Raw genomic sequence first — 111,956 nt, forward strand, 5'->3', positions numbered from 1 at the left:
TGAAAGCCGCAGTGCTCGAACTGCCGGATATGCGAGCCACCGGAATCGCGATCAGTCACGACATGCTCGAGTCGGCCAACCGCGCCGCGGAAGCTCTCGGCCGGTCCCGCCCTTTCGAGATCACCGCATTGCGCCCTGGCGATCAATTGCCCGGCGCGCTCGATCTGCTCGCTATTCCAGGAATGGGGTGCGTATCGGTGAGCGAACTGGACGCCGTTCTGGCGCGAGCGAGCGATCCGTGGTCGATGCGAATTCTGTCCGAGGCCGTGAACTCGCAGGCTCGGGTGGCCGCCTCTTGTTCGAGCGTGTTCCTGCTCGCGCGAACCGGAGCGCTCGACGGTGGCCGCGCGACGACATCCTGGTTCCTCGCAGCCGAACTCCAGGCACGGCACCCCGCGATCACCGTCGAACCCGACAAGATCTTGGTCCGGCACGGCCGCACGGTCACCGGCGGAGCATCACTCGCCCATGTCGATGTCATGCTCGCGGCGATCGAGATGCTCACCGGCTCGGACGTGGCCGATCTGTGCGCCCGCTATCAGCTCATCGACCGCCGGACCTCGCAGCGTCCCTACATGATGCTCACCGTGCTGATCGCCGACGACCCCGATCTGGTGCACGCCCACGACTGGATCGTCAGCAATCTCCGCCGATCCTTCACGACCGCCGATCTCGCCGACGCGGTGGGACTTCATACCCGCACACTCGCACGACGCCTACAGCGCGCTACCGGCCTCAGCCCGCAAGCCTTCGTCCAGTACATCCGCACGGACACCGCGTTGACGCTGATCCGATCGGGAACCACTGCGGAGGCTGCCGCCCATCGAGTCGGCTACGCCGATGCCTCTTCCCTGCGCCGAGCCATTCGCCGCCGAGAAACCGGTCGCACCAGCTGGTCGACTGCCGGGCACAGGCCGGACAGCGGGCAGGGCACGGTGTCACCCCGGGAATAGCGGCTCCAGAGGACCGAACACGTGTTTTCGCACTGACCAATGGCGCCCTCCCGGTCACGGCTGTTGCCACTTCGGGGAGGGTTCGCGACGGTGCCCGGCGCCATACGTCCGCTACTTCACGGTGATCGTGAGCGTCCGCGTCTGCGTCTTGGCGGGCAGCTTGGTGGTGTCGACCATCAGCACCTCACCCGTGTCCTGGGCGCCGTTGGCGAGGAGCTTGGCTTTCAGTCCGAACGGCGGCTGGTCGCCGGTGGCGGCCTCGATGCCGAAGTCGCTGTCGTCGGCGATGTAGAGGGTCTTGCCGCCGTCGCGGGTGGCGACGCCCTCGATCTTGTCGTGGCCGAAGAACTTGCCGTCGGCGTTCAGGCCGTCCAGCAGACCGCCGAGGTCCAGGGCAGACTTCTTGGCGACGGGGGTGACACCCGCCTTCCGCAGCGTGGCGACACCTTCGGCAGTGGGCACGGCACCGACGAGGAGTTCCAGCGGCTTGCCGTCGACCAGCAGGCCGAGTTGTGGATCATAGTGCGCGTTCTGGATTTTCGCCTGCGGGCCGACGTCGGTGGCGCCGGTGATGTCGATGGTCCACAGCTTCTTGTCGGCCTTGGGCGATTTGCCGCCGTCGCGTTCGTCGACCAGGAAGGTGGTCTCGCTCAGCGCCGTGATCTCAGAGACCGCGAGCTTCTGCTTCGGATTCTCCAGCGGATATACGAATTCCTTGACGTCCCGGGTCTTCAGATCCACGGTGACGATCCGGGTCATCGGCACCTCACGCGCCGACGCGACACCTGGCTCGTTCAGTGCACTCTGCACGATGCCGACCAATGTTCTGCCGTCCGGCGTGATGGTGAGCCCCTCCATACCCTGGTTCGGGGTGCGCAGCGAAAGCTCTTTGGGCAGACCGCGTCCCGGTGCGAGCCGCTCCAGCTCGGTGCCGTTGGCGTCGAAGTGCACGACGAACGGCCCGTACTCGTCGGACACCCAGAAGCTGCCGTCGGGCATCGCGACCAAGCCTTCGCTGTCGATGCCGTGATCGGTCGGCGGCAGGACGGTGCCGTTGAGGTCGCGGATGGTCTCGCCGGTGCCTGCGGAGGCGTCGACCAGGCCGTTGAACGGCTGGCCCGCTGAATTCTTCAGGGGAATGGTGCTTTCCAGCACCGCCTTGGTGCCGACCAACTTGAATTTCGCGATGGTGGGCGTGAAAGTCGGTATCGGCGTGAGCTTCTCGTTCTTGCCCTTGCCGTCCACGTTCGGACCGCGGTCGGTGAGACCGTAGAACTCGTCGGTCGATCCGGGCACCGGCGTGAACGCCGACCCGTATCCGCTGCCCTGCAGACTCACGCCACCGAAGTCACCGAGCGGCGGGATATCGGTGGTGAACAGCTTCACGGCGTCGGTGGTGGTCACGGTGATGCTGTCGGAACCGGTGTATCCAGCCGCAGGCGTGTACACCACCGCACCGTCGGTGCGACGGGTGATCGTGCCGTGCTGCGGATCGGCGATCCCCACCGCGGCGCTGCCGCCGGTCGCCGCCAGCAGATCATCCAGCGAGATCACCAAGGGCTGGTCCTTGGCGGCGGTGAAGCCCGCCTCCGAGTTCGACGACGAGCAAGCGGACAGAACGGCGGTCGCGCACACGGCGACCATGACGAGCGCGCTTCGGGTACTGCGGTGCATTCTCACCAGCGATGCGTACCGTCCGAGCCCGACCGCCAGTTGGCATCGAGCTGAACATGAGCCGTCGATCCCCACAATCATCCGATCAGTTTGCAGTGTTGCCAATCCTGACGAACGTGAGCACTGCGGTATCCGAGCGTCGGGCCGCGTCGCTACCGCGCTCTCGACGCTACCGACTTCGATGCCGAACAAGCCTTAGCGCTCGGTGAACGGGCACCTGCGTCCGATCGGGCGCCTGCGGCGAGGAAGATGCCGAGCAGGCCATCCGCATCGAGGTCGCCACAGCCGGGACGCGGCCCCGCCACCACCACCGCCCAGCGGGGGACCCAGCCGTGCGAGCTGTTCGGAGATCATCCCGGAAGTGTCGTGTCGTTCCCCGTATAGCTCTACGGTGGAGATATGACCGCCTTGGAGTATCAGCATGTGCTGGTCGCGCGGGACGGCGACACAGTGCGCATCACGATGAACCGGCCGGAGCGACGCAATACCCTGTCCGGCGAACATCTGGCCGAGTTGCTCGCCTCCTTCCGCGCTGCGGGCGAGACGGACGCCACCGGGATAGTGCTCGGGGCAGCCGGTCCGGTGTTCTCCGCGGGACATGATTTCGCCGATGTCGCCGCACGCGACCTGCTCGGCGTGCGGGAACTGCTCACACTGTGCACCGAGCTCATGTCGACCATCGAGTCGGTACCGCAGGTGGTGATCGCCCGCGTGCAAGGTCTGGCCACGGCTGCCGGCTGCCAACTGGTGGCCTCGTGCGATCTGGCCATCGCCGCCGAATCGGCCGGTTTCGCGCTCCCCGGTGGCAAGGGCGGCTGGTTCTGCCACACCCCCGCGGTGCCGGTAGCCCGCGCCGTCGGCCGCAAACGACTGATGGAACTCGCCCTCACCGGCGACCCGATCGATGCCCGCACCGCCGAACAGTGGGGCCTGATCAACCGAGCGGTGCCGGACGCCGAGCTCGACACCGCCGTCGACGAGTTGCTCGCCCGAGCTACCCGCGGCAGCCGCGCCAGCAAAGCACTGGGCAAACGCACCCTCTACCGCCAGCTCGACCGCCCCGAGGCAGACGCCTACGCCCTCGCCCTGGAAGTCATGGCCGCAGCCGCCCAACTTCCCGGCGCCCGCGAAGGAATGGCGGCCTTCCTGGCGAAGCGCCCACCTGTCTGGCGCGATTAGCGGCGCCGGCGTCTGCCCCTGCCCGCCGGAGACGGCTCGAATCGGCAAGAGACGCTGGATGTGACGCGTATTCGCTGCTGCCGTCAGCTTTTCATCGGATCGTGCCCCCAGTTCATCAGCGAGTATCGCCATTTGGTGTTCTCGATTTCGCCGGAGGGTCGCTGCTCGAGATGGCGGTGCGCATAGCCGATGACTTTGCGCATGTGCGCGTAATCATCGTCGGTCGGTTTCTTCTTCTCGAGGATGTCCGCGATGCGCCGCCCGCTCGCGTGCCCGGTCGACTCGCCGCCGTCTTTCGGTTTCTGCCCCACCGACTTCGACTCGTCGGTGTCGAGCCACCGGCGCAGTTCTTTCGCCGTCATGTTGACGATGTTGTCGAATTCCGTACGCGTGTCTTTGTCTTCCGTCGTCATGGCGCGGCTCCGATTTTCGATGTCAATCGTCGTGCGGACGTAGCGCGCCGGGCTTGTGCACCGCGTCACGGCCGCTCTTCGCACTGCGCACCCGATACTGCGGATCTTGTTCGGAGGCCCGTACCGTTCGGCCCGCCGCTTCGGTGTCGGACGTGATCACGTCTTCCACCTCGCCCTCGGCGGTACTGCCGTGGCTGTTCCATTCGACTTCGTCGCCTTTGCTGAACGATTGCTTTCCCATAGTCGATTCCTTCCCCATTCCCGCATCCAACGAGGTCGTGTTACCCGCAGTCCGCTCTCGAAAACTGATAGCTGAACCGGTCCTCCTGATCGCCACCCACTCTTTCTGCGGCCAGAACCTCGTGCAGGGTCGCGATGGTGCCGGTTTCGACCCGACGATCCCGTTGTCAGCATCGGCCGCGCGGTTGCGCTAGGAGGTAGTGGTCCGGCGCCAACAGCCTGAGGCGGCGGATTCCGCGACATAGTTCTCGAATGTCCGGGCCGGACGGTGAAGAGCTCGGTGCACGTCATCGGTGGGGGTCGTGCCCGGGCCGCCGTGGGGAAGCCGGGTGAGAATGTCGGTGAGTAGCCGCGCAGCCTCGGGCGAGACACCGAAGCCGATTTGCTGTTCGACGAAAGTCACGGGGTCGATGTCGACGTGGCGGATCGTGCGGCCGATGGTCGCTCCGATCATGTCCACGGCTTCGCCGAAGCTGATCGCCCTCGGGCCGGTCAGCTCGTAGGTGTTACCGCTGTGCCGGTCATCGATCAGTGCTTGCGCCGCTACTTCGGCGATGTCGTCGGCGTCGACGAACGGGGTACGACCGTCGCCGGTGGGGATATGGAGCGCGCCATTGAGAATGCCGGACAGCCAGAAACTTTCACTGAAATTCTGGGCGAACCAGTTGGGTCGCAGAATGGTCCATTCCAGCCCGCTGTCCCGGGTCGCGCGCTCGGCGGCGTGCAGGGGATGATCGGCCTGGTCGGCGGCCGGTGCGGACAGTAGTACGAGTCGCCGGACACCGGCCCCGACCGCCGCCTCGATGAATTTCGGGATACGCGCTCGACCCTCATCGGTGAATTGCAGGGCCGGTTCCACGAGATAGGCGGAGGTGGCGCCGTCGAGTACGGCCGACCAAGTCGTCGGGTCGCCCAGGTCGAACGGCATATCGCCCCCGGTGCGGGCGACCGCCCGTACCGGATGGCCCGCGGCTCGGAGGTGGCGTGCGATCCGTCGGCCGGTCTTACCGGTGCCGCCGAGAATCAGGATGTTGGTCATGGCAATCATCCAATCGAGCAGCAGCCAGACGATCCATGGGAGAAGATCCGGGATTTCTTTGTGATCGTCTAACGTGGGTCGCTGTGGACGTGCTGAGTGATCTGTTGCATCGAGCGCGAGTGGGCAATACCGAGGTGCGCCAGCTCATCCAGCGGCCGCCGTGGTCGCTGACCTTCGCCGCATCCGGACATCCAGCGCTCGCTGTCGTCGCGGTGCTCGGCGGTCCGGCGCACTTGCGGCTCGACGATGCCCACACGACAAAGGTGCCGGTGCCCGAGGGCGGTATCGCCGTGGTGAAAACGACCGGCGGATATACGGTTGCCGATAGTCCGACCACCCCGCCGCAGATTTTGATCGAGGAGGGGCGCAAAGTCGTCCTCGACCACAGCCGGGAATCGGGCGCGCTCCGGAATATGGGCCCACGCACCTACGGTGACGGTCTGCCAGGAGCCACGACAGTGCTGCGTGGCTCCTTCGTACTTCATGGCGACGTGGGCGAGCGAGTACTCGATCTGCTGCCACCCGTGGCGGTCGTACCTGCCGGATCACGGACCAGCGCCGCGTTGCATCTGCTCACCACCGAAGCCGCCCGGGACGAGCCGGGACAAGACGCCGTCCTGCATCGGTTACTCGATCTGGTGCTCGTGCTGGCGCTGCGCGCCTGGTGGGCCGCGCCCGGCGCGACGCCACCCGGCTGGTATCACGCGATGATCGACCCGCGGATCGGCCGTGCTCTCCACGCGCTCCACAACGATCCGGCCCACCGCTGGACCGTTGCCGCGTTGGCCGAGGAGGCCAACATGTCCAGAGCCTCCTTCGCCGCGCGCTTCACCGCCCTGCTCGGACGCCCGCCGCTGACCTATCTCACCGATTGGCGAATGACTCTGGCCGCGGACGCCCTGCGCGATACCGACGCCACCATCGCGACCATCGCTCATCATGTCGGATACCACGACGCCTTCGCTTTCAGCGTCGCGTTCAAACGCGCCCGCGGGGCCGGGCCCTCGGCCTGGCGGCGCCGGCAGACCATGCGTCCACCGCCAGACCGAGACAACCATTGACCGCCTTCCCCCGCTGTCCCCGGTGCACTCGCGGGGTCCGGCGGCCAGTCGGGCGAATCAGCCCGCTGCGGCGCCGAACCACCGGGGCAGGTGCTCGAGCAGATCCTGCTGGTCTGCACCGACCCAGGCCACGTGGCCGTCCGGCCGCAGCAGCACGGCGGGCACCTCCAGTTCCTCGCTGACATCGACGACGTGGTCCACCCGATCCGCCCACCCCGTTACCGAAAGCCGGCCGGTCTGGTCGAGCAGCAACCCACGCCCGCCGTGCATCAGTTCGTAGAGACGACCCCGCTTCAGCCCGACGTCCCGCATCCGCCGGCCGAGCAGGTCGTGCCCCTCGCCGAAGTCGTAGCGGACCCCGACCGCGGTGATGATCTCGGTGATATACCGGTTGACCTCCTCGAAGTCCATCAACTTCGAGAACAGCTCGCGCAGCGCGGTCGCGCCCGGATCGGTTCCCATCAGCGTAATCTGCGCGCGGGTGTTCTCCAGCACACGCGCGCCCACCGGGTGTCGTTCGGCGTGATAGGTGTCGAGCAGTCCCTCCGGCGCCCAGCCGTTCACCTCGGCGGCCAGTTTCCAGCCGAGGTTGAACGCGTCCTGGATGCCGAGGTTCATCCCTTGCCCGCCGGTCGGCGGATGGATGTGCGCAGCGTCGCCGGCCAGCAGCACCCGGTCGACCCGGTAACGCTCGGCCTGCCGCGTAGCGTCGCCGAAGCGGGACAGCGAGCGCGGGGAGTGCACCCCGAAGTCGGTGCCCGAGAACGCCTGCAGTTGCCGCTTGAACTCCTCCAGGGTCGGGGCCGCACGATCGTCCGACACGCCCTCGGCAGGCACGACGATACGGAACAGCCTTCCGTCGTCACCGGAGCGGGCGGCGCCGAACCGCTTCTGCGTTTTGTGGACTTCCTCGACGATCGCGGCCACCTTCGCCGGGTCCTCGGTCACCTCCATTTCACCGAGCAACGTCTCGACTTTGGTGGGTTCGCCGGGGAAGCCGACGCCGAGCAGTTTGCGCACCGTACTGCGGCCGCCGTCGCAGCCGACGAGGTAGCGCGAGCGTAGTTGCGTGCCGTCGGCCAACGCGACGGTCACCCCGTGCTCGTCCTGACTCAGCCCCACCACTTCGCAGCCGCGCCGGATCTCGGCGCCGACCTCGAGGGCGTGCTCGTTGAGCAGCCGTTCGGTGACGGGCTGTGGAGTGGCGAGGCCGTACGGGTGCGCCGTGTCCAACCGTTCCGGCCACGGCTTGACGATGCCGCCGAAAAGACCGCCGACTTGGAACTTTTTACTGACCGCGAGGAACCGGTCCAGCAGGCCGCGCTGGTCCATCATCTCGACACTGCGCGCGTGTAGGCCCTGCCCCCGGGACAGCGTGGACGGTTCCGTCTCCTTCTCCAGTACCAGCGTGTGCACGCCGTGCAGCCGCAACTCGCTGACCAGCATCAAGCCGGTCGGTCCGCCGCCGACAATGATCACGTCAAACATGAACCGCCCATCCGTTGGTGTCGCATCTCGGCCAGCTGGTCCGGCGGAAATCTGCGAGCGCACGTGCCTCGAGAATCGCCGATTTCCGCAGGTTCTGGCTTCGGCCGAAGATTTTGCAGCACGACCCGGGCCTTGCCGCAAGTCCCCCAGTGCGATATATGTTAAAAGGGAAGAGCAATTGGTTCTTCCCCGTCCGCGCCCGGTATGGACATCGTGGCAGCACCCATCCCCCATTCGGCCAGTGCGTTCGCTTCGGTGTGGCAGGAAGCATCAACCCACGCGTCGGGTGGCCGGTCCACGCTTCTCGACCTCAGCATGCCTCGCAGGGTCGGCGCGTCCGCCGTGTAGATGAGCCGAAGCGGAATCTGCCGACAATATTCGGTCCGCAGCTGATGTGACCCACGAATACAGGGTCGTCCCAGAGGAATTGGCGACGGTGGCGCCCGGCTATTCGACGCCGAGCGCCACCTCGGTCGACTTGATGAGGACTTTGACGCGTGTGCCTTCGGTGAGGCGCAGGTCTTCGACTGCGTCGCGGGTGATCGAGGAGGTGATCTCGTCACCCCCGGTGAGCCGGACCCGGACCACGGCCATGGCTTCGCCGCGGGTGATCGAGACGACGGCGCCGTCAAGTTGATTGCGGGTAGATAGCTGCATGCCGGTGATGGTACGCACGCCCGGCCCGGGTGGCGGGGATTGCCGACGGGGGTGTCAGTAGGCGTCGCGGACGTGACAACCGGCTACCTCACCTCTGCCCGAAACCGGGCTTGCTCGACACGACGGTGGATATGCCGTCCGCGTGCTCGAAATGTGCAGCGGGCTGCTGTCCGTGCGGCTGCCGGAAGCGGTGAGTTCCGATCAGTATCGGTCGACGGCGGGCGGCGTCAACGTCGAATCACGCAGCGGCCCGATCGTTTCCTCGAACGCCTTCTGCCACGAACCGTCGGCCACCATTTGCTCGAGCGCGTCGTTGATCTTGTTCCGGGTTTCCTGGTCGCCCTTCTTCAGGCCGATACCGTACTTCTCGGTGGTGAACGTGTTGCCGACCAGCTTCAGTTCCCCTGACGCCTGCCCCGCGAAACCGGCGAGGATGATGTCGTCGGTGGTCACCACATCGACCGAACCGCGGCGCAGAGCTTCGATGCACTGCGAGTAGGTGTCGAGCTCCACCAGCTGAACATCTTTGGCGTAGTGATCCTTGACGTATTGCGCCGGGGTGGAGCCTTTGACCGAGCAAAGTTTCTTGTTGCCGTTCAGCGACTCGACACCGGTGATATCGGTGGTCTCCTTCTTCACCAGCAGCGCCTGCCCGGCCACGAAATACGGTCCGGCGAAGTCGACTTTCTCCTTGCGCGCGTCGGTTATCGAATAAGTGGCGACGATGAAGTCCACCTCGCCGTTCATGATCATCGTCTCCCGCCGGGCCGACGGCGTCTCTTTGAAGGTGATGCCGTCGGGCCGCACACCGAGCTTGCTCGCTACGTACTTGGCGATCTCGACGTCATACCCTTGGTAGGAGCCGTCCGCTTCACGGAATCCGAGTCCTGGCTGGTCGAACTTGATGCCGATGGTCAGCTTGCCGTCCCGCACGTGATCGGCGGTGGTCGCGGGGTCGCTGCCGCCACCGCAGGCGGCGGCGACGAGGGCGACGGCGATCGCCCCGATACCGAGGCGAAGTGTTCGGGTGATCCTCATCGAATTCGGCTCCTTCTCACGGTGAGCTGCCGGTCCGGGGGCCGACGACACGTCATCTTTCCCGGAACATCGATCGCCCGGCTCGACTGTCCCTCCCGCCAGTGGAAAGTTCGGGGATGTGGCCGCACGCGCCGGAAGTGCACGGCGTCGTTCAGGCAGACGACGCGGCCCCGACGACCGTTATCGGCACTTCCGGGCTTTCACGAGACGGTTGGAAGTTGTCGCGCCACAGACGTACAAGCGACCACGCGGTTGCCCAGAGCAGCAGGCCGTTGCGCACTGCCAGGACCACTACTCCCGGTCCGCTTCCGGTGGCGACCCGGTCGTAGAGGAACGGGAACTCCACCTGACTCGCCAGTGCCGTCGCGAGTACCAGCACCAGCACAGGCCGCTGCGTGGTGCGCGGGTCGAGCGCGCAGACCGCGGCGACCCCGACCGCCCACACCAAGTACTGCGGGCTGAGCACCCGACTGGCCGCCAAGGCGAGCAGCACCGCCGCCAATGCCAGATCCGTCGCCGGAGGACGCACGCGCCACCAGGTGATCAGCAACACCGCGCCGCCGATGATCATGACGGCCACGCATCCCCTGGCCACGGCGGACACCGCAGGGCCGGACAGCTCCTCCGCCCCATAACGATGCACGATGGTCCAGCCGCCGTTCATCAGCCGAGCAACCAACAACGGTGTGGCAGCGACGGATTCGATCTGCAATCCCCGCTTCGACTGAAACTCCAGAAACGACCACGCGCCCGGACCCAACGCGGTCAATCCCGCCATCGCAACCAGACCGGCGCAGGCCGCCGCCGCGCTCATGCGCCACAGCGTCCGTCGGCGCAGCCCGAGCACGACCACCACCGGCCACAGTTTCAGCAACACACCCGCGGCGGCGGCCACGCCTGCCGCCGCCGGTCGGCGCGCTGACCACAACAGTGCCGCGATCGCGGTCGCGGCTACGATCAAATCGAATCGGCCGTAACAGACCCGGCCAAGCAAGGCCACTCCGAGCGTCCAAATCCACGGCCCGGCCTGCGCTGTCCGCAGCCCGTCAGCCCGCGCCGCCCTGATCAACAAGCTGAGCACACCGGCGTCCGCTGCCGCGACCAGCGCGAAGAACAACCAGTTGTAGCCCAACCCACCGCCGATCAGCCAGGGCACCACCAGCAACGCACCCGCCCCGGGCGGGTACTGCCAGCGTTCGTCGTCCAACGGGAAAGCGTTCTCGTGCACGATATGTTCGGCCCACGCGCCGTACAGGGTCAAGTCCGCCGCCGAGGCATCCCAGACGCTGTGCGGCAACGCCGTCACACCGGTGAACACCACCATCAGTAATCGAGTAACCACCCAAACGACCCACAACCTCGACACCGACGACAGCTCGCGCACAAGGTCGCAGCCTAACCGTCCTGCGCAATGAGCAAGGCGCCCACGGGTATTCGCAGACGACGATGGTCTTACATTCCGGTTCGTGCGGTGATGCGGCCTTCCTGGATCGCGCGCTCGAGTTCGGCATGGTCGCGCGCGTTCTGGTCGGCGTAGGTCTCGGCGTATTCCGCCATGGCATGGTCGAACTCGTCTGTCGTGCCGAGGTACGAAGCGATCGCTATCCGGTCGCCCGCGCGGGCGTGTGCGTAAGCCAGCACCCGCCCGCACAGTCGGCCGTAGAGTCGCAGTCCCTTGGGACCCATGGTCTCGATCACCGCCGAGCCCTTGCCGTCGCGTAGCTGCCGGAAGTAGAAGTCTCGCTGCTCGCCGTCGATGTCGGGACCGTGTTGCCAGCCCAGCAGGATGTCGCTCGCCGCCTGCATCAGCCGCTGCCCACGCACTACCCGCTCCCCCTGGTTCGGATACGACGGGCCCGCCAGATACCGTGCCAATACCGACGGTTGGGCCTCTTTCGCCTGCAGAAACAACGGATCCCCGTCGACTCCCAGCATCAGGACGATCCAAGCGCGGGTGCCCACGCTCCCCACGCCGACCACCTTGCGCGCGGCTTGCGCGAACTCGAATTGGTCCAGCAGCGCGCGGCGATTGTCCTGCAGAGTCGCACGGTAATCGCTGAGACGTTGGCGTAGTTCGCGATACAGCTGCTCGGCGTCGACATCGGCGAAGAGTTCCTCGAGCGGGACGAGTAGGGGCGGATCGCTGATGATCCGCGGCCTGCCGTCGACACGGGTGGTCAGCTTCGCCAGGGCGTGGTGGCTGTCGTGCGTCCGCGACTTCGCGAGCGCCTTGCGCACCCGCTCCTGGGTCGAGGTGTCCAGCTCGTCGCGCAATTCGGGCAATTCGGCCGTGGGATCGATGCGCGAGTACCACACGGCTGTGGTGCTCCGCTCGGCTTGGTCCCGCATCGTGGTCCGGTATTCCGCCGCACACGCTAGCGTGACTTTCAGCCGCTGTTTGGCGGAGAAGCCGTTCTCTCCGGCGGCGACCGCCAGGCTGGTGACGAGCCGTTTGACATCCCATTCGAACGGACCGGGGTATGTCTCGTCGAAATCGTTGATGTCGAAGGCCAGGCGGCGTTCGGGTGTCGCGAAGATTCCGAAATTGCTCAGGTGGGCATCACCGCACAGTTGAGTGTGCAGCCCCGTCGTGGGCGCTCGGGACAGATCGTCCGCCATGACCAGGGCCGCGCCGCGATAAAAGGCGAACGGTGAGTTCGCCATGCGGCCGTACCGCACTGGAACCAGTTCCGGAATCCTGGATCGAGCCTGCCGATCGAGCAGGTCGACCGGGTCCCTGCCGGTGGCGTCGTGTTCGGCGAGAGCGGCGAAAGGGGTAGTCCGCCGAGCGGATTCACCCTGCTCGGCACGTTCGGCGCGGGTGGCGATCCGATCGTTCACCGCGGCCGTCCGGTGGGTCACGGTGCGACCGGCTCGAACGGGCGCGTTTCATCGTGACCGAGGCGGACGACGCCTGCCGACGATTCCTGGACTTCGTTCCACGCTCCCGGCAGGTCACGCAGCGGCTCGGAGACCACGAACCGGGCCTCCTCCCCCAGCGCGCGGAGAGCTTTCACCTCCGGATGCAGGGCGCGCACTTTCGCGACATCGTTGGAATAGAACAGCGATCGCGTCTGCCGCTCGGTGGAATACCGGAAGAACCACATGGATTCGCCGTCGGTGGTCGCGACGGTCATCTGTACCGGAGCCTCGACCTCGTGCGCCCGGCCGACGTCTTCTACGAGGCCGACCGCGCGGGCGACCGCCTCGAACGGGTCGTGGACGAGCCCGAAGGTCAGGGCAAGGAAGAAGAGCAACTCGGAATCGGTAGATCCCTCGATGTCGGCGAACAGGAGCGGATCGACCGCCGTCATCAGATCACGCTTGCACTGGCGGAACCCGCGCAGCGCTCCGTTGTGCATCCACAACCAGTGCCCGTGCCGGAACGGGTGACAGTTGCTGCGCTGCACCGAGGTCCCGGTCGACGCGCGCACGTGCGCGAAGAACAGCGACGTGCGCACCGCGCCCGCGATCTCCCGCAAGTTGCGGTCGTTCCATGCCGGTTCGGTGTTCTTGAACACCGAAGGTCGCGGGCCATCGCCGTACCAGCCGATCCCGAAGCCGTCACCGTTCGTGGTCGTCGCACCCAGTTGGGAGTGCAAGCTCTGGTCGATCAACGAATGCGTCGGCCGGAACAAAAGGTCCTCGGCCCGGATCGGCTCCCCTGAATAAGCCATCCACCTGCACATATATCGATTGAAGCAGAGCAGGCGTGGTTCGGCCACAGCATCCGCGCGATCAGTGGGTCATGATCACCTTGACCACCACGACGGTGGTGGCCGCAACCGCCAGCAGCAGGGCCTCGAGCAAGGTCGAACGCCGGGGACGCGCACCGTTGAGCCGCTCGATGACGAACACGATTCCGCCGATCCGGATCAGCATGACCACCTCCGCGAGCAGCTGCGCAGTGCGCGGTTCGAGCCATCCGAGACCGGCGATGCCGAGGATCACGCAAGGTAGCACCGCCGAGCTGAGGATCGGCACGGAGTCCCGCATGTCCATCCAGCGCTCCCGAGCGGAGATCGGACGGTTCTGCTGGACGCTCTGGCCGACCCCTTCGGCGAAAGAGTGTGCGATGAACGTCGAGAAAGCCGTCCCCAGGACGATCAAGATGCCGACGTGTTCGGCGGAGGTCGTCACCGGTATCAGCGCCGCGAGTATCAGCACGTTCCCGTAGACGTAGGCGCTGATCCGGCTGGCCGCATTGCGGCGGTCCAGTGGAGCGCTCCGGGAGAACAGCGGTCCGTGTAGGAGTGCATGTCTGCTGGCTTCCATCGACCTCTCACCGAGTTCGTCGCCGGGCCATCCGTCTTTCCGAGTCGTGCCGAGCCCGCGGCAAGGCCTACTAAATAGTAGCCAGAAGATCGCTGGGGATTATGCTGAACACCGGCGCGCGGCGACGTATGCGGGCTCTGTTGTTCCAGGTTTTCGGTATGTCCCATTCGGATCGGGCAAGACGCCCCGTCAGATCGATGCATAGCTCCATGCATCGCCGATGAGAGAGGTGACCGGCAAATGTCAGCAACCAATGAGCATTCCGCCAAGCAGGCGGTCGCGGCCACGACTTCGATCGGCGCCGCGGTCCTGCTGTTGGCCGCTGGGCTCCTGTCTATCTTCCAAGGCATCTCCGCGATCGCCAAGGACGATCTTCTGGTCTCCGGTACGAATTACACCTATCAGTTCAGTACCACCACGTGGGGCTGGATCCATCTCGTTCTCGGCATCTTGGTGGTGATCGCGGCGGTCGGGCTGATCGCCGGCGCTATGTGGGCGAGGGTCACAGCGGTGTTCCTCGCCGCGCTGTCGATCCTGGCCAACTTCCTGTGGCTGCCGTACTACCCGTGGTGGTCGACCATCGTCATCGCCTTGGACGTCGTCGTGATCTGGGCGGTCACGACCTGGGAGCCGAGCCGCATGTGACCGGCAGCGGCCGCGGTGCCGGTCCGGGTCAGGTGTCGCGCGACGCCACGGGCGGCGCCGACACCGTGCGGCGGGGCAACAGCGCCGCGGCGAGCAGTCCGCCGAGGCCGATCGCGGCGAGAACGCTCATCGCGGCGGCGTAGGCATGCCCGCCCGGATTGGCGACCAGGATGGTCCCGGCTACCGCGGTACCGAGCGAGGAGCCGAGGTTGGACACGCTGCGCGACAACCCCGAGATCTCGCCTTGCAGTTCCTCACCGAAGCTGGATTGCACCACGTTGACCGACGGGGTGAGCATCACGCCGAGGCCGAGCCCGATCAACAACAGTCCGGGGGCGAACGCCCACGGGTTCAGCGCGCTGCCCGCCAATGCCAGCAGCACCACCACGCCGATGATGGTCACCAGGAAACCACCCATGATGAGGGTGCGCGCGGCGCGGCGCCGCGCCAGTCGTCCGGCCGACAGTGACGAGACCAGCAGGCCGATGGTGGCGGCGGTGAAGATGACGCCGGTCTCAATGGCGTTGTATCCGCGCACAACCTGCAGGTACGCCGAGACGACGAACGAGGTGCCCATCAACAGCAACCACTGGACGTTCTGGGTGACCAGGCCGAGGTTGGACGTGCGGTTGCGGAACAAGCCGGTCGACAGCAGCGGCTCATGCCCGGCGCGCTCCTTGTTGCGGCAAGAGACGAAGAACCAGGCGAGGAACATCGCACCGAGTGCCAGCAGCGCCAGCATCAACCAGAGATTGTCGTCGGCGGCCAGAATGCCCATGACGAACAGGATCAGGCCGACCGCCGACAGAATCGCGCCCCCGAGATCGAAAGGCCGCGTGGGGTCCGCGGGCAGCGGGTCGGTAATGCGGCGGCTGAGCAGGATGATCGCCACGATGACGAGAGCCTGGAAGCCGAAGGCGGCGCGCCAGCTCAGCCCGGAGGTGATGAGTCCGCCGATCAACGGTCCGGCCGCGGCGCCGATGCCGCCCATGGCCATGATGGCGCCGAAGGCCCGTGCGCGAGACGTCGTCTCGGTGAACAGCAGGGTGCTGAGGATATAGACCGGTGGGATCAGCAGCGCGGTGCCGACACCTTCGAGGATCGAATTGCCCAGGATCAGCACACCGAGCGCCGGTGCGAGAGCGCTGAGCACGGCACCGACGCCGTAGACGGCCAAGCCGACGACGAAACATCGCTTGCGACCGTATCGGTCGGTGAGCTTTCCGCCGGGGATCATCAGCGCGGCCATCACCAGCAGGAAGATCGTGATCGTCACCTGCACCCCGTGCACGGTGGTGTTCAGGTCGGCGCTGATGTCGGTGATCATCACGTTCATGTTCGAACCGGCGAAGCTACAGATGAACTGCGCCAGCGCGAGGGGAAGCAGCACCCCACGCGGTCTGGACCCGGTCGTCTCCGCCATCCGCGCGCCCCGGGTCAGGAACCGTCCGGCCGAGCTTCGGCTCGGTCGAGCTGTTCATCCAGCGCCATCGCCGCGGCGACCAAGGCCAGGTGCGTGAACGCCTGTGGGAAGTTGCCCAATTGCTCGCCGGACGGGCCGATCTCCTCGGCGAAGAGACCGACGTGATTGGCGTAGGTGAGCATCTTGTCGAACGCGTAGCGGGCTTGGGTCAATCGCCCAGCACGGGCCAGCGCCTCCACATATAGGAAACTGCACAGATTGAACGTGCCCTCGACGCCGCGTAAGCCGTCCGGGGAGGCTTCGGGGTCGTAACGGTAGACCAGGCTGTCGCTGACCAATTCCTCGTCCATCGCGTCGAGCGTGCTCAGCCACGCCGGATCCTGCGAGGACAGGAAGCCCATCCGCGGCATGAGCAGCAGCGACGCATCCAGCACCTCGGTGGCGTAGTGCTGCACGAACGCCTGCCGCTTCGAGCTCCAGCCGCGCTCGATGATCTGGTTGAACACGGCGTCCCGTTCCCGTGTCCAGCGCGCGACGTCCGCGGGCCGAGAGTGTTCGATCGCCAGCCGTACACCGCGATCGAACGCGACCCAGGTCATGAGACGGCTGTAGGTGAATTCCTGTTGACCACCACGAGTTTCCCAAATCCCCTCGTCGCGCCGGTCCCAGTTCTCGGTGAGCCAGTCGATCAGGTTCGCGATCGCCCGCCAGCCCGAGATTCCGCCGATATCGGACATCTGCGCCAGCGCGTCGGCCGCCTCACCGTAGATGTCGAGCTGGATCTGATCGGCCGCCGCGTTACCGACTCGCACCGGCGCCGATCCGCGGTAACCCTCCAGATGAGAGAGAATCTCCTCTTCCAGTCGAGGATCGCCATCGATGCGATACATGATCTGCAACGGCTCACCAGAAGTGGTGTCACCGGCTTCCAGCCGCTCGCGCAACCAGCGCCGGAAGGCATACGCCTCTTCGGCGAAACCCAAATCGTTCAGCGCCCGCACCGACAGGGACGCATCCCGGATCCAGGTATAGCGGTAATCCCAGTTGCGTTCGCCGCCCACCTGCTCGGGCAGCCCCATGGTTGCCGCGGCGATCGGCGCCCCGGTGGGCGCATACGTCAGCAGCTTCAGCGTGATCGCCGAACGATTGACCATGTCCCGCCAGCGACCCCGATACGTGGACGATCGTAACCACGTCTGCCAGAACGCGCGGCACGCGTCCAACTCCGCGAGCACAGCCTGCCGCTCCGGGGGCGCCGGTGCGGCGCCCCCGCTGTCCGTGCTCGTCAACACGAGCACCGCCGTCTCCCCTGCCGAAAGGGTGAAGCGCGCGGACACATCATCCCCTTCGGCGCGCAACGCCACCGGGTCGGTTGCCTGCAGGCGCAGATCGGTGCCCGGCCCGCGAAAGGTCACCGACCGGTGATCGTGCACTGTGAGGGTGTGGGCGGCGCGCGCATAGTCGAACCGTGGTCGGCAGCTGAGCGCGAACGGCAGAGTGCCCCGCACCACCCGCGCAATCCGCACCAGCCGATGCCGGTCGATCGGGGCGCGATCGCGGATCGGCTCCATGAAATCGATGACTTCGCCGACCCCGCTCTCGGCCATGAACCGGGTGACCAGCACGGCCGTGTCCGACAGGTACAGCTGACGAATCGTCACCTCCGCCTCGGCCAGATCGGCGGACAACTGACAGCTACCACCACGCTCGCTGTCGAGCAGTGCGGCGAAGACGCTCGGCGAGTCGAATCGCGGAGTACACCACCAGTTGATGGTGCCCACCGAGGACACCAACGCCACGGTCTGTAGATCACCGACAATGCCGTGCTCCGCGATCGGTGGATACGCGTTCATGGCAATCCTCCAGTGGCATCGACCGAACGGACAACTCAGCCCAGCGCAACCGATCGCCGCATCCCTCATTCGAGAGATGCGACCCTCACAGTGTGCTCCATGCCGACCGAAAAAGTGAACAGCTTATACATAGCAAATCTGAAACAGGCGACTACGACGTATCGCCCCGACCTACCCGCGCCTGTCGCTCAGCTCGCTTCCGACTGGACAGCCGCAGCGGAGACCATCGGCTTGCAATTGGCCGCAGCGCATCTCGGCGGCTCGACCGACGACACGGCGGCTGGACGCGGCCACTGGATCATGCCGGGTAGGAACGAGTTTCGGTGGCCTTCACCGCAGCCCACAGCCGCTGGCCCGGACGCAGTCGCAGCTCGGCGACGGTGGCCGGTGTGATGTCGGCGAGCACGGGCGGCGCGCCGTCGAGACGAATCCGGGTGATGTGCGCGTGTTGCTCGATGCCGGTGATCGTGACCGGCCAGCTGTTGCGGGGGCTGCCGACGGGTTGTTCCGGATGCAGGCCGACCGCGTTCGGGCCGAAGGCCACATGGACTCGCCCCTCCGCGGGTTCGGCGATGGTGAGGCTGCCGCCACCGTCCAGGTCGACAGTCGTGCCGCGAGCCGTGCCGCGGTAGAGGTTGAGGCCCATCAAAGTCGCCACGTAGTCCGAGCGTGGTCTCGCCGCGACCTGCGCGGGCGGTCCTTGCTGGACGATCTTGCCGTCTTCGAGGATGATCAGCCGGTCGGCGAGGACCATGGCGTCGAGGGGGTCGTGGGTGACCAGAACGGTGTGGCCGGGGTAGTCGCGCAGATGGTGGGCGAGGTCCGAGCGCACTTGGACCCTGGTGCCGGCGTCGAGTGCCGCGAGTGGCTCGTCGAGCAGCAACAGCTGCGGTTCGGTGGCCAGCGCGCGGGCCAAGGCGACCCGTTGCGCCTGTCCTCCGGACAGTGCCCGGGGTTTGCGAAGTGCGTAATCGGCCAGTCCGACCCGCGCGAGCCATTCGGTGGCCCGCTCCCGCGCGACGGCACGCCGACATCCGCGGGCGCGCAGCCCGAATGCGACGTTCTCCAGTGCCGACAAATGCCCGAACAACAGGTAGTCCTGGAACACGACGCCTACCTGTCGGCGTTCGGCGGGCACGAACGCCGACGGTGGCGCGTCCCAGGTGGTTCCGTCCAGCCGGATGTGCCCGCCGGTTAGCGCGATCAGCCCCGACAGGGCTCGCAGGGCAGTGGTCTTGCCCGCCCCGTTCGGTCCCAGCAGAGCGGTCACCTCGCCCGGTGCGGCGGCGAGAGGCAGTTCGAGCGCGAAATGCCCTCGGTCGATCCGCAGGTCGGCCTCCAAGCTCATATCGCTCCCCGGATCCACCGTTCGCGCAACGCGACCAACACGGTGACCGAGACGGCCAGCAGAACGAGGCTGAGCACGATCGCGGCGTCCGGATCGGTCTCCAGCGCGAGATAGACCGCCAGCGGCATAGTGGTGGTGCGGCCAGGGAAGTTACCGGCGAAGGTGATGGTGGCGCCGAACTCACCGAGCGCACGGGCCCAGCACAGCACCGCGCCCGCGACCACTCCGGGCAACACCGACGGCAGGGTCACCCGGCGGAAGGTGTACCAGCGGGTGGCGCCGAGCGTGGCGGCCGCCTCCTCGAAGCGAGGATCGGCCGCCCGCAGCGCTCCTTCGACGGAGATCACCAGGAAAGGCATGGCCACGAATGCCTCGGCCACGATCACCCCGGCGGTGGTGAACGGCAGTGCGACACCGAACCATTCGTAGAGATACCGCCCGATCAGCCCGCGCCGTCCCAGCACCAGCAGCAGTGCGACACCGCCGACCACCGGCGGCAGCACGAGCGGCACGGTGACCAAGGCCCGGATCAGCCCGCGCCCCGGCAGTTCGGCGCGCGCCAGCACCCAGGCCAGCGGGATGCCGAGGACCAAGCAGATCGCCGTGGCCGCGGTCGCGCACACCAGCGAAAGCCGCAGTGCCTGGCCGACTTCGACGCTGAACAGCCGATCCGGCATGGTCGCCCACGGCGCTCGCGCCAGCAACCCGATGAGCGGTAGGACGAGGAACGCCAGCCCGCAGCCTGCGGGCAGCATCAGCGCGACCGGTCGCCGCCCGAGCACCGCCCGCCGCCGCGAGGGCGCGATCACGGCGTGTCGAATCCCGCCGCGGCGAAGACCGTCTCGGCCTTGTCCGAGGTCACGAAGTCGACGAACGCCGCCGCGGCGGCCGCGTTCGGCGCGTGCGCCAGCGGCGCTACCGGGTAGTCGTTGATCGCCTTGCCGGACTCCGGGAAATCGATGCCCTCGACCTTGTCGCCCGCCGCCTTCACGTCGGTGCGGTATACCAGCGCCGCGTCGACCTCGCCGAGCGTCACCTTGGTCAGCACCGCCTTCACGTCCTGCTCGCGGGTATCGGGTTGCGGGATGATGTTCGCCGTCTCGAACACCGTCTTGGCCGCCGCGCCGCAAGGCACCTGCTCCGCGCACAGCGCGAGCTTGGGCGCGGTCCTGCCGAAATCGGCCAACCCGGTGACGTGTCCCGGGTTGCCCTTGGGCACCGCGATCTCGAGCCTGTTGCGCACGAAGGTGACCGGCGCGGCGGTGACTTCGCCCTTGTCGCGGAGCTGCTGCATGTTCTTCGGCGCCGCCGAGGCGAACACGTCGGCCGGTGCGCCTTGATCGATCTGTTCGGCGAGCGCCGAACTCGCGCCGAAGCTGTAGATCACCTTCACGCCCGGGTGCGCGGCCTCGAACTGTTTGCCGAGTTCGGTGAACGTCTCGGTCAGCGAGGCGGCGGCGAACACGGTCACCGTGCCCGAGACATGCTCGGCGCCGGTGTGTTCGGTCATATCGTCCGAACCACAGCCGGCCGCGGTCACCACAGCCAGCACCGTCGCGGTGGCGACACCCCACTTGCGAATCAACTTCATCCTCGTCAACTCTCCGGTATCTCCACGACGACGTGCGTGGACTTCACCGATGCGACAGCGACGCTGCCGACTTCCAGACCGAGCTCGTCCACCGATTCCCGGCTCAGCAACGACACCAGCCGGAACGGTCCGGCCTGCATCTCCACCTGCGCCATCACCGTGTCCTTGACCACCCGGGTCACGATCCCGCGCATCCGGTTGCGGGCCGACGCCGCGACCGTCGCACCGGGTGCGGGCGCCTCGGCAGTGGCGCGCAGGAACTCGGCGAGCTCGCGGCCGCTGACACCCTTGCGGCCGTTGTCCAGCTGAATCGCGGTCAGACGGCCCTGATCGATCCATCGACGCACCGTGTCGTCGCTGACACCCAGCAACGCGGCGGCCTCACTGATCCGTAGATTCGACACAAGCGACAGTTTATTGCCGCATTCACGGTAAAGATAGTCGGTCAGATCCGCTACTTCGAGTACTCTCGTTCGCCCGCGCCCGGCGGCTTCTCGTGACGGCAGGGCGTTGTCGATGTCTTCACAAGCCGGACTGCGCCGCGGTGCGGCGATGTCACCTACCCGTCGGTGTGGAGCGTTCCTGTCGATGCGGCAATCCGACGGCTATACGGTCGTGGTAGGCCACCGCTCGCGCAGTCGTGGCGCATGGCAGACGACAAGGAACCCGAGCGACATGTCGATATCGAAGAAGGCGCATCCGGACGCGTGCACGCAGGAATTGGTGGCCGCCTGCCGTGCTGAGATCCCCGCGCTGACCGATCGGCTGATCTCGGAGATCTTCACCGAAAACCCCGAATGGACCGATTATTCGCGGGTACCCCGCGCGGATCTGGTCGACGGCTGCCGCCGGTACGTAACCCGCATCCTCGACCGGTTGGGCGCTCCGACGACCGCGTTCGACGACGATGTCGCCGCGTCCATCGGCCGCCGCCGTGCCGAGCAGGGCGTGCCGCTGGAAGCCATGTTGCGCACGTTCCGGCTCGGCGGCCGGATCGTCTGGGAGGTCCTGCTCGACCGAGCGGACGATCTCGCTCCCGGCGAGATCCGCGCGGCGGGCACCGCGTTGTGGGCCGTGATCGACGGGCTGTCCACGTCGCTGGTCACGTCCTACCGGAATACCGAATTGGAGCAGTTGCGCAGCGACGAACGCCGTCGGCACGCCCTGATCGAGGACCTGCTCGCCGGCCGGGGCAACGACACCACCTTCGCCGCGCGCGCCGCGCGTGAGTTGAACCTTCCGGCCGGTAGCGACTATCTCGTCGTCGTCGCCTGCGATGCGGGCGAGGCGATGCACACCGGCACCGAGGCGGCCTTGGCCGCGGTCGGCATTCGTTCGGTGTGGCACGATCGCGTCGACTCGACGGTCGGGCTGATAGCGGTCGAGCGCCACGACGTCGCCTCGGTGTTGCGACGGATCGAACCGCACGTTCGCGGACGAGCAGGCGCCTCGCCGACCGTCGGCGGCCTGGCGCAGGTCGGCACCGCACACGGCTGGGCACTGCTCACCCTGCAAACCTTGCCCGAGGACGCGACGGGACTCGTGCCGCTGCACCAACGCTTCCAACATGCGCTGTTGCTGCGCTCGACCGACGTGACCGACATGCTGGTCGCCCACACCCTCGGTCCGGTACTCGCGCTGCCCGCCGCCGAGCGCACGACCTTGCTCGACACGCTCGCGGCATGGTTGGCGCACGACTGCTCGGCGGCCCATGCGGCGATACGGCTGCACTGCCACCGCAATACCGTGATCAACCGCCTCCATCGCGTCTCGACCTTGCTCGGCCGCCCGCTCGAAGGCCAGCGCAGCTATGTGGAACTGTCGCTGGCCCTGGCCGCCCTCGACCTCGACCGGACGGCGGAGAGAGCCTGATCCGACCTCATCGGATTGGGCGCTGCGCCCAATCCGACGATTGCACTACTGGGCTTCGTGGCAATTGTCTGTGCAGTTCGCTACGGCAACACTCGATAGCGATGATTCGCCCCACAACCGGAGGCGGATCGGATCATCGAGGACGAGGAGCACCACGAGTGCCGGATTTCGATCTACTGGTGGTCGGCGGCGGCCCGGGCGGGTACGTCGCCGCCATCCGCGCGGCCCAGCGCGGCCTGCGGGTCGGCTTGGTGGAGAAGGAGCGCCCGGGCGGCGTCTGCCTCAATTGGGGCTGCATTCCGACCAAGGCGATGCTGCGGTCCGCCGAGATCTTCCAAACCGTCACCGCCGCAGCTGATTTCGGCGTATACGCCGACAACGTGCGCTATGACTTCGCCGCGGTGCGGCAGCGCAAGGACGGCATCGTCAAGCAACTCACCGACGGTGTGGCGAGCCTGCTCGCCGCGAACGGCGTGACGGTGATCGAGGGACACGCCCGCTTCACCGGTCCGACCAGCGTCGAGGTATTCGAGGCGGGACAATCGCCGATCTTCCCCGGCGGCCCCCGCTACGCCGCCGCTCCGACAGCCACCGCCACCCGGACGATCAGCGCGAGCGACGTGATCATCGCGACCGGATCGGTGCCCGCTCGGCTGCCGATTCCGGGCGCGGATCTGCCGGGCGTCATCACCTCCGACGGCGCGTTCGGGCTGACCGAGGTGCCCGAACGCCTCGTCGTCATCGGCGGCAGCGCGGTCGGCGCGGAATGGGCCAGCCTGTTCGCGAGTTTCGGCAGCCGGGTCACCGTCGTCGAGCTACAGGACACCCTGGTGCCGCTGGAGGACGCCGACGTCGGCGCCGCCCTGGGACGGTCGTTCACCAAGCGCGGCATCACCGTGCTCACCGGCTCGACCGTCGAAGCCATCGCGCGAACCGATGCCCTGCGCGTCACCGTCGCGGGCGAGCACGCCGGTGAACTCGACGCGGACGTGGTACTTGTCGGCGTCGGACGCCGTCCCAACACCGCCGACCTCGGCCTGGACCGCGCGGGAATCGACACCGACCCGCGGGGATTCATCCCCGTCGACGAACGGCTGAGCACCGGCGTCGAACACGTCTACGCCATCGGTGACGTCACCGGGCGTGCCCTGCTCGCACACGTCGCCTCGCATCAGGGCATCACCGCCGCGGACGTGATCGCCGGCCATCCGGCGCACATCGACTACACCGCGATCCCGGCCGCCACCTTCACCCACCCGGAGATCGCGAGCGTCGGGCTCACCGAGGCGAAGGCCCGCGCCGCCGGGCACGAGGTCGTCACCGCCCGATTTCCCTTCGCGGCACTCGGCCGGGCGAAGACCTTCGGCGAAACCGAGGGCTTCGTCAAAATCGTTGCCGGACAGCGTCATCGAGAAGTGCTCGGGGTGCACATCATCGGCCCGTCGGCCAGCGACCTGATCACCGAAGGCGCCTTGGCCATTGCGCTGGAGGCGACCCTCGACGAACTCGCCGACACCATCCACGCCCACCCCACTCTCGGCGAGATCGGCATGGAGGCGGCCATGGCCGGACTCGGACTGCCCGTGCACATCCCGCCCCGGAAGCGTTGAGGAGCCTGCCGTGACCACCAGCACCGCATCCCGCAAACCGAGTCGCAAGACGGCTCGGTCGACGGCCGCACACACCTCCGCGTCGGTCGCCGAGGAGCGCAAGAGCGACGCCGCCGAACCCGCACGGACGCAGGACGACTCCGTTCCGGCCGACGCGCGCATCGCCGCGGAGGATCCCGACAGCCTGCGCGGCCTGTACCGCGACATGCTGTTCGTGCGCCGGTTCGAGGAGCGCACCGCCCAAAGCTATCAGCAGGCGAAGATCGGCGGCTACTGCCATCTCAACCTGGGCGAGGAAGCCACCGTGATCGGTCTCGGCGCGGCCATGCACCCGACCGACTATTTGTTCACCAACTACCGCGAGCACGGATACGCGCTGGCCAAAGGCATCGAGCCCGGCCGCGTCATGGCGGAACTGTACGGCCGCTCCACCGGCACCTCCAAGGGCTGGGGCGGTTCCATGCACATGTACGACACCGCGACTCGCATGCTGGGCGGTTACGCCATCGTCGGCGGCCAGGTTCCGCTGGCCGTCGGCGCGGCGCTGGCCATCGACTACCGCGGCGAGGACGACGTGGTGGTGTGCCAGATGGGTGAGGGCACGACGAACATCGGTGCGTTCCACGAGTCGCTCAACATCGCGGCCCTGTGGAACCTGCCGGTGGTGTTCCTGGTGATCAACAACCAGACCGGCATGGGCACCACGGTCGAGCGCTCCTCCGCCGAGCCGGATCTGTGGAAGCGCGCCGCCGCCTACCGCATGCGCGGGGAGCGTGTCGACGGCACCGATGTGCTCGCCGTCCGCGATGTGGCCGGTGAGTTGATCGAAACCGCTCGGCGCGAGAAGAAACCCGCGCTGCTCGAGGCGGTCAGTCACCGCCTCAAAGGCCACTCCGTGGTCGACCCGGCGAAATACCGTACCGAAGAGGCGGTCTCGATCGCCCGCGGCAACGATCCCATCGTGCGCTGGCGCGACGCGCTGCTCGCCGCCGGTGTGCTGGACGATCGGTCCGTGGCCGCGCTCGAAGCGGAGGTGACGGCCGCGGTCGCCGCGGCGGTCGAATTCGCCGACACAAGCCCCCATCCGGAGCCGTCGAGCCTGTTCGACTACAACTACGCGACGCCCGTGGCGGGCGATTCGCGTCGCCTGCCCGCCGATCCGCTCTTCACCCATTAAGGACATCACCGTGGCTGTCATGACCTATCGTGAAGCGCTGCGCGAGACCCTCCGCGAGGAGATGCGGCGCGACGACGATGTCTTCCTCATCGGGGAGGAGATCGGCATCTTCGAAGGCTCCTACAAGATCACCGCGGGACTGCTGGCCGAATTCGGTGAGAGGCGGGTGCGCGACACTCCCATCGCCGAGGAGGGTTTCGTCGGCGCCGCCATCGGCGCCGCCATGCTCGGACTGCGCCCGGTCGTCGAGATCATGACGATCAATTTCTCACTGCTGGCGCTGGATCAGATCGTCAACCACGCCGCGAAGATCTACGGCATGTTCGGCGGCCAGACCAGCGTGCCCATGGTCATCCGCACCCCGGGCGGCGGCGGGCAGCAACTGGGCGCGACGCATTCGCAGAACGTGGAGTTGTACTACGCCTTCGTGCCGGGCTTGAAGGTGGTCGCGCCGAGCACTCCGGCCGACGCGCGTGCGCTGCTGAAAGCCGCCATCGAAGACGACGATCCAGTGTTGTTCCTGGAGAACCTGTCGCTGTACAACACCAAAGGCGAAGTGCCGGAAGATCTTCCGAGTGTCCAGATCGGCAAGGCCGCGGTCACGAGAACCGGCTCCGACATCACGCTGATCGGGTACTCGCGAATGGCGACGATCTGCTCCGAGGTCGCCGAACGACTCGCCGCCGACGGTTTCTCGGCAGAGGTCATCGACCTGCGCAGCCTTCGTCCGCTGGACCGCGCCACCCTGATCGAGTCCGTCCGTAAGACCGGCTGCGCCGTCATCGGCGAAGACGACTGGCTCACCTACGGCATCGGCGCAGAGGTCGCGGCCTCCATCTCCGACGGCGCCTTCGACTACCTCGACGCCCCGGTTCGCCGGGTGGCCATGGCCGAGGTGCCGCTGCCCTATGCCAAGCCGCTCGAACGACTCGCCCTGCCGTCGGCCGATTCGCTGCACACCGCCGCAGTGGAAACCCTTGCGGCAGTGGGCAAGCGACGCTGAAAGACCAGAGGACATTCATGCCCGAAATCACCATGCCCCGCCTCTCCGACACCATGGAGGAAGGCGTCGTCGTCTCCTGGCTCAAGCAGGTGGGCGATCCGGTCGAACAAGGCGAAATCCTCGCCGAGATCGAAACCGACAAAGCTCTCATGGAGCTCGAGGCGTACGACAGCGGCGTGCTCGAGCAAATCCTCGCCGGTGAGGGCGCGCGGGTGCCGATCGGAACACCCATCGGCGTCATCGGCGACGGCAGCGGAACTACCGCGAGCGGCCCGAACGGGGGTACGCCCGCCCCCGCCGAGGAGCAAGCTCCTGCCGGACACGGTGCGGAGCCGGACACTCGCCCGGTTCCGGCTGTCACGGTGACCGAACCCACCGTCGAATCCCGCGCAACGGTGCAGCGAAAGAGGACGTCGCCGCTGGCGCGCAAGATCGCCGACGAACTCGGCGTCGACATCACCACCGTCGTCGGCACCGGCCCCGGTGGGCGCATCATCCGGCAGGATGTCGAATCCGCCCATCGTGCAGCCGAACTCGATCCGCCGCGGAAGGTCGTCCTCGCTCCCCCGAGCGAGGTTTCCGCTCCGGCCGCAGGCGACTACGAGGAAATTCCGCTGACCACCATCCAGCGTGTCTCGGCCACGCGGCTCACCGAGAGCAAACAACAAGCTCCGCACATCTATCTGACCAACGCGGTCGATGTGACCGACCTCTTCGACTTCCGCGCACAGGTCAACGCCACGCTGGCGCAGACAGGTGTGAAGGTCAGCGTCAACGATCTGCTGCTCAAGGCCGTCGCCGTGACGCTGCGGAAAAACCCCTCGGTCAATGTCTCCTTCGCGGGCGACAAATTGTTGCGGCACCGTGGCATCAACCTCGGTATGGCGGTAGCGACGCCCGCGGGCCTTCTCGTTCCTGTGCTGCGCGACGCCGATCGCAAGAGCGTGTCCGAGATAGCCGCCGAGAGTAGGGACAAAGCCGAACGCGCCCGCGAACGCAAGCTGCGCACCGACGAGATGAGCGGCGGCACTTTCACCATCTCCAACCTCGGTATGTTCGGCATCGAGCACTTCACCGCCGTCATCAACCCACCGGAGGCCGCCATCCTGGCCGTCGGCGCGGCCACGGACGAACTGCGTCTGGACGACGGTGAAGTGGTGACCCGCAAGATTCTGCGGGTCACCATGTCCGCCGACCACCGCGCCATCGACGGAGCCGTGGCCGCACAGTTCCTGCAACAACTGAAGGACCTGCTGGAACATCCACTCCGCATCGTGACCTGACGCTTCGGCGCTCAGCCCACCGCCTTCCGCACCAGTTCGCCGATCCTCGCCTCCTCGGCGGCGGACACCTTCGTCAGCGCGAAGTACGTCGGCCACATAGCGCCGTCGTCGAGGGTGGCGATATCGCTGAAACCGAGAGTCGCGTAGCGCGATTTGAATTTTTCCGCGCTCTGGAAGAAGCACACGACCTTGCCGTCCTTGGCGTAGGCGGGCATGCCGTACCACAGTTTCGGCGACAGATCCGGAGCGCTGGCTCGGACGACGGCGTGCACCCGCTCGGCCATGACGCGATCGGATTCGGCCATTCCGGCGATCTTATCGAGCACGTCCTTCTCTCCGTCCGCCTTCGTCGCGCGCGAGCCGCGGCGCGCGGCCGTCTTCAACTCTTGGGCGTGCTCCTTCATCGCGGCGCGTTCCTCGTCGGTGAATCCCACCGCGGTCTTGGTCTTGGCGTTGGTGCGGGTGGCGGACTTCTGCGCGGTCATGAGTGTGTCTCCTTCGTCTCGGACAGGGGTGATTTCGATGGTGGTTCGGGCGCTCATCGGTCCTGGATCAGCCCGAGGACGTGGCCGTCGACGTCGGTGACGGTGGCCACCAGGCGGCCGCCGCCGACATCGTGGGCGGACTCCGCCACAGTGGCGCCCGCGGCGGTCACTTCCGCCAGCTTCGCCTCGATGTCCGGCACGTGCCAGTAGGCCACCGGTGCGGTCATTCCCTGCGGACCGCCATTCGGCACCAGCCCGATGTGCTGGCCCTCGGCCTCGAAGCCGACGTAGTAAGGCGAGTCGGTCTGCGGCGGCGTGCCGAGCAAAGCGGTGAACAGCGCCTTGGCTGCCGCCAGGTCGGACACGGGATGCAGCACGGTCTTGATTCCCTGGGTGGGAGAGCTGGTCATGATCACTCCTGAACTCGTCGGTCACTTTGTCCCGGTGTGCCGTTCTGTCGGGCGAACCGGGCGTGCTCACAGCATCTCTCCCGGCGAGTCCGACCCACATCCGTGGCGACCACGGAACCGTCCACTGATCGGGCCACCGATCGACTACGGCAGCAACCCGCAACCGGGGAACAGACCGAGAAGTATGAGGGCGAAGGGATACGGCAGAATCGGTGCCATGGTGGCGACGGTGGAGATCTCGGCTCGGGAAGCCGAGGTACTGGCGCTGGTGGGGGAACATCTCAGTAACGCCGAGATCGGGGCGAAGCTGTTCATCTCCGTGCGCACCGTGGAAAGCCACGTCTCCTCACTCCTGCGCAAGCTGGAGGTGCCCGATCGGCGGGCACTGGCCCAGCGCGCGTCCGCTTCGGTACGCGACGACCGGCCGCACCCGGCGCCGGTCCTACCGAGGCCGCTGACTTCCTTCATCGGCCGCGGCCGGGAGCGCGCGGAACTGACCGCGATGATCGGCGAATACCGGCAGGTGACCGCGGTCGGTCCCGGCGGAGTGGGCAAGACCCGGCTTGCGCTGGCCGTCGCGGCGGAGATGGCCGCTGCGTACACCGACGGGGTGTGGTTCGTCGACCTGGTGCCGGTCACCAGCGCGGACACCGGCGTGATCGCCGGTACGGTCGCCCTCGCGCTCGGCCTCGGCGAGCAGCCCGGCCGTGGCATGGACGAGTCTGTGCTCACCGCGCTGGCCGACCGGCACGCCTTACTGGTGCTGGACAACTGCGAGCATGTGCGCGACGGGGTGGCGCCGTTCATCGAACGACTGCTCGCGACATGTCCGCGATTGACGGTGCTGGCGACCAGCCGGGCCCGGCTGATGGTGCCGTTCGAGCGGGTGTACACGGTCGCGCCGATGTCCTTGGCCGGCGATGGCGACTCGGATGCGGTCCGGCTGTTCATGGACCGCGCGGCGGCCGGCGGCTGGCCGCCGAATCACGCCCTTCGCGACCAGGTCGCCGCCTTCTGCGAGCGACTCGATGGTGTGGCGCTGGCGATCGAGTTGGCTGCCGCACGCTGGACGACGCTCGGGCTGGATGGTCTCGAAGCCGGACTGTCGGACCAGCTCAGGATGCTCGCCGGGGGACCGCGCGCCGAGGACCGGCACCGGTCGGTGCGGGCAGCGCTGGACTGGAGCCACGCCTTGCTGGAGCCGGACGATCGAGTGCTCCTGCGCCGGGTGTCGGTCTTCATGGGTGCGTTCACCGTCGAGGCGGCGGCGCAGGTAGCGGCGTCCGAGAAAGCCGTTGTCGCAGACGGATTGGCCCGACTCGCCGAGCAGAGCCTGCTCGCGGTGACGGCATACCCGAGTGGGACCGGATACCGGGCGCTGGAAACCATCCGCCAGTACGGGACGGAGCAGCTCACGCAGGCCGGTGAACTGGCAGGCACCCGTGCGGGGCACCTCCGCTGGTGCCTGGCCGAGGCCGCCGAGCTGACGGTGGTGAAAGCGGACTGGCGGGCACGATTCGACGCGGTGGCCGACGACTTCCGCGCCGCGATGGCGTGGGCGAACGATCAGCCGGAGTACCGCGCGGATGCCTTCCGGTTCGCCCAGCATCTGGCGCGACTGTGCTTCACCCGAAATCTGATCGGTGAGTCCCAGATGCGCTACGAGCAGGCGGCCGCGCTCGCCGACGACCCGTCCGCCGCCGCCTCGATGCAGCGCCATGCCGCTGCCGCGGCCGGATGTCAGATGCGGGGCGACGATATGCACCGCCTGCACCGCGCGGCCGCGGAGGCGGCCCTCAGGTCCGGCGACTCCGCCGGCGCCGCCCGCGACCTGGCGACCGCCGCTACCAACGGCTACCGGTTCGCGAGTAAGTTCGTCCGGCCCCTGGCACCAGAGGAAGCCATCGCGCTCATCACCGAGGCGCGGCAGCTCGCCGGTGTCGACCCGGCCGCCCAGGCCGCCGTGGCGCTGGCCGAAGCCGGACGAGCGCTCACCGATGTCCTCACCGGCCTGCACTCATCCGACCTTGTGTCCGAGACCGTCGCGCGCGCCGAACGTGCCGTCGAACTCGCCAGGCAGACGGCTGATCCGCTCGCGGAGTCCGCTGCGCTCGACACACTCGCCGGGGCGCACAGCATGGCCGGTGACACCTTCGCCGCAGCGGCCGTTGCGCGTAGCCGAATGGTGTTGTTGAACTCCGCTCCGCATACCCCGGCCGGTACCCATGAGCTGATCGACGCGCTCGGCGAGGCCGCCGAGGCCGAACTCGGCGCGGGTGATCTGCTGGGCGCCCGCCGGTGGGCCCAGCAGCTCGCGGATCATCCGCTGCTCGCCGAGGTCGGACATCGCGCGACGAGCTGGCTGCTGGTGACCGACGCGTTGGCGGGCAATGTCGAGGAGGTACGCACCAACAGCGTCCGATTCCTCGAGTCGTGGCATCGGGTCGGCAACCCCGTCAAGTCGGTCCTCGGTCCGGCGGTAGCCGGCGTGGCGATGATCCACGACCTACGCGGCGACCATGACGCTCGGGCCGAATGGGACGCCGTCGTAGCCCGACTCGGCACGCCACCAGCGCATATCCACGGCTATGGCGCGGTCTTCGACGCACTCGCCATGCTCCACCGCGGGCAGGTCAGCGCGGCGCTGGAACGGATGGCAGCCGATCCCGGCGAGGTATGGAGATGGGTCACCTGGATCTGGCTGCACTGGTATGTGGCGCTGCGGGCTGAAGCCGCCGTGCTCGCCAAGGCCCCCGATGCCGCCGATCGCCTCGCCGAGGCCAGGACCATCGTCGCCGGAAACCCCATCGCCGGTGCCATCGTCGAGCGCGCCGCGGCATTGCACGCCGGTGACCGGCAGCGGCTGCTCGCCACGGCGGCCGCGTTCGACGCCGCCGGTTGCCGTTACCAGTCGGCGCGCACCGCGGTGCTCGCCGGTGGCGAGCACGCCGCACGCGGCGCGGCCGCGTTCGCCGAACTCGGCCTCGCCCCGATGGCGCCTATCACTTTGTGAACCGCCGTCTGCGCTCGGCTCGCGCTTACTTCCCGCGTCCCGACCAACGACGGAACAATCGCCGGACGCGCTCGCTGAGACTCGGCGCGGGTTGCGGCTGCGCACGAGCGGTTTCGACGTCCGCCGCGGCCGACGCCGCCTGGGCCAATCGCGCGTGCAGTTGTTCGCGCACTTGGTCCGGGGTGTAGGCACGGCGGCGGCGCTCGGCGCGCACCACCACGACACCGGTGGCAACCACACCGGCCACACCCGCCAATCCCACTGCCTTCCACCACCTCATACCGCATAGGCTACGACCATGACGGGGACGGGCATCGATCTCGACCGAGCGGTCGAGGTCACCAGGACGGGTGACATCTGGCTTTTCCGTGGCCATTCCACAGCCGACCGGGTGATTCGCATGACGACGAACAGTCCGGTGAACCATGTCGGGATGTCCGTCGTGATCGACGACCTGCCCGCGCTGATCTGGCACGCGGAGCTCGGACGATCACTGACCGACATGTGGTCGGGGACCGCGCACCGTGGCGCCCAGTTGCACAATCTGCGCGATGCCGTTCTGGTCTGGGCACACCGCTACGGTCAGCAGGCATGGTTGCGCCAGTTGAACCCTCCCGCCACCCGCGCCATGGAGGACGGCGCGCTGCGCGCCATCGCCCGGCTCGACGGCACTCCGTTCCCCTCCACCGCGGGCTTGGCGGGGCGCTGGCTCCGCGGTCGTGCGCGTCTGCCCCGCAGGAAGACGAGCGGATCGACCGCCCGCGAGCTGGAGAACGCGTACTGTGCCGAAATCGTCGCTGCCACATACCAAGCGATGGGGCTGCTGCCCGAGCGCCGCAGCCCCGACTGGTACGACCCGGGCCGATTCTGGAGCGGAGACCGACTGCAACTGTCCGGCGACTACGCATTGAGCGGCGAAATAGCCGTACGGACACCGGCTCGCACGGATTCCTGACGCGAACACGAGAGAGGGACCCGGCGGTCCCGAAGTAAAAATCACCTCGATTTTCACAATATGGAGCGGATAAGAACATCCGTACCGTGGGGCCATATGGTCCCATCATCCTATCTGTGCAGGGCGCATTACTTACCGGCGCATATTCGAGTTGTCGCATGACCACCTACCGGCAGGACGGATCGTCGGTCGAACTTCCCTCACTTCGGCCATTGTTGTTCACCGTTTACGTACCCGCGGCGGCGTACGGGATCGGCATGGGAGCCGCGGCGCCCGTCATGGCACTCACGGCGCTCGACCTGGGCGCGTCGGCCGCCGTCGCTGGTCTGACCGTCGCCCTGGTCGGCCTCGGGCAGATACTCGGTGACATTCCCGCGGGCCAGGTCGTCGCCCGGCTCGGTGAGCGGATCTCCATCATCGCCGCGAGTACGGCGGGTTCGATCGGCGTGCTGTTGTGCTTGTTCGCACCGGCGGTGCCGATTCTGGGTGCAGGGCTGATAATCGTCGGACTGTCCAATGCGGTCTGGGGATTGGCTCGAATGAGCTATCTGTCGGAAGTGGTGCCGTTCGAACGCCGAGCGCGGGCGATGTCGTTATTCGGCGGAGCCATGCGACTGGGATTCTTCGCCGGACCGTTTCTCGGCGCGGCCGCTATCACCGGCCTCGGCACGCGCGGCGGATTCGTCGTCCAGTTGATCGCCATCGCGATCGCCGGATGGCTGATGGCCCGGCTGCCGGACCCGCAGACCTCGGCCGCCGGAGCGATACCGAAACCGCCGCTGTCCCTGGTCGAGATCACGCGAGCACATCGCGCACTGTTACTGACGCTGGGCGCCGGGTCGTTGTTGATGGGTGCGGCGCGTTCGTCACGGGAAGCCGTACTGCCGCTCTGGGCCGATCATCTCGGCGTCGACGCTGCTACCGCGAGCCTGATTTTCGGCATCGGGGCGGGCCTCGATGTACTGTGCGCCTATCCCGCAGGCCATTTGATGGACCGGTACGGCAGAAGATTCATCGCCGTGCCGTCGTTGGTTATCCTGGCCGTCGCGTATTTGTCGGTGCCGCTGACCGATTCGGCGCTCACACTCGGCATCGCTGCGATCGTCATGGGAATCGGCAACGGCATCGGCAACGGTGTCATCATGACCATCGGCGCCGATATCGCGCCCGCCGCAAGCCGTGCCGAGTTCCTCGCCGCGTGGCGGCTCACCCACGACGGCGGTTTCTTCGTGGGCCCGTTGGTGATCAGCGGATTGGCGGCGATCGGTCCGCTGGCCGTGGCGGTCCTCGCCATCGGAGGCGTGTCGGCCCTCGGCGCCGGGGTGATGGCGCGATACATTCCGGTGTACATCCCTTGGCCCAAACCGAGCTATCGCGCAGTTCAGCCGTAGTTACCGTTCTCGGCCGACCGAATGAGGAAGACGGATCGGGCTCGCGCGCAACGACACCCGATCCGTCGCATGCATTTACTTCGGAGCCTGCGAGTTGTACTTGTTGGTGTAGAACTTCGACGGCTCGAACGAACCGGTGATGGCGCCGGTATCCCGCAACCAATCCTCCCAGCGCACGAAGTCGGCATCGACGATCACGCCGTTGACGGCAGGCACTCCGACCGAAAGCCAGTACTTCACCGACGAGGCGTCCTCCCCCGAACGCTTTCGCTTCTCGATGATTTCGGTGAACTTCGCGACCACCTGGTCACGAGGAGTCGTCTTCAGCCATTCGATCGCCTTGGCGACCCCGTCGACGAATGCCCGGACACTGTCGGGGTTCTTGGCGATGAAGTCGTTGCGGAACACGTACTGGCCGCCGTTGAAGGGGCCGAACTCCTCGTAGTCGGTGAAGACCGGACGAAGGCCGCCATTGGCGATGGCGCGCTGCTGGAATTGTCCGCTCAGCGCGGCCACGTCGACCTGGCCGCGCCGCACGGCGTCCTCGGTATTCGGCGGGGGCAGCACTACCAGCTGAACCGATTTGATCTGCTGCTCGTTGAAACCGGCCTTCTTCAGCGCCGTGTGGATGTCCGCCTCGGACTGACCACCCAGGGTGTTCACCCCGATCTTCTTGTCCAGCAAATCTTTCGGAGTTCTGATCGGACTGTTCTCGGGAACATAGAATCCGGTGAACGTCTTCTCATCGGATCCGTAGTAGTTCACCACCGCCGTGATCGGCGCACCACCCTGCGCCAGTTTCGCGACCGCGCCGCCGAACGCGCCGCCGAAATCGACCTGACCGGTCGCCGCCGATTGGATGTCCTGCGGACCGCTGATGGTATTGCCCTGCCATTCGAGCTTCACTTTGCCGTCGAAGAAGCCCAGATCCTCCGCGAGTTCGGGAATGACAACTTGCGAGGCCCAGCCTTGATACCGCAGGACCGGCACACCGCCGGAGGTGCGGACCTCCCCGCCACCGCATGCGGTCGAAAGCAGTGCCAGAGTTGTGGCGACTACCGCGCCTATCAGAAACTTGCTGCGCGTTATCACGCTCATACTCTCCCTCGATACATCCGCCGACGCGCCATCGCGTCGCAGTGCAGCGATCGTTGAGCATGCGCTATTTCGTGTCCAGGGTTGTCTTCGGTGCGATTCGAAAACGACACGCACTCGCGGCAGGCACATCGTCGTGCCCGCCGCGGTGCGACGCCCCGCGATCAGGCGCTGCGCGTACCTTCCAGCGGCCGTGTGGCGGTCGACTTCTCGGTCCGCCTGAAGGTCAGCACCCCGTCTTCGAGCGCGCCCTTGCGCAGCAGCCTGCGATCGCGGAAGTAGTTGTTGATCACCTGCCACGGGCCATTGGTGCCCTGCCGCGGCATCACCGCGTCGCCGCGCTGGATGTAGCCGGAGGTCAGTGCCCCGCCCATCACCGAGTCGGCGCCTCGGTCGCGCTCGGTGGCGACGGCCTCGACCCGGGTGAAACCGTTCTTCCTCATGTGGTTGAGCACCCGGCAGAAGTACTCGGCCGCCAGGTCCGCTTTCAACGTCCAGGACGCGTTGGTGTAGCCGAGCACCATCATCGCGTTCGGCACGCTGTCGAGCATGGCCCCCTTGTAGACCACCCGGTCCCGGGTCACCACCGGCTCGCCGTCGATCTCCAGGGTCATGCCGCCCAGCATCTGCACGCTCAGGCCGGTGGCGCTGATGACCAGATCGGCGGGCAGTTCCTCGCCGGAGGCCAAGCGGATGCCGGTCTCGGTGAAGGTCTCGATGCGGTCGGTGACGATGGAGGCCTTGCCGCTGCGCAACACCTTGAACAGGTCACCGTTGGGAACCACGCACAGCCGCTGGTCCCACGGGTTGTAGTTCGGCGTGAAATGGCGCATGTCGATGCCGGGGCCGACCTGCATGCGCACGGCGGCCAGCAGGAGCTTCTTCGCCGCCTCCGGGTTGGTGCGGGAGAGTTGGAAGCTCGCGCGCTGCAAGGCGATATTGCGGGCCCGGCCGATCCGGTAGGCCAGCTTCTCCGGCACCTTGGCGGCTTTCATCCCCACCGCGACCGGGTCGTCGGCGGGCAGCGCGGTGATGTACGTCGGCGAGCGTTGCAGCATGGTGACGTGCGCCGCCGCGTCGCTCATGGCCGGGATCAGAGTGATCGCGGTGGCGCCGGAGCCGATCACCACCACTCTCTTGCCTGCGTAGTCGAGGTCTTCCGGCCAGTGCTGGGGATGCACGATGCGCCCACCGAAGTTCTCCTCACCGGGGAACTGCGGACGGTAGCCGTTGTCGTAGTCGTAGTAGCCGGTGCAGCCGACCAGGAAGTCGCTGGTGTGGATCTCGGTCTCGCCGGTCTGCTCGTCGAGCGCCTCGACCGTCCAGGTGGCCGTCTCGCTCGACCAGCGGGCCGTGGTGACCTTGCGGCCGAACCGGATGTGCTCGGTGACGCCGTACTCGGCCGCCGTCTCCTCGATGTAGTGGCGGATGTGCGGGCCGTCTGCGAGGACCTTGGTGCCGTTCCACGGGCGGAAGCCGTAGCCGAAGGTGTACATGTCGGAATCGGAGCGGATGCCGGGGTAACGGAACAGATCCCAGGTGCCGCCGATGGCGGTCCTGCGTTCCAGGATCGCGTAACTGCGTCCCGTCTGCTCTTTGGTGAGATGGCAGGCCATGCCGATTCCGGACAGCCCAGCGCCGATGATCAATACGTCGACATGCCGCGTCATTGAGGTACTCGTTTCGTCCGGTCCGCCTCGCACACCTGAGGGTGCGTGCTGAGGCCAGATTACGTGTTATTCGTGGTTACGTCTAGTCACGAATAGTGACACGTACCGAGACCGGAATAAAAACCGGCCTGGTTTCAAATCGTGACCTGAGCCGGCGGAGCGCCCAGCATGGATCACTGCGGCGCGCCCACAAGGCGCACCGCCCGATCTGTCCCACCCGACGTGCCGCGGGGTCGTTGTGACCGCGACACCGGTTCGGGTCGCTTCGCGTGCGCGCTGGTCACCGCGGTGGCTCGGCCGCGGTCTCCGGAAGGGAGTTGGCTCAGCATGAGTCTGTCGTTCCACTGGTTCCTCCCCACTTACGGCGATTCCCGCGGACTGGTCGCGGGCGGGCACGGCACCTTCATGTCCGGTGACCGCCCGGCCAGCCTGCGGTATCTGAACCAGATCGGCGCCGCCGCCGAGGACAACGGGTTCGAGGCCGTGCTCACCCCCACCGGCGCGTGGTGCGAGGACGCCTGGCTGACCACCGCGATGATGGTGGAGACCACCGAGACGCTGAAGTTCCTGGTGGCATTCCGCCCCGGCCTGGTCAGCCCGACGCTCGCGGCACAGATGGCGGCCACCTTCCAGCGGCATTCCGGGGGCAGGCTGCTGCTCAACGTGGTGACCGGTGGCGAGCCGCACGAGCAGCAGGCCTACGGCGACTTCCTGGACAAGTCCCAGCGCTACGCACGCACCGGCGAATTCCTGCATGTGGTGCGAGAACTGTGGACCTCCACCGAGCCGGTGACGTTCGAAGGCGAACACATCCGAGTCGAGCAGGCACTGCTGAGCAATCGACCGGACCCGGTGCCGCCGGTGTTCTTCGGCGGTTCCTCCGAACCCGCGGGCCCGATCGCGGCCCGCTATAGCGACACCTACCTGACCTGGGGCGAGCCGCTGCTCGCGGTGAGCAGGAAGCTGGAATGGATCCGCCGTCTGGCGGTGGACCACGGACGCGTCCTCGACTACGGCCTGCGCATCCACGTGATCAGCCGTGACACCTCCGAGCAGGCCTGGGCCGAGGCCGACCGGCTGCTGGCCGGCATCGACCCCGCCGACATCGAGCGGGTGCAGGCGAACCTGGCGCGCAGTGAATCCGAAGGCCAGCGGCGCATGCTGGACCTGCACGGCGGCAGCACCGAACGGCTGGAGATCGCGCCCAATCTCTGGGCGGGCGTCGGCCTGGTCCGCGGCGGCGCGGGCACCGCACTGGTCGGCTCGCATGCCGAAGTCGCCGAACGGCTGGCCGAATACGCGCGCCTGGGCATCACCCACTTCATCCTCTCCGGCTATCCGCACTTGGAAGAGGCGTACTGGTTCGGCGAAGGCGTGCTGCCGATCCTGGAGCGCAAAGGCCTGTGGCGGCATCCCAACCGCACCGAGCACATCGCCGCCGCCACGCCCTTCGCGACGTCATCCGGCAGCTGAGCGCAACACCCCAGTTATTCCCACGCGCTGCTACGCGGCGAGAATGGTCTATCTGTCCGGCACACCGGCCGCGACCGACGGACCGTTCCTGAGGGAGTCATGACCACCGCATCAGCCCGGCGATGGCGCCGCCGCCTGCCCGACACCGCGACCGAAGCGGGCGCGCCCACGCTGGCGCGCAGGCTCGGTCGGCTCGATCTCACCGCCATGGGCGTCGGCACCATCGTCGGCGCGGGGATCTTCGTCATCACCGGCGTGGCGGCAGCGGAGAAGGCCGGGCCCGCCATCATGCTGTCGTTCGCCTTGGCCGGAACGGTGTGCGTGCTGGTGGCGCTGTGCTACAGCGAACTCGCGGCGATGGTGCCGGTCTCCGGCAGCGCCTACACCTATACCTACGCGACCCTCGGCGAAGCACCGGCGTTCCTGGTCGGCTGGAACCTGCTGCTGGAGTTCGTCATCGCGGGCGCCGCGGTGGCGATCGGCTGGTCCGCGACCACGGTGTCCGCGCTCGATTCACTGTTCGGCATCACCGTCCCGCACGCACTCGTCGCGGGGCCAGGAGAAGGCGGCGTGGTGAACCTGCCCGCCGTACTGATCGTCGCCGCCGTCGTCGCGGTGCTGGTGGGTGAGGTGACGTTCACCGCCCGCATCACCAAGGCGCTGGTCCTGGTGACCATCGGTGTGCTGGTGCTGGTGATCGCCGTCGGCACCCCGCACGTGAGCGTGGACAACTGGACCCCGTTCGCGCCGTTCGGGCTCGGTGGGATCATCGGCGGCGCCGCGATCGCGTTCTTCGCCTTCCTCGGTTTCGACGTGGTCGCCGCGTCGGCGGAGGAGGCGCGCAACCCTCGGCGCGACGTACCCTTCGCCATCATCGGCACGGTGCTCATCGCCACCGTGCTCTACGCGCTGGTCAGCGCCGTGCTCACCGGCATGGTGCCGTTCGTGACGCTGAACAACAGCGCACCGATCGCCGCCGCGTTCGGCGCGGTGCGCATCGGCTGGATCGGCGACGTCATCGTGATCGCCTCGATCATCGCGCTCACCAAGGGTTTGCTGCTGATCGTGTACGCGCAGGTGCGGTTGATGTTCGCGATGTGCCGCGACCGGCTGCTGCCCTACTCCCTCGCGGCCACCGGCAAACGTGCCACTCCGGTGCGGCTGACGTTGCTGCTGGGAGCGCTCGGCGCGGTCATCGCGGGACTGCTGCCGATCGACATCGTGGTGGAACTGGTGAACATCGGCGCGCTGTCGGCGTTCGCGGTGGTGTGCGTGGGCGTGCTGGTGCTGCGCCGGGTGGAGCCCGAGCGCGAACGCCCGTTCCGCACCCCACTGGTGCCCGTGGTTCCGGTGCTCGCGCTGATCGGGTGCCTGCTGCTTGCGACCACGCTGGATGCGCTGACCTGGGTGCGGTTCGGCGTGTGGGTGCTGGTCGGCATCGCGGTCTACCTCGGATACGGACGCAAGCGCTCCACCCTCGCCGAACCGCGGCTGGACGCCGCCCCGCCGACGGGATCCTGACTCGGCGATACACCTGACGCCGATTTGCACTCGCTGCCGAAACATTCTGCGGCACAATCTTTTATCCGGCATCGAGTGCATCGGCGGTTCCACGTGGATCACGACGGGCACCGCCACCAGGCGACACGCTCCGGGCGATCCCACCACTCGCGCGGCCGAGTTGTGAATCACAACATCCGGACCGGCACGCCGCGGCATGGGCGATTAGGGTCGGTCAGATGACCTGGACCGTGGGCTTCGACCTCGACATGACGCTGATCGACTCGCGGCCGGGCGTCGCGCGGGCCATCGACCTGCTCGGCATCGAATTCGATCTGCCGCTGAACGGGACGACCTTCGCCGATCGGCTCGGCCCGCCGCTGGCCACCTTGCTCGTCGAAGCGGGCGCACCCGAGGATCTCGTTCCGGCCCTGGTGACCCGCTACCGCGCGCTCTATCCGACGATCGTGTCGAGCATTCCCCCCATGCCCGGCGCGCAAGCCGCGCTGGCGGCCGTCGAGGCACGTGACGGACGAGTGGTCGTCGTCACCGGCAAGCACGCCCCGCTCGCGCAGCTGCACCTCGCCGAACTCGGTTGGCGCGTCGATCATCTCGCGGGCGACCTCTGGTCGGCAGGCAAGGCGGCGACGCTGCGCGAACAGGGTGCGAATCTGTTCGTCGGCGACCACGTCGGCGACATGAACGGCGCGCGCGCCGCGGACGTCTTCGCGGTCGGCGTCAGCACCGGGCCGTGCTCGGCCGACGAACTGCGCGCGGCGGGCGCGGACGTGGTGCTTGCCGACCTCACCGAGTTCCCCGCCTGGCTCGCGACGGAATTCGGAGCGGTCACCGCTTAACCCACCTCCGATCACGGCTCCTCCCCTTCGGGGCCGCTCGCCCGGTCACCACGGCCATGTGCGACGGGCCGATAGCGGCACGACGCATTCGCGGGTCAAACGACGGCCGACCCAGTCTTCCGCGAACGCTCCACGCCGAAAACTTGCGGTGCAAGTTTTTTCTTCGCTAGCCTACCGCGCATGAACCTCGAACTGTCCGGCGAGCAGACGGCGGCGCGACAGCTGGCGGCCGATTTCGTCGACCGGGAGATCGCGCCGCACGCCACCCGGTGGGATCGCGACGAACAGGTGGACCGGTCGATCGTCGCCCGGCTCGGCGAACTGGGCTTCCTCGGGCTCACCATCCCCGAGCAGTACGGCGGCAGCGCGGGCGACCACCTCACGTACTGCCTGGTCCTGGAGGAATTAGGGCGCGGCGACTCCTCCGTGCGCGGCATCGTCTCGGTGTCGCTCGGCTTGGTCGCCAAGTCGATTCACCACTTCGGCACCGAGGAACAGAAGCAGGCTTGGCTCACGCGGCTGGTCGCAGGCGAGGCGCTCGGCTGTTTCGCGCTCACCGAGCCAGGTACCGGATCCGACGCCGCCCAGTTGCGCACCCGCGCGGTGCGCGACGGCTCGGACTGGGTGCTGTCGGGCACGAAGATGTTCATCACCAACGGCACGTGGGCCGATGTGGCGCTGGTGTTCGCGCGTACCGGCGGCGAAGGGCATCGGGGCATCAGCGCGTTCCTGGTCCCGACCGAATCTCCCGGCTTCACCGCGCGGGAGATCCACGGCAAGCTCGGGCTGCGCGGACAGGCCACCGCCGAACTCGTGCTCGACGGGGTGCGCGTCCCCGACAGCGCCCGCCTGCACGCCGAGGGCAAAGGCTTCACCGTGGCGATGGCGGCGCTGGCCAAGGGCCGCATGTCGGTCGCGGCCGGTTGCGTCGGGCTGGCGCAGGCGTGCTTGGACGCCGCCGTCGGCTACGCCACCCAGCGGGAACAGTTCGGCAAGCCGATCGCGGCCCACCAGCTGGTGCAGGAGCTGCTCGCCGACATCGCGCTGGACGTCGACGCGGCGCGGCTGCTGGTGTGGCGGGTCGCCGATCTCGTCGACCGCGGCGAGGAATTCGCCCTGGCGTCCTCCAAGGCGAAGCTGTTCGCTTCCGAGGCCGCGGTCCGTGCGGCCGATCGCGCGGTGCAGGTGTTCGGCGGCTACGGGTACATCGACGAGTTCCCCGTCGGCAAGTATCTGCGCGACGCCAAGGTGATGACCCTCTACGAGGGCACGAGCCAGATCCAGAAACTGCTCATCGGCCGCGCACTGACCGGCGTCGCCGCGTTCTGACAGGAGTACATCCGATGCACCGCTTCACCGACCGGGTCGCCGTTGTCACCGGCGCGGCTCAGGGCATCGGCGCGGCCACCGCGCTGCGCCTCGCCGCCGAGGGCGCCGCCGTGGCCGTACTCGACCGCGAAGAGCCCGGCGAGACCGCCGCGCGGATCACCGCGGCGGGCGGCGTGGCGCGCGGTTACGTCTGCGACGTCACCGACCGCGCGTCGGTGCAGAACGTATTCGACCGTGTCGCAACCGATCTGGGCAGTCCGCAGATCTTGGTGAACAACGCGGGGATCACGCGCGACGACCTGTTCTTCCGCCTGACCGAGGAAGACTGGAACGCGGTGCTCGCGGTCAATCTGACCGGCGCCTACCACTGTGCGCAGATAGCGCAGACGTTCATGGTGGCCCAGCGATACGGCCGGATCGTGTCGCTGTCGAGCCGGTCGGCGCTCGGCAATCGCGGCCAGGCCAACTACGCCGCCGCCAAGGCAGGCATCCAGGGACTGACCGCGACGCTCGCTCTCGAACTCGGGCCCTACAACATCACGGTGAACGCGGTGGCGCCCGGCTATATCGCCACCGCCATGACCGCCGCCACCGCGAACCGGGTCGGTGTGACGGCCGAAGACCATCAGAAAGCCGCCGCGGACCGTACGCCGCTGGGCAGGGTGGGACAGCCCGACGAAGTCGCGGCGGTCATCGCGTTCCTCGCCAGCGACGAGGCGAGCTACGTCAGCGGCCAGACGCTGTATGTCAACGGAGGCGCCCGCTGACCTGCTCGAGCCCTGACCGAGGCACCCTTCGGCCCGCACCTTCTGGACTTCGCGTCGATAGCCCGTCCCATCGTCGGCTCACCAACGGACCGGCCCGGTGCGGTCGAAGAAACCGCCGGTGGGTCCGTCCGGCGGGAGCGGCGCCAGCTGCACGAATTACCGGGACGCCCTGTGCAACGGGGCTGAATTGTTTTCTCCGCCGAGGCCATCCATCGTGCCGCATCGTGTGCGGAACCAGACGCGCTCGGCGATGTCAGCTATCCAGCTTCGTCAACGGAGGTCGTCAACGGTGTTCGCCCTGCCCGATTTGCTTCATCAACGCGTCCATATCGGCCTGGTCCCAGACTTCGGCGAACTTGCCGTCTTCGAGGCGATAAAGAGTGAGCTCGGAAATAGTCACCCGACGACCGGTTGCCTCAATTCCACGGAAAGCCCCCCTGTGGGTGCCGGTTACAGTGAAGTGCAACGCTATATAGTCGCCGTCTACAAGGAGGTTCCGCATATCCCAATGCCAGTCGGGAAATGCGGCGAAGAGATGTGAGAATTGCGTCGTAACGGCGACTGGATCCATAGGGACGTCATTGACCTTGATGGTTGGTGTATAAAATGTCGCCATTCCGTCAAAATCGTGCTCATTACAGCGCTCGAGATAAGACAGGTACCGGGATCGGTGTTCGTCGCGCTTTGTAAGCATGCATTCTCACCGCCTCATGTGGTCGACTCACGTACCTTCGCAAACATATTAGTACTTCAGCAGCTAGTTCCTGGACGGTGCCCGATGCGACTTTGCCGCGTGCCTGACCGCCGCGTTGATCTTCGTGCACGAGCACCAGGCGCGGCATTATGCCGACGCCACTACCGTTGACCTCGGCGACACCAGCGGCTGCGCGCGCCTGCCGTGTGAACGTCTCTACCTTGGACCATGAGATGAGAGACTGATGTGCGGATTGCGAAACGCATGACCTTCAACGGAATCCGATGGTGACCGCGCTGCTCGGCGATTTCTCCGTGTGGCCGCCCACCCAGCGCAATATCATCTGGCAGCGTTTCCTCGGCACCGAATCCGGACGGGTGATGATGACACCCGCCGAGACCGACAATGCCGCGGCGTTCTCGGTCGCCAACCCGCGCAGCGCCCGCGTGCGCTACCCCGACGATCCCGGCCTCCTACGCCTGGTCTCCGAACTGCGCTCCCGCAGTTCATGATTCGAGCAACTGTGGAACGCGCGGCGGTCGGGGCAGTGGCGCAGCGCGACCAAGACGATCGATCACCCGGACCTGGGCTCGTTGCGGCTGGACTGCGACACCCTGCTCGTGCCGGACACCGACCAAGCCGTCGTCGTCTATTCGGCGGCGCCCGGCAGCCGGGAAGCGTCGGCCCTGGAGTTGCTCCGGGTGACCGGTGCCCAGCGGTTCACGGTGACGGAGCCCAACGGCTAGCCACCGCCTTACGATGACAGCGTGCGCGACGATCCCTACTGGAATCACAACACCCGCTACCACTCCTGGCTGTTGAAGCAGGTGCCACTCTCCGCGCGCACCGCCCTCGACATCGGCTGCGGGGACGGGCTGCTGGCGGGCAAACTGGCCGGACGCGGGCTGGCGGTCACCGGGATCGACGTCGACTCGGACATCATCGCCGCAGCCCCCGCCACGACGGGCGTGTCGCTCGAACAGGCCGACTTCCTCGACTACGCGGGCTCTTTCGATGTCGTCACCACCGTGGCCACGCTGCATCATGTTTCGCTGCGGGCGGGGCTCACGGCACTGCGCGACCTGGTCGCGCCCGGCGGCGTGCTCGCCGTGGTCGGGTTGTGGAAGATGACGCCGCGCACGGACTTCCACTACTTCCCGCTGGTGCCGCTCACCCGGGCGATGGACCTCGCGCACCGCGTCTCCTGGCCGAGTGCGCGAACGCGCGACCCCGTGGACGGATACGCCGAGATCCGCTCCGCCGCAGCGGAACTCCTGCCCGGAGCGCGCATGCGGCGGCGGCTCATGTGGCGCTACACACTGCTGTGGCACAAACCCGCGTGATCGTCCATCGCGAGGACGCACCCGGCTAGAGTCGTGGGCATGCCGCCGCTTCGGGAGCACAGACCGCGAAAGGCCATCCGCACGCTGCCCGACCACGCCGTGCCGACGCCGCCGCTACTACCCGGCGAGGAGGTGGACGTACGGCACGCAGGCGCGGCGTGACCACCCGCGCACTCGGCGGAGTCGTCTTCGACGCCGCCGCCGTCGTCGCGTTCGCCAACCGCGCCAGCTACGCCCAAGCGGTCGTCTGGGCGACGGTCGACGCGGGAAACACCATCGTCGTTCCGAGCACCGTTCTCGCGGCGGCGCGCACGCACATTCCGGCCGATCGGCTCGACCTCCTGGCCGTGCTGGTCGGCCTGCCGCACACCGTCGTCCCGTCGTTCGACCGCACCGTGAGCCCGCCGCTCACACCACTCGGCGGCGCGGCCCCCGCCGACGCCCTCGTCGCCGCGGGCCATGTCACCCGCGAGGCGGTCGCCCGCACTTGGCCCTGCCTGACCAGCCGCCCGAGACGGCTCAGGCAGATCGATCCGCGCGTCATCATCGATCCGCTGCCGTGACTCGCGTCCGGCGGATCAGCGCAGCAACGCGATGACCGGGGCGAACTTCTCCATGCTGTCCTCGAGGACGGTGATGTAGGTGATGCCGTAGCGATCGCGCCGATCGCGCAGGCGGTCGGCCATCTCCTCGGGAGTGCCCATGAGCAGGATCGGATGTTCCTCCGGGGAGTCGGCGACGTCGGGCGGCAGCGCCGGACCGAAGACCTCCAGCACGCTCGCGCGCTCCTCGGGCGGCACCACCCGCTGCACGAGGATGTTGAACTCGACCTTGTCCAGCCGCGGACCGAGCAGATCCCGCACATAGGCGACGCGCTCCTCGATCTCGTCGAGCCCGGCCATCTGCAGTGGCCCGCCATTGCGCGCGGCCGCCGCGCCCGTGAAGGCGATGATGTCGGCGTGCCGCGCGGCGACGGCGAGCAAGCGATCACCCCATCCGCCGATGAGCACGGGCGGTCCCGACGGCTGTGCGGGTTGCGGCTGATACTCCGGATCGGCGAACAGGCCGCGCAATGTGACCACCGTCTGTTCCAGGTGCTCGACGCGCTTGCTCCCGCTTTCGAAGGGGATGCCCGCTGCCTCGAATTCCGCCTGCACGTAGCCAGCGCCGAGCCCGAGTTCGACCCGCCCGTCGGTGAACTGGTCGGCACCGGCCACGTCGCGGGCCAGCAGGACGGGGTTGTAGAACGCGGTGTTGAGCACGAAGGTGTTCAACCGCACCCGCTCGGTCGCCTCGGCGGCCAGGATCATCGCGGGGAACGGCGCGGGCAGGCCGAGATGGTCGGCGACACCCACCACGTCGAAGCCGAGTTCCTCTGCTCGACGGCACTTTTCGATCCAATTCGACCTGGACTCGGGGACCACCATGTTGACACCGAACCGGAAGGGGCGCTGCGCAGTCACGTGTCCTGTCTAGCGAACCGGGCCGGACCGCCGTACTTCGGGGCCGATTCAGCACTGGGCGAGCGCACCCGCGGCCACCACGATGCCGAGCAGCGCGACGACAGCGGCGACCACCGGTACCGGCCTGCGCAGCGCCCGACGGACCGGGCCGGGAGCGCTGCGCGCCGCGGTGTTCGCGCGCGGGGATCGACGGGCGAACCAGCGCCGCGTCATGGCGACCGTGGTGATGATCAACGTCGCGATCAGCATGCCCGCCCCCCTCAGACGCGTACGGCGCGCGGCGCGACCGCCCGGGAGGTGGACTTGCCTCGCGGTGGTTCGACGATCCCGTGCTGCAGCAAGCTTTCGGCGGTGTCCAGCACGGTTTCCCGGACCGGGCGCATGGTCCAGCCGAGTTCGCGCCGGGCTTTCTCGGCGCTGAGCGACTCGGTGCGCCCCAGGGCCGGCAGGGTCAGCCGGACGCCTTTGTCGAAGATCGCTACGCCGCGCACCAGCCAATTCGGCAACTGTCTGGTCGGCACCCGGAATCCGCGCGGCCCGAATTCCTCGGTGAGGATGCGCGCCATTTCCCCCATCCACAGGTGCTCGCCCGCGCAGATATAGCGGTTGCCTGCGGCTTCTGGCGTTTCCAGCGCGAGCCGATGCGCCACGGCGAGATCGCGCACGTCGACCGGCGCCCAGCCGACGCGGGGCGTGCCGGGCACGTCCCCGGCGAGCAGTCTCCGTATGGGCTCGTGCGAGGTGCTCGTCGTGGTGGACAGCACCGGCCCCAGCACCATTCCTGGGTTGACGACGACCAGTTCGAATCGCTCGCCCGCCGGAAGCCGTGCGACGAAATCCCAGGCCGCCCGCTCGGCCAGCGTCTTGCTCTTCTGATAGGCCGGGCTGCGCTCGACCACCGTCCAGTCGGCCTCGGTGCGCAGAACGTCCTCGGTGTGCCCGGCGACGATCGCCGCGATCGAGGAGGTGAGCACCACCCGGCGAACGGTGCCCGCGGCGGCGCAGGCGCGCAGCACGCGCAGCGTTCCTTCGACCGCCGTGTCGATGAGTTCTCGCTCGTCGTCGGGCGGGGTGGTGGGGAACGGGGAGGCGACGTGCAGCACCGCGGCGCTACCCGCGACGGCGGCTGCCCAGCCGTCGTCGCCGTTCAGGTCGGCTTGCGCGAACTCCAGTTCGCCCCCGGTTCGCCGGGCCAGCTCGACCAGGTGTGCCCGTTTGCCGGTGTCGGCGAGGTCGCGAACCGTCGCGCGCACGGCGTAGCCATGCTCCAGCAATTCGGCGATGACGTGACCGGCGACGAAACCCGTTGCGCCGGTGACCGATACCCGTGTGCTCATTTCTTCATCCGTCTCGTGAAGTGGCTGCGCCGCACTCATCTGAGCGCCGCTCAGATAATCTAAGCACCGCATAGTTAGGTTGTCCAGGACACGTCGCATACGCTCGGACGGTGACGCGGACCAGTTACCACCACGGCGCCCTGCGCGACGCGCTGCTGGCCGCCTGCCTGCGTTTGATCGAAACCGAAGGGCTCGCCGCGGTCAGCCTGCGCCGGGTGGCTCGCGAGGCAGGCGTGAGCACCGCGGCGCCGTACCACCACTTCCCCGACCGAGCCGCGCTGCTGGCAACACTGTCCACCCAGGGTTTCCAGATGCTCGGAGCGCAACTGGCGGCCGCCCGCGCCGAGGCGGAAACGCCCATGGCCGCCCTGACCGCGCTGGCGAACACCTACGTGCGGTTCTCCCGCGAGCAACCGGCCTACTTCCGCCTGATGTTCCGGCCCGAACTCTCCCAGCCCGACAAGCATCCCGACACCATGGCAGCCGGCGACGCGGCTTTCGGAGTGCTGGCCGACGCGATCACGGAGTGCGTTCGCGCGGGCGCGCTGCCCGCCGACAAAGCCGACACACTGGCCGTCATGTTCTGGGGACTCGGCCACGGCCTGGCCTCGCTGTGGCTGGACGGACAGTTGGAGAAGCGCGCGGGACAGTTCGGGACCACCGGCTCGGCGTTGGTGGACGACGTGATGCGGACCTTCGCGACATTGATCGAACCCGGCGCGCCGCCGCTGCCCTAGAGTGAACGCCAGACGTTTGCTCCTCCGATGCTCCCCACACCGATCCGAGAGGACGACACGGATGACCGCGCAGCTGGATCCGACGGTGCAGGAGTTCGTCGACGCGCTCAACGCCAATGATCAAGACCGGTTCTACGCGGTGCTCACCGACGACGCCACCATGTCCGACGACGGTGTGGAGCGCAACCTCGCCCAGTGGACCGAAGCGGAGATCTTCGACAGCAATGCCCGCATGCAAGTCGAGTCGGTCGGCGACGACGGCACCGAACTGGTCGCCGACTACACCAATACACGCTGGGGCTCGATGCGAACCACCTGGCGATTCGTCCTGCGCGAAGGCAAGGTGAGCCGTTTCGAGACCGGGCAGGCGTGAATGCCCTTGCCAGCCTGCCGTCCGCGTTGACATCCTGACCTTCGTGTTCGTCGCGCCGCGTTACGGTACGGGTTCCCTGGCCGACCTGTTCCCCTCCGTCCTCGCCGGTCTCGGCGTGCCCGGCGAGGCGGACCGCCTCGGGCTGGAGCTCGACGCCGACCAGGTCTGCGTCCTGCTGGTGGACGGGCTCGGCTACCACGATCTGGTCGCGAATCCCGCTGCGGCGCCCTTCCTGTCCGGTCTCGCGCCGACCTCGCTCACGGCCGGTTTCCCGACGACGACGGCCACCAGCCTGGCCTCGCTCGGGGTGGGTGTTCCTCCCGGCGAGCACGGCATCGTCGGCTATCTGTTCCACGTCCCCGGCTACGACTCGCTGTTCACTCCGCTGTCCTGGCGGCTGCACGGCGTACCGAAGTCCGATCTGCGGAAGGAACTCGCTCCGACGGAGTTCCAGCCGCGCACAACGGTTTTCCAGCGCGCCGCCGCCGACGGCATCGCCGTCGCACAGGTGTCGCCGCGCGATCAGGCGGGATCGGGACTGACCGAGGCGGTTCTGCGCGGCTGCGAGTTCCGTCCCCAGCTGTCGTTCGGCGATCTCGTCGCCAATGTGAGCGAGGCGCTGCGCGCCGGTCCACGCTCCCTGGTCTACACCTACCACGGCGATCTCGACCTCACCGGACACGTGCGCGGACCCGCCTCGCGATCTTGGGAGTTGGAACTCGCCCATGCCGACCGGCTCGCCGCCGCGCTCGCCGAGGAGTTGCCCGCCGGAGCGGCGCTGCTGGTGACCGCCGATCACGGCATGGTGCTGCTGGACGACCGTATCGATTTCGACACCACTCCCGTGTTGCAAGAGGGTGTCCGGGCACTCGGCGGTGAAGCCCGCGCCCGGCACGTCTACACCGAGCCGGGCGCCGAACCCGATGTCGCGGCAGCCTGGCAGGCTACTCTCGGCGCGGACTTCGAGGTGCTCGGCAAAGCGGAAGCCGTGAGCCGAGGCTGGTTCGGGCCCACCGTGGACCCCGCGATCGCCCAGCGCATCGGCGATCTGGTCGTGGTCGCCCGCGGGCGGCGCGGCGTCATCCGGACCGGCGCGGAACCGCTGCAGTCCCGGCTGGTCGGTCACCACGGTTCGCTCACCCCCGCGGAGATCGACGTCCCGCTGTGCGTCTTTCGCGCCTAGCCCCTGTCGTGGTGAACATACGCCCGGGAGCGCTCTAGTCTGGAGTCCGATCGCGGCGGGCAGCGCCGCCGAACCTCAGGAGGAGTCCCATGAACGCCACGCTGTCACGGACCGGCCGAACCGGCCTCGGGATCGCGATGGTCGCCATGGCGCTCGCGGGCTGCACCGACATCGAACGCGCGCTCAACCGCGGCGGCGACACCCCGTGCAGCGAGTACATCAAGCAGGACCAGGACACCAAGCGCACGACGATCACCAAGTTCGTCAAGCAACAGAGCAAGGACGACCGCGAGCCGGCGGGGACCGTGGTGGACGCGACGATGGTCTCGGTCGACTTGCTGTGCGGCGCACAGGCCAATGCCGACACCCCGATCAAGAACGCCGACGTCGCAGGCATTTTCATCCGGAAATGACCGCTCAGCGCGGCGGATGGGCGGCAAGCCAGTCCGCCGCGCGCTTACGCGAGGCCCGGGCCAGCCAGGCGTCCTGGATGACCTCGGTGAGCTCCCGACGGCTCAGTTCGCCGAGTTCGGCCGCGCGCACCAGGACCGACGGATGTCCGTCGAAATGCGGCGTGGTGAAGAACGGCGAGTCCGGGTCCTGGACCAGCGCCTGTTTGTCCGACTCCGACGGCACCCAGATCACGATCACATCGGCATAGCGCTCGCCGGTCGCCGGGTCGACCGCGTCCGGACGCGGATTGCGGAAGAACACGAACGATTTGCCCCCGACCTGGTAGATCGGGTTGCCGCGTGGTCCGTCGACGCGCGTCACGTGGGGCATGCCCGAGGCCACTGCGTGCACGTCGGCGAGCCGTGCACGTGGAGTACCGGTCGCCATGCCAGCAGCTTATGGCGTGACCGGCCGGTAGGGCTCGAACAGTTCGCCACCGTCACCGGCGTCCGCCAGAATGAGAGTGCGATTACGAGCTCACACGACGATGGGTCTTCCACGTGGCGCGGTTCCGCACCCTCACGCAACAGCGGGTCGAACTGGAAAGAGAATGGGAGCGTTGGGCGACGGCTCCGCGGGCGACACCGGAGCCACGGAACACCGTCCTGCGCAACGAAGTAGCGCAATCCTGGCGGCGGTCGTTGCACACCGTCGATCCGGGCACCACCGGCGCGCCGGGAGTCGACGACATCGGCGACCGCTGGGCCGCTTCCCCGTTGCGCGATCCGGTGACGGCGCTCGCAGGTGAACTGCGCGCCGTCACCGAGGACTCCGGTTATCTGGCCGTGGTCACCGACAGCGCGGGCACCGTCCTGTGGTCCTGCGGTGACCGCACCCTGCGCAGGCAGGCCGAGCAGGTCAATCTCGCACCCGGCGGCTGCTGGGACGAAAGCCATATGGGCACCAACGGCCTCGCCCTCGCGCTGCACACCGATCGCCCTGCCTCCGTGTTCTCCGCCGAGCACCTGGTCGCCGCCCTGCACGGCTGGGTCTGCTATTCCGCACCGATCCACGGCCCCGACGGCAGGCAGGTGGGCGCGCTGGATCTGTCCAGTACCTGGGACCGTTCCCATCCCGCGGTGCGGACCTCGGTGCGCGCGCTGGTGACGGCGGTGGAGACGATGTTGCGCACGGCCGCGCCCGTGCCCGAGCCGGGAATCCGGCTGGAATGCCTCGGCGCCGCGCGACTGGTGCGCGACGGCGTGCCGCTGCCCCTGCCGCCTCGGCAATTGGAGATCCTCGCGCTGCTGGCGCTCCAGCCGGACGGCTTCTCCCCGGAGCAATTGCACGCCGCCCTCTACGGCGACCGCGCGGTTTCCATCAGCACGCTGAAAGCCGACGTCTCGCACCTGCGCCGCGCGATCGGCGGCGAGATCAGCAATCGCCGTTATGCCCTCACCGGTCCGGTGTCCTGCGACGCCGTCGACCTGCTCGCCGCCGTCACCGCGGGCGACACCACCTCGGCGGTCTGGCTGTACCGGGGGCCGCTGCTGCCCGGATCGGAAGCGCCCGCCGTGCTGCAGTGGCGTGATCATCTCGACGTGGGTGTGCGCACCGCCGTGCTCGCCGGGGACCGCGCCGAGCACGCGGTGGCGTTCGGCGAACGCGTGCCCCGTGACATCGCGGTTCACGAGCACGCGCTGCGGTTGCTGCCGCCCGATGACGTGCGCCGCGCCCTGGTCGCGGCTCGGCTGCATACCGCGTTGCGCGACTGAGATTTTCCCACCAACCTCGCACCAACCTCGGCGGACCATAGTGGGTCGGTCCGAGATATCTGCGAGGAATCATGAGCTACACCAGACCGGGGGCCGGACTCCGGCATCGCCGACTACCCGATGCCCGGCTCCGTCGCCCACGCGGTACGGCGGCGCACCGAACGCATCCGGTGGACATCACCGACCGCGCCAGGGCCGTGCTGCGCCACGTGATCGACCAGCACGGGGCCGTGCTGCTGCACCAATCCGACCGACACCACGACAGCGGCTCGCCGCGCTGCCTGCCCATCCGGGAGTCCCGGATCGGCGGTGAGGACGTTCTGCTGGGCAGCCTTCCCTGGCACACCGAATTGTGGATCAGCGGGGAGCAATACGAGCACTTGAAGCATGCACACCTCACCGTGGACGTGGCCGACGAGCCCGGCGGCGGCCCCTCGGACGCACTCGAGGACATGCGTTTCGTCATCAGATCACGGCTGCTCACCGACGAAGAAGCAGCGGCGCTGGCGGCGGGCGGGCCGCCGCGCACCGGAGCCGACCGGTTGGCGTGACCCCTGCACGACCGAACCGGCGGGTCGTCCGTCCGGGTGGGCACGACCACCCGGACGGACGTCGTGTCTCAGCGCCCGGGCAGGAAACGCAGACTCCGGGCCACCGTCATCAGGAACGGCTGCCACTTGCCCTTGGGGAACAGTTTCGGCGCGTCGAGGTTCATGAAACGGGTGACCACGATCGACTGCGGCTCGGTGAATTTGAGCAGGCCGTCCGGCCCGTGGCGGCGCCCCACACCGGAGATACCCATACCGCCCATCGGCGCCCCGGTGGTGCCCCATGCCGGCGCGTAGCCCTCGTCCACACAGACCGTGCCCGCGTGCAGCCGCGCCGCGATCCGCTCGCCTTCGGACTTGCTTCCCGCCCACACCGAGGCGTTGAGACCGTAGGCGGTGTCATTGGCCAGGCGCACGGCCTCCTCGACATCGTCGACCGGATAGATCGACACCAGCGGTCCGAAGGTTTCGTCGCGGCCGCATTCCATCTCGTCGGTCACTTCGGCGAGGACGGTCGGCTCGAAGAACAGCGGACCCAGATCCGGGCGGGCTTTTCCGCCGGTGAGGACCTTCGCTCCGTTGGAGGTGGCGTCCGCGACGTGCTTGGACACCGTCTCCAGTTGCGCTTCGGAGATGAGGCTGCCGATGTCGGTCGAATAATCGTAGGCGGCACCGAGTCTGGCCGCGTTCGTGGCGGCGACGAATTTTTCGGTGAACGCCGCGGCGACCTGCCGCTCGACATAGAGCCGCTCGATCGAGATGCACAACTGCCCGGCGTTGGAGAAGCAGGCGCGCACGGCCGCCCGCGCGGCCTTGTCCAGGTCGGCGCCAGCGGCCACGATCATCGGATTCTTCCCGCCGAGTTCGGCGGAGAAGCCGATCAGCCTGCGGCCGCACTGTTCGGCCAGGGTGCGGCCGGTCGCCGACGACCCGGTGAACATCAGGTAGTCGCAGGCCTCGACGATCGCGGTGCCGACAACGCCGCCCGGCCCGGGGACGACCGCGAGCAGCTCCCGGGGCAGACCGGCCCGGTAGAGCAATTCCGCACCGGCCAGCGTGGAGAACGGAGTCTGGCTGTCGGGTTTGACCACCACGGCGTTACCCGCGATGAGCGCCGGTATGGAATCGCCGATCGACAGCAGCAGCGGGTAGTTCCACGGAGCGATGACGCCGACCACGCCTTTGGGCTGGTACCGCACGGAGGCGCGGTTGAGCACCGGAAAGGCGCCCGGTACTCGGTGGCCGCCCAGCAGGCTCGGTGCGATCCTGGCGAAATAGCGGGCCGCGAACATCAGGCCCATGATCTCTTCCTGGGCCGCCCAGCGCGCTTTGCCGGTCTCGGCCTGCACGACGTCCATCAGGAATTCACGGTGCTCCACCACCAGCGCGCGGTAACGATCCAGCACGGCGGCGCGTTCGGCCACCGGCTTGGCCGCCCAGCTCCGCTGCGCGGCCCTGGCCTTCTCGAAGGCGGCGGCGACATCAGCTGCCGTGCCGACCGGCACGCTGCCGAGCGGCTTTCCGGTGAAGGTCTCGGCGATCGTCCTGCGCTGACGATCTGCGGGCGCCTCGATCGCGGCCAGCGCGCTGAGGCGGTCGAATACATCGGCTTCCGGCGCGGGCATCGTTGCCTCCTACTTGTAAGTAACCGAGGGATACGGACAATCTACGCCGCGTTCGAGGCGCCCTGAACCGGCCACGGGAGGATTTCGGGGCGTATCGGGCCACGGCCGACCGCTCAGGTGAGCCGCGCCGGACGCCATCACCTCCCAGTTATGTGCTCCGGCAATAATTTTCGGTAGAGCGCCGCCGAATCATGAGGACGTGTGTCACGTCAACTCCAGTCCCGCTCACCGGGACAGGACGCCCGGATCGCCGGGTTCGTGGATTACGTTGTGCCGATGTTCAGAGCGAGGCTCGGGGTCCGCACCCGGATTCTGGCGATCGCGCTCATTCCGAGCCTGACTCTGCTTGTCGTCGGCGTGGGCGCTGCGAGCTATCTGGTCGCGGAAGGAACCAAAGCCAAGGACTGGGCCGCTGAGAATCAGAAAGCCATTCCCTCGACCAGGGAATTGATGGAGGCGGTCCAGCAGGAACGCTACTTGACGCTCGCACAGCTGAGCGGCGACCCCACGGCGGCGGTACCACTCGGCGCCGCGCGGATGCGACTGGACGGTGCGCTGCGCGGCTTGGTCCAGGCCTCCGAGGGCCTCCGCGACATCGACGACTCCAAGCTCGGCGACAACGTCGCCAACTTCACCACCCTCACGCAGAACATGACCGCCGTGCGTTCCGGCGTCGACGCCGCAGCGCTGCCGCCCTCGGACGCGTACATGTTCTTCAACCGCCTGCTCGACGTGATCTCCGTCGGCACCAAAGTCGCCGAGCAGACCGCCCCGTACACCGAAATCGGCGTGCGGATCGCCACCGGCATGCGCCTGTTCAACGCTACCGAGGCGATGGCGCGCAGCAACGCGCTCGGCGGCCTGTACGTCGACGGCGCCACCGCGCCACCGGCCATTCCCGCCGAGGAGTACGTCCGTCAGGTCGGCTTCTACCACACCGAGATCGCCGCGCTCAGCGCCGAACTGCAGGGCGCCGAACAGCACCAACTGCAGACGCTGACCGCGAGCCCGGCCTGGCAGCAGCTCTCCGCGATGGAGAACGCCATCGCCCAGCGCGCCGTGACTCCTGCCGCGCCGACCGGCTCGAGCACATCCGGCAGCGGTACGCGTTCATCGAGTCCGCCGCCGTTGCCACTGAACACGCAGGAATGGCGCAGCGCCGCCGCCGAGGTCAACCGCGGCCTGATGGATGCCTGGACCGGGCACAACCGGGCATCGCAGAAACTCGCGGAGGACAAGGCGGCCGCGGCGGCGGCCAGATCCGCGTTCGCGGGCGGCGGCGTGCTGGTGGTCAGCGTGCTGGCGTTTCTCATCGCCGTGGTGATCGCCAATCGGGTCATCCGCCGGTTGAAGCGGCTGCGCGGTCAAACGCTGGCCCTGGCCGATGAGCGGCTGCCGGAGATGATGCGCAGGCTGCGCGACGGAGAGACCGTCGATCCCGCGGTCGAATCCCCGAATCTGGACTACGGCAGCGACGAGATCGGCCAGGTGGCCAAGGCTTTCCAGCACGCGCATTCCGCGGCCGTCTCCGCGGCGGTCGCCGAATCTCGTACCAGGGAGGGCGTCAAAGCGGTGTTCCTGAACATCGCGCACCGCAGCCAGATCGTCGTGCACCGGCAACTGGAGATCCTCGACGAAGCCGAGCAGCGGCAGGAGGACCCGATCCTGCTCGACACCTTGTTCCGCCTCGATCATCTCGCGACCAGGGAGCGGCGCAACGCCGAGAACCTCACCATCCTCGGCGGCGGCAAGCCGGGCAGGCAGTGGCGCAACCCCGTGCCGCTGGTCGACTTGGTGCGCAGCGCCGTCGGTGAGACCCTCGACTACGCGCGGGTCCGGGTGGCGCGGCTGCCCGAGGTCCGCGTGCTCGGTACGGTGGTCGCCGACCTCATTCACCTGCTCGCGGAGCTGGTGGACAACGCGACCTCCTTCTCCCCGCCGCAGTCGCGGGTCGAGGTGACCGGCAACGTGGTCGGCAAGGGCGTAGTGGTCGAGATCGGCGATCAGGGCATGGGCATGTCCGAAGCCGAACTGACCAAGATGAACGAGATGCTGCGCAACCCGCCGGATTTCGGCGTGGCGGCGCTGTCGGCGGACTCCCGGCTCGGGCTGTTCGTGGTCGCGCAGCTGGCTACGCGCCACGGCATCGCGGTGCGGCTGTCGGACTCCGACTACGGCGGTATCAAGGCCATCGTGCTCATTCCGACCGCGCTGATCGCGACGGATTCCGTCGCACCGCAGACACCGGCGGAACTCACCGATCCCGGCAGCCGACGCAAACTCGTCGCCGGTGCCGCGGTCGCGGCGGATACCGGGACGTTCGCGCAGTCGGCATCGCCGGTGGCGACCCTTTCCGCCGAACCGGCCGCACCCCCGCGCTACGGACCGCGCCCGTATACCGAGGCGCCGACGCAAGCGGGTCCGGACGGCCGTCCGGCGTTGCCCCGCCGGAGCCGCCAGACCAACCTCGCACCGCAATTGGCGCAGCCGGTCCAGGAGCAGGCCGCACCCGCACAGCCGCCCCGCTCCGCCGAGCAAGCCCGCGATCTGATGTCCGCCATCGAGAACGGGACCAGGCAGGGCCGTCGCGCTGCCATTTCCGACGAACAGGAAGGCTAGGTGTGTCCGCTTCTCCCGCAGGTGATCTCAATTGGCTGCTCGACGATCTCGTCGACCGGCTGGCCGGCGTCCGCCACGCGGTGGTGCTGTCCACCGACGGGCTGCTGCTGGGCCGCTCCAGCGGAATGAACCGCGAGGACGCCGAACACTTCGGCGCGATGTCCTCGGCGCTCTACGGGCTGGCGCGCAGCGCGGGCAACCGATTCGACGGCGGCGGGGTCCGCCAGGCGGTCATCGAACTGGACCGCGCGGTGCTGTTCGTGACCTCCGCGGGCGACAACGCCTGCCTGGCACTGCAGGCCGCCGAATCGGCCAATCTCGGCATGGTGGCCTACGAGATGAACCTCACCGTCCAGCGCGTAGGCAACTACCTGTCCACAACTCCGCGCCAAGACCTCGTCGGACATGTCGAATAGCGACCGCCATGACCAATCCGCGTGAGCCCTGGTTCGACGAGGCGGCCGGTCCGCTGGTGCGTCCCTACGCGCTCACGCGCGGGCGCACCAGCGGCGCCGGACCCGAACTGGATATGCTCACCACCGTGGTCGCGGACACCTCCGCGTCCGCACTGCGACGCAGTGAACCCGAGTACGCCGAAATCCTTCGCCTGTCCCGGGTCTCGCAGACCGTCGCCGAACTCTCCGCACAGTTGCGTTTGCCGCTGGCGGTGACGAAGATCCTCGTCGGTGACCTGATCGGCGACGGGCAACTGATCTTCCGCGCTCCCGTTCCGACGGAGGCCGGACCCGATGACCTCAACATATTGCGAGCGGTACTGGATGGAATCCGAAAACTTTGACCCGAGCGGCACACCGCAACTGGCCGCCTCGGTCAAGATCCTCGTCGCCGGCGGGTTCGGCGTCGGCAAGACCACGATGGTCTCCGCGATCAGCGAAGTCGCGCCACTGCGCACCGAAGAACTGATCACCGAGGTGAGCACCGGCATCGACGATCTGTCGGGCGTCGAGCAGAAGTCCACGACCACGGTCGCCTTGGACTTCGGCAGGCTCACCATCGACCGTGAGCTGGTGCTCTACCTGTTCGGCACGCCCGGCCAGGATCGGTTCTGGTTCCTGTGGGACGAACTCGCGCGCGGCGCGCTCGGCGCGGTCGTGCTGGCCGACACCCGCAGACTGGGCAACTCCTTCGCCGCCGTGGACTTCTTCGAGCGGCGTGGTCTGCCGTTCATGGTGGGCGTCAACTGCTTCGACGGCGCACCGCGATACACCATCGACGAAGTGCGTGACGCCCTCGACCTCGACACGGTGACCCCCGTCATGCTCTGCGACGCCCGCGACCGCAGCTCTTGCAAAGACGTCCTGCTCACCCTCGTCGAGCATCTGATCCAGCGGGCACAGCGCGCACACGCCACCACCTGATCGCGCCGCGTGTTCACACGCGGTGCACTCCCTCGGCGACTGAAAACCCCGAGAGTTCCGGGCTCACACCTGCCGCAGCCAGGCGACGAACAGCAGCGCGCCACCGGCGACGAGCACGACCGCCGCCGGAGCGGGCCACCGCGGCCCGTTTCGGCCGAGCAAACCGCGGGTCAGCCGCAATTGGAACGCGCCGAGCCCGGCCAGGGCCAGCAACCACACCGGCAGCAACCCGACACCGAGCGCCGCGTGCACCGCCCACGCCCCCGCCAATGTCGGGCCACCCCAAGAATCTTCGAGATCATCACTCGCGACGAGCGGATAGCAGACTCCGCGGAACGCGCCCAGGGCCGCGAGGAACGCCAGGAACCACGTCACCAGGCCCACCCCACCACTGAGCACCGAGTGCGACACCGACCGGAAAGCCGAGAATTTATGCGGCAGAACGGATTCGCCGAGCATTCGCCGCGGCACGCGCAATCGGGTGGGAATTCGCCGCGCCGCCAGGGGCAGCGCCCGGAGTGCGTAGGCTGCGTAGCGCAGAAGCGGCCGAAACCAGGACATATCGCCGACGGTAGCGCTGTTCGGCCCGCGATTCACCGCAGCAGACCCGCGTGCACCAGATCGTCGAACAGCAGCTGATCAACGGGGGGTACGAGGGCGCGATCGGCATAGGAGAACCACGCGACCTCTTCGATCTCACTGCTGGCGGCCAGCGTTCCACGATAATCCGCGGTGTAGCAACTCATCCGCACCAGCGCGCCGTCCGTCGGGCCGTGCACCGCCTCGTAGGTGCCGACATGCGCTGCGGTCTCCGGCAGCAGGGCGACGGTGAGTTCCTCCTCGATCTCGCGCAGCAGTGTCTGCAGGTCGGTTTCAGCGCCCTCGCGCTTGCCGCCCGGGATGTAGAAGACGCCTTTGCCGCGCGGTCTGGCGCAGAGAATGCGTCCCTCCTCGATGCGCACCCACGCCACCGTGTCGATCAGTTGCCGCACTCGCCCGTCCGCCACCGCCGCAGCCTATCGCCGCGCGGCGGTGAACGCGGAACCGGCCGCACCCGCCTCAGCGCGATGGCAGGAGGGAAGGATCCTTGGCGCCGGGGCCGAGAACGGGGCGCAGGTCGCGTGGGGCGATGTGCTCACCACACTCGGAGCACACCGGTTCGACGGTCGCGAGGTTCCCGCACGTGGTGTGTACGGTCTGCACCGGCGGGCCGTCCGGGGCGGCCCATTCGTCGCCCCACTGACGCATCGCGGTGACGACAAGCCACAGCGAACGGCCTTTCGGGGTGAGCCGGTAGTCGTAGCGAACCGGATTGTCCTGGTAGGGCTCTCTGGTCAGTACCCCATGCTCGATCAGATGCTCGAGACGCTGGGTGAGCACGTTGCGGGCGATGCCGAGACGGGTGTGGAAGTCGTCGAAGCGCGTCACGCCGAACAGAGCGTCGCGCACGATCAGCAGCGTCCACCACTCTCCGACCACCTCGAGGCACTGGGCCAGCGAGCAGTTCATGTCCTCGAAGCTCGTCCTGCGCATATCCGTCAGCATAGTCGGTTGCTTCATAGAACTCACTCGCTTATGGTGCGTTGCATGAAACAACTCACTAAGCGGACGCTCGCCGAGGAGTTCGCGCTCACCGAGACCGGCACCGCTGGGTGGCAGGCGCGCGTCGACCGGTCCTGGCGCGGCTGGACCGGCCCGCACGGCGGCGTGATCGCGGCACTGCTCATCGAGGTGGCTCGCGCGGCCGCCGCGGAACCGCTGCCGGTGCGGGCCGTGGACCTCCGGTTCCTGGGCCGCCCCACCACAGACGAAGTGCTCACCTTCCACGCGACCGCACGCGCCGTCGGCCGCAGCACCGTCGTGGTGGAGGTGGGCGCCGAACAGGACGGCAGCCCGGTCGCCGGGGCGTCCGTCACGCTCGGTCGCGCCATGGCGTCGGGCGTCGCGGATTACGCAGGCGCGCCCGCGCCACGAGTGCCCGATCCCGATTCCTGTGCGCACTTCGCCCTCCCGCCCGAAATCGTTCCGGTGGGCGTGCATTTCGACATCCGTCCGGCAGCCGGGCCGCTGCCGCTGACCGGTGCGGACGAACCGATGATGTGCGCGTGGATCGAACTCGTCCCCGAGTTGCCCACCGATGCCGCGGCCCTCGCGATCCTCGCCGATGCCCTGCCGCCCGCCGTCTTTCCCACACTGCGCGCGCCCGTCGCGATTCCCACCGTGGCGTTGTCGATGCACCTGCACGACGCGCCGACCGAGGGCTCGCCGGTGCTGGTGCGCACGGTGAACGCCTCGACCGGCGGCGGCTGGTCGGTGGACGACACCTCGATCTGGGATCGAAGCGGCCTGCTGCTCGCCTCGGCCCGCCAGACCCGCCGCGTGCTCGGCTGAACGGAGACGATCGTGCATTCTTCATCCACGCCGCCCAACCGGGCCACCGACTACCGGGTCGTGCTCGCCGTCGTCTCCCTCGGCGTCCTGCTGTCGAGCCTGGACCTGTTCATCGTCAACGTCGCCCTGCCGGACATGGCCGCCGACCTCGGCGGAGCGCAGATCTCGGGACTGTCCTGGGTACTCAACGCCTACGCGATCGTGTTCGCCGCGCTGCTGGTCCCGGCGGGACGACTGGGCGACCGTCGCAGCATCCGGACCACGTTCCTGCTCGGGCTGGTGGTCTTCGTCGTCGGATCGGCACTGTGCGCCACCGCCTGGGACGTCGGGTCGCTGGTGCTGTTCCGCGTGCTCCAGGCCGTCGGCGGCGCGCTGCTGACGCCCGCCTCGCTCGGCTTGGTGCTCGCGGCCAGCCCCCCATCGCGCCGCGCCGCCGCCGTGCGGCTGTGGGTCGCCTTCGGCGGGCTCGGCGCGGCGCTCGGCCCGGTCCTCGGCGGCCTTCTCGTCGAATTCGGCTGGCGCTGGGTATTTCTGGTGAATGTGCCGATCGGTCTGGCCGCCGTGGTGGTCGGACTGCGGACGCTGCCCGATCCCGAGGGCGACGGCGGGCGGCTGCCCGACCTGCTTGGTGCGGCGTTGCTGGTCGGGGCCATCGCGAGCCTGGTGCTCGGCCTCGTCAAGGGCGAGGGCTGGGGCTGGTCGTCGGCGCGGGTGCTGGTCGCGTTCGCGCTGGCGGCGATCCTGACGGTGGCGTTCGTCGTCTCCTCGGCCCGGCACCACAGCCCGGTGGTGGATCCGGCGCTGCTGCGCGCGCCCAACTTCGCCTGGATGACCGGCAACGCGGTGTTGTTCAACGTGGCCTTCGGCGCGATGCTGCTGTCGGTGGTGCTGTGGGCGCAGAACGTCTGGGATTGGTCGGCGTTGCGCACCGGACTGGCCATCGCGCCGGGCCCGCTGATGGTGCCGGTGGTCGCCGCCCTGGCGGGACGGCTGATCGGCCGGATCGGGGCCGGGCCGGTCATCGCCGCGGGCGGGATCGTGTTCGGCGCGGGCATGCTGTGGTGGGCGCGGGCGATCACCCTGACGCCCGACTATGTCGGTGGCCTGCTCGGCGGCATGGTGGTCAGCGGCATCGGCGTCGGGCTCACCCTGCCGACCGCCTTCGCCGCGGGCACCGGCGGACTGCCGCCGCAGCGGTTCGCCACCGGATCGGCGGTGCTGAGCATGGCGCGCCAGCTCGGTCTCGCCGTCGGCGTCGCGGGCCTGGTCGCAGTGCTCGGCTCACCTACAAGCCCGGAGGCGACACTCGACGCGTTCCGGCGCGGGTGGTACGCGACGGCCGTGGTCGCGGTCCTCGCGGGCTTGGTCGGCGCGACCGCGCGTATTACGAAACCCACTGTCGCACAACCAGAATCGGCTATCGAGTCGGCCGACGCCTGATCCGGGTCCAAGCCCATGGCCCGTGCGTGACACTCCGCTCGACAGCGCCGATTCGACAGCGCGCGTCGCGCCGCCAAGGGCTCGGCGATCCGCGGCCGCACTTTCCGGATCCATCGCGGCGCTGTCCGTGGTGGCTGTCATCGGCCGATTCGTCGGCCGCACACTCAGTCGATCCCTGGTCGACGTCCGAACGGCACCGGACGCCGACCAGGGTCCCACGCGACGGGCGGTTCAGCGGCTGGGCGCTGAAATCGCCGGACCACGAGCGGCGGGATCGGCACCAGTAGCCCATTTCGGTCGGCACAGCATGGCAACGCTAAGCGACTCGCACCGTGAGGCTCTCGCGCCCGGCCGCCAGCGCCACGTGGGCGACGGCCGCTTCCAGGCCCCGCGCAGGCAGCGGCGCACCGTCGAACATGGTGATCTCGACGGCGTCCTCGGCGAGCTCCCAGACACCCGCGATGCGCCCACCCACCACGACGATCGGTGAGATCCAGCCCGCGGTGCGGCTCACCTTCGCACGGTGGGCGGCAGGCAGCAGCACGGTGTCACCGGTGCCCGGTCCCAGCACGTATTGGTCGAAGGCGCCGAGCAGGTGCACCGTCGCACTCGGCGCGGCGGCGGCCAGTGCGTCGACCTGGTCGGCCGGCAGGAAGGCGCGGCGGCCCTCCACGTCGATTTCGGTGATCAGGTCGCCCAACTCGGCGAACCAGCGGCGCACCGTGGTCTTGCGCAGGCTGTTGCGGCTGAGCCAGGCATCGAAGGTCTCCGGCGTCGCCGGGCCGTAGGCGCCGAGATAGCAGAGGATCGCCACCCGCGCCGCGGCGTCGAGATCGGGCAGGCCGTGCCAGTCGCGCACCAGGTGCGCGGGACTGGTGAACGTCACTTTGGTGCCTCGTGCCGGGCCGTGACACAGCACGCCCTGCCAGGCCAGCGGTTTGAGCAGCGCACCCCAACCGGATCGCAGTTCCTCCCCCAGCCGATGGAATTCCGGTGCGGACACCAGGGCTTCGACCAACTCCTCCCGGGTGAGCACCGCGGCGTCGAGTACCTGCGCGACCGCCTCGGTCAGTGCCGCCACCTCCGTGGGCGAAGCGCCGAAGTTCTTCTGCCACGAGGGTTTCTCCCAGGTGCGCGCGGAACCGATGAGCGCGAGAACGGCGGCGGCCTGTTCCGAAGGCAGCGCGTGCAGCGTGCCGCGCATCGCCCAGGTCTTCATCAGCGCGCCCTCGTCGAGCGCGCGCACCAGCGCGCCGGATTCGGGCTTCGTGCTGCGCAGTGCGACCGCCAGTTCGGCCGCCGAGGTGACCTGAGCCTGGACACCGCACAGACGCCCGGCCACCGCTACCGCACCTTCGTCGGTCCGGGACAAGACATAGTGCCGGTCCAGCCGCCAGGCGAAAACCTGATCCCAGGTGGCCCGCATTCGCGCTCCTTCTCCTGCTCAGTTCAGCATCGTGCCCGCGCAGGCGACCAGCGCGGCGGCCAGCGCCGACCCGGCGACCGTCATCGCGATCACGCCGAGCAAAGCGGTGCGGGTGGTGGCGCGCCGAATCGCGCCGACCGGGTCGGCCAGCCGTTCGGCGCGGGCCAGTACCGCCGTGCCCGCCGCGGCCAGCGCACCCGGCGGCGCGGGCTCGACGATGCCGACGATCGCCAGCAGCCCGCCCAACAGCGGCAGCGAACCGTGCTCGTCGGCGGCCTTGTCGTCGGCGCACATCTCCAGCAGGCGGGCGATCTCGGCCGCACCACCGGTGAACAACCGCAGGCCGGGCAGTGTGGTGGCCACCCCGCGCAGCACCGCGGTCAACGCCGCGTGCCTGCCGGACAGGTGCGCGCGTTCGTGCGCGAGTACCGCGGCGAGTTGATCCTCGTCCAGCGCCGCCAGCGCGGCGGTGGTGACCACGATGGTGTCGGGTCGTCCCGGCACGCAATACACCTGCCGCTCCGGTGAGTCGAGCACGACCGCCCCGATTCCCGGCACCGGCCTGCCGACCAGACGGACCGCCCGCGCGTGGACGCTGGTGCGCCTGCGCATGTCCAGCACGACTCCCACGGCGCGCGCCACCAGCGCGACGGTTCCGGTGGACACCAGTGCCGCCACCGCGAACGTGGCCGCACGGCCGGCCGCGGCGCCGTGCGCATCCACCGGAGCCCACAGGAACGAGGCGCACGCGTGCAACGCGTCCTTCGGATGTCCCCAGTAGGTGGCGAACTCGACGGTCAGCACCGCCGCCGCGACCCCCCATGCGCTCAGCGCACCGATGATCGCGACAACCCAGGCGATCACACCCAGCCGCGGCGCGATCCCGCGATGGGTCAGTCTGCGCAGCACGGGCGGACCGAAGGCCGCCACGACGCCGCCGTACAACGTCAGAGCCAGGGCCAGGCTCACGGCACTTCTGGTGACTTACGCGCCGCGAGTCTGCGTAGCGCGGCACGCAGCCCCGCCGACTCCTCGGCGCTGATCCGATCGACGAAATGGCTGAGCACCAGATCCGAGCGTCCGCCGGAACCCAGCGCCTCCAGCATGAGCCGGGCGCTGTGTTCTTCCCTGGTGAGCGTCGGCCAATATCGATAGGCCTTGCCCGCGCGTTCGCGCGCCAGCCACCCCTTGCGATGCAGGTTGTCCATGGTCGACATCACCGTCGTATACGCGATGTCGCGCTGAGCCGACAGTTCGTCGAAGATCTCACGCACCGTTGTGTCCTCTGCGTCCTGATCCCAGATGCGGTCCATGATCACCGCCTCCAGATCCCCGAATCCACGCACCGTACCGACTCCCTCATCCGAGCTGTGCCCCGTCGTGGGAACAGGTTACCGGTTTGGGTGGGTTACTACGGAGGCAACCAGTAGATCCGTCCGCTCCGACCGCACCCTGTCGGGGCCATATGCGAACATATGTTCGTGTCCGACGCGCCCGTCTCCCGATCCGGCAGGCCCCGGATTCTCGCGCGGCCGGAGGCATCGATCCTGCACGCCGACCTCGACTCCTTCTATGCCTCGGTCGAGCAGCGGGACGACCCGTGGCTGCGCGGCAAACCGGTGATCGTCGGCGGCGGCGTCGTCCTGGCTGCCAGCTACGAAGCGAAGGCGTTCGGAGTGCGCACCCCGATGAACGGCGGACAGGCGCGCCGGTTGTGCCCGCACGCGATCGTGGTGCCGCCGCGCATGTCCGCCTACGCCGAGGCGAGCAGAGCCGTCTTCGAGATCTTCCTCGACACCACACCCGTGGTCGAGGGCGTCTCGATCGACGAGGCCTTTCTCGACGTCGGCGGACTGCGCCGGATCGCGGGCGAGCCCGTCGCCATCGCGACGCGGCTGCGTGCGGAAGTCCGCGACCGGGTCGGCCTGCCCATCTCGGTGGGCATCGCTCGCACCAAGTTCCTCGCCAAGGTGGCCAGCGCCGTCGCCAAACCCGACGGATTACGGCTGGTGCCGCCGGACGGCGAACTGGACTTCCTGCATCCGCTGCCGGTCGAAAGGCTCTGGGGTGTAGGCGATGTCACCGCGCGCACGTTGCACGAGCACGGCATCACGCGGGTGGGCCAACTGGCCGAACTCGGCGAGCGCCCGCTGCGGGCGATCCTCGGTCCCGCCGCGGCACGCCACCTCTACGCCTTGTCCTGGGCGCGTGACCCGCGCCGGGTCGAGACCGGCCGGCGGCGGCGCTCGATCGGCGCCCAGCGTGCCCTCGGCCGCAAGCACCGGCCGCCGGACGAGATCGAGGCCTATCTGCACGGGCTCACCGATCGGCTCGGCCGTCGCCTACGCGCCGCCGACCGGGTGTGCCGAACCGTGGTGCTACGCCTGCGTTTCGACGATTTCACCCGGGCCACCCGCTCGCATACTCTCGCCGGGGCCACCGACCACACCGAGACGATCCTGAGCGCGGCCCGCACGCTGCTCGCCGGGGCGATGCCGCTCATCCAGGAACGCGGCCTCACCCTGATCGGTCTCGCGCTGACCAACCTCGACGACGCCGACTCCGTCCAGCTCGCCCTGCCCTTCGAAGCCCGTGCCACCAACAGCCTCGACGCCACCCTCGACGACTTGCGCAAGCGCTTCGGCTCCGCCGCCGTCACCCGCGCCGCCCTCCTCAACCGCGGCGAGGGCCTCTCGGTTCCTCTTCTCCCCGACTAGCCGCGCCTCAGTACGAGCGTTTCGGCCGCTTGTCCATCAACCGCAGGATCAGCGGCGTGAAGATCAGCTGCATGGCCAGCTCCATCTTCCCGCCGGGCACCACGATGCAATTCGTCCGCGACATGAACGAGTCGTGCAGCATCGACAGCAGATAGGGGAAGTCGATCACCTTCGGGTCCGCGAACCGGATCACCACGAAACTCTCGTCCGCCGTCGGAATGGTGCGCGCGATGAACGGATTGGACGTGTCCACGGTCGGCACCCGCTGGAAGTTGACGTAGGTGCGGGAGAACTGCGGGCAGATGTAGGTGACGTAGTCCGGCATCCGCCGCAGGATCGTATCGATCACGGCCTCGCTGGAGTACCCGCGCTCGGTCTTGTCCCGGATCACCTTCTGAATCCACTCCAGATTGATGATCGGCACGACGCCGACCAGCAGATCGGTGTATCGCGCCACATCCACGGTGGAGGTGACCGCCGCGCCGTGCAGGCCCTCGTAGAACAGCAGGTCGCTGCCCGGCGTCAGCTCCTCCCACGGCGTGAAGGTGCCCGGCGGCTGGCCGTAGGGCTTCGCCTCGGCCTCGTCGTGCAGGTACCGGCGCACCGTTCCGACCCCGGTCTCGCCGTAGTCGCGAAACAGCGTCTCCAGTTCCTTCAGCAGGTTGGCCTCCTCCCCGAAATGCGAGAACCGCAGATTGCGGCTCTGCTCCGCCTCGGCCATGGCCAGTTTCATCTCGTTGCGGTCGTAACGGTGGAACGCGTCGCCCTCGACGATGGCCGCGTTGATCTCTTCGCGGCGGAAGATCTCCTGGAAGGTCCGCGTCACGCTGGAGGTCCCCGCCCCGGAGGACCCGGTGATGGCGACGACCGGGTGCTTGACCGACATGGTTCTCCTCTTCAGCGCTGGGCCGGACGAAACAGCGACCGCCTGCCGAACAGCGAGCTGTCGAAGCTGGGGCCCTCGTCCGGTTCGCGGTGATACCGCTCGATGCGCTCGACTTCGTTGCGGGAGCCGAAGATCAGCGGCACCCGCTGATGGACGTCGCCGGGCGTCACTTCCAGCACTCGCTCGCTGCCGGTGGTCGCGGAGCCCCCGGCCTGTTCGACGATGAACGCGATCGGATTGGCGCCGTAGAGCAATGCCACCCTTCCCGGACGCGTGGGCGGGCGGGTGTCGCGGGGGTACAGGTACACCCCGCCTCGGGTCAGGATGTGAAAGGTGTCGGCGACCAGCGAGGCCACCCAGCGCATATTGAAATCCCGCTCGCGGGGGCCGTCGACGCCGTCGAGGCACTCGTGCACGTAACGGCGCACCGGTCGTTCCCAGAACCGCTCATTCGCCGCGTTGATCGCGAATCCAGAGGTGTCCTCGGGGATGCGCATCCGCGGGTGGGTCAGCACGAACGCGCCGATCTCCCGGTCCAAGGTGAACCCGTCGACCCCGCTGCCGGTCGTCAGCACCAGCATGGTCGCGGGCCCGTACAGGGTGAACCCCGCGCACACCTGCTCGACGCCGGGCTGCAGGAAGTCGGCCGCCGCAGGGCCCGGGCCCTGCGCGGGCGCGCGCAAGACGCTGAAGATGGTGCCCACTGGCAGATTTACGTCGATGTTCGACGAACCGTCCAGCGGATCGAAGGCCAGCAGGTACTTCCCGCGCCGATGGGTGGCGGGCACCGGATGGATCTCGCTGATCTGTTCGGACAGCAACGCCGAAAGGTGCCCGGTCCATTGAGTTTCGGCGACGATGATGTCGTTGGTGATCGCGTCCAGTTTGCGATGCACCGTCGGCGGCAGATTGTCCGGCTCGGACGCACCGATCGAGCCGACGATCGCGCCCCTGGTGACCTGATTGGCGACGATCTTCGTCGCGGTCGCGATCACGTTCACCAGGGCGGAGAACTCACCGGACGATCCGGGATGCCGATGCTCCTGTTCGATGGTGAAGCGGGTGAGGGTCTTCAGTCCTTCTGGCATAACGCCTCGATCTCGTCACCGGGGTCACACGGTCGGCTCGCCGGCGGGCTCGGGGTCGGTGAACACGCTGCTGCCGTAGACATCCCGGTCGGTCAGCGTGATCAAATCGGTCTTGGTCAGCGGTCTGCGCAGTTCCACGAGACGCTTGGCCTGCCGCAACCGGCAACGGTCGAGCGCGTTGCGGACGCTGCGCGCGTTGGAGAAGCGCGGGCGGGCCATCCGGTGTTCCAGGTACTCCCCGAAAGCGGTCCGCGCCGCGTCGTCGAAGTGGAAGTTCTCCGCCGCCACCATGAGCTCGGCGATTCCCAGCAGCTCCGCGTGCGTGTAGTCGGCGAACTCCAGGTGATGGGCCACCCGTGAGGACAGGCCCGGATTGGCGGAGAAGAAGCGGTCCATCCGGTCGGGGTAGCCCGCGAAGATCACCACCAGGCTGGCGCGTTCGTTCTCCATCTCCTGCAACAGGATCTCGATCACCTCCTGCCCGTAGTCGCGTTCGTTCTCCGGCCGGAACAGGTAGTAGGCCTCGTCGATGAACAGCACCCCGCCCGCCGCCTTGGCCAGCGCCTCTTTGGTTTTCGGTGCGGTGTGCCCGATGAACTGACCCACGAGATCGTCGCGGGTGACCGTGTGCACTTTCGGTTTGCGGATGTAGCCCAGGGCGTGCAGCATCTGCGCCATCCGCAATGCCACCGTGGTCTTGCCCGTGCCGGGACCGCCGGTGAAGCTCATGTGCATGGTCGGCCGCGAGGAGGTCAGTCCGAAACGTTGCCGGGCACGGTCGATCAACAGCAGCGCCGCGATCTCGCGGACCCGCCGCTTCACCGGAGCCAGCCCGATCAACTCCGCGTCCAGCCTGCGCAACGTTTCCTCGACGTCGTGACCCGCGATGTCGCTCGACAAGTCCAGCACCGCGTCCTCGGCCAGGATTTCCGGCTCTTCCGGATCGGGCGACGCCGTCCGTACCGCGCCGGGGACATCAGCCCCCGGCCGGTGCAGACGGAATCCGGAGCCGTTGCGCTCAGCCGCCATACCGCTCTCCCGGCCGGACGGTCGTGGCATACGAATGCAGGCCGTATGTCTGCATCCGGTCGGGACCCTCGGTGCGGGTGAGCACGAAACCCGGCTCGTCGGGCGGTCGTTGCACCAGGAAACTCAGCGCCGTCGTCTGCCTGGTGTAGCGGGCGTCGTAGGCGAGCACCCGCACGTAGTGCCGGGGGAAAGTCGCCCGGCACGCGTTGATCTCGGCCAGCACACCGTCGGGCTCGTCCAAGTCGAACAGCGGCAGCCCCCACATCTCCCAATAGGCATTACGCGGGTGCGGATCGTCGGTGTACTCGATGGACACCGGCCAGCTGTTGAGCAATGCGTAGCGCACTTGGGCGGCGATCTGCTCGTCGGTCAGCGGCGGCAGGTAGCAGAATGTTCCGTGCCTCAGATACATCGGCTCGTCCTTCCTGGATGGTCAGCGGCTGGCCGTCGGCACGGCGTCCGGCGCGTCGGTGGAGGTGTAGTCGAAGGTGACATCGCCCCAGGTGGCAAGCGCGACATCGAGCGGACGGCAGATCTCGGCCGCCTTCCTGAGCACATCGGGGCCTTCCTTCAACAGGTCGCGGCCTTCGTTGCGGGCCTGCACGACCGCCTCCAGCGCGACCCGGTTCGCCTCCGCGCCCGCGGCGATGCCGAGCGGATGCCCGATCGTGCCGCCGCCGAACTGCAGCACCACGTCGTCACCGAACAGGTCGAGCAACTGATGCATCTGCCCGGCATGGATGCCGCCGGAAGCCACCGGCATCACACCGGGCAGGCTCGCCCAGTACTGGTCGAAGAAGATCCCGTTGGCCGGCTCGGTCCGGATGTGGTTCTCCCGCAACGTGTCGTAGAACCCCTTGGTCGTCGCCGGGTCGCCCTCCAGTTTCCCGACCACGGTGCCCGCGTGCAGATGGTCGACGCCGATCAGCCTGCACCACTTGGCCAGCACCCGGAAGCTGACGCCGTGCGTCTTCTGCCGCGTGTAGGTGGAATGCCCCGCGCGATGCAGATGCAGCAGCACCCCGTTGCGGCGCGCCCAATGCGACATCGACTGCATCGCGGTGAAGCCGACGGTGAGGTCCATCATGATGACGACGCTGCCGAGTTCCTTGGCGAACTCCGCGCGCTCGTACATCTGCTCCATCGACGCCGCGGTCACATTCAGGTAATGGCCTTTGATTTCGCCGGTCTCCGCCATCGCACGGTTGACGCCCTCCATCGCGAACAGGTACCGGTCGCGCCAGCGCATGAACGGCTGCGAGTTGATGTTCTCGTCGTCCTTGGTGAAATCCAGGCCGCCTTTGCATGCCTCGTAGATGACGCGTCCATAATTGCGGGCGGATAGCCCGAGTTTCGGTTTCACCGTCGCGCCGAGCAGAGGCCTGCCGTATTTGTTGAGATATTCGCGTTCCATCACCGTGCCGTGCGGCGGCCCTTGGAACGTCTTGACGTACGCCACCGGAATGCGCATGTCCTCCAGCCGCAGCGCCAGCAGCGGCTTGAACCCGAACACGTTGCCGATGATCGAGGAGGTCAGGTTGGTGATCGATCCCTCCTCGAACAAGTCGAGATCGTAAGCGATATAGGCGAAGTACTCCCCCGGCCGCCCCGGGACCTCGTCGATGCGGTAACACTTCGCCTGGTAGCGCGAGTGGGCGGTGAGCCGGTCGGTCCACACCACCGTCCAGGTCGCCGTGGAGGATTCACCCGCCACCGCGGCCGCCGCCTCGATCGGATCGACACCGCGCTGCGGAGTCACCCGGAACACGGCGAGCACGTCGGTATCCGACGGCTGGTAGTCGGGCGCGTAATACCCCATCGACGCATAGGATTGGACACCCGGATCCCAGCGGTCGCGTTCGGTTTCTTCGGCCATCGTTCCTCCTGCTGTGCCACTGCGGGACACCCGCACCCGGGCGAACGGGCGTGCCTTGGGATTTCCAGGATGACGGGCCGGATACCGACAAACAATTTGATTGTTTCTCGCGACACTCAACATATTCGTTGAGTTTGTTACCGTTCTCGGGTGGGTATGGTGAGCGCGGCTCGGATGGAAACCTTCCTGGCCGTCGCCCGCCACGGCAGCATCCGCCGCGCCGCGGCGCAGTTGCACATCACCGAGGCCGCCGTCTCCGCGGCCGTCGCGCACATCGAGAAACTGCTGGGGGCAAAGCTCATCGCGAAGTCCGGGCGCGGCATCGCGCTCACGGAGGCCGGGCGCGTCTACGCCGAGTACTGCCGCGGCATCCTCGGGTTGATGAAGGAGGCGCAGGCGGCCGTGCGCCGCGCCGAGACCGGGCGGCTGCGGATCGGCGTGGTCGCCACCGCGGGCGAGTACGTCCTGCTGCGGCCGCTCGCCTCGTTCCGCCGCCGGTTCCCCGACATCGAACTGAGCCTGTCGGTGCATCCGCGCGACGCGCTGTTCCTCGAATTGCAGCACCATGAAACGGATCTCGTCATCGCAGGCCGCCCGCCACGCGACACCGGGCTGGTGGTGCGCGCCCGGCGGCCCAGCCGTCTGGTCGTGGTCGGCCTACCGGAACTCGACCCGCTGCACACCACCTGGCTGCTGCGCGGGCGCGGCTCCGGCACCCGCGAGGCCACCCTCGCCTTACTCGACCAACTCCGGATCGAACCGCCCGTGCTCACTCTCGGCTCCCACGGCGCCGTCCTCGCCGCCGCGCGAGAAGGACTCGGCGTGACGTTGATCCACAGCGACGCCATCTCCCAGGACCTGGAGAACGGCGCGCTGCGCGTGCTCCCGGTCGAGGGCACCCCGCTGGATCGTCCCTGGCATGCCATCACCACCCGCACACCGACGCCGACCACCCGCCTGTTCCTCGCCCATCTGCTCGACCCCGCGGAGGTCGGTTCCGACGCCTTCCACCCGCATTGAGGCCCGCGACCTGCGCGAACCGGCACCACAGCCGCCACGGAAACCGACTGGACGAATATGACAGACTGACTCGCATGACCCGAGGGGATGTTCCGTCCAACGTCTCGGACACCGCGCGCTGGGTCGCGGCCTACCGGGCACGCGAGACGATCCGCCCGGACGCGCTGTTCCGCGATCCGCTCGCCGACCGGCTGGCCGGCGAACGCGGCCACGCCATCGCCGACAACGCGCCTACGGTGATGCGCGACGGGTGGCCGATCGTCACGCGGACCAAACTGATCGATGACCTCATAGCCACCGCGATCGGCGAGGGCTGCGACCGCGTCCTCAACCTCGCCGCCGGTCTGGACGCTCGCCCCTACCGGCTCGATCTGCCCGACGAGTTGCTCTGGATCGAGGCGGACCTCCCCGAGATCGTCGCCGAGAAGGACAGCGCCCTCGCCGGCGAGACGCCGCACTGCGTGCTCATCCGCCGCGCGGTCGATCTCGCCGACCCGGACGCGCGGATGAAGTTCCTCGACGAGGCGCTCGGCGCGATCGGCCCGAGCGCCACCGGCGCGTCCAAGGCCCTGGTGCTCACCGAGGGGCTGCTGATGTACCTCGACCCGCCGACGGTCACCGATCTCGCGACCGCACTGGCCCGCCCCGAGATCGCCTGGTGGCTGCTTGACCTGAGTCTGGGCATGCGCAAGATGCGCTCCGGCGACACCTTCGCCAACGCGCCGATGCAGTTCGAACCCGCCAACGGCGTCCGCTTCTTCGAAGACCTCGGCTGGCAGCCGATCGAACTGGAAAGCCTGCTGCTGCACGCCCGCAAGTTCCACCGCGCACCTTGGTACCTACGTCCCTTCACCTATCTCCCCCAGCCCGACCCCCGCAAACCCATGCGCACCCCCTGGTCGGGCATCATCCGTTTCCGCCACACCTGAGCGACGCCACCCGCGGCTACAGCTGGCCGTGCTGGGAGTCGAAGGTGAGCACGCGGCCGCCCAGTTGGATCTGGGCTCCGGGTGCGAGGGCGATCGGCTGGCCGGGGACCGCTCGGACCCAGTCCTGGCGTCCGGGATGACGGATGTGGGTGCCGTTGGTGGAACCGCCGTCCACGACCGTGACATCCCAGTCGACGAGGCGGATCTCCGCATGCGCCCGCGACATTCCGCCCGAGCTGTCCTCCAGCCGCACCGGGCGCGCACCACGCGCGACCGCGTCCGAATGCTCCGGTTCGCGGCCGAGAACGCAGTCGCTGTCCAGGACGAACGACGTGCCGTCGTCCAGTAGCAACACACCGAGCGGTGGGCGCACCCCTTCGCTGAGCACGCAGGTGAGCTGATCCATCCGGATCCCGCAGACCGCGCAGAACGACACCCGAGGATCGTTGTGATGATGCCGGGCGCATTGGAAACCCGGCACGATCACGCGATGTCCCAGTGCGTTCGAGCCGGTCGACCCGAGCGCGTCGGCGACGACGCCGGTCGAGGGAACCATCGTCTCGGCGAGATTCGCGTCGTTGGCGATCGCGTGATCCCGATCGGTGCGGTGCGCGGGCCGCGCCGGGCTCTGGTCCGGCGCCGGTGGTACGGGCTGCGCCGCCGAAGGCGTCACGCCGTCGGGTGGCGTGGCCCGCCGCGCCGGCGCTTGGAGATCGACTTCCGTCGCGGCATCGCCGGACTCCTCGCCCTTCCGCAGGCTCGGCGCCCGCCGTGGTTGCGCTTCGGACGCCTCGGAACCAGCCTGCCCGCCCGGCCGGTGTGGTTGCGGCATCGCTTGCGGTCCGGCGGTGCGAATCGGCTGCGGCATCTGATCCGGCATCGGCGGCCGATCCTCGACGCGATGCGGTTCGGCCGCCGGTCGTGGCGCGACGTGCGGCGGCTCCGGCCGGGGCTCGACGGGAGATGGCGGCGCGGATCCGGCGTGCGGTCGCCGCGCGGACTCGGCGTCACCGTGGCCGTCCGGCACATCACCGATCGCGCCCGACCACAGCACCGCGCCGGACCCTGGCGCGGCGCCCGCATCCAGCGACAGAATCCCCCGCCCCGGTAGCGATTCCGCGGTCCAGCCCGCCTCGTCCACGAACAACCCGGCGCCGCTGCCGGGTGCGGGCGTCACCATGCGGTCGACGGTGAATCCGGCGTCCCGGCCGCGCAGCACCTCCGTGTGGCCCGGACCGGCGAGCACCGCGGTGACCCCACCGTGCAGGAACACCGCGAGACCTTGGTCCACCGGCGTGATCACCCCGAATTCGACTTCGTCCTCCTCGCCGTTGGACAGGCCCATCAGCCAGGTCGTGGCCAGTCGCGCCACCGCGCGCCCGCTGCGGCGCCGGTCGCGCGCGACGGCTTCGCGCACGATGTCCAGCAGCGCCGTCATCGTGCGGGCAGCGACCGTGTCCGCCGTGAGGAGCCCGTCGCCCCGGTGCGCGACGACCACGACTGCGCCATTCGCGCTCGCCACCAGGTGGGCGCCGGGCAACACCTCGATCTGCGCGCTCACAGGAACCGGCCGCCTTGGAAGCGCCACCGATGGAAGACCACCCGCATCGGCCCGTTCACGATGAGCCAGAAGGCGATCCATGTGACGACGAACTGGATGAGGAAGGCAGCGAGCGGCGGACGCAGATGCTCGGGCAGCACCACCGTGGTGTAGCGCACGAGCACCCAGATCAGCGCTCCCTCGTTGAGGATGGTGATCAGACCGAACAAGGTCGGCCAGTCCTTCTCCCAGCGGAACTGTTGGAGCAGGTGGTAGAGCAGTTCCCAGAGCACACCGACCAGAACGGTCGCCAGCAGCACCGACAACGTCACCCGGTACGCCTGACCGATGCTCGAGGACCCGGTCGGCAGGAACGGGGTGATGAGCAGCGCGACGACGAAGCCGATCACGCTCAGCGCGAGCAGACGGGTCTGGATTCGCCCGTTCAAGGTAGGAAGCATCGCTCAGATCTTCTCGTTCGTAACCCACAGCCACCATTGCCGCGTCGAGCGCAGCGGCCCCATCCTGCGGCAGAACCCGACCGCGGCCAGGTCGTCGACGATCTCCTGCGCGGCGATCTGCAAGCCGAGGAAGGTGTCCACCCCGGCGAACGGCCCGCCGAGCGTCGCGCTGCCGGAGGCGTATATCCGTCCTGTGCCGCTGCGGGTGCCGATCAGCTCGAAAGTCGTGTCCACGTCCAGCCGACCGAGCGGATTACGGCCCGCGCCGGTGTGGTCGAGCAGGTCTGCCAACAGCCGGTGCTCCCGGACGTCGGCTTCCAACCCCGTGCAGTCGATGATGTAGTCGACGGTCGTGTCGAACGGTTGCGTCGGCGGCGGAAAAGGCAAGGGCGCGCTGGAATCCGGAAGAATCGTGGCGACCACGCCTTGCCGTCCAGCGGCAGGACGCGGAGCGCGCATCGTGCCGGCCATCACCTGGTACCACCCCTCCCGGCGGCCACGGCGCAACTGTTCCTGCCAGTTGTCGCGGATGGGGGTGTTGGTGCCGGAGATCTCCTTGTACGCGCGCGCCCGTTCCTCGCCTTGCAGTCGTCGCACCTTCTGCTTGAGCTGACCGCCCCACACCGACTTCGGATAGTTGAAACCCTGGTAGGCCCATCCGTCGCCGCCCTTGCGCCTGCTGAAGATGTTCTTGCCGTGCGAGCCTGCGATATACGTGCGGAACAGGTGCAGGATACGGGTGTCGAGCCGGTATTTGTCCCGGTCGTCGATGAGCCGTTGCAGGACGCGGCTGGCCACGATCCCGCTGCCACGGATCAGCACCGTCCCGGGCCGCCGCTGGAGCGCCTGGTAGACGTGCTCATGCGGCTCGTAGGCATTGACCACACGGGTCGGATCACGATGGGTCTCGCGATACTCCTGCAGATCCGGCAGCAGCTTCAACCCCGGATAGCCCACGGCGACATGGACGTATGTGCTGCGGAAAGCGACCCGCTTGGTCGGCGTCGAACCCGCGGGCGGGGTGAGGATGGTGAAGTATCCGCCGCCGTTACGCTTGCGGACCATGCGCACGTGCCCGCGGTGCAACGAGCGGGCATAGCCGATGCGGTGGAATTCCCGCTCCATGGAGGCGAACGCCTGGCCCGCACGCGGGGTGTAGTAGTTGGCGAAGATCGGCTCGACGAAGACGTTCCACAGCGGCTTGATCGACTTGTCCGCGATCGCCTCCCGCACCGCGTAGGACGGAAAGCCCCAGATGTTGTCCGGCGTGGAGGCCGAGTCGCTGCGCAGGCGTTCGCCACGGGGGATCTGCGACACCCTGGTGAGGTACTCGTAGGAGGTCCACGGGTGCTCCTGCGGACCGAGCACCGCCATCGCTTCGGCGGGCACGCCGAAGATCCGGAGCGTGTCGTAGGTGACGAACGATCCGATCCCGCTGCCGATGGTCACGAACGGTACGTCGAACACCGGAATCCCGGCGCTGCCGAGCATTTCATCGGTCCATACGTCGGTGTCGACGAGGGCCTGCGTGATATCTCCCCGCATTGGCCGGACTTTACCGGCAGATCCTTATCAACTGCTTGCCATCGGCTTTCGCCGGACGACCGCACTGGTGACGCGCCGCGCACGACGCGTGTGAACCATCTGCGCCGAACCTGCCACGCGGTATGCCCTCGCGGACGTACCATGCCGTTCGTGGCCGATTCCACTCGTTCCACCCCACTGCGGGTCCTCGTGTACAGCAACGACGCCGACACCAGGCGCCAGGTGATCCAGGCCTTGGGCAAGCGTCCGAGCGCAGAGCTACCGGAGTTCGAGTACCTGGAGGTCGCCACCGCTCCCGTGGTGATCGCGCAGCTGGACGCCGGTGGCATCGACTTGGCCGTGCTCGACGGCGAGGCCGCCCCCGTCGGCGGGCTCGGCATCGCGAAGCAGTTGAAGGACGAAGTCGATCCGTGCCCGCCGCTGCTGGTGCTCACCGGCAGGGCCGACGACGCATGGCTTGCCAGCTGGTCGCGCGCGGAGGCAGCGGTGGCGCATCCCATCGATCCGCTCCGGCTCACCGAGGCCGTCGTGGCTCTGCTGCGCAGCCGCTCCGCGGCCTGAACCCCCCAGCGATTCATAGCGATCATGAATTAATTCACCCGGGCGGGCCGCCGCGCCCGGACCGCCGGTAAGCGGCCCTTGACCGCGCCGCCCCTCGGCGCCGTTGTTCGCCGCGCAGTTTGTCGCCTTTTCCGACTGCGAACCCGCTCGGGACCACATTTGACGTCGCCGTATCCGACACCCCGACGTTTCCAACTGACCGTTCACCCAACGGTGCGGAACCCTCGCGCGGATTACCACCGTTTCGGTCATAAATGCTTGTACTGAATTCGATCAAAAGCCGTCGCCAAACGCGGTGCAGGCCGCCGGTTCAGTTGTAGGCTGTGCCCTACCTCACACGGAGATGGGTCCGGTAATGACCGTCCCCGGGTGGAGCCGAGGGGCGAGTCTGGCCGAGGCGGACAACGACGTCAGCCCGCCTCGGACGCTGTTGTCAGCTGCCGCTCGCAAGGAGGGGAAGTGCAGTCGTGAACATCGAGGTGCCGACACTCGTACTCGGCGCGATCGCGGCGGCGTTCGCGCTGTTCTCCATCGTCCTGTCCGCCCTGGTCGGCCCGAAACGACGAAACCGGGCAAAGCTGGAACCCTACGAATGCGGTATCGAACCCACGCCGCATGCCGTGGCGGGCGGACCGGGAAACGTTACCGGGCAACGCTTTCCGGTTAAGTACTACCTCACCGCCATGTTGTTCATCATCTTCGACATCGAGATCGTGTTCCTCTACCCGTGGGCAGTCCACTTCGATGCGCTCGGTCTCTTCGGTCTGGCCGCGATGGCGTTGTTCATCGTCAACGTCTCGGTGGCCTACGCCTACGAATGGCGACGGGGTGGGCTCAGCTGGGACTGACCACCGCGCAGCCGAATTCGTAGCCGACGAGTGGAAGCGAGTCAGTAGAACATGGGTCTCGAGGAAAAACTGCCCAGCGGCTTCCTGCTGAGCACCGTCGAGGATTTCGCCGGATACCTGCGCAAGGGCTCCCTGTGGCCGGCCACCTTCGGGCTCGCCTGCTGCGCCATCGAGATGATGGCCACCGGCGGGGGCCGTTTCGACATCGCCCGCTTCGGCATGGAGGCCTTCCGCGCCTCGCCGCGGCAGGCCGATCTGATGATCGTCGCGGGCCGGGTGAGTCAGAAGATGGCTCCGGTGCTGCGCCAGGTCTACGACCAGATGACCGAACCCAAATGGGTGCTGGCGATGGGCGTCTGCGCCTCCTCCGGCGGGATGTTCAACAACTACGCCATCGTGCAGGGCGTCGATCACGTGGTGCCGGTGGACATCTACCTGCCCGGCTGCCCGCCCCGGCCGGAGATGCTGCTGAACGCGATCCTGGCATTGCACGCCAAGATTCAACAGATGCCGCTCGGCGTCAACCGCGAGGAAGCCATTCGCGCCGCCGAACAGGCCGCGCTCGCCTCGACGCCGACAATCCGGATGGAGGGTCTGCTGCGATGACCTTCGACACCCCCGACGACACCGAAACACCGCCCGCGCACGACGCGATCGATGCCGCCGCCACCGCGGGCCCCGAAGGCACACTGCCCGAGGAGGATTCCAGGCCGGCGGAGGCCGACGTGATCGGCGTGCGCCGCGGCATGTTCGGCGTCACCGGCACCGGCGACACTTCCGGCTACGGCCGCCTGGTCCGCCCCGTCACCCTGCCCGGCGGCACGCCCGCCCCCTACGGCGGGTACTTCGACGAGTTGGTCGCCGCGCTCCACGCCGCGCTCGCCGCCACCGGCGCCCGCTCCGACGCCGCGCTCGAGAAGGTGATCGTCTTCCGTGGCGAACTCACGCTGCACGTGCGCCGGGAACATCTGCCCACGGTGGCCCGCGCGTTGCGCGACGATCCCGCACTGCGATTCGAGCTCTGCCTCGGCGTCGACGGCGTGCACTACCCGGAGGACTCCGGCCGTGAACTGCACGCCGTCTACCACCTCATGTCGATCACGCACAACCGCCGTCTACGGGTGGAGGTCTCCGCACCGGACGCGGACCCGCACATCCCCTCGCTCTACGAGGTGTATCCGACCACCGACTGGCATGAGCGCGAGACCTACGACTTCTTCGGCATCCGGTTCGACGGGCACCCCTCGCTGACCCGGATCACCATGCCGGACGACTGGCGCGGTCACCCCCAGCGCAAGGACTACCCGCTCGGCGGGATCCCGGTCGAATACAAGGGCGCGCGCATCCCGCCGCCCGACGAGCGGAGGGCATACAGCTGATGAGCGACACCGACACCGAACCCGAGGTCACCGCGCCCGAGCCCGCCACGGTCACCGTCGGAGGCCAGGACTGGGACCAGGTGGCCGAGACGTTGTCCGGCGCGGGCGAAGAACGCATCGTCGTCAACATGGGTCCGCAGCATCCGTCCACCCATGGTGTGCTGCGCCTGATCCTCGAGATCGAAGGCGAGACGGTCACCGAGGCCCGCTGCGGAATCGGCTACCTGCACACCGGGATCGAGAAGAATCTCGAATTCCGCAACTGGACCCAGGGCGTCACGTTCGTCACCCGGATGGACTACCTGTCGCCGTTCTTCAACGAGACGGCGTACTGCCTTGGCGTGGAGAAACTGCTCGACATCACCGAGCAGATCCCCGAGCGCGCCACGATCGTCCGTGTGCTGCTGATGGAACTCAACCGCATCTCCTCGCACCTGGTCGCCCTGGCCACCGGCGGCATGGAGCTCGGGGCGTTGACGCCGATGCTGTTCGGCTTCCGCGAACGCGAGCTGATCCTCGACGTGTTCGAGACGATCACCGGCCTGCGGATGAATCACGCGTTCATCCGCCCCGGCGGCCTGGCTCAGGATCTCCCCGACAACGGCGTCACCAAGGTGCGCGAACTGCTCGCGCTGCTGCCCGAACGGCTGCGCGATATGGAGCGCCTGCTCACCGCCAACCCGATCTGGAAGGCCCGCACCCAGAACATCGGCTATCTCGACCTGCAGGGCTGCATGGCCCTCGGCATCACCGGCCCGGTGCTGCGCGCCACCGGCCTGCCGCACGACCTGCGCAAAGCCCAGCCTTACTGCGGCTACGAGAATTACGAATTCGACGTCCCCATCACCACCGGATGCGACTGCTACGGCCGCTACGTCATCCGGGTGGAAGAGATGAAGGAATCGCTCAAGATCGTCGAGCAGTGCCTGGACCGGTTGCGGCCCGGCCCGGTCATGATCGACGACAAGAAGATCGCCTGGCCCGCCGACCTGCAACTCGGCGCCGACGGACTCGGCAACTCTCCCGAGCACATCGGCAAGATCATGGGCAGGTCCATGGAGGGCCTGATCCACCATTTCAAGCTGGTCACCGAAGGCATCCGCGTTCCGGCCGGCCAGGTGTACGCGGCCGTCGAGTCACCGCGCGGCGAGCTGGGCGTGCACATGGTCAGCGACGGCGGCACCCGGCCCTACCGCGTGCACTATCGCGACCCCTCGTTCACCAATCTGCAAGCGGTCGCGGCGATGTGCGAGGGCGGCATGGTCGCCGACGTCATCGCCTCGGTCGCCAGCATCGACCCCGTCATGGGCGGAGTGGACCGATGAACCCGGCAACAGACGGCGATACCCCGAACGGCGGCTACGGGACCGGTGGCACGCGGGTCCTGCTGAAGCTCAGCGCCCGGCCCGAGCCGTACCAGCCCTTCGTGCGCGAACGGCTCGAAACCGACGCCAAGGAGATCATCGCGCGCTATCCGCATCCGCGCTCGGCGCTACTGCCCCTGCTGCACCTGGTGCAGTCCGAGGAGGGTTGCGTCACCGGCACCGGAATCGAGTTCTGCGCCGAGCAATTGGGCTTGACCGGCGCCGAAGTCACCGCGGTCGCCACCTTCTACTCGATGTTCCGGCGCACACCGACCGGCGACTACCACGTCGGCGTCTGCACCAATACGCTCTGCGCGGTCATGGGCGGCGACGCCATCCTCGCCGCACTCGAGCGCCACCTCGGCATCGGGCACGGCGAGACCACCGCGGACGGATCGATCACGCTGGAGCACGTCGAGTGCAACGCGGCCTGCGACTTCGCGCCGGTCGTCATGGTCAACTGGGAGTTCTTCGACAACCAGACCCCCGAGTCCGCGCGGGCGCTGGTGGACGCGCTGCGAGCCGGACAGCAGGTCACCCCGACCAGGGGCGCGCCGCTGTGCACGTTCAAGCAGACCGCCCGCATCCTCGCCGGTTTCCCCGACGAGCGCCCCGGTGTGCTCGACGGCGCGGCCGGTGACGCGACACTCGCCGGCCTGCGGGTGGCCCGCGAACAGGGCATGCGCGCCCCCGCGCCGGAAGAGGACACGGAGGGCAGGCGATGACGCTCACCCCGGTGCTGAGCACCTACTGGGACGATCCGCAGTCCTGGACGATGGACACCTACCTGCGCCACGACGGCTACCAGGCGCTGCGCACCGCCCTGCGGACGGACCCGGATCAGATCATCCAGACCGTCAAGGACGCGGGCCTGCGCGGGCGCGGCGGCGCGGGCTTCCCCACCGGCATGAAATGGAGTTTCATCCCGCAGGGGCCGGGTCCCGACGGCGTCACCAAACCGCACTACTTGGTGGTGAACGCCGACGAATCGGAACCAGGCACCTGCAAAGACATTCCGCTCATGCTGGCCGCCCCGCACGCGCTGATCGAAGGCGTCGTCATCGCCGCCTACGCCATCCGCGCGGCGCACGCGTTCATCTACGTGCGCGGCGAGGTGGTTCCAGTGCTGCGGCGGCTACAGGCCGCGGTGGCCCAGGCCTACCAGGCGGGCTTCCTCGGTCATGACATCCTCGGCTCCGGCTACGACCTCGAGCTGATCGTGCACGCGGGCGCGGGCGCCTACATCTGCGGTGAGGAGACCGCACTGCTGGACTCGCTGGAAGGGCGCCGCGGCCAGCCTCGGCTGCGCCCGCCGTTCCCCGCCGTCGCGGGTCTGTACGCCTGCCCGACCGTGGTGAACAACGTCGAGTCCATCGCCAGCGTGCCGCCCATCATCCGCAACGGCATCGCGTGGTTCCGCTCCATGGGCAGCGAGCGCTCGCCCGGCTTCACGCTCTATTCGCTGTCGGGTCACGTCACCCGGCCCGGGCAGTACGAGGCCCCGCTGGGCGTGACGCTGCGCGAACTACTCGGCTACGCCGGTGGCGTTCGCGCCGGGCATCGGGTGAAGTTCTGGACTCCGGGCGGCTCGTCCACGCCGCTGTTCACCGAGGAACACCTCGACGTGCCGCTCGACTACGAAGGCGTCGCGGGTGCGGGATCCATGCTCGGCACCAAAGCCTTGCAGATCTTCGACGACACCACCTGCGTGGTGCGCGCCGTGCTGCGCTGGACGGAGTTCTACGCCCACGAGTCCTGCGGCAAGTGCACCCCATGCCGGGAGGGCACCTACTGGCTGGTGCAGCTGCTGCACCGTATCGAGGCGGGCACCGGCGTCGCATCCGACCTGGACAAGCTGCTCGACATCAGCGACACCATCAACGGCAAGTCGTTCTGCGCCCTCGGCGACGGCGCGGCCAGCCCGATCATCTCCTCGCTGAAGTACTTCCGCGAGGAGTACGTCGAACACCTGCGGCTGGGCCGCTGCCCGTTCGACCCGGCGCGCAGCACGGCATGGGCCGAGTCAGGAGAAGAGGTCCGATGAAACCGGTATCGCGGAGCGATTCGATCAGGGGTGGCGGCCGGGCGGCGAACGGGCCTGCCGCCGTGCGTGACAACAACGGCGGGCCCGCGCCCGCCGACCTGGTGACCGTGACCATCGACGACACCGCCGTCAGCGTGCCGCCCGGCACACTGCTGATCCGGGCCGCCGAGCTCATCGGCATCCAGATCCCCCGCTTCTGCGACCATCCACTGCTCGACCCGGTCGGCGCATGCCGTCAATGCCTGGTCGAAGTCGAAGGGCAGCGCAAGCCGGTCGCCTCCTGCACCATGGCCGTCGCCGACGGCATGGTGGTGCGCACCCAGCTCACCTCCCCCGCCGCCGACAAGGCGCAGGAGGGCGTGATGGAGCTGCTGCTGATCAACCATCCGCTGGACTGTCCGGTGTGCGACAAGGGCGGCGAGTGCCCGTTGCAGAACCAGGCGATGTCCACCGGCCGCGCCGAAAGCCGGTTCGACGGCCGCAAACGCACCTATCCCAAACCGATTCCGCTGTCCACGGCCGTGCTGCTGGACCGGGAACGCTGTGTACTCTGCGCCCGCTGCACCCGTTTCTCCCAGCAGATCGCGGGCGACCCGTTCATCGAACTGATGGATCGCGGCGCGCTGCAACAGGTCGGCACCGCGCAGGCCGAACCGCTGGATTCTTATTTCTCCGGCAACACCGTGCAGATCTGCCCCGTCGGCGCGCTCACCGGCACCGCCTACCGATTCCGCGCGCGCCCGTTCGACCTGGTGTCCAGCCCGAACGTCTGCGAGCACTGTGCCTCCGGCTGCGCCCAGCGCACCGACCACCGGCGCGGCAAGGTGTTGCGCAGGCTGGCCGGAGACGATCCGCAGGTCAACGAGGAGTGGAACTGCGACAAGGGCCGGTGGGCTTTCGCCTACGCCACCGGACCCGACCGGCTCACCACCCCCCTGGTGCGCGGCTGGGACGGCGAACTCGCCCCCGCCTCGTGGTCGCAAGCGCTGGCCGCGGCCGCGGAGGGGCTGGCCGCGTCCTTCGGCAACGCCGGCGTGCTGGTCGGCGGCCGGGTCACCGAGGAGGACGCCTACGCCTACGCGAAGTTCGCGCGAGTCGCCCTCGGCACCAACGATGTCGACTTCCGCTCCCGCGCGCATTCTGCCGAGGAGGCCGATTTCCTCGCCGCCCGCGTCGCGGGCCAGGACGGCGCGGTCACCTACGACAGCATGGAAGCCGCACCGGTCGTCCTGCTCGTCGGATTCGAACCCGAGGAAGAATCGCCGATCGTCTACCTGCGGCTGCGCAAGGCGGCCCGCAAGCGCGGCCTGCCGATCTACTCGCTCGCGCCGTACTCCTCGCGCGGGCTCGAGCGCATGTCCGGACGGCTGATGCGCGCCGTGCCGGGCGCCGAACCGCATCTGCTCGACGCCATCCGCACCGGCGAGATCACCACGCCCGGCGCGGATCCCGCCCAGCTGGCCGATCTGGCCCGGCTGCTGCGCGAACCCGGTGCGGTGATCATGGTCGGCGAGCGGATGGCGGGCGTCGCGGGCGCGCTGTCGGCCGCGGTGCGCCTCGCCGACGAAACCGCGGCCGCCCTCGCCTGGGTGCCGCGCCGGGCAGGCGAACGTGGCGCGGTCGAAGCGGGCGCCATGCCCGGCCTGCTTCCCGGCGGCAGGCCCGTCGCCGATCCCCGTGCCCGCCAACAGGTCCGCGCTGTCTGGAACGTGCCGGAGCTGCCCGTCGGCGCGGGCCGGGACACCACCGCGATCCTGGAGGCCGCCTCCGGCCTCGGCGCGCTGGTCATCGGCGGAGTCGATGTCGCCGACCTGCCCGATCCGGCCGCAGCGCTGGCCGCGATCGACGCGGCCAGGTTCGTGGTAAGTCTGGAACTGCGCCGCAGCCCGGTCACCGAACGCGCCGACGTGGTCTTCCCGGTAGCCGCGGCCATGGAGAAGTCCGGCACCTTCCGCACCTGGGAGGGCAGGCCGCGCCCGTTCGCCGCCGCGCTCGGTGACGACATGGTGCGCCGCCAGACCGCGCCGCTGTCGGATCAGCGCGTGCTGCACGCCATCGCCGAGGAGATGTCGGTGCGCCTCGGCCTGCCCGACATCGAATCCGCCCGCGCCGAGCTCGCCGAACTCGGCGCGTGGGACGGCGCACCCGTCACCGCCCCCACGCACGCGCCGAACCCGTTGCCGCGGCTCGAGCCGGGAACGGCGGTGCTCGCCAGTTGGCGCATGCTGCTGGACGAAGGCCGGATGCAGGACGGCGAACCGAATCTGGCCGGCATCGCCCGGCCCCCGGTGGTGCGCCTGTCGGCGGCCACCGCCGCCGAGATCGGCGTACAACCCGACGACCCGGTCACGGTCGCGACCAGCCGCGGCACGGTCACGCTCCCCCTGATGATCAGCGACCTGCCCGACCGGGTGGTCTGGCTGCCGCAGCACTCGCCCGGCTGCTCCATCGCCGAGCAACTCGCCGTGCAGCCCGGCGCGATCGTGCATCTGCGGCACGCCGACGAGAGGATGAAGGAGCACCGTCATGAGTGATCTCGCCGCGCTCGCCTTGACCTCCACGGTTACCCACGCCGCCTCCGATCCCTACGCGCCCTCCGGCTTCGGGCACGACCCTTTGTGGCTGGTGATCGTCAAGGCGCTGGCCGTCTTCGTCTACCTGATGCTGATTCCGCTGATCGCCGTGCTCGCGGAACGAAAGATCGTGGCACGCATGCAAATGCGGATCGGCCCCAACCGGACCGGGCCGTTCGGCTCGTTGCAGAGCATCGCCGACGGCGTGAAGATGGCCCTCAAGGAGGACATCGTCCCGGCGATCGTGGACAAGCCGATCTACATCCTGGCGCCGGTCATCTCGGTGGTGCCCGCCTTCATGGCGTTCGCGGTGATCCCCTTCGGGCCCGAGGTGTCGTTCTTCGGTGTCATCACGCCGTTGCAGCTCACCGATCTGCCGGTGGCGGTGCTGTACATCCTCGCGATCACCTCCATCGGCGTCTACGGCATCGTGCTGGCCGGATGGTCGTCGGGCTCGACCTATCCGCTGCTGGGCGGGTTGCGCTCGACCGCGCAGGTCATCTCCTATGAGATCGCGATGGCGCTGTGCTTCGCGACGGTGTTCCTGCTCGCGGGCACCATGGCCACCTCCGGCATCGTGTCCGCGCAGGAAGGCACCTGGTATGTCTTCCTGCTGCTGCCGTCGTTCCTGATCTACTGCGTCTCGATGGTCGGCGAGACCAACCGGGCGCCGTTCGACCTGCCGGAGGCCGAGGGCGAGCTGGTCGGCGGCTTCCACACCGAGTACTCCTCGCTCAAGTTCGCCATGTTCATGCTGGCCGAGTACGTCAACATGGGAACGGTGTCCGCGCTGGCCACCACCTTGTTCCTGGGTGGCTGGCACGCCCCGTGGCCGCTGAACATGTGGGACGGCGCCAATTCCGGTTGGTGGCCGGTGCTGTGGTTCACCGCGAAGGTCTGGACGTTCCTGTTCGTGTTCATCTGGCTGCGCGGCACACTGCCCCGGCTGCGCTACGACCAGTTCATGAACCTCGGTTGGAAACTGCTGATCCCGACCTCGCTGGCTTGGGTCATGGTGGTGGCCACCGCACGGGTGCTGCAGGCCGAGGGCTATCGGGTGCAAACCCCCATCCTGGTGATCGGCGGCTTGGTGGTCACCGGTCTGCTGGTGCTGCAATTCCTGCGGGCGGGCCGGGCGCAGGCGGCGCCGCCACCGGTCGAGCAACCCGTGACCGCGGATTCCCCCGAGTCGACGGTCTTCCTCGGCTTCCCGGTTCCGCCGCTGCCCGCCGACGCGCACACACGCGACGCCACCCGCACCAAAGCCGGGCTGTTCGATCCACTGGGCGGGTTCGCGGTCACCGCGGGCACCATGTTCAAGAAGCCGAACACCGAGTTCTATCCCGAGCAGAAGACGCCGACCGCGCCGCGTTACCACGGCAGACACCAGCTCAACCGGCATCCCGACGGCTTGGAGAAGTGCATCGGCTGTGAGTTGTGCGCATGGGCCTGCCCCGCCGACGCGATCTACGTCGAGGGCGCCGACAACACCGAGACCGAACGGTTCTCGCCCGGTGAACGATACGGCCGGGTCTATCAGATCAACTACCTGCGCTGCATCGGCTGCGGCCTGTGCATCGAAGCCTGCCCCACCCGGGCGCTGACGATGACCAACGACTACGAGATGACCGATGACAACCGGGCCGACCTGATCTACGAGAAGGACCGATTGCTCGCCCCGTTGCAGCCCGGAATGACCCCACCGCCGCACGCCATGCACCCCGGCGCCGACGAGGCCGACTACTACCTGGGCCGGGTGCCCGGCGCGCCTGCCACCAGCGGTGCCACGGCGACCGACGCACTCCGCAAACCCGCCGCCGCCGGCGCGGAAGGAGTGACACGATGACCGAACTCATCCTGGCCGCGGAGCCACTGACCCGCGCATCCACCGGCGAGACCGTCCAATTCTGGATCCTCGCCCCTATCGCCGTGCTCGGCGCGCTCGGCATGGTGTTCGCCCCCAAGGCCGTGCACTCCGCACTGTGCCTGGCCGCGACGATGATCGCGCTGGCCGCGTTCTACATCGCCCAGGACGCACTGTTCCTCGGCATCGTGCAGATCGTGGTCTACACCGGCGCGGTCATGATGCTTTTCCTGTTCGTGCTGATGCTCGTCGGCGTCGACTCCGCCGAATCGCTCAAAGAGACCATCCGCGGCCAGCGACTCGCCGCCGCCGCGGTCGGCATCGGCTTCGGGCTGCTGCTCAGCGGCGGCATCGCCCACGGCGTACGCGAATCCGGAACCACCTTCCCCGCCAACGGTTTCCCCGGCCGCAACGTGATCGCCGAATTGGCCGAACTGATCTTCCTGCGCTACGTGTGGGCATTCGAACTCACCGGCGCCCTGCTGATCACCGCCACCATCGGCGCCATGGTGCTCGCGCATCGCGAGCACTTCGGCCCCCGCACCGATCAGCGTGAACTGTCGCGCCGCCGCTTCCGCGAGAAGGGCCACCGCGCCACACCACTGCCCACCCCCGGCGTCTACGCCAGGCACAACGCGGTGGACATTCCCGCGCGGCTGCCCGACGGGTCGTTCGAGGAACTGTCGGTCAGCACCATCCTGCGGCACCGCCGCACCAGGGCGCTCACCGAAGCGGCCGTCATCTCGGTCGGCACCACGCCCGCGGCGGACGCGGCCGACACACCCAGCGACGAGGAAGGCAACCGGTGAATCCCGAGAACTACCTGTTCCTGTCCGCCCTGTTGTTCACGATCGGCGCGGCCGGAGTGCTGCTGCGGCGCAACGCCATCGTCGTGTTCATGTGCATCGAGTTGATGCTCAACGCGGTGAACCTCGCGTTCGTCACCTTCGCCCGGATGCACGCCAACCTCGACGGACAGGTGTTCGCGTTCTTCACGATGGTGGTCGCCGCGGCCGAGGTGGTGGTCGGCCTGGCCATCATCATGACCATCTTCCGCACCCGCCGCTCGACCTCGGTCGACGACGCCAACCTGCTGAAGTTCTGACGTGGACACCGCAACGCTGTGGCTGCTGCCCGCCCTCCCCCTGGCGGGCGCGATCGTCCTGCTGCTGACCGGACGTTACGCCGACAAGTGGGGCCATCTGCTCGGCACCGCGCTGGCCCTGGCCTCATTCGTGGTCGCCGCGCTCGCGTTCGCCGACATGCTCGAGCGCGACACCGCCGACCGCGCGGTGCGCGAGGATCTGTTCAGCTGGGTTCCGGTAGCCGGTCTCCAGGTCGACTTCTCGCTGCGACTCGATCAGCTGTCGATCTGTTTCGCGCTGCTGATCACCGGCGTCGGCTCGTTGATCCACATCTACTCGATCGGCTACATGAGCCACGATCCGGCTCGGCGGCGGTTCTTCGCCTACCTGAACCTCTTCCTCGCGGCCATGCTGCTGCTGGTCCTGGCGAACAACTACCTCGTGCTCTACCTCGGCTGGGAGGGCGTCGGCCTGGCCTCCTACCTGCTGATCGGGTTCTGGCACGAAAAGCCCTCGGCGGCAACGGCGGCCAAAAAGGCCTTCGTCGTCAACCGGGTCGGCGACATGGGCTTGGCGATCGCGATGATGGTCATGTTCGCGACGTTCGGGTCGATCGACTTCGACGTCGTGTTCGGCGCCGCGTCCGCCGCGGGCGAGGGCACACTCACCGCGATCGGCCTGTTGCTGTTGCTGGCCGCGTGCGGCAAGTCCGCGCAGGTGCCGCTGCAATCCTGGCTCGGTGACGCGATGGAAGGCCCCACCCCGGTGTCGGCGCTCATCCACGCGGCAACCATGGTCACCGCGGGCGTGTACCTGATCGCGCGCTCCAACGCGATCTTCGACCTCGCACCGAACGCGCGCCTCGGCGTGGTGCTGGTCGGCGCGGTCACCCTGCTGTTCGGCGCGATCATCGGCTGCGCGAAGGACGACATCAAGAAGGCGCTCGCCGCCTCCACCATGAGCCAGATCGGCTACATGGTGCTGGCCGCCGGACTCGGCCCCGCCGGATACGCCTTCGCCATCATGCATCTGCTCACCCACGGGTTCTTCAAGGCCGGGCTGTTCCTCGGCGCCGGTTCGGTGATGCACGCGATGAACGACGAAACCGACATGCGCCGCTACGGCGGACTGCGCACCCTGCTGCCGATCACCTACGTCACCTTCGGCCTCGGCTACCTCGCCATCATCGGTGTTCCGCCGTTCGCCGGATTCTTCTCCAAAGACCGGATCATCGAGGCGGCGTTCAACCAAGGCGGTCTCGGTGGAGTCGCCTTGGGACTGGTCACGCTGCTGGGCGCGGGACTGACCGCGTTCTACATGACGCGGGTCATGCTGATGACGTTCTTCGGCGAACGGCGCTGGAAACCGGACACCCACCCGCACGAAGCCCCCGCGGTGATGACCGGGCCGATGATCCTGCTCGCCCTCGGCTCGATCGGGGCGGGCGCGGTGTTCGTCTTCGGCTCCTCGCTGCAGAACTGGCTCGAACCGGTCGTGGGCGCCCACCACGGCACCGAAACCGTTCCCGCGGCGCTGGTCACCATCCTGGCGCTGGGCGTGGTCGCCGTCGGAGTCTGGGTGGCCTACTCGCAATACGCGCAGCGCGACATCCCCGGGACCGCACCCGAAGCCGTCTCCGCGCTCACCGTCGCGGCGCGCCGCGACCTCTACGGCGACGCGGTCAACGAAACGGCGTTCATGCGGCCGGGACAGTACCTCACCCGGGCGTTGGTCTTCCTAGACAATCGCGGCATCGACGGCGTCGTGAACGGCACCGCGGCGCTGATCGGCGGGTTGTCCGCACGAGCCCGGCGTGTGCAGTCAGGCTTTGTGCGCTCCTATGCCCTGTCCATGTTCACCGGCGCGGCCCTGGTGGCCGCAGCCCTGCTGGCGGTGAGGTTGTGGTGAGCGAGTTCCCCTGGTTGACAACGCTGTGGCTGGCGCCGGTCGTCGGTGCGGCGATCGTGCTCGTGCTGCCCGCCGCGCGACGCACGCTCGCGCGCGCGGTGGCACTGGCCTTCTCGGTGCTCACGCTAGGTATCGGCATCGCGCTGGCGGTGCGCTTCGATCCCGGCGGCGCGCAATACCAGTTCGTCGAATCCCATCAGTGGATTCCGGCGTTCGGCGCCGGCTACACCCTCGGACTGGACGGCATCGCACTGGTGCTGGTGCTGCTGACCGCGGCACTGGTGCCCCTGCTGATCCTGGCGGGCTGGCACGACGAACGCGAAGTCGGCAGCGGCAAGCGGGTGGCCCACACCTACGTCGCGCTCATCATGCTTGTCGAGGCGATGGTGCTGGTCTCCTTCGTCGCCTTGGACATCCTGCTGTTCTACGTCTTCTTCGAGGCGATGCTCATCCCGATGTACTTCCTCATCGGCGGGTTCGGGCCGCGCACCGGCGACGCGCTGGTGCGCAGGCAGCGCTCGCGCGCGGCGGTGAAGTTCTTGCTGTACAACCTGTTCGGCGGGCTGATCATGCTGGCCGCGGTCATCGGGTTGTACGTACTCACCGCCCGCGAAGGTTTGGGCGAAGGGTCCTCGGGCACGTTCGATTTCCGCACCGTCGTCGCCGCCGCCAACGCCGGGCAGCTCGGCGCGGGTCCCGCGGTGCTCAATGCCCTGTTCCTCGGGTTCATGTTCGCTTTCGCGGTGAAGGCGCCCTTGTGGCCGCTGCACACCTGGCTGCCCGACGCCGCCGTCGCCGCCACGCCTTCCAGCGCGGTGCTGATGATGGCGGTGGTCGACAAAGTGGGCACCTTCGGCATGCTGCGCTACTGCCTGCCCCTGTTCCCCGACGCGTCGAGCACCTATGCGCCGCTGGTGATCACGCTCGCGGTGATCGGCATCGTCTACGGCGCGCTGCTGGCCATCGGGCAGACCGACGTGATGCGCCTGATCGCCTACACCTCGATCTCCCACTTCGGTTTCATCATCCTCGGCGTCTTCGCCATGACCAGCCAGGGGCAGACCGGCGCGACGCTGTACATGGTCAATCACGGCATCTCCACCGCCGCACTGTTCCTGGTGGCCGGGTTCCTGGTGTCGCGGCGCGGAACCCGGCTCATCGCCGAGTACGGCGGCGTGCAGAGGGTGGCCCCGGTGCTGGCGGGCACGTTCTTCATCGCCGGTCTCGCGACGCTCTCGCTACCCGGGCTCGCACCCTTCGTCAGCGAATTCCTCGTGCTGATCGGTACCTTCACCCGCTACCAGTTCGCCGCCGTGATCGCCGCGAGCGCGCTGGTGCTCGCTGCCCTCTACGTCCTGTGGCTCTACCAGCGGATGATGACCGGACCGGTGAAGAAAGGCAACGAGCGGATCTGGGATCTCGCCCCGCGCGAACTCGCCGTCGTGATACCGCTGATCGCCGCGCTGCTGTTCCTCGGCATCTACCCGAAAGTCTTGACCGACTTCATCAATCCCGCGGTGAGCCAGACCCTCACCACCATCGGCCGGACCGACCCCGCACCGTCGACACCACCGGCGGAAGCGGGATCGACCCACCATCCCGGAGGTGTCCACAAATGACCGACCTCGCCTCCACCGCGACGCTCGCCGCGAGCGTTCCCGCGCCGAGCATCGAATACGGCGCCCTGTCCCCCATGCTCATCGTGTTCGGCGCCGCCGTCCTCGGTGTACTGGCCGAAGCGTTCGTCGCCCGGCACTACCGCTATGCCACCCATCTGGTACTGAGCGTGGGCGGCTTGGTCGCCGCGCTGATCGCGGTGGTGCTGCTGGCGGGCACCGAATCCACCGCTGTCGCCGGTGCGGTCGCGATCGACGGCGTGACGCTGTTCCTGCAGGGCACGATCCTGGTGGTGTCGCTGCTCGGGATCCTGTTCATCGCCGAGCGCGGAGCCGAGCCGCGTCTGCGGGCGCGGTCGGGCCCCGGAACCTGGAGCCGAGCCGCCGCCACCCTCGAACGCGGTGTGGACGCGTTCACGCCCCAGGCCTCGGCGGTGCCCGGCAGCGCGACCGAAGCCGCGGCGCTGCGCGCGGGTGTCGCGACCACCGAGGTGTTCCCCCTGACGCTGTTGGCCGTCGGCGGATTGCTGCTGTTCCCGGCGTCCAATGACCTGCTGACCATGTTCGTCGCCCTCGAAGTGCTGTCGCTGCCGCTGTATCTGCTGTGCGGTCTGGCCCGGCGCAAGCGGTTGCTCTCCCAAGAGGCGGCGCTGAAGTACTTCCTGCTCGGCGCGTTCTCCTCGGCGTTCTTCCTCTACGGCGTCGCGCTGCTGTACGGCCAGGCGGCTACGGTGCGACTCGGCGGCATCGCCGACGCGATCGCCCAGCATCCGGACAACGCGACGCTGGCGGTCCTCGGGATCGCGATGCTCGCGGTCGGCCTGCTGTTCAAGATCGGCGCGGTGCCGTTCCAGTCCTGGGTGCCCGACGTCTACCAGGGCGCTCCCACCGCGATCACCGGGTTCATGGCCGCCGCTACCAAAATCGCGGCGGTCGGCGCGTTGGTGCGTGTGCTGCAGGTCGCGGTGCCCGGTCTGCGCGACGACTGGCGGCCCATCCTCGCGGCCGTCGCGATCGCCACCATGGCCGTCGGCGCGGTCATGGCGATCACGCAGACCGACGTCAAACGAATGCTCGCGTATTCCTCGGTGGCGCATGCCGGGTTCCTGCTCACCGGCCCGGTGGCGGCCAACGACCGCGGTGTCGCGGCCGTGCTGTTCTATCTGCTGGCCTACGGAATCGGCACACTCGGCGCGTTCGCGGTGGTCAGCTCGGTCCGTGAGCCGGACGGTGACGAGGCCACCGGCCTGCCACGGTGGGCGGGGCTGGGCCGCAGATCCCCCTGGCTGGCAACGGTATTCGCGCTGTTCCTGCTTTCCTTCGCGGGGTTGCCGCTCACCAGCGGCTTCGTCAGCAAGTTCACCGTCTTCGAAGCCGCCGCTTCGGGCGGCGCTGCGCCACTGGTCGTCATCGGCGTGATCTGCAGCGCCGTCGCGGCGTTCTTCTACCTGCGGGTCATCGTGCTCATGTTCTTCACCGACCCGCCCGCCGACGCGCCGGTGCTGGTCAGCCCGCCGCTGACGACGACGATCGTGGCGGTCACCGCGGCGATCACGTTCGCGCTCGGTGTCTTTCCGCAGCCGTTGCTCGACCTCGCCGATCAGGCGGCGACGTTCGTTCGCTGACCGGCCCGATGCCGCCGCACGACCGCCGCGGCATCGTCGTCTCACGGCTCGACGCGCTCAGGCCCCGCGCCGGCCTTGCAGCGCTTTCGCGATCAGCGCCCGGGCGCGATCGCCGTACTCGGCTTGGTCGGCAAGGATCGCGAAGGTCTTCTCGTGCAGAGCGATCTCGGACGGGCGCGTGATCGTCAGCTCCGCCGAGACCGTCTCGGTCAGCACCTGTGAGCGGTCGTAGATGACGAAGTTCGTCGCGGGGGCGCGGTATTCGGCGCAGATCGGGATGATGCCCAACCGCACAGTCGGGTTGGCCATCACCGCGAGCAGGTGGGCGAGCTGCTCGGCCATGACGGTCGCGTCGCCGACCGTGCGCCAGAGCGCGGCTTGGTTGACCACGAAGTGGAACCGGTGTTTCGCCCGGAAGAGCACCTGCTTACGGGTCATGCGCGCGGCCACCGCTTCTTCCAGGTCGTCGCGCCCACCGGTCACCGCGATGCAGGCGGTCAGGATCGCGCGCGCGTAGCCCTCGGTTTGCAGCAGCCCCGGCAACGTGTCCGGCGCGTACCAGCGGATCTGCGTGGTCTGCGATTCCAAATGGATCGATTGCCGTTGCCTGCGCGCGTGCCCGGAGGCGACGGTGCGCTGCCATTCCAGGTACATCGACTGCAGATTGCGCGCATTGGCGACCAGATCGTCCAGCACGGCGGTGTTACCGCACGCTTCACACCACGCGGCGAGGTCCGCTTCCGACGGCGTCTGCTTGCCGCCCTCGATCCGGGAGACCTTGCTCGAATGCCAGCCGCACCTCGCGGCCAGCTCCAGGCCGGTGAGATGGGCAGCGCGACGAAGTTCACGCAGGCGCGCGCCCAGCACCTCGCGTGCGTCCGACACACCGTTCACTCGGGTACGTGCTCACTCTCGCAATATCGTTGATGATCGATGCCCATGGGCCACAGCCGTTCCCGCACCCGCAGGTACCGGGCGACCAGCGCCGGATCAGTACTGATCGACAGCCCGGTGAACGCCCCGTTCTCGGCGAAGGTGTTGAAGGCCACCGTGTCCGAGTCGAACAGCCAGTAGTCGTCGTGCGGCAGATCCGCCGCGTCGACCAGATGCCGCGGTAGCCAGCGCACCGCCTCGCCGGTGGCGATGTTGTCGTCGGTCGCCGACAACAACCACCGGGTGTAGCCGGTATGCGGGACCGTCACGACACGTAGTCGCTCCAGCGTGACTCCGCGGGTGGCCGACTCGACCATCAGAGCATCCCAGGCTTTCCACGACTCGGGCTGTTCCTCTCGCTCGTACGCTACTCCGGCATCGAAGCGGCGCAACGCTTCCTGCTCGTCCTCCATCAGGTACTGATCTCTCACCTCCAAGTGGAAAGCGCGGAATCGAGCCGCCCGAAAGAGCGGCTCGAAACAGCGGTCACCGGCGACGTGCAGCATCAGCGCACCACCACGGCGGTTTCGTGACAGTCGAGGGTCAACTGGGCGAGCAGTTCGGGGTCGGTGACCGGTTCGCCGGCCACCAGCACCGATCCGCAGGTTCCACTCGGCTCCACCCGTAGCCACATGCCTGGTTCCAGCCAGTCCAGCAATTGGTGCGGTACACGCACGGTGCCCGTGCGGTCGGTGGCATCGCCCTGCACCACGAGCACGCCGGTGTCGGTCGCATACACGGCGGGGCAAGCTCCATGGTCGGATCCGGATCCGAGAAGTCGCAGGTTCATAGCTGATCCTTTGCGAGAGCTGGCGGACGATGTCGTGCAATCGTCCCCACCGGACCCGATGCCGGTCAACGCACTTCGCAAAGTCGCGCAAAATGTGGGCGGCGGTATCGGTGTGGCTTCTACCGTCGATTCGGCAACCCGGGCCACCGCGCCGATGTCGGTCCCGGGCTGCCTTCTCCTCGATGGAAAGGGCCGCGACATGATGAGACGCCCCAGGACTGCCGCCGATTTCGCGGTGCTGGGTGTGCTGGCGCCGGGCGGGTTGCTCACTGTGGAGCAGCTGGCGCAGCAGGCGCGGCTGACCGCCTGGTCGGTGCGCAGCGCATTGCTGCGCCTGCAGTCGCGCGGTTTGATCATGGACTGCCAGCACCGCGGCCGCTGGGCCATCACGCCGCGCGGCCGCGGCGAGTGGGCCGCGAAGGGCCGCAGATTCACGTTGTGAGCCGGATCCCGAGACTTCGCAGGCGACTCCAGCCGATTCAGGACTTGTCGAGGATTTCGCGCAGCCGGTCGGCGAAGGCGCCGGGATCGTCGACGAATCCGGTGTGTCCACCGGGGAACAGCGCTGGCGTCAGGTCGAGCGCCGCGGCGAGCGCGCGCGAGGTGCGATCACAGAATTGCCCGGCGGATTCCGCGCCGATACCGATGACGAGACGAGTGGACGCGTGGCGCAGGGCGCGGATATCGGGTTCCCAGGTGGTGGTGCCGCGGATCTCGTGGGCGAACCAGTAACGTTCACTGGCCAGCTGCCGCGGGTCGCGCTCCGGGCCGAACATCTGCTCGAGCACCGGCTCGGGCATCGCAATGTTCGCGGCCGCGAAGAACTTCCGCCAAGCCCCGAGCACGTCGCCTCGGGCATAGGTGGCGACGAGGTCGTCGGTTGCGGCTCGATGCGCGTCCCGGTCGGCGATCAGCGCATTGATCGGTGGTTCGTGCGCGATCGCCGTAGTGACGAGATCAGGACGAGACCGGGCGAGTGCGAGCGCGGTCACCGCACCGCCACTGGAACCGAAGACCACGGCGGGCCCGGCGTCGACGTGCGCGATCAGCCGGACGAGGTCGTCGGCGCGCAGTTCCGGCGTCGAGTCCGCTTCGGCGTCCTCCAGCGTGGAACCTTGGTGCCCACGCGGGTCGGTGGTGAGCACGGTGTGGTCCACGGCCAGCAGGTCGGCCAACGGCGCGAACGCGGCGGCGTCCATCGGCGCGCCCGCCAGTACGACCAGCGGGCCCGCGCCACGCAGTTCGTAGTACAGGTGCGCACCCGGGACGTCGAGGGTCCGCGCGGTGACCGCGGACGGCAGATGGGTCATGGGTTCTCCTCGTGCAGTCGGTTCCCTCTTCGGAATGCAGACGATGTGCACGAACGAAATTCATCGACCCAGCGCAGATGATTTCTCCGCAGCCGGCTAGATCGCGGGTAGCTGCTCGCCTTGTACGACTTCGATGTCGAGGTCGATTTTGACGGTGGTGCCGACGGCGGCCACTCCCGCGCGCACGACCGCGTTGTAATCGATCGCGAAATCGTTGCGATGCAACACTGTTTCGGCGTGGAAAGCAGCACGCACGCCGCCCCATGGATCCGCTCCGAAGCCACCGTAGGTGACCTCGAGATCGACCGGACGGCGCTGCCCGTGCAGGGTGAGCTCACCCGGCATCACCCAGGTGTCACCACCGGTACGACGCAACCCGCTGCCGGTGAATGCGATCAGCGGATAGGTGTCGACATCCAAGAACTCCGGCGAACGGAGGTGATTGTCACGCGCGGAGATACCGGTATCGATACTCGCCGCTTTGATCTCCGCGTGTCCGGTGGACCGCTCGAACGGCTCACCGATATCGAGCCGCCCGCTCACCTCGGCGAATCGGGCCTTGATGCTCGCTATACCCAGATGACGCACCGTTGCGATCACCGTCGAATGCAGCGGATCGATCGTCCACGGCCCCGGTGGCGGTGCCGCCACCGTCCCGGCGATCGGCGCCAACACCATCTCCCCGAGCACACCCGTCCCTGCTGGAGAGATCCGCACGGTCCGGGCTACGGGCTCGAACCCGACAGCGGTGAGCACCGCGGTATGTACACCCGCGGGCAACAGCTCAGTGCCCACCGCCCCGGTCTCGTCGACGACCGCACGGGCGATCTGGCGCCCCGTCATATCCGTGACTGTCAACACCGCGTTCGGCACCGGCCACCCTTGTGCGGTGCGAACACGACCGGTCAATCCGCTCATCAACGATCCTCGATCTCGTAACCGAGCCGCACATCGTGGGCGACCTCGCCACCGGACACGGTGACCTGCCCGGTCACCGGCGGATAACCGCGCGCAACGACGGTGTACTGCCCTTCGGGCAGATCGGTCACGACATACCGGCCGTTCTCGTCGGTGCGTGCCGTGGCGGTCACCTGCCCCGCGGCGTCGAGCACACTGACCAGGACATCCGGCACCGCTCGGCTGCCCTCGGCCCACGCGGAGCCGGCAAGCACCGCCATCGTGGCCAACTCGATGTCATGACGCAAGACACCGCTGTCCGGCACCGTCAATGTGGTGGCACTGGGACGCATATGCTCAGCGACCGCGACCAGGGTATAGACACCTGAGACCACACCGCGACATACGTAGGTGCCGTCGCCGCCTGTGACAGCCGACCCGACCACCTCGCCACGCAAATCGGTCAACGTGACGGTCGCACCCGGCAGCGGCACACCGGGGCCGGCGGTACGAACGACACCCGACAACTCGCCGGAGCCCACCAAGGTCAGATCCAGGCGATGGGGCCGCTGGCCGACCGGCACGTTCACCGCGGTCGGCTGGTGCCCCATCGCCGACACGATCAACACATGGTCACCCGTCTCCGGCGCGGTGATCGCGTAACCACCATCAGCAGCGCTGTTCGCCCGCGCGACCTGACGGCCACCGTGATCAACCAACGTCAACACCGCACCCGGCACCGGACGACCGTCTTCACGATGGACACGACCACCCAACGCCCCACCATCGAAGTCCGACCCCGACAAGCCGCCAGTCGACTGACCGTTCTGTGACGACGCGGCCATCCGGTATACACGACCGTTCTGCTCTACCACCGCATGCCGCCCGATCGACGCGGCTGGGACCGGCTCGGGCAAAACCCGCTCGGCGCCTTCCCAGAGTTGGTTTTCCTCCCAGCTCGACTCGGCGAATGCGTCCAGTTCCGCATCCAGTGCGGCCATGTCGTCCGTGGCAGTCGGATCGTCCTGCACCGCAGACTTTTTCGTGGTCGGATCGAGCGCGGGATCGATGTCGATCGTGCGGCGCAGCGGACGGTTCGGCAGCAAGGCCGCCGCGATGAGCGCGACGACCGTCGCGGCGGCGGCGATGAGGAAGATCCGCCCGGTCGCGTCACCGTAGGAGGCGCGCACGATGGTCGCGATAGGCGCAGGCAAGGCATTGAGATTCAGATTGCCGCCGCCCGTGGTGCCGGTCCGCACGCCGAGCCTGGCGAATCCCTCCGCGGACAGTTCGCTGACCCGGCTGGCCAGTACCGAGCCGAGCACGGAGACGCCGATGGCGCCGCCGAAGGTGCGGAAGAAGGCGACGCTGCTGGAGGCGGCGCCGATGTTGTGCACGCTGACGGTGTTCTGTACGGCCAGGACCAGGTTCTGCATCATCATGCCGACGCCGAGGCCGACGATGGTGATGTAGGCGCCGACTTGCCACAGGTTGGTGGCGTGGTCGATGGTGGACAGCAGCGCGAATCCGGTTACCAGCAGCGCGGCGCCGGAGACGACGAAGCTTTTCCATTTGCCGCGTCGGGTGATGAGCTGGCCGGAGCCGACCGAGGCGGTCAGCATGCCCGCGACGAGCGGGATGGTCAGAACACCGGCGATGGTCGGGGAGTAGCCGCGTGCGGTTTGGAAGTATTGGCCCAGGAAGGTGGTCGCGCCGAACATGCCGACGCCGACGGCGATGGAGGCGATGATCGCCAGGCCTGTGGTGGGTTCGGTGACGATCGGCAGCGGGATGATCGGTGACTTGGCGCGGGACTCGACCCACACGGTCGCGAGCAGCAGCAGTACGCCGGCGGCGACGTAGATCGCCGATTCCCGCGACATCCACGCGTAGTACCCGGCTTTGCCTGCGAACGACACCCAGATCAGCAGCACCGAGACGCCAGCGGTCAGCAGTGCGGCGCCGAGCCAGTCTATGGACACTCCGTCCTTGCGTTCGGTGGGCAGTCGCAGGGTGCGTTGCAACAGCGCCAGTGCGATCACCGCCAGCGGCACGCACACGAAGAAGCACCAGCGCCAGCCCAGGGGGCTGTCGACGATGACGCCGCCGAGGATGGGGCCGCCGGACATCGAGACCGCCATCACCGCGCCCATGTAGCCGGAGTAGCGTCCGCGTTCGCGTGGGGCGACGATGGAGCCGATGATCGCGACGACGAGCGCGGTCAGCCCGCCCATGCCGATGCCTTGGACGACGCGTGCGGCCAGCAGTATCGGCACGGTGTGGGCGAGTCCGGCGATGATCGAGCCGGTGACGAAGATGACGATGGCCGATTGGACCAGCAGTTTCTTGTTGAACAGGTCGGCGAATTTGCCCCAGATCGGGGTGGAGGCGGCGTTGGCCAGCAGCGCTGTGGTGATGACCCAGGCGTAGGCGGTCTGCGAACCCTCCAGGTCACCGATGATCGTCGGCAGCGCGGTGGCGACGATCGTCGTGCTGAGCAGCGCCGTGAACAACGCCGCCAGCAGCCCGGTCATCGCTTCCAGGACCTCGCGGTGGGTCATCGCGGCGGGGTCGCGCCGCGTCCCCGCATCGACTGAATTAGACATCCACTTCCTGACTTTCTTTCGAAACCGGCTCGCTCCCGCCCACCGCGGTGTGATGCGCGACTGCGGCCAGTGAATTCCTGAGCTTCTGAACAACCACGACGGCCTGCTCGGCCTCGTCCTCACTCCAATCGGCGAGAGCGGCCTGCAATCCCCGCGCCCGCGACACTCGGATGCGTCGCAGCAGATCGCGTCCTTGGTCCGTGATTTCGATGAGGGTGGCCCGGCCGTCGCTGGGATCGGCATGGCGGGCGATGTCGCCGGAACTCACCAACTCGGCGACATGCCTGCTCAGTGTCGATGGGCTGATGCACAAGTCCACGGCCAGATCCACTTGCCGGCATCGCCCCCTGGCCTCGAGGGACCCCAGCACGCCGACGCCACCCGGAAGCAGGTGCCCTTCTTCCGGGTGCGACAGAACAGCGCGCATCGCACGGCCCATGAAATAGAGCTCAGTTATCAGGCTCCGAGCCGCATCGGGTGATACCGCCATGCCCACTCCCAGCGCGAGAATTAGTTGCTTGTGCTACGCAACTATAGCGTGCTTACTTGCGCTAAGCAATTAACCGCTCACAGGTGACCCAGGTGGCCCGCCGCGAACGAGAAGGGCCGAGCCCGCGACGCCGATTGCAAAACCTAAGGGTTCTAGGATAGAAACTAGGAATCCAAGAGCGAGGAGGTGTGCACGTGATGGCCCGAGCGGGACTGACCGCGGATCGGATCACGCGGGCCGCGGCCGATCTCGCCGACGAAATCGGCTTGGAGAACGTCACCATGTCGGCGGTGGCCAAGAAGTTCGGCGTCCAGGACGCCAGCCTGTACTCGCACGTGAAGAATCTGCGAGACCTCCGCGCGCGGGTGTCCGTTCTGGCGGCCACGGAGAAGACCGAACTGATCGCGTCCGCCGTGGCCGGTCGCGCCGGACGTGATGCGCTCGCCGCCTACGCCCACGCCTGGCGGGACTACGCCCTGCGTCACCCCGGCCGCTACGCCGCGACCCAGCTTCCGTTCGATCCCGAAATGACGCCCACCGCGACCGGCGCGCTGCACGCCATCGAGCTGACCTACGGCATGCTGCGCGCCTACGGTCTGGCCGAACCCGACCGGACCGACGCGGTCCGCTTGCTGCGCAGCACATTCCACGGATACAGCGTTCTGGAGGCGACCGGCGGCTTCGGGCACACGCGCTCGACCGCCGAGTCCTGGGAACGCATCATCGACGCCCTGCACGTCGCCCTGGAGCAGTGGCCGACCGACAAGGAGAAATCATGAGATCCGGCACCCTACGAGTCCCGGGAGCCACCCTGTACTACGAGGTCAGCGGCGCCGGGCCGGTGCTGCTGTTGCTGCCGGGCAGCGGAGGCGACGCGGCGGTGTTCGATCCCATCCTCGAGCCACTCGCACAACACTTCACCGTGGTCACCATCGACCCGCGCGGCTACTCGCGCAGTGTGCTCGACCCCGGCCCACCGGCCGACATCGAGGTCGAGGTGCAGAGCGAGGACGCCCACTTGCTCCTCGAGCACCTCACCCCCGAGGACGAGGACGCTTACGTGTTCGGCGGCAGCGGCGGGGCGGTGGTCGCGCTCGACCTGCTCGCCCGGCATCCCGAGCGGTTGCGTCTGGTTATCGCGCACGAGCCGCCCTCCTTCGGGGTGCTGCCCGATGCCGCCGAGCACAAAGCGTTCGTCGACGAGGTGTACGAACTGTTCGTCACCGACGGCCTCGCCGCCGCGGGCGCCCGCTTCCTCGAAGGCATCGGCGGAGGTGTGCGGATGCCCGATCCCGCCGAACTCTCCCCGCGCGCCGCGGCGATGATCGAACGCCTGCACGCCAACGCGCCGCGCAACATGGCGCACGAGTTGCGCACGATCACCTCCCATCTCCCCGACGTCGCGGCCTTGGCGCCGGTCAGCGACCGCCTTGTGCTCGGGGCAGGACGAGAGAGCAAGGGCAAGCTCCCCCACCGTCCCGCGGAAGCGCTCGCCCAGCAGCTGAACATTCCGCTCACCGAATTCCCGGGCGGGCACAGCGGATTCACCGACGCACCTGCCGAATTCGCCGATCTGCTGCTCGACTTGCTGCTCACCGCGCGCGTGGACTGATCAGCGTGGTGCGACCGACCGATTGCGGCTATGCGCGGAGAACCGGCAGCGGGTAAGACGGGCTGTCCACCTCGCCGCCGCTCGGCTTTCCGCTGGTGCTGATGGACGTCACCCGCGTGACGGCGGAGGCGGCCACGCCCGTCGGCCAGTTCGGTCAACGCGGCGGTTCGAACCTTTCTCGCGGACCTGCCGATTCGGCGGCGGAGACCAGCAGGCGATGAGTCGCCGCTCGACTCGGGCCGGATTCCATTTCCATCAACTATCTTATGAGTGGATTGCGGCCTATGGAATCGGTCAGCTGCACACATCGAGTCGAGTATCCCGACCCCGGCGGCCTACCGGGGCAGGATCATCGATTTCAGATCCGGCAGGTTGCCGATGCGCTGGGATGCGGGCCGATCAGCGGCATCGGTTTGCGGTGATCCGGTTTCCCGCAGCCGGGCGCGCACTTCCGCAGGGGTCTTACGTCCGGCCGCCGCCGCACTCATGCCCTGATAGCTGGTAACCGCGCCGACCACGATCGGGGACGCGCTCGAGGTTCCGCTGAACACGTCGGTGTACCAGAGGTCCTCGTCCGGACCGCCTTGCAGGTCGCCGTACCCGGTCGTGGTGACTTCCAGGCCCCAGCCCTGCACGTCGACCCGCTTTCCGTAGTTGGAGAACGGCAAGCGGGAGCGGGCCGTGCCGTTGTCGCGGCCATGGAAGCCGGGTGGGGGTGCGCCGGCTCCGACGATGATCGCACCGGAGTCGGCTTCGCCGCCGCGAAAGGGATTGCGCCACGTGCTCGGGAACTCCGCGGGGCGGGAGTCGTAGATCGCGGCGTCGAGGTCTTCGCCGCCATTGCCTCCCGCCTCCACCACGACGACGCCTTTACCGACCGCGTAGCTGATCGCCGCGAAGTCGTCGGGCCACCATTCGATCGCGATATAGCCGCGCTGATCCGGCCGGTTGGCGTAGGCGAAACGCGGGCCAGGCCGGTGCAGTTCGAGCAGCATCACATCGCCGGGGTTGAGCGCGTCCGCCGCCGACCGGATCGCGGACGCCGATCCGGACCCGAAGATCGACACCGCGCGGATGTACGCTTCGGGCACGATCCCGGTGATGCCGTAGGCATTCACGTCACCGCTGATCACTCCGGCGACCGCCGTGCCGTGGTCGCGCCAACCCTGCTCCGGTGACGGGGTGCCTCCGATCACCCCACCCTGGTTGACCTGCAAGTCCTCATGGGTGAACCGCCACGCGCCCTCGACATCCACCACTCGCACACCGGTCCCGCGGCCCCCCGGCACCGTCCACGCCCACCGAGCGTCGATCCCCTGCGGGGCGGCATCCAGATATCCTTGCCGCACCGCGAAATCCGGCGTGACCGGCGGGGCCTCGGCGGCGGAACGGCCGGTGATCGCTCGCGCGCCTTCCGGCGCTATCGGCGGCTCGGCGGGCGGTTTCACATATGCCGCCGCCACGTCGTCCGCGGTCCGCAACCGCTCGGCCAGTTCGTCGAGTCGGCCGGTGACACCGCGGACGTAGAAGTAGTTGAGATACTCCGCTCCGGTCTCCAGGCGTGAGGTGCCGGTGAGCCTGCGCTCCAAGCGGTTGGCCGGTCCGAAGATGCGCACCAGTTCGCTCCCGGCCGGAAGTAGTTCCGTCAGACGAGCTTGCGCGCTGTGACTGCCGCTCAGAGCGATCGGCGTGATCGCGGTACCGGCGCCATGGGTGACCACGATGAGTTCCGCGGGCGACCGGAGCTCGGATTGCTGGGATGCCATGGCGCCCAGTCAACCTGGATAGCATCCTGCTCGCCACCTCGAGATCAGCCATCCAAGCGCAAGGTCGGCACCATCCCCGGCAGCGCGACCGTGTCGCGCCGGGAGCCCACGGAGAACAAGGCCTCCAGCGTCCCGATCGCGATCATGCACGATCCGGCCACCCAGCCGAGCGTGTCCGGTGACTCGAACGACACCGAACCGACCAGTAGACCGAGTGCCAGCGTGATCAGCCCGAACAACTCCTGCCGTCCGCGCCCGGGCAGATCATCGACCCAGACCGCCACTGTGGCGTGACAGATCCCGCGGATCGCCCACGCCAATCCGATCCAGAACGACAGCAGCGGAGCCGAATTCCCGCCCGCGAAGCAGAGCACCGCGAGTAGGGCCGACAGCGCCCCACTGACCAGCACCAGCATCCGCAGCGGGGTCACGAAGCGGGCACCGAGCGCCACGACCAGTTGTAGGGCGCTGTTGAGCAATAGGTAGCCGCCGGACAGCAGTTCCGCTGTCGGCAGCGATTTGTGCGGCCACACCGCTAGGGCCACACCCATGATCATCGAGCAGGCACCGGCCACCAGTACCGTCTGCCGGGCTGCCCCGGCCAGTGGTTCCGTACGCCCTTCGACTCCGTTTTCGGGCATAGCTACATGATATGACCAGAGCCGCGGTTAGCGGCTCGTTTGCCCCATCCCGCTCCTCGCCGTGCACGCGCGGACACACCGCTCCGTTCGAATTACGCAGCCAGGCTGATGAATACGCCGGTGGCAATGGTGTCGTCGAGCCGCCACCACGCGTCGACCCGACCGGCAACCGCCGACTCCACAGGCGAGACCGGCACTTGCAGAAGGCGGTGGATACGAAGGATCCGATCGCCCACCGGGATGTCGGTGTAGAACAATCCATCCCGAGCTGGACCGAAACCTTCTGCGAGAGAGAGCGTATCCGCGACGTGCACCGTGACCGAGGGGTCCGGCGTGTCGCTCTCGCTTTGGGCCTGAGGCCGCGCGTTCCCGACGAGCGCGGAGACGATCTGGGCCACCGCGACCGGGTCACGGGTGGCGTCGTACACCCACCGGGTGCCGAGGACACCGTGTTCGGAAGTGCCCACAAGTGCCTCGGCGACGTCCGGCAGCGGTGCGCCCCGGTAGGTCAGCGGCACGTGGTAGGTGTGCGGCTGCGCGCCGGAGTGATCGGTGATGACCACGAATTCGATCCCGACTTCCCCGTCCGGGTCATCGAGCCGGAAACCGCCGGCTTTGCGCAGATCCGGTGGCTTTTCACCGCGATACCACGCGCGGCCGGGCAGCCATGAGGTCAGCAGTTCCATCTTCGTGGGAACCATGGTGGTCCGATGGATGACGGCCATGCTCGAGTCCTCCTCCGCGTCGCACACCGAGATGCACCGAGATGCACCGAGATGCACCGAGATGCACCGAGATGCACCGAGATGCACCGAGATGCACCGAGATGCACCGAGAGCCTAGTACGGAAGCCCTACGCCCGCTCAGGCGTCGTCGCGCCGGTCGGGCTCGGTAACGGGTGATTTGCGGCGAGCTTCGGCGAGGAGTTCGTCGAGCTGGGCCTCGGCGCGTTCGGCGCGCGCGAGGGTCTGCACGCGAGCTTCGTCCAGCGCTTCGAGCCGCTGAGCGGCTTCCGCGCGCGCCTTGTCGACAGTCGCGGCGGCCTCTGCGCGGACGGCGGCCAGTTCGGCGGCCGCGGCGCGACGGGTTTCGGCGAGCTCGGCGCGGGTGGTGTCGAGTTCGGCGCGTACTCGGCGCCATTCGGCTCGCGCTTCGTCGGCGGCTTCGGCGCGCTCCGCGGCGGCACGCTCGGCTCGTTCGGCCGCTCGTTCGGCGTCCGCCGCGCGCTGCACGGCGAGATCGCGCTCGGAATGGGCGGCCGCGACCAGGGCTTCCGCCTCACGCCGGGCGTGTGCGATGTCGGTCTCCGCGCGACGCTCGCCGCGCTCGACTTGTTCGGCGGCTTGCTTTTCGATGCGTTCGATCTGTTCGGCGGACTCGCGGCGCACGGTGCGGACTTCGGCTTCCGCTGCGCTGCGTGCGGCGAACACGTCATCGGCCGCCTGCTTGGTGACGCGTTCGACCTCACGCAGCGCGTCGTCGCGGGCCGAATTCGCCTCGGCGACCAGCCCTTCGGCGTGTTCGGCGGCGCCGGCCGCGTCGTCGGCGGCGGATTCGGCGAGTTCCCTCGCCTCCTGCGCCTCCCGCCGCGCCTGCTCGGCCACTACCGCCGCGCCTTCCGCCTCGGCGATCCGCCGCGCCGCGTCCACCTGAACCGCCTGCACCTGGGCTTCCGCGACCGCCGGGTCGGCCAGCGTGGACAACTCCGCGACCGCGGCGTTCAGCGTGGTGTTCAACTGCTCGGCGAGTCCCCGGAATTGGGTGAGCAGTTCATCGGCCCGCAATCGCGCAACGGTCACCGGCCCCGGCTGCGTCACAGTGACGGCAGTGGCCGCAGTCTCGGCCTCCTGCTGTTGCCGTTGCCGCTCGCGCCACGCACGCCAGCGCGTGTGATCGGGCCGGTCGCAGTACTCCGAGGGACGACCGGGTCCTGCTCCGCTCGGAATCGGGCGCGTACAGCCCGGATAGTTGCACACCTTCGACACGGCCAGATCGTAGCGTTCGATTCTGCGCAACCTCGCTTCCCCACCGAGGACGTATCACGCACTTCAGGCAGTGCGGCGGCCGGGCTGGCCGCAGTAGCGGAGTAGGCATCGAAGAACCGCGTGGACTTGCCCACCGGCAGAATCAGCCATGCAGCAGCCAGATCCGTCGCCGGATCGCCAGCGCCCAGCTCGCCGAAATCGAGCACGCCGGAGAGCATGCCTTCGCGGACAACCACTTCCAGTTCTGCGCCGGATGTTTGCCCTGCCGCGGTCGAGGACGGTCCCCCACACCGGCCGGGTCCGGCGGTCCCGGTGGTCAGAGGCCGGCTCGGCGGCGGACGGTGCGCTCGAGGATCCCGAGGGTGGCTTTGAGGGAGGACCGGGGAACCACCGGGAAGCTGAGCCGCTGCTTCCATTTCTCATCGATCTGTGACCAGTCGCAATACGACGTGACGAGGGTGCCGCCCTCGGCAGGTGCCAACCGGTAGCCGTAGATGTGGCCGAATCGGCGGCCACCGGTTTCGACTGTCCAGGCGATCTCCTCGTCCGGAACGAGCCTGGTGATGACGACCTCGACCTCGTACCTGCCCAGGGGAACGTCCCCGAGGGCCTCGCGATCCATGTGGACCAGGAATCGGTCGCCGGGACGCTCGACCGGCTTCCCTTCGGCGTCGATCAGCATTCCCGATGCGTCGATGTCCACGTGCCCTTTCGGGTCGGTCAGCACCGCGAAGACGGCATCGGGGGATGCGGGGATGAGCCGGGACACCTCGACCCGTTCGGCGTCTGCCGGTTTCCCTTCGGCAGGCGGCGTTTCCGCAGTGGCGATGAGAACCGCCCTGCCGAGGATGTGCGAGGTCATGGCGAAGCCGAGCAGGGCCGGGGTGGAGTCGACCGGCACGCCGATGGATTCGACGTCGAGGGCATGCACCACGACCAAGTATCGGTGTGGGCCGTGCCCTGGCGGAGGGGCCACGCCGCTGAACCTGGCCGCGCGGGCGTCGTTGGGCAACTGGAAGGAGCCGGTCGGCAGACCCGCCCCCGTGTCGTCACCGGCGCCCTCGGGCAACTCGGTCACGGTGGCCGGGATGTCGGCGACCGCCCAGTGCCAGAATCCCGACCCGGTCGGAGCGTCGGGGTCGTAGACGGTGACGGCGTAGCTCGCCGTGCCTTCCGGCGCGCCGCTCCAGGACAGCTGCGGGGAGACGTCCTTCCCGCCGGGAACGCCGGAGGAGAACTGCGCGGGCGGCCAAGCGCCGCCGTTGGTGACCGTGGTGCTGGTGACGGTGAAGGAGGCCGCCTCGGGGAGGCGGGCGAAGGGGTCGTTGGCGCTCATCGTGTCTTCTTTCCGTTCATCTACCGACATCCACGGTACAAAAATAATCGATTATTCTCTAGATGATCTATTATCTGGGTATGCATCGGACATCGCGCACTCCGGACTCACCCGGAAAGAAGATGCTCTCCGAGCAGGTCTACGCGCACCTACGGGGCGCGATCATGCGCGGGGAATACGCTCCCGGTCAGGCCCTCAAGCCGCAGGATCTGGCGAAGAAGATGGACGTGAGCCTTGCCGTCGTCCGCGAGGCGCTGGTGCGGGTGGTCGGCGAGGGCCTCGCCGACCGGCTGCCCAACCGCGGCTTCGCCGTTCCCGCCTTCTCCGACCGCCGATGGCAGGAGATCGCGGAGGCCCGCCGGACCATCGAACCAGTCCTATTGCGTATGTCCATCGAGCGCGGCGACCTGGACTGGGAGGCTCGCGTGCGAGCCGCCCACCACCGCATGGCCGGCACTCCGGTCTACCTACCGGGAGACGGCGAACACTACAGCGAGGCATGGTCCGAATCACACCGGCTTTTTCATCGAGCCCTGATCGATGGCTGCGGTAACCCAGTCCTACTGGAGACCTTCGACCGGCTGTGGACCGCCAGCGAGCTGACCCGCTGCTGGTCGACCCGCCGCAATCCCGACCGCGACGGCGTCGAAGAACACCGCCGACTGGAAGAGGCGGCACTGGCCCGTGACGCCGACGCCGCAGCCGACGCATTGGCCCGGCACCTCACCCTGACTGCCGCCGGACTGGAACCGTGATCGGTGAGGCCGGAGTGCCGGACAGGCGCGGCCCGTCCCCGGTGGGGCCGCCGGGGACGCGGACAGCATCAGCAGCTTCCTTCGGCGAATGGATCGCCTTCCCTGCCCGATAGCCGTGAGGTCGTGCGAGTTTCGGGAGTGACTCACGTCACTGGTCGATGCTGTCAGGGATTGGGGGGCTGTCTCGTTCAGGGAGCACGCGAACCAGACAGGAGCGAACCATGAAGCACCGCATCGTCGTCCTCGGGGCCGGATACGCCGGAGCCTTCTCCGCCGGATACCTGGCGCGCCAACTCCATTCCGACGACTTCGAGATCACTGTCGTCAACGCCGAACCCGATTTCGTCGAACGGTTGCGCCTGCATCAGCTCGCCGCCGGGCAGGATCTCCGCCACCGGCCGCTGGCGGAGATGTTCGCGGGTACCGGCATCCAGCTGCGACTGGCGCGGGTAACCGACGTCGACGTCGAGCACCGGAGTGTCACAGTCGCCGACGCCGAGGGCGTCGAGCGGCTCGGATACGACACCCTCCTCTACGCGCTCGGCAGCGCTGCCGCCGACCACGGCGTTCCGGGCGTCCACGAGCACGCCTTCCCCGTGGCCGCGCGGCCGTCCGCGCTGCGCCTGCGCGCACGCCTGGACGAGCTGGGCGGGGACGGGAAGGTGCTGGTAGTCGGCGGCAATCTGACCGCGATCGAGACCGCCACCGAGATCGCCGAATCACGCCCAGGCCTTCGGGTCGGCCTGGCCACCAGCGGCGAACTGGGCGGCTGGCTGGGCACGAAGGCTCGCCGTCACCTGCTGCGCGCCTTCGACAGGTTCGATATCACGGTCCACCAGCACACCGCCATCGAGCGCGTCGAGGAGGCGGCAGCGGTCGCCGCCGACGGCACCGCTTTCGCCTCCGACGCGACCGTGTGGGCCGCAGGCTTCGCCGTCCACCCGATCGCCGCCGCCAGCGGCCTCGAGGTGGTGGCCAACGGCCAGATCACGGTCGACCGTCAGATGCGGTCGGTCTCCCACCCGGACGTCTACGTCGCCGGTGACAGCGTCTTCGTCATCGGTGACAACGGTCGGCCGTTGCCGATGTCCTGCGCTTCCGCGGGATTCACCAGCATGCAGGCGACCGCCGCGATCATCGGGGACCGGACCGGGCGCAAGGTCTCGACGACCTCGCTGGCGTATGTCGGCAACCACATCAGTCTCGGCCGCAAGGATGGGATCTTCCAGCTGGTCGACGGTGACGCACGTGCGAAGTCGTGGGCTCTGTGCGGCGGGACGGCCGCGCGCGTCAAGTCGGCGATCCTTCGGACTGCCGCCTGGAGCGTGAGCCACCCGACCTTCGGAAAGCCGAGTCGCCACTATCGCTCGGCCACCACCGCAGAGCACTCGCCCCACGTGGTCGCCGCATAGGGTCGTGCTCATGGACACTGCCACCGTGGCGCGTTTCGAGGCCAGCCGCAATCGGCTGGCCTCCCTCGCCTACCGTCTGCTCGGCTCGGCCGCAGATGCCGAGGACACGGTGCAGGACGCGTTCCTGCGGTGGCAGGCCGCCGACCAGGAGTACGTCGATGTGCCCGAGGCATGGCTGACCAAGATCGTCACCAATCTGGCGCTCGACCGGCTCCGTTCGGCGAAGGTGCGCCGCGAACGCGCGGTCGGCGCCTGGATGCCCGAACCGCTCCTCGACGGTGACCCGATGCTGGGTCCGGCCGACACCGTCGAGCAGCGCGAATCGGTGACCCTGGCGGTGCTCACGCTCATGGAGCGTCTGTCGCCGATCGAACGGGCCGTCTACGTGCTACGCGAGGCCTTCGCCTACAGCCACGCCGAGATCGCCCAGATTCTCGGCATCACCGAGGCCGGCAGTCAGCAACACACCCACCGAGCCCGGCGCCGAATCGCCGCCGCGGGCAACGGCACCGACGTCGACCGAGCCGCGGCACGCCGAATCGTCGAGGCGTTCGTCGACGCCGCCTCCTCGGGCCGGACCGAACGGCTGCTGGCGCTGCTGACCGACGACGCGACCGGCATCTCCGACGGCGCCGGGCTGGGGCTGGCCGAGAAGCTGATCCGGTACTCGACCCCGCAGCGAATCGCCGGCGTGGTGCGGGCCGGCTTCAAACCGTCTCCGGCCAAGCGGAGACTCGCCGGCGGCTCGCCCTCGATCCATGCCGCCGTGGTCAACGGCTGCCCGGCCATGCTCGCCACGCTCGACGACCGCGTCGTGGGCGTGGTGGTCCTGGAGATCCGTGACGACAAGATCGCAGGCATGCGCGGCATCGCCGCGCCGGACCGACTCGGTCGCCTCACCGAAGAATGGCAGCGGCAGGAGCATGCCGCCCCGCTGATCGAATCGTGGTAAGCGGCTGTCCGACAGTTGATTTCACGTTCGTCAGTGGTCACTGACGCGTTGGTGGATCTGTTCGAGCTGATGCGCAAGATCAACACGGGGCGGATCGGCGGGTGGAACAGGAGATTGCCGAAGGCATGGGATGCGATCGATTTGCCGGGAAAGGGGCCGGTGGCCTTACGCGGCACGGTTGTTCAGCCAGGTGCGGTAGCGGCGCAGTGCGCGACGCTGGAGCACGGTCTCGTGGAGGAGAGCGACCTTGGGGTTGATCCCGGGACGCGCGCGCCGTCCGGCGCCGAGGCGGCGAAGCTGTTGTCGCACTCGGGCCATGCTCGCGGCGGACGCGACAGCCTTGTCCTTGATCTCCACGGGTGCGAGTTCGACCTTGGCGTCAGCGTCCCGGCGCCACCGGTTCGGCAGGTCAGGGTCGACGGCCAGCGCGCTGCCCATGCCGACGAGATCGATGCCGCCGGCCAGGACCTCCTCGGCCACCGGTCGCCGGAGGACACCTCCGGTCAGCATCAGTGGCAGCGGGCTGGTTGCCGCGAGTTCTTCGGCGAGAGAGAGGAAGTAGGCCTCACGGGCTCGGGTCCGCTGGTCACTGGCTTGGCCGGTCATGGCAGGGGCCTCGTAGCTGCCCCCGGAGAGTTCGACGAGGTCGACGCCGAGCGGGGCCAGCATCGCGAGCACGGTCGCGGCGTCGTCAGCATCGAAGCCGCCGCGCTGGAAGTCGGCGGAGTTGAGTTTGACCGCGACGGCGAAGCCGGAAGCGACCGCGGCCCGCACCGCACGCACGATATCGAGCAGCAGCCGGGCCCGATTCTCCAGGCTGCCGCCCCACTGGTCGGCGCGCCGGTTGGTCAGCGGCGAGAGAAACTGCGACAGCAGATAGCCGTGGGCGGCATGGATCTCCACACCGTCGAACCCAGCCGCCTCGGCCCGACGCGCCGTCTCGGCGAAGCGCTGCACGGTTTCCTCGATCTGCCGCGGGGACATCTCGACCGGGTCGGCGAATCGCTTGCTGTTCTTGCC

Annotated in this window: 109 protein-coding genes and 5 pseudogenes (2 of these 114 cut by a window edge); 57 read left to right on the plus strand and 57 right to left on the minus strand. The window is 68.1% G+C overall.

The window, feature by feature from the left end:
- Window positions 1-953: the 3' portion of a helix-turn-helix domain-containing protein gene (locus tag ABZW96_RS12050; protein ID WP_355073870.1), read on the plus strand. Its footprint begins 1 nt before the window's first position; the window shows 953 of its 954 coding nt (coding positions 2-954); the start codon is cut by the window's left edge — 2 of its three bases fall inside, at window positions 1-2; it ends in the stop codon at window positions 951-953.
- 111 nt (window positions 954-1,064) lie between these two features.
- Here ABZW96_RS12050 and ABZW96_RS12055 read toward each other — a convergent pair whose 3' ends face one another.
- Window positions 1,065-2,627: an esterase-like activity of phytase family protein gene (locus ABZW96_RS12055; protein WP_355074423.1), complete on the minus strand. Its 1,563-nt coding sequence runs from the start codon at window positions 2,625-2,627 to the stop codon at window positions 1,065-1,067.
- A gap of 399 nt (window positions 2,628-3,026) precedes the next feature.
- Between ABZW96_RS12055 and ABZW96_RS12060 the strand changes: the two genes are divergently transcribed.
- Complete coding sequence (locus tag ABZW96_RS12060) at window positions 3,027-3,806, plus strand: enoyl-CoA hydratase-related protein (RefSeq protein ID WP_355073872.1); 780 nt, start codon at window positions 3,027-3,029, stop codon at window positions 3,804-3,806.
- Between the two features lie 83 nt (window positions 3,807-3,889).
- Here the strand turns inward: ABZW96_RS12060 and ABZW96_RS12065 are convergent, their stop codons facing one another.
- From ABZW96_RS12065 to ABZW96_RS12075, 3 genes are all read right to left on the minus strand, one after another.
- On the minus strand, window positions 3,890-4,219 hold the full coding sequence (locus ABZW96_RS12065) for a DUF3140 domain-containing protein (protein WP_355073873.1): 330 nt from the start codon (window positions 4,217-4,219) through the stop codon (window positions 3,890-3,892).
- 22 nt (window positions 4,220-4,241) lie between these two features.
- A complete protein-coding gene (locus ABZW96_RS12070; protein ID WP_355073875.1) occupies window positions 4,242-4,460 on the minus strand; it encodes a DUF2945 domain-containing protein in 219 nt (72 codons plus the stop codon).
- Between the two features lie 189 nt (window positions 4,461-4,649).
- Window positions 4,650-5,498, minus strand: a complete 849-nt coding sequence (locus ABZW96_RS12075; RefSeq protein ID WP_355073877.1) for an NAD(P)H-binding protein — start codon at window positions 5,496-5,498, stop codon at window positions 4,650-4,652.
- Between the two features lie 83 nt (window positions 5,499-5,581).
- On the opposite strand from ABZW96_RS12075, the gene ABZW96_RS12080 reads away from it, so the two are divergent.
- Window positions 5,582-6,559: an AraC family transcriptional regulator gene (locus tag ABZW96_RS12080; protein WP_355073879.1), complete on the plus strand. Its 978-nt coding sequence runs from the start codon at window positions 5,582-5,584 to the stop codon at window positions 6,557-6,559.
- A 57-nt stretch (window positions 6,560-6,616) separates the two neighbouring features.
- Here ABZW96_RS12080 and rox read toward each other — a convergent pair whose 3' ends face one another.
- The 7 genes from rox to ABZW96_RS12115 all read right to left on the minus strand — a co-directional run bounded on the left by rox (window position 6,617) and on the right by ABZW96_RS12115 (window position 14,017).
- Window positions 6,617-8,047 carry a rifampin monooxygenase gene (rox, locus tag ABZW96_RS12085; RefSeq protein ID WP_355073880.1) on the minus strand — a complete coding sequence of 477 codons (1,431 nt, stop codon included), beginning with the start codon at window positions 8,045-8,047 and terminating at the stop codon, window positions 6,617-6,619.
- Between the two features lie 447 nt (window positions 8,048-8,494).
- A complete protein-coding gene (locus ABZW96_RS12090) occupies window positions 8,495-8,704 on the minus strand; it encodes a TOBE domain-containing protein (protein ID WP_355073881.1) in 210 nt (69 codons plus the stop codon).
- Between the two features lie 201 nt (window positions 8,705-8,905).
- Window positions 8,906-9,742 (minus strand): glutamate ABC transporter substrate-binding protein, encoded by an 837-nt coding sequence (locus ABZW96_RS12095; RefSeq protein WP_355073883.1) that lies wholly within the window; start codon window positions 9,740-9,742, stop codon window positions 8,906-8,908.
- 151 nt (window positions 9,743-9,893) lie between these two features.
- Window positions 9,894-11,084 carry a glycosyltransferase family 87 protein gene (locus ABZW96_RS12100; RefSeq protein WP_355073884.1) on the minus strand — a complete coding sequence of 397 codons (1,191 nt, stop codon included), beginning with the start codon at window positions 11,082-11,084 and terminating at the stop codon, window positions 9,894-9,896.
- Window positions 11,085-11,194: 110 nt separating this feature from the next.
- Window positions 11,195-12,604, minus strand: coding sequence for a DUF2252 domain-containing protein (locus ABZW96_RS12105; RefSeq protein WP_355073886.1), 1,410 nt, complete (start codon window positions 12,602-12,604; stop codon window positions 11,195-11,197).
- Window positions 12,601-13,419: a class II glutamine amidotransferase gene (locus ABZW96_RS12110; protein ID WP_355073888.1), complete on the minus strand. Its 819-nt coding sequence runs from the start codon at window positions 13,417-13,419 to the stop codon at window positions 12,601-12,603. The genes ABZW96_RS12105 and ABZW96_RS12110 overlap by 4 nt, the downstream gene beginning before the upstream one ends.
- Before the next feature lie 61 nt (window positions 13,420-13,480).
- Entirely contained in the window at window positions 13,481-14,017 is a 537-nt protein-coding gene (locus ABZW96_RS12115) for a hypothetical protein (protein ID WP_355073889.1), read from the minus strand.
- Window positions 14,018-14,257: 240 nt separating this feature from the next.
- Here ABZW96_RS12115 and ABZW96_RS12120 point away from each other — a divergent pair, with 240 nt between their 5' ends.
- Window positions 14,258-14,662 (plus strand): hypothetical protein, encoded by a 405-nt coding sequence (locus ABZW96_RS12120; RefSeq protein WP_355073891.1) that lies wholly within the window; start codon window positions 14,258-14,260, stop codon window positions 14,660-14,662.
- 28 nt (window positions 14,663-14,690) lie between these two features.
- Here ABZW96_RS12120 and ABZW96_RS12125 read toward each other — a convergent pair whose 3' ends face one another.
- The 6 genes from ABZW96_RS12125 to ABZW96_RS12150 all read right to left on the minus strand — a co-directional run bounded on the left by ABZW96_RS12125 (window position 14,691) and on the right by ABZW96_RS12150 (window position 21,281).
- Window positions 14,691-16,085: an MFS transporter gene (locus ABZW96_RS12125; RefSeq protein ID WP_355073892.1), complete on the minus strand. Its 1,395-nt coding sequence runs from the start codon at window positions 16,083-16,085 to the stop codon at window positions 14,691-14,693.
- A gap of 14 nt (window positions 16,086-16,099) precedes the next feature.
- Window positions 16,100-18,007 carry a glycoside hydrolase family 15 protein gene (locus tag ABZW96_RS12130; RefSeq protein ID WP_355073894.1) on the minus strand — a complete coding sequence of 636 codons (1,908 nt, stop codon included), beginning with the start codon at window positions 18,005-18,007 and terminating at the stop codon, window positions 16,100-16,102.
- A 229-nt stretch (window positions 18,008-18,236) separates the two neighbouring features.
- Complete coding sequence (locus tag ABZW96_RS12135) at window positions 18,237-19,286, minus strand: ABC transporter ATP-binding protein (RefSeq protein ID WP_355073895.1); 1,050 nt, start codon at window positions 19,284-19,286, stop codon at window positions 18,237-18,239.
- Entirely contained in the window at window positions 19,283-20,041 is a 759-nt protein-coding gene (gene modB / locus ABZW96_RS12140) for a molybdate ABC transporter permease subunit (protein WP_355074425.1), read from the minus strand. Before modB ends, ABZW96_RS12135 begins: the two co-directional genes overlap by 4 nt.
- Window positions 20,042-20,091: 50 nt before the next feature.
- On the minus strand, window positions 20,092-20,877 hold the full coding sequence (modA, locus tag ABZW96_RS12145; protein WP_355073897.1) for a molybdate ABC transporter substrate-binding protein: 786 nt from the start codon (window positions 20,875-20,877) through the stop codon (window positions 20,092-20,094).
- Window positions 20,878-20,882: 5 nt separating this feature from the next.
- Window positions 20,883-21,281, minus strand: coding sequence for a TOBE domain-containing protein (locus ABZW96_RS12150; protein ID WP_355073899.1), 399 nt, complete (start codon window positions 21,279-21,281; stop codon window positions 20,883-20,885).
- A gap of 271 nt (window positions 21,282-21,552) precedes the next feature.
- On the opposite strand from ABZW96_RS12150, the gene ABZW96_RS12155 reads away from it, so the two are divergent.
- The 5 genes from ABZW96_RS12155 (at window position 21,553) to ABZW96_RS12175 (ending at window position 27,822) form a co-directional block, all read left to right on the plus strand.
- Window positions 21,553-22,749, plus strand: coding sequence for a helix-turn-helix domain-containing protein (locus ABZW96_RS12155; protein WP_355073901.1), 1,197 nt, complete (start codon window positions 21,553-21,555; stop codon window positions 22,747-22,749).
- A gap of 158 nt (window positions 22,750-22,907) precedes the next feature.
- On the plus strand, window positions 22,908-24,359 hold the full coding sequence (gene lpdA, locus ABZW96_RS12160; RefSeq protein WP_355073903.1) for a dihydrolipoyl dehydrogenase: 1,452 nt from the start codon (window positions 22,908-22,910) through the stop codon (window positions 24,357-24,359).
- Between the two features lie 10 nt (window positions 24,360-24,369).
- Window positions 24,370-25,536, plus strand: a complete 1,167-nt coding sequence (gene pdhA / locus ABZW96_RS12165; RefSeq protein ID WP_355073905.1) for a pyruvate dehydrogenase (acetyl-transferring) E1 component subunit alpha — start codon at window positions 24,370-24,372, stop codon at window positions 25,534-25,536.
- Between the two features lie 19 nt (window positions 25,537-25,555).
- Window positions 25,556-26,539, plus strand: coding sequence for an alpha-ketoacid dehydrogenase subunit beta (locus ABZW96_RS12170; RefSeq protein WP_355073907.1), 984 nt, complete (start codon window positions 25,556-25,558; stop codon window positions 26,537-26,539).
- A 17-nt stretch (window positions 26,540-26,556) separates the two neighbouring features.
- On the plus strand, window positions 26,557-27,822 hold the full coding sequence (locus tag ABZW96_RS12175) for a dihydrolipoamide acetyltransferase family protein (protein ID WP_355073909.1): 1,266 nt from the start codon (window positions 26,557-26,559) through the stop codon (window positions 27,820-27,822).
- An 11-nt stretch (window positions 27,823-27,833) separates the two neighbouring features.
- Here ABZW96_RS12175 and ABZW96_RS12180 read toward each other — a convergent pair whose 3' ends face one another.
- Both ABZW96_RS12180 and ABZW96_RS12185 read right to left on the minus strand, forming a co-directional pair.
- Entirely contained in the window at window positions 27,834-28,307 is a 474-nt protein-coding gene (locus ABZW96_RS12180; RefSeq protein ID WP_355073910.1) for a DUF1801 domain-containing protein, read from the minus strand.
- A 53-nt stretch (window positions 28,308-28,360) separates the two neighbouring features.
- Entirely contained in the window at window positions 28,361-28,717 is a 357-nt protein-coding gene (locus ABZW96_RS12185) for a VOC family protein (RefSeq protein WP_355073912.1), read from the minus strand.
- 217 nt (window positions 28,718-28,934) lie between these two features.
- On the opposite strand from ABZW96_RS12185, the gene ABZW96_RS12190 reads away from it, so the two are divergent.
- Window positions 28,935-31,730, plus strand: coding sequence for a LuxR C-terminal-related transcriptional regulator (locus ABZW96_RS12190; RefSeq protein WP_355073914.1), 2,796 nt, complete (start codon window positions 28,935-28,937; stop codon window positions 31,728-31,730).
- Window positions 31,731-31,755: 25 nt separating this feature from the next.
- Here the strand turns inward: ABZW96_RS12190 and ABZW96_RS12195 are convergent, their stop codons facing one another.
- Window positions 31,756-32,010 carry a hypothetical protein gene (locus ABZW96_RS12195; protein WP_355073915.1) on the minus strand — a complete coding sequence of 85 codons (255 nt, stop codon included), beginning with the start codon at window positions 32,008-32,010 and terminating at the stop codon, window positions 31,756-31,758.
- Window positions 32,011-32,028: 18 nt separating this feature from the next.
- On the opposite strand from ABZW96_RS12195, the gene ABZW96_RS12200 reads away from it, so the two are divergent.
- The gene (locus ABZW96_RS12200; RefSeq protein WP_355073917.1) at window positions 32,029-32,685 is read left to right on the plus strand and encodes a hypothetical protein; all 657 of its coding nucleotides are present in this window, start codon (window positions 32,029-32,031) and stop codon (window positions 32,683-32,685) included.
- 158 nt (window positions 32,686-32,843) lie between these two features.
- Entirely contained in the window at window positions 32,844-34,076 is a 1,233-nt protein-coding gene (locus ABZW96_RS12205) for an MFS transporter (protein WP_355073919.1), read from the plus strand.
- Window positions 34,077-34,151: 75 nt separating this feature from the next.
- Here the strand turns inward: ABZW96_RS12205 and ABZW96_RS12210 are convergent, their stop codons facing one another.
- Window positions 34,152-35,288 (minus strand): ABC transporter substrate-binding protein, encoded by a 1,137-nt coding sequence (locus ABZW96_RS12210; RefSeq protein WP_355073921.1) that lies wholly within the window; start codon window positions 35,286-35,288, stop codon window positions 34,152-34,154.
- Window positions 35,289-35,335: 47 nt separating this feature from the next.
- Window positions 35,336-36,841, minus strand: a complete 1,506-nt coding sequence (locus tag ABZW96_RS12215) for an NAD(P)/FAD-dependent oxidoreductase (protein ID WP_355073922.1) — start codon at window positions 36,839-36,841, stop codon at window positions 35,336-35,338.
- Between the two features lie 327 nt (window positions 36,842-37,168).
- Here ABZW96_RS12215 and ABZW96_RS12220 point away from each other — a divergent pair, with 327 nt between their 5' ends.
- The 5 genes from ABZW96_RS12220 (at window position 37,169) to fabG (ending at window position 42,767) form a co-directional block, all read left to right on the plus strand.
- On the plus strand, window positions 37,169-38,314 hold the full coding sequence (locus tag ABZW96_RS12220; protein ID WP_355073924.1) for an LLM class flavin-dependent oxidoreductase: 1,146 nt from the start codon (window positions 37,169-37,171) through the stop codon (window positions 38,312-38,314).
- Window positions 38,315-38,413: 99 nt separating this feature from the next.
- The gene (locus ABZW96_RS12225; protein ID WP_355073926.1) at window positions 38,414-39,835 is read left to right on the plus strand and encodes an amino acid permease; all 1,422 of its coding nucleotides are present in this window, start codon (window positions 38,414-38,416) and stop codon (window positions 39,833-39,835) included.
- Window positions 39,836-40,053: 218 nt separating this feature from the next.
- Window positions 40,054-40,671, plus strand: coding sequence for an HAD hydrolase-like protein (locus ABZW96_RS12230; protein WP_355073927.1), 618 nt, complete (start codon window positions 40,054-40,056; stop codon window positions 40,669-40,671).
- A 180-nt stretch (window positions 40,672-40,851) separates the two neighbouring features.
- On the plus strand, window positions 40,852-42,000 hold the full coding sequence (locus ABZW96_RS12235) for an acyl-CoA dehydrogenase family protein (protein ID WP_355073929.1): 1,149 nt from the start codon (window positions 40,852-40,854) through the stop codon (window positions 41,998-42,000).
- Between the two features lie 14 nt (window positions 42,001-42,014).
- Window positions 42,015-42,767 carry a 3-oxoacyl-ACP reductase FabG gene (gene fabG / locus ABZW96_RS12240; RefSeq protein WP_355073931.1) on the plus strand — a complete coding sequence of 251 codons (753 nt, stop codon included), beginning with the start codon at window positions 42,015-42,017 and terminating at the stop codon, window positions 42,765-42,767.
- 283 nt (window positions 42,768-43,050) lie between these two features.
- On the opposite strand, the gene ABZW96_RS12245 is transcribed toward fabG, so the two are convergent.
- On the minus strand, window positions 43,051-43,461 hold the full coding sequence (locus ABZW96_RS12245) for an ester cyclase (RefSeq protein WP_355073932.1): 411 nt from the start codon (window positions 43,459-43,461) through the stop codon (window positions 43,051-43,053).
- A 281-nt stretch (window positions 43,462-43,742) separates the two neighbouring features.
- On the opposite strand from ABZW96_RS12245, the pseudogene ABZW96_RS12250 reads away from it, so the two are divergent.
- The 4 genes and pseudogenes from ABZW96_RS12250 to ABZW96_RS12265 all read left to right on the plus strand — a co-directional run.
- A pseudogene (locus ABZW96_RS12250) lies at window positions 43,743-44,207 on the plus strand (transcriptional regulator); the annotation flags it as partial.
- A 21-nt stretch (window positions 44,208-44,228) separates the two neighbouring features.
- Window positions 44,229-44,804 carry a methyltransferase domain-containing protein gene (locus ABZW96_RS12255; RefSeq protein WP_355073934.1) on the plus strand — a complete coding sequence of 192 codons (576 nt, stop codon included), beginning with the start codon at window positions 44,229-44,231 and terminating at the stop codon, window positions 44,802-44,804.
- A 39-nt stretch (window positions 44,805-44,843) separates the two neighbouring features.
- Window positions 44,844-44,966 (plus strand): hypothetical protein, encoded by a 123-nt coding sequence (locus ABZW96_RS12260; protein ID WP_355073936.1) that lies wholly within the window; start codon window positions 44,844-44,846, stop codon window positions 44,964-44,966.
- Window positions 44,963-45,367 carry a hypothetical protein gene (locus ABZW96_RS12265; protein WP_355073938.1) on the plus strand — a complete coding sequence of 135 codons (405 nt, stop codon included), beginning with the start codon at window positions 44,963-44,965 and terminating at the stop codon, window positions 45,365-45,367. Before ABZW96_RS12260 ends, ABZW96_RS12265 begins: the two co-directional genes overlap by 4 nt.
- Window positions 45,368-45,382: 15 nt before the next feature.
- On the opposite strand, the gene ABZW96_RS12270 is transcribed toward ABZW96_RS12265, so the two are convergent.
- The 3 genes from ABZW96_RS12270 to ABZW96_RS12280 are packed head-to-tail and all read right to left on the minus strand — an operon-like array spanning window position 45,383 to window position 47,604.
- The gene (locus ABZW96_RS12270) at window positions 45,383-46,267 is read right to left on the minus strand and encodes an LLM class F420-dependent oxidoreductase (RefSeq protein WP_355073940.1); all 885 of its coding nucleotides are present in this window, start codon (window positions 46,265-46,267) and stop codon (window positions 45,383-45,385) included.
- Between the two features lie 48 nt (window positions 46,268-46,315).
- Complete coding sequence (locus ABZW96_RS12275; protein WP_355073941.1) at window positions 46,316-46,516, minus strand: hypothetical protein; 201 nt, start codon at window positions 46,514-46,516, stop codon at window positions 46,316-46,318.
- Between the two features lie 11 nt (window positions 46,517-46,527).
- The gene (locus ABZW96_RS12280) at window positions 46,528-47,604 is read right to left on the minus strand and encodes an aldehyde reductase (protein WP_355073942.1); all 1,077 of its coding nucleotides are present in this window, start codon (window positions 47,602-47,604) and stop codon (window positions 46,528-46,530) included.
- Between the two features lie 110 nt (window positions 47,605-47,714).
- Here ABZW96_RS12280 and ABZW96_RS12285 point away from each other — a divergent pair, with 110 nt between their 5' ends.
- The 4 genes from ABZW96_RS12285 to ABZW96_RS12300 all read left to right on the plus strand — a co-directional run bounded on the left by ABZW96_RS12285 (window position 47,715) and on the right by ABZW96_RS12300 (window position 50,310).
- A complete protein-coding gene (locus tag ABZW96_RS12285) occupies window positions 47,715-48,341 on the plus strand; it encodes a TetR/AcrR family transcriptional regulator (RefSeq protein WP_355073945.1) in 627 nt (208 codons plus the stop codon).
- A 61-nt stretch (window positions 48,342-48,402) separates the two neighbouring features.
- Window positions 48,403-48,714 (plus strand): nuclear transport factor 2 family protein, encoded by a 312-nt coding sequence (locus ABZW96_RS12290; RefSeq protein WP_355073947.1) that lies wholly within the window; start codon window positions 48,403-48,405, stop codon window positions 48,712-48,714.
- A gap of 43 nt (window positions 48,715-48,757) precedes the next feature.
- Entirely contained in the window at window positions 48,758-49,897 is a 1,140-nt protein-coding gene (locus ABZW96_RS12295) for an alkaline phosphatase family protein (protein ID WP_355073949.1), read from the plus strand.
- Between the two features lie 89 nt (window positions 49,898-49,986).
- A complete protein-coding gene (locus tag ABZW96_RS12300) occupies window positions 49,987-50,310 on the plus strand; it encodes a hypothetical protein (RefSeq protein ID WP_355073951.1) in 324 nt (107 codons plus the stop codon).
- Between the two features lie 4 nt (window positions 50,311-50,314).
- On the opposite strand, the gene ABZW96_RS12305 is transcribed toward ABZW96_RS12300, so the two are convergent.
- Window positions 50,315-50,737 carry an MmcQ/YjbR family DNA-binding protein gene (locus ABZW96_RS12305; RefSeq protein WP_355073953.1) on the minus strand — a complete coding sequence of 141 codons (423 nt, stop codon included), beginning with the start codon at window positions 50,735-50,737 and terminating at the stop codon, window positions 50,315-50,317.
- A 113-nt stretch (window positions 50,738-50,850) separates the two neighbouring features.
- Here ABZW96_RS12305 and ABZW96_RS12310 point away from each other — a divergent pair, with 113 nt between their 5' ends.
- Window positions 50,851-52,065 carry a transcriptional regulator gene (locus ABZW96_RS12310; protein ID WP_355073954.1) on the plus strand — a complete coding sequence of 405 codons (1,215 nt, stop codon included), beginning with the start codon at window positions 50,851-50,853 and terminating at the stop codon, window positions 52,063-52,065.
- A gap of 71 nt (window positions 52,066-52,136) precedes the next feature.
- The gene (locus ABZW96_RS12315; protein ID WP_355073955.1) at window positions 52,137-52,616 is read left to right on the plus strand and encodes a DUF779 domain-containing protein; all 480 of its coding nucleotides are present in this window, start codon (window positions 52,137-52,139) and stop codon (window positions 52,614-52,616) included.
- A 68-nt stretch (window positions 52,617-52,684) separates the two neighbouring features.
- Here the strand turns inward: ABZW96_RS12315 and ABZW96_RS12320 are convergent, their stop codons facing one another.
- A complete protein-coding gene (locus ABZW96_RS12320) occupies window positions 52,685-54,238 on the minus strand; it encodes a succinic semialdehyde dehydrogenase (protein ID WP_355073956.1) in 1,554 nt (517 codons plus the stop codon).
- A 276-nt stretch (window positions 54,239-54,514) separates the two neighbouring features.
- On the opposite strand from ABZW96_RS12320, the gene ABZW96_RS12325 reads away from it, so the two are divergent.
- From ABZW96_RS12325 to ABZW96_RS12340, 4 genes are read left to right on the plus strand one after another with little or no spacing between them, the layout of a single operon-like run.
- Entirely contained in the window at window positions 54,515-56,857 is a 2,343-nt protein-coding gene (locus tag ABZW96_RS12325; protein WP_355073957.1) for a nitrate- and nitrite sensing domain-containing protein, read from the plus strand.
- Between the two features lie 2 nt (window positions 56,858-56,859).
- Entirely contained in the window at window positions 56,860-57,273 is a 414-nt protein-coding gene (locus tag ABZW96_RS12330; RefSeq protein WP_355073958.1) for a roadblock/LC7 domain-containing protein, read from the plus strand.
- A gap of 8 nt (window positions 57,274-57,281) precedes the next feature.
- Window positions 57,282-57,656: a DUF742 domain-containing protein gene (locus tag ABZW96_RS12335; protein WP_355073960.1), complete on the plus strand. Its 375-nt coding sequence runs from the start codon at window positions 57,282-57,284 to the stop codon at window positions 57,654-57,656.
- The gene (locus ABZW96_RS12340) at window positions 57,637-58,236 is read left to right on the plus strand and encodes an ATP/GTP-binding protein (RefSeq protein WP_355074427.1); all 600 of its coding nucleotides are present in this window, start codon (window positions 57,637-57,639) and stop codon (window positions 58,234-58,236) included. Before ABZW96_RS12335 ends, ABZW96_RS12340 begins: the two co-directional genes overlap by 20 nt.
- A 63-nt stretch (window positions 58,237-58,299) precedes the next feature.
- Here ABZW96_RS12340 and ABZW96_RS12345 read toward each other — a convergent pair whose 3' ends face one another.
- The 3 genes from ABZW96_RS12345 to ABZW96_RS12355 are packed head-to-tail and all read right to left on the minus strand — an operon-like array spanning window position 58,300 to window position 59,769.
- The gene (locus ABZW96_RS12345; RefSeq protein ID WP_355073961.1) at window positions 58,300-58,797 is read right to left on the minus strand and encodes a hypothetical protein; all 498 of its coding nucleotides are present in this window, start codon (window positions 58,795-58,797) and stop codon (window positions 58,300-58,302) included.
- Between the two features lie 32 nt (window positions 58,798-58,829).
- On the minus strand, window positions 58,830-59,243 hold the full coding sequence (locus ABZW96_RS12350) for an NUDIX domain-containing protein (RefSeq protein WP_355073963.1): 414 nt from the start codon (window positions 59,241-59,243) through the stop codon (window positions 58,830-58,832).
- A gap of 52 nt (window positions 59,244-59,295) precedes the next feature.
- Window positions 59,296-59,769 carry a helix-turn-helix domain-containing protein gene (locus tag ABZW96_RS12355; protein WP_355073965.1) on the minus strand — a complete coding sequence of 158 codons (474 nt, stop codon included), beginning with the start codon at window positions 59,767-59,769 and terminating at the stop codon, window positions 59,296-59,298.
- Between the two features lie 54 nt (window positions 59,770-59,823).
- On the opposite strand from ABZW96_RS12355, the gene ABZW96_RS12360 reads away from it, so the two are divergent.
- Window positions 59,824-60,627 carry a thioesterase family protein gene (locus tag ABZW96_RS12360; RefSeq protein WP_355073967.1) on the plus strand — a complete coding sequence of 268 codons (804 nt, stop codon included), beginning with the start codon at window positions 59,824-59,826 and terminating at the stop codon, window positions 60,625-60,627.
- Between the two features lie 12 nt (window positions 60,628-60,639).
- The gene (locus ABZW96_RS12365; RefSeq protein ID WP_355073968.1) at window positions 60,640-62,067 is read left to right on the plus strand and encodes a DHA2 family efflux MFS transporter permease subunit; all 1,428 of its coding nucleotides are present in this window, start codon (window positions 60,640-60,642) and stop codon (window positions 62,065-62,067) included.
- A gap of 316 nt (window positions 62,068-62,383) precedes the next feature.
- Here the strand turns inward: ABZW96_RS12365 and ABZW96_RS12370 are convergent, their stop codons facing one another.
- From ABZW96_RS12370 to ABZW96_RS12380, 3 genes are read right to left on the minus strand one after another with little or no spacing between them, the layout of a single operon-like run.
- On the minus strand, window positions 62,384-63,493 hold the full coding sequence (locus ABZW96_RS12370) for a winged helix DNA-binding domain-containing protein (protein WP_355073970.1): 1,110 nt from the start codon (window positions 63,491-63,493) through the stop codon (window positions 62,384-62,386).
- A gap of 18 nt (window positions 63,494-63,511) precedes the next feature.
- A complete protein-coding gene (locus ABZW96_RS12375; RefSeq protein WP_355073971.1) occupies window positions 63,512-64,462 on the minus strand; it encodes a M56 family metallopeptidase in 951 nt (316 codons plus the stop codon).
- Window positions 64,459-64,839 (minus strand): BlaI/MecI/CopY family transcriptional regulator, encoded by a 381-nt coding sequence (locus ABZW96_RS12380; RefSeq protein WP_043691105.1) that lies wholly within the window; start codon window positions 64,837-64,839, stop codon window positions 64,459-64,461. Before ABZW96_RS12380 ends, ABZW96_RS12375 begins: the two co-directional genes overlap by 4 nt.
- A gap of 129 nt (window positions 64,840-64,968) precedes the next feature.
- Here ABZW96_RS12380 and dinB point away from each other — a divergent pair, with 129 nt between their 5' ends.
- On the plus strand, window positions 64,969-66,210 hold the full coding sequence (gene dinB, locus ABZW96_RS12385) for a DNA polymerase IV (RefSeq protein WP_355073973.1): 1,242 nt from the start codon (window positions 64,969-64,971) through the stop codon (window positions 66,208-66,210).
- Window positions 66,211-66,217: 7 nt separating this feature from the next.
- On the opposite strand, the gene ABZW96_RS12390 is transcribed toward dinB, so the two are convergent.
- The 5 genes from ABZW96_RS12390 to ABZW96_RS12410 are packed head-to-tail and all read right to left on the minus strand — an operon-like array spanning window position 66,218 to window position 71,089.
- Window positions 66,218-67,096 carry a phosphoribulokinase gene (locus ABZW96_RS12390; RefSeq protein WP_355073975.1) on the minus strand — a complete coding sequence of 293 codons (879 nt, stop codon included), beginning with the start codon at window positions 67,094-67,096 and terminating at the stop codon, window positions 66,218-66,220.
- A gap of 11 nt (window positions 67,097-67,107) precedes the next feature.
- Window positions 67,108-68,184: a class 1 fructose-bisphosphatase gene (locus tag ABZW96_RS12395; protein ID WP_355073977.1), complete on the minus strand. Its 1,077-nt coding sequence runs from the start codon at window positions 68,182-68,184 to the stop codon at window positions 67,108-67,110.
- 24 nt (window positions 68,185-68,208) lie between these two features.
- A complete protein-coding gene (locus tag ABZW96_RS12400; RefSeq protein ID WP_355073978.1) occupies window positions 68,209-69,213 on the minus strand; it encodes an AAA family ATPase in 1,005 nt (334 codons plus the stop codon).
- Entirely contained in the window at window positions 69,203-69,625 is a 423-nt protein-coding gene (locus tag ABZW96_RS12405) for a ribulose bisphosphate carboxylase small subunit (RefSeq protein ID WP_355073980.1), read from the minus strand. The genes ABZW96_RS12400 and ABZW96_RS12405 overlap by 11 nt, the downstream gene beginning before the upstream one ends.
- Window positions 69,626-69,646: 21 nt before the next feature.
- Window positions 69,647-71,089: a form I ribulose bisphosphate carboxylase large subunit gene (locus tag ABZW96_RS12410; RefSeq protein WP_355073982.1), complete on the minus strand. Its 1,443-nt coding sequence runs from the start codon at window positions 71,087-71,089 to the stop codon at window positions 69,647-69,649.
- A 156-nt stretch (window positions 71,090-71,245) separates the two neighbouring features.
- On the opposite strand from ABZW96_RS12410, the gene ABZW96_RS12415 reads away from it, so the two are divergent.
- Window positions 71,246-72,109 carry a LysR family transcriptional regulator gene (locus tag ABZW96_RS12415; protein WP_355074429.1) on the plus strand — a complete coding sequence of 288 codons (864 nt, stop codon included), beginning with the start codon at window positions 71,246-71,248 and terminating at the stop codon, window positions 72,107-72,109.
- Window positions 72,110-72,183: 74 nt separating this feature from the next.
- The gene (locus tag ABZW96_RS12420) at window positions 72,184-73,038 is read left to right on the plus strand and encodes an SAM-dependent methyltransferase (RefSeq protein WP_355073984.1); all 855 of its coding nucleotides are present in this window, start codon (window positions 72,184-72,186) and stop codon (window positions 73,036-73,038) included.
- Between the two features lie 16 nt (window positions 73,039-73,054).
- Here the strand turns inward: ABZW96_RS12420 and ABZW96_RS12425 are convergent, their stop codons facing one another.
- The 3 genes from ABZW96_RS12425 to ABZW96_RS12435 are packed head-to-tail and all read right to left on the minus strand — an operon-like array spanning window position 73,055 to window position 76,584.
- On the minus strand, window positions 73,055-74,599 hold the full coding sequence (locus tag ABZW96_RS12425) for an FHA domain-containing protein (protein WP_355073986.1): 1,545 nt from the start codon (window positions 74,597-74,599) through the stop codon (window positions 73,055-73,057).
- Window positions 74,596-75,039, minus strand: a complete 444-nt coding sequence (locus tag ABZW96_RS12430) for a hypothetical protein (RefSeq protein ID WP_355073988.1) — start codon at window positions 75,037-75,039, stop codon at window positions 74,596-74,598. Before ABZW96_RS12430 ends, ABZW96_RS12425 begins: the two co-directional genes overlap by 4 nt.
- 3 nt (window positions 75,040-75,042) lie before the next feature.
- Window positions 75,043-76,584, minus strand: coding sequence for a hypothetical protein (locus tag ABZW96_RS12435; protein ID WP_355073990.1), 1,542 nt, complete (start codon window positions 76,582-76,584; stop codon window positions 75,043-75,045).
- Window positions 76,585-76,725: 141 nt separating this feature from the next.
- Between ABZW96_RS12435 and ABZW96_RS12440 the strand changes: the two genes are divergently transcribed.
- The 15 genes and pseudogenes from ABZW96_RS12440 to nuoN all read left to right on the plus strand — a co-directional run bounded on the left by ABZW96_RS12440 (window position 76,726) and on the right by nuoN (window position 93,451).
- On the plus strand, window positions 76,726-77,145 hold the full coding sequence (locus tag ABZW96_RS12440; protein ID WP_355073991.1) for a hypothetical protein: 420 nt from the start codon (window positions 76,726-76,728) through the stop codon (window positions 77,143-77,145).
- 467 nt (window positions 77,146-77,612) lie between these two features.
- Entirely contained in the window at window positions 77,613-77,993 is a 381-nt protein-coding gene (locus ABZW96_RS12445) for an NADH-quinone oxidoreductase subunit A (protein ID WP_067807371.1), read from the plus strand.
- A gap of 51 nt (window positions 77,994-78,044) precedes the next feature.
- Entirely contained in the window at window positions 78,045-78,599 is a 555-nt protein-coding gene (locus ABZW96_RS12450; protein ID WP_040866749.1) for an NADH-quinone oxidoreductase subunit B, read from the plus strand.
- Entirely contained in the window at window positions 78,596-79,372 is a 777-nt protein-coding gene (locus tag ABZW96_RS12455; protein WP_355073993.1) for an NADH-quinone oxidoreductase subunit C, read from the plus strand. Before ABZW96_RS12450 ends, ABZW96_RS12455 begins: the two co-directional genes overlap by 4 nt.
- Window positions 79,372-80,697, plus strand: a complete 1,326-nt coding sequence (gene nuoD, locus ABZW96_RS12460) for an NADH dehydrogenase (quinone) subunit D (RefSeq protein ID WP_355073995.1) — start codon at window positions 79,372-79,374, stop codon at window positions 80,695-80,697. Before ABZW96_RS12455 ends, nuoD begins: the two co-directional genes overlap by 1 nt.
- Window positions 80,694-81,461, plus strand: coding sequence for an NADH-quinone oxidoreductase subunit NuoE (gene nuoE / locus ABZW96_RS12465; protein ID WP_355073996.1), 768 nt, complete (start codon window positions 80,694-80,696; stop codon window positions 81,459-81,461). The genes nuoD and nuoE overlap by 4 nt, the downstream gene beginning before the upstream one ends.
- Window positions 81,458-82,780, plus strand: a complete 1,323-nt coding sequence (gene nuoF, locus ABZW96_RS12470) for an NADH-quinone oxidoreductase subunit NuoF (protein ID WP_355073997.1) — start codon at window positions 81,458-81,460, stop codon at window positions 82,778-82,780. Before nuoE ends, nuoF begins: the two co-directional genes overlap by 4 nt.
- Window positions 82,777-85,314 (plus strand): NADH-quinone oxidoreductase subunit G, encoded by a 2,538-nt coding sequence (locus ABZW96_RS12475; protein ID WP_355073998.1) that lies wholly within the window; start codon window positions 82,777-82,779, stop codon window positions 85,312-85,314. The genes nuoF and ABZW96_RS12475 overlap by 4 nt, the downstream gene beginning before the upstream one ends.
- A gap of 16 nt (window positions 85,315-85,330) precedes the next feature.
- Window positions 85,331-86,608: pseudogene (gene nuoH / locus ABZW96_RS12480) on the plus strand (NADH-quinone oxidoreductase subunit NuoH); the annotation flags it as partial.
- Window positions 86,609-86,614: 6 nt separating this feature from the next.
- A pseudogene (gene nuoI / locus ABZW96_RS12485) lies at window positions 86,615-87,199 on the plus strand (NADH-quinone oxidoreductase subunit NuoI); the annotation flags it as partial.
- The gene (locus tag ABZW96_RS12490; RefSeq protein ID WP_355074000.1) at window positions 87,196-88,026 is read left to right on the plus strand and encodes an NADH-quinone oxidoreductase subunit J; all 831 of its coding nucleotides are present in this window, start codon (window positions 87,196-87,198) and stop codon (window positions 88,024-88,026) included. The pseudogene nuoI and the gene ABZW96_RS12490, both read left to right, overlap by 4 nt.
- The gene (gene nuoK / locus ABZW96_RS12495) at window positions 88,023-88,322 is read left to right on the plus strand and encodes an NADH-quinone oxidoreductase subunit NuoK (RefSeq protein WP_355074002.1); all 300 of its coding nucleotides are present in this window, start codon (window positions 88,023-88,025) and stop codon (window positions 88,320-88,322) included. Before ABZW96_RS12490 ends, nuoK begins: the two co-directional genes overlap by 4 nt.
- A gap of 1 nt (window position 88,323) precedes the next feature.
- Entirely contained in the window at window positions 88,324-90,210 is a 1,887-nt protein-coding gene (nuoL, locus tag ABZW96_RS12500; RefSeq protein ID WP_355074004.1) for an NADH-quinone oxidoreductase subunit L, read from the plus strand.
- Window positions 90,207-91,829, plus strand: a complete 1,623-nt coding sequence (locus tag ABZW96_RS12505) for an NADH-quinone oxidoreductase subunit M (protein WP_355074006.1) — start codon at window positions 90,207-90,209, stop codon at window positions 91,827-91,829. The genes nuoL and ABZW96_RS12505 overlap by 4 nt, the downstream gene beginning before the upstream one ends.
- Complete coding sequence (nuoN, locus tag ABZW96_RS12510; protein WP_355074008.1) at window positions 91,826-93,451, plus strand: NADH-quinone oxidoreductase subunit NuoN; 1,626 nt, start codon at window positions 91,826-91,828, stop codon at window positions 93,449-93,451. The genes ABZW96_RS12505 and nuoN overlap by 4 nt, the downstream gene beginning before the upstream one ends.
- Before the next feature lie 57 nt (window positions 93,452-93,508).
- Here nuoN and ABZW96_RS12515 read toward each other — a convergent pair whose 3' ends face one another.
- Genes ABZW96_RS12515 through ABZW96_RS12525 form a run of 3 tightly spaced genes read right to left on the minus strand, consistent with a single transcriptional unit; the run spans window position 93,509 to window position 95,123 of the window.
- Window positions 93,509-94,336: a helix-turn-helix transcriptional regulator gene (locus ABZW96_RS12515; protein WP_355074010.1), complete on the minus strand. Its 828-nt coding sequence runs from the start codon at window positions 94,334-94,336 to the stop codon at window positions 93,509-93,511.
- Between the two features lie 5 nt (window positions 94,337-94,341).
- Window positions 94,342-94,890 (minus strand): DUF6879 family protein, encoded by a 549-nt coding sequence (locus ABZW96_RS12520; protein ID WP_355074012.1) that lies wholly within the window; start codon window positions 94,888-94,890, stop codon window positions 94,342-94,344.
- Window positions 94,890-95,123: a hypothetical protein gene (locus ABZW96_RS12525; protein WP_355074014.1), complete on the minus strand. Its 234-nt coding sequence runs from the start codon at window positions 95,121-95,123 to the stop codon at window positions 94,890-94,892. Before ABZW96_RS12525 ends, ABZW96_RS12520 begins: the two co-directional genes overlap by 1 nt.
- Before the next feature lie 250 nt (window positions 95,124-95,373).
- On the opposite strand from ABZW96_RS12525, the gene ABZW96_RS12530 reads away from it, so the two are divergent.
- Window positions 95,374-95,616: a helix-turn-helix domain-containing protein gene (locus tag ABZW96_RS12530; RefSeq protein WP_159929549.1), complete on the plus strand. Its 243-nt coding sequence runs from the start codon at window positions 95,374-95,376 to the stop codon at window positions 95,614-95,616.
- Window positions 95,617-95,653: 37 nt separating this feature from the next.
- Here the strand turns inward: ABZW96_RS12530 and ABZW96_RS12535 are convergent, their stop codons facing one another.
- The 5 genes and pseudogenes from ABZW96_RS12535 to ABZW96_RS12555 all read right to left on the minus strand — a co-directional run bounded on the left by ABZW96_RS12535 (window position 95,654) and on the right by ABZW96_RS12555 (window position 100,477).
- Window positions 95,654-96,484 (minus strand): alpha/beta hydrolase, encoded by an 831-nt coding sequence (locus ABZW96_RS12535; RefSeq protein WP_355074016.1) that lies wholly within the window; start codon window positions 96,482-96,484, stop codon window positions 95,654-95,656.
- 96 nt (window positions 96,485-96,580) lie between these two features.
- Window positions 96,581-97,402: a YceI family protein gene (locus ABZW96_RS12540; protein ID WP_355074017.1), complete on the minus strand. Its 822-nt coding sequence runs from the start codon at window positions 97,400-97,402 to the stop codon at window positions 96,581-96,583.
- A complete protein-coding gene (locus ABZW96_RS12545; protein ID WP_355074431.1) occupies window positions 97,402-98,382 on the minus strand; it encodes a carboxypeptidase-like regulatory domain-containing protein in 981 nt (326 codons plus the stop codon). Before ABZW96_RS12545 ends, ABZW96_RS12540 begins: the two co-directional genes overlap by 1 nt.
- Window positions 98,383-98,448: 66 nt before the next feature.
- Window positions 98,449-99,942, minus strand: a pseudogene (locus ABZW96_RS12550) (MFS transporter); the annotation flags it as partial.
- A gap of 37 nt (window positions 99,943-99,979) precedes the next feature.
- A complete protein-coding gene (locus ABZW96_RS12555; RefSeq protein ID WP_355074433.1) occupies window positions 99,980-100,477 on the minus strand; it encodes a MarR family transcriptional regulator in 498 nt (165 codons plus the stop codon).
- A gap of 197 nt (window positions 100,478-100,674) precedes the next feature.
- Between ABZW96_RS12555 and ABZW96_RS12560 the strand changes: the two genes are divergently transcribed.
- Window positions 100,675-101,256, plus strand: a complete 582-nt coding sequence (locus ABZW96_RS12560) for a WHG domain-containing protein (RefSeq protein WP_355074019.1) — start codon at window positions 100,675-100,677, stop codon at window positions 101,254-101,256.
- The gene (locus tag ABZW96_RS12565) at window positions 101,253-102,089 is read left to right on the plus strand and encodes an alpha/beta hydrolase (RefSeq protein WP_355074020.1); all 837 of its coding nucleotides are present in this window, start codon (window positions 101,253-101,255) and stop codon (window positions 102,087-102,089) included. The genes ABZW96_RS12560 and ABZW96_RS12565 overlap by 4 nt, the downstream gene beginning before the upstream one ends.
- Window positions 102,090-102,424: 335 nt before the next feature.
- On the opposite strand, the gene ABZW96_RS12570 is transcribed toward ABZW96_RS12565, so the two are convergent.
- From ABZW96_RS12570 to ABZW96_RS12595, 6 genes and pseudogenes are all read right to left on the minus strand, one after another.
- Entirely contained in the window at window positions 102,425-103,855 is a 1,431-nt protein-coding gene (locus tag ABZW96_RS12570) for a S8 family peptidase (RefSeq protein ID WP_355074022.1), read from the minus strand.
- Between the two features lie 44 nt (window positions 103,856-103,899).
- Window positions 103,900-104,496: a DUF308 domain-containing protein gene (locus tag ABZW96_RS12575; RefSeq protein WP_355074023.1), complete on the minus strand. Its 597-nt coding sequence runs from the start codon at window positions 104,494-104,496 to the stop codon at window positions 103,900-103,902.
- 92 nt (window positions 104,497-104,588) lie between these two features.
- Complete coding sequence (locus tag ABZW96_RS12580; protein ID WP_355074025.1) at window positions 104,589-105,221, minus strand: 1,4-alpha-glucan branching protein; 633 nt, start codon at window positions 105,219-105,221, stop codon at window positions 104,589-104,591.
- A gap of 138 nt (window positions 105,222-105,359) precedes the next feature.
- Window positions 105,360-106,295, minus strand: coding sequence for a hypothetical protein (locus ABZW96_RS12585; RefSeq protein ID WP_355074026.1), 936 nt, complete (start codon window positions 106,293-106,295; stop codon window positions 105,360-105,362).
- Between the two features lie 14 nt (window positions 106,296-106,309).
- Window positions 106,310-106,897: a phosphotransferase gene (locus tag ABZW96_RS12590; RefSeq protein ID WP_355074027.1), complete on the minus strand. Its 588-nt coding sequence runs from the start codon at window positions 106,895-106,897 to the stop codon at window positions 106,310-106,312.
- Between the two features lie 392 nt (window positions 106,898-107,289).
- Window positions 107,290-107,817 (minus strand): annotated as a pseudogene (locus ABZW96_RS12595) (YbhB/YbcL family Raf kinase inhibitor-like protein); the annotation flags it as partial.
- Between the two features lie 80 nt (window positions 107,818-107,897).
- Here ABZW96_RS12595 and ABZW96_RS12600 point away from each other — a divergent pair.
- From ABZW96_RS12600 to ABZW96_RS12610, 3 genes are all read left to right on the plus strand, one after another.
- A complete protein-coding gene (locus ABZW96_RS12600) occupies window positions 107,898-108,572 on the plus strand; it encodes a GntR family transcriptional regulator (RefSeq protein ID WP_355074029.1) in 675 nt (224 codons plus the stop codon).
- Between the two features lie 221 nt (window positions 108,573-108,793).
- Window positions 108,794-109,984: an FAD-dependent oxidoreductase gene (locus ABZW96_RS12605; RefSeq protein WP_355074030.1), complete on the plus strand. Its 1,191-nt coding sequence runs from the start codon at window positions 108,794-108,796 to the stop codon at window positions 109,982-109,984.
- Between the two features lie 10 nt (window positions 109,985-109,994).
- Window positions 109,995-110,936 (plus strand): sigma-70 family RNA polymerase sigma factor, encoded by a 942-nt coding sequence (locus tag ABZW96_RS12610; protein ID WP_355074032.1) that lies wholly within the window; start codon window positions 109,995-109,997, stop codon window positions 110,934-110,936.
- 165 nt (window positions 110,937-111,101) lie between these two features.
- Here ABZW96_RS12610 and ABZW96_RS12615 read toward each other — a convergent pair whose 3' ends face one another.
- Window positions 111,102-111,956 carry the 3' portion of an NADH:flavin oxidoreductase/NADH oxidase family protein gene (locus ABZW96_RS12615; RefSeq protein WP_355074033.1) on the minus strand. Its footprint extends 429 nt past the window's final position, so the window shows 855 of its 1,284 coding nt (coding positions 430-1,284); the start codon falls outside the window, past its right edge; the stop codon is at window positions 111,102-111,104.

Source organism: Nocardia sp. NPDC004168 (genome assembly GCF_040610355.1).
Taxonomy (GTDB): domain Bacteria; phylum Actinomycetota; class Actinomycetes; order Mycobacteriales; family Mycobacteriaceae; genus Nocardia; species Nocardia sichangensis.

What these genes read in the sequence shown, in the direction of transcription:
- ABZW96_RS12535 (WP_355074016.1), bottom strand. Translation starts at nt 96,484, where the DNA reads ATGACCCATCTGCCGTCCGCGGTCACCGCGCGGACCCTCGACGTCCCG.
- ABZW96_RS12115 (WP_355073889.1), bottom strand. Translation starts at nt 14,017, where the DNA reads ATGGAAGCCAGCAGACATGCACTCCTACACGGACCGCTGTTCTCCCGG.
- ABZW96_RS12220 (WP_355073924.1), top strand. Translation starts at nt 37,169, where the DNA reads ATGAGTCTGTCGTTCCACTGGTTCCTCCCCACTTACGGCGATTCCCGC.
- ABZW96_RS12560 (WP_355074019.1), top strand. Translation starts at nt 100,675, where the DNA reads ATGGCCCGAGCGGGACTGACCGCGGATCGGATCACGCGGGCCGCGGCC.
- ABZW96_RS12095 (WP_355073883.1), bottom strand. Translation starts at nt 9,742, where the DNA reads ATGAGGATCACCCGAACACTTCGCCTCGGTATCGGGGCGATCGCCGTC.
- modA (WP_355073897.1), bottom strand. Translation starts at nt 20,877, where the DNA reads ATGAAGTTGATTCGCAAGTGGGGTGTCGCCACCGCGACGGTGCTGGCT.
- ABZW96_RS12520 (WP_355074012.1), bottom strand. Translation starts at nt 94,890, where the DNA reads ATGCTGCACGTCGCCGGTGACCGCTGTTTCGAGCCGCTCTTTCGGGCG.
- ABZW96_RS12370 (WP_355073970.1), bottom strand. Translation starts at nt 63,493, where the DNA reads ATGCGGGCCACCTGGGATCAGGTTTTCGCCTGGCGGCTGGACCGGCAC.
- nuoN (WP_355074008.1), top strand. Translation starts at nt 91,826, where the DNA reads ATGACCGACCTCGCCTCCACCGCGACGCTCGCCGCGAGCGTTCCCGCG.
- ABZW96_RS12060 (WP_355073872.1), top strand. Translation starts at nt 3,027, where the DNA reads ATGACCGCCTTGGAGTATCAGCATGTGCTGGTCGCGCGGGACGGCGAC.
- ABZW96_RS12200 (WP_355073917.1), top strand. Translation starts at nt 32,029, where the DNA reads ATGACGGGGACGGGCATCGATCTCGACCGAGCGGTCGAGGTCACCAGG.
- ABZW96_RS12320 (WP_355073956.1), bottom strand. Translation starts at nt 54,238, where the DNA reads ATGCCCGCGCCGGAAGCCGATGTATTCGACCGCCTCAGCGCGCTGGCC.
- ABZW96_RS12355 (WP_355073965.1), bottom strand. Translation starts at nt 59,769, where the DNA reads ATGCGCAGGACGAGCTTCGAGGACATGAACTGCTCGCTGGCCCAGTGC.
- ABZW96_RS12120 (WP_355073891.1), top strand. Translation starts at nt 14,258, where the DNA reads ATGTCAGCAACCAATGAGCATTCCGCCAAGCAGGCGGTCGCGGCCACG.
- ABZW96_RS12600 (WP_355074029.1), top strand. Translation starts at nt 107,898, where the DNA reads ATGCATCGGACATCGCGCACTCCGGACTCACCCGGAAAGAAGATGCTC.
- ABZW96_RS12590 (WP_355074027.1), bottom strand. Translation starts at nt 106,897, where the DNA reads ATGGAAGCAGCGGCTCAGCTTCCCGGTGGTTCCCCGGTCCTCCCTCAA.
- ABZW96_RS12580 (WP_355074025.1), bottom strand. Translation starts at nt 105,221, where the DNA reads ATGGCCGTCATCCATCGGACCACCATGGTTCCCACGAAGATGGAACTG.
- ABZW96_RS12400 (WP_355073978.1), bottom strand. Translation starts at nt 69,213, where the DNA reads ATGGCGGCTGAGCGCAACGGCTCCGGATTCCGTCTGCACCGGCCGGGG.
- ABZW96_RS12395 (WP_355073977.1), bottom strand. Translation starts at nt 68,184, where the DNA reads ATGCCAGAAGGACTGAAGACCCTCACCCGCTTCACCATCGAACAGGAG.
- ABZW96_RS12175 (WP_355073909.1), top strand. Translation starts at nt 26,557, where the DNA reads ATGCCCGAAATCACCATGCCCCGCCTCTCCGACACCATGGAGGAAGGC.
- ABZW96_RS12260 (WP_355073936.1), top strand. Translation starts at nt 44,844, where the DNA reads ATGCCGCCGCTTCGGGAGCACAGACCGCGAAAGGCCATCCGCACGCTG.
- ABZW96_RS12345 (WP_355073961.1), bottom strand. Translation starts at nt 58,797, where the DNA reads ATGTCCTGGTTTCGGCCGCTTCTGCGCTACGCAGCCTACGCACTCCGG.
- ABZW96_RS12490 (WP_355074000.1), top strand. Translation starts at nt 87,196, where the DNA reads ATGACCGAACTCATCCTGGCCGCGGAGCCACTGACCCGCGCATCCACC.
- ABZW96_RS12530 (WP_159929549.1), top strand. Translation starts at nt 95,374, where the DNA reads ATGATGAGACGCCCCAGGACTGCCGCCGATTTCGCGGTGCTGGGTGTG.
- ABZW96_RS12230 (WP_355073927.1), top strand. Translation starts at nt 40,054, where the DNA reads ATGACCTGGACCGTGGGCTTCGACCTCGACATGACGCTGATCGACTCG.
- modB (WP_355074425.1), bottom strand. Translation starts at nt 20,041, where the DNA reads ATGCTGCCCGCAGGCTGCGGGCTGGCGTTCCTCGTCCTACCGCTCATC.
- ABZW96_RS12335 (WP_355073960.1), top strand. Translation starts at nt 57,282, where the DNA reads ATGACCAATCCGCGTGAGCCCTGGTTCGACGAGGCGGCCGGTCCGCTG.
- ABZW96_RS12575 (WP_355074023.1), bottom strand. Translation starts at nt 104,496, where the DNA reads ATGCCCGAAAACGGAGTCGAAGGGCGTACGGAACCACTGGCCGGGGCA.
- ABZW96_RS12390 (WP_355073975.1), bottom strand. Translation starts at nt 67,096, where the DNA reads ATGTCGGTCAAGCACCCGGTCGTCGCCATCACCGGGTCCTCCGGGGCG.
- ABZW96_RS12545 (WP_355074431.1), bottom strand. Translation starts at nt 98,382, where the DNA reads ATGGCCGCACTGGATGCGGAACTGGACGCATTCGCCGAGTCGAGCTGG.
- ABZW96_RS12195 (WP_355073915.1), bottom strand. Translation starts at nt 32,010, where the DNA reads ATGAGGTGGTGGAAGGCAGTGGGATTGGCGGGTGTGGCCGGTGTGGTT.
- ABZW96_RS12075 (WP_355073877.1), bottom strand. Translation starts at nt 5,498, where the DNA reads ATGACCAACATCCTGATTCTCGGCGGCACCGGTAAGACCGGCCGACGG.
- ABZW96_RS12430 (WP_355073988.1), bottom strand. Translation starts at nt 75,039, where the DNA reads ATGCTTCCTACCTTGAACGGGCGAATCCAGACCCGTCTGCTCGCGCTG.
- ABZW96_RS12540 (WP_355074017.1), bottom strand. Translation starts at nt 97,402, where the DNA reads ATGAGCGGATTGACCGGTCGTGTTCGCACCGCACAAGGGTGGCCGGTG.
- ABZW96_RS12475 (WP_355073998.1), top strand. Translation starts at nt 82,777, where the DNA reads ATGAAACCGGTATCGCGGAGCGATTCGATCAGGGGTGGCGGCCGGGCG.
- ABZW96_RS12290 (WP_355073947.1), top strand. Translation starts at nt 48,403, where the DNA reads ATGACCGCGCAGCTGGATCCGACGGTGCAGGAGTTCGTCGACGCGCTC.
- ABZW96_RS12415 (WP_355074429.1), top strand. Translation starts at nt 71,246, where the DNA reads ATGGTGAGCGCGGCTCGGATGGAAACCTTCCTGGCCGTCGCCCGCCAC.
- ABZW96_RS12305 (WP_355073953.1), bottom strand. Translation starts at nt 50,737, where the DNA reads ATGGCGACCGGTACTCCACGTGCACGGCTCGCCGACGTGCACGCAGTG.
- ABZW96_RS12325 (WP_355073957.1), top strand. Translation starts at nt 54,515, where the DNA reads ATGTTCAGAGCGAGGCTCGGGGTCCGCACCCGGATTCTGGCGATCGCG.
- ABZW96_RS12605 (WP_355074030.1), top strand. Translation starts at nt 108,794, where the DNA reads ATGAAGCACCGCATCGTCGTCCTCGGGGCCGGATACGCCGGAGCCTTC.
- ABZW96_RS12275 (WP_355073941.1), bottom strand. Translation starts at nt 46,516, where the DNA reads ATGCTGATCGCGACGTTGATCATCACCACGGTCGCCATGACGCGGCGC.
- ABZW96_RS12130 (WP_355073894.1), bottom strand. Translation starts at nt 18,007, where the DNA reads ATGAGGGATGCGGCGATCGGTTGCGCTGGGCTGAGTTGTCCGTTCGGT.
- nuoE (WP_355073996.1), top strand. Translation starts at nt 80,694, where the DNA reads ATGAACCCGGCAACAGACGGCGATACCCCGAACGGCGGCTACGGGACC.
- ABZW96_RS12225 (WP_355073926.1), top strand. Translation starts at nt 38,414, where the DNA reads ATGACCACCGCATCAGCCCGGCGATGGCGCCGCCGCCTGCCCGACACC.
- ABZW96_RS12435 (WP_355073990.1), bottom strand. Translation starts at nt 76,584, where the DNA reads ATGCGGGGAGATATCACGCAGGCCCTCGTCGACACCGACGTATGGACC.
- ABZW96_RS12215 (WP_355073922.1), bottom strand. Translation starts at nt 36,841, where the DNA reads ATGACGCGGCATGTCGACGTATTGATCATCGGCGCTGGGCTGTCCGGA.
- ABZW96_RS12170 (WP_355073907.1), top strand. Translation starts at nt 25,556, where the DNA reads ATGACCTATCGTGAAGCGCTGCGCGAGACCCTCCGCGAGGAGATGCGG.
- ABZW96_RS12340 (WP_355074427.1), top strand. Translation starts at nt 57,637, where the DNA reads ATGGAATCCGAAAACTTTGACCCGAGCGGCACACCGCAACTGGCCGCC.
- ABZW96_RS12235 (WP_355073929.1), top strand. Translation starts at nt 40,852, where the DNA reads ATGAACCTCGAACTGTCCGGCGAGCAGACGGCGGCGCGACAGCTGGCG.
- rox (WP_355073880.1), bottom strand. Translation starts at nt 8,047, where the DNA reads ATGTTTGACGTGATCATTGTCGGCGGCGGACCGACCGGCTTGATGCTG.
- nuoF (WP_355073997.1), top strand. Translation starts at nt 81,458, where the DNA reads ATGACGCTCACCCCGGTGCTGAGCACCTACTGGGACGATCCGCAGTCC.
- fabG (WP_355073931.1), top strand. Translation starts at nt 42,015, where the DNA reads ATGCACCGCTTCACCGACCGGGTCGCCGTTGTCACCGGCGCGGCTCAG.
- ABZW96_RS12110 (WP_355073888.1), bottom strand. Translation starts at nt 13,419, where the DNA reads ATGGCTTATTCAGGGGAGCCGATCCGGGCCGAGGACCTTTTGTTCCGG.
- ABZW96_RS12055 (WP_355074423.1), bottom strand. Translation starts at nt 2,627, where the DNA reads ATGCACCGCAGTACCCGAAGCGCGCTCGTCATGGTCGCCGTGTGCGCG.
- ABZW96_RS12280 (WP_355073942.1), bottom strand. Translation starts at nt 47,604, where the DNA reads ATGAGCACACGGGTATCGGTCACCGGCGCAACGGGTTTCGTCGCCGGT.
- dinB (WP_355073973.1), top strand. Translation starts at nt 64,969, where the DNA reads ATGTTCGTGTCCGACGCGCCCGTCTCCCGATCCGGCAGGCCCCGGATT.
- ABZW96_RS12565 (WP_355074020.1), top strand. Translation starts at nt 101,253, where the DNA reads ATGAGATCCGGCACCCTACGAGTCCCGGGAGCCACCCTGTACTACGAG.
- nuoD (WP_355073995.1), top strand. Translation starts at nt 79,372, where the DNA reads ATGAGCGACACCGACACCGAACCCGAGGTCACCGCGCCCGAGCCCGCC.
- ABZW96_RS12450 (WP_040866749.1), top strand. Translation starts at nt 78,045, where the DNA reads ATGGGTCTCGAGGAAAAACTGCCCAGCGGCTTCCTGCTGAGCACCGTC.
- ABZW96_RS12065 (WP_355073873.1), bottom strand. Translation starts at nt 4,219, where the DNA reads ATGACGACGGAAGACAAAGACACGCGTACGGAATTCGACAACATCGTC.
- ABZW96_RS12155 (WP_355073901.1), top strand. Translation starts at nt 21,553, where the DNA reads ATGTCGATATCGAAGAAGGCGCATCCGGACGCGTGCACGCAGGAATTG.
- ABZW96_RS12315 (WP_355073955.1), top strand. Translation starts at nt 52,137, where the DNA reads ATGAGCTACACCAGACCGGGGGCCGGACTCCGGCATCGCCGACTACCC.
- ABZW96_RS12570 (WP_355074022.1), bottom strand. Translation starts at nt 103,855, where the DNA reads ATGGCATCCCAGCAATCCGAGCTCCGGTCGCCCGCGGAACTCATCGTG.
- ABZW96_RS12135 (WP_355073895.1), bottom strand. Translation starts at nt 19,286, where the DNA reads ATGAGCTTGGAGGCCGACCTGCGGATCGACCGAGGGCATTTCGCGCTC.
- ABZW96_RS12070 (WP_355073875.1), bottom strand. Translation starts at nt 4,460, where the DNA reads ATGGGAAAGCAATCGTTCAGCAAAGGCGACGAAGTCGAATGGAACAGC.
- ABZW96_RS12125 (WP_355073892.1), bottom strand. Translation starts at nt 16,085, where the DNA reads ATGGCGGAGACGACCGGGTCCAGACCGCGTGGGGTGCTGCTTCCCCTC.
- ABZW96_RS12300 (WP_355073951.1), top strand. Translation starts at nt 49,987, where the DNA reads ATGAACGCCACGCTGTCACGGACCGGCCGAACCGGCCTCGGGATCGCG.
- ABZW96_RS12420 (WP_355073984.1), top strand. Translation starts at nt 72,184, where the DNA reads ATGACCCGAGGGGATGTTCCGTCCAACGTCTCGGACACCGCGCGCTGG.
- ABZW96_RS12555 (WP_355074433.1), bottom strand. Translation starts at nt 100,477, where the DNA reads ATGGCGGTATCACCCGATGCGGCTCGGAGCCTGATAACTGAGCTCTAT.
- ABZW96_RS12410 (WP_355073982.1), bottom strand. Translation starts at nt 71,089, where the DNA reads ATGGCCGAAGAAACCGAACGCGACCGCTGGGATCCGGGTGTCCAATCC.
- ABZW96_RS12185 (WP_355073912.1), bottom strand. Translation starts at nt 28,717, where the DNA reads ATGACCAGCTCTCCCACCCAGGGAATCAAGACCGTGCTGCATCCCGTG.
- ABZW96_RS12205 (WP_355073919.1), top strand. Translation starts at nt 32,844, where the DNA reads ATGACCACCTACCGGCAGGACGGATCGTCGGTCGAACTTCCCTCACTT.
- ABZW96_RS12180 (WP_355073910.1), bottom strand. Translation starts at nt 28,307, where the DNA reads ATGACCGCGCAGAAGTCCGCCACCCGCACCAACGCCAAGACCAAGACC.
- ABZW96_RS12360 (WP_355073967.1), top strand. Translation starts at nt 59,824, where the DNA reads ATGAAACAACTCACTAAGCGGACGCTCGCCGAGGAGTTCGCGCTCACC.
- ABZW96_RS12610 (WP_355074032.1), top strand. Translation starts at nt 109,995, where the DNA reads ATGGACACTGCCACCGTGGCGCGTTTCGAGGCCAGCCGCAATCGGCTG.
- ABZW96_RS12090 (WP_355073881.1), bottom strand. Translation starts at nt 8,704, where the DNA reads ATGCAGCTATCTACCCGCAATCAACTTGACGGCGCCGTCGTCTCGATC.
- ABZW96_RS12455 (WP_355073993.1), top strand. Translation starts at nt 78,596, where the DNA reads ATGACCTTCGACACCCCCGACGACACCGAAACACCGCCCGCGCACGAC.
- ABZW96_RS12190 (WP_355073914.1), top strand. Translation starts at nt 28,935, where the DNA reads ATGGTGGCGACGGTGGAGATCTCGGCTCGGGAAGCCGAGGTACTGGCG.
- ABZW96_RS12245 (WP_355073932.1), bottom strand. Translation starts at nt 43,461, where the DNA reads ATGCTTACAAAGCGCGACGAACACCGATCCCGGTACCTGTCTTATCTC.
- ABZW96_RS12405 (WP_355073980.1), bottom strand. Translation starts at nt 69,625, where the DNA reads ATGTATCTGAGGCACGGAACATTCTGCTACCTGCCGCCGCTGACCGAC.
- ABZW96_RS12440 (WP_355073991.1), top strand. Translation starts at nt 76,726, where the DNA reads ATGCCGTTCGTGGCCGATTCCACTCGTTCCACCCCACTGCGGGTCCTC.